This is a genomic window from Paenibacillus sp. ICGEB2008 (genome assembly GCF_000307675.1).
Lineage (GTDB): Bacteria > Bacillota > Bacilli > Paenibacillales > Paenibacillaceae > Paenibacillus > Paenibacillus polymyxa.
The window spans coordinates 1-115,343 of the sequence record NZ_AMQU01000019.1; the positions used below are offsets into that span (position 1 = coordinate 1).

Sequence of the window (115,343 nt, forward strand, 5' to 3'; positions counted from 1 at the left end):
TACGGATGTGCACGTGACGCCGGGGAATGTACATGATTCCGTCCCCTATTTGTCCCGTTTGGACCGCCAAAGAGAACGTTTTGCTTTTCAAGTAGAAGCTGTTGCGCTAGATTCAGGTTATTTAACAACGCCGATTTGTCGAGGTTTGCAAAGCCGAAAGATTTTTGCCGTGATTGCTCACCGAAGATTTCACCCCAAACAAGGCCTGTTTCCGAAATGGAAGTTTGAATACGATGCCAAGAACAATGTGTATATTTGCTCAGCAGGACAAGAATTAGCCTACCGAACGACAGACCGAAAGGGATACCGGCAGTATGCATCTGATCCGGCTCAGTGCGAGTGTTGCCCGTTGCTGAGCCAGTGTACTCAGTCTAAAAACCACCGCAAAGTGGTGACTCGGCATGTCTGGGAAGACAGCAAAGAGTGGGTACGGAGCAACCGGCTAAGCCCATCCGGGAAACAGCTGTACCGCAAACGAAAAGAGACGATTGAGCGAAGCTTCGCGGATGCCAAAGAGCTCCATGGGTTTCGCTATTGCCGTTTGCGCGGACTTCCGAACGTCAGGGAACAAGCCCTCATGACGGCAGCCGTGCAGAACATGAAGAAGATGGCGATCCACCTGGATCGCCTGGAAAAACAGGGGTGAACCCTGTTTTTCCAGAGACCAGAGATCTCGTATGTAAAGAAAAAAAAACCACGTCTCAAAAAGACGGGGTTTCTCGACAATCTGAAGACCTGCTAAGGTCTTCTTCACCCTCACTTCTATATACGACCTTCGAATACAATCTCAGCCGGACCTGTCATATAAATGTGATTATCATCCTCGTTCCATTCAATATCCAGATCGCCGCCCTTTAGGCTTACCATGGCGCGGCGGTCGCTGTATCCATTTAGTACAGAAGCAACAAGCGTAGCACAGGCTCCAGTTCCACAGGCTAGCGTAGGTCCTGCTCCCCTCTCCCATACCCTCATATCTATATGCTTCCGACTCTGTACCGTGGCGAACTCAACATTTGTTTTTTTAGGGAACAATGGATGACACTCCAGCTTTGGCCCCCAGGCCTCCAGATCAAAGCTAGGCGCATCCTCAACATAAATGACACAGTGCGGATTTCCCATAGAAACAGCCGTAAAGCGAAAACCACTTCCTCCAGCTTCAATGGGCTCATCTATTACGTTAGTCAAATCGAGTGTAGTTGGAATTTTCAATCCTTCCAGAATCGGCTCTCCCATATCGACCTTTACCATTCGTACAGTTCCGTTTTCCACAGTCAGTTCAACCTGCTGCACACCTGCACCCAGCGTCTCAATCGTGATCTGTTCACGGTTGATATGCTTACGGTCATACACATATTTGGCAGCACAACGAATAGCGTTACCGCATTGCTCGGCCTCCGAGCCGTCTGAGTTAATGATGCGCATGCGAAAATCTGCTTTTTCAGACGGCAATATATATACCAATCCATCGGCGCCAATACCAAAATGTCGATCACATAGCCGAACAGCTAATTCCGAGGCGTCAGACGGCAATTCCTGATGCCCGTACCAAACGATAAAATCATTACCCAGACCATTCATTTTAGTGAATTCCATAGCTTCCCCCCGCCGTTGCTGCTGATGTCATGCTCCTCTTGAAGCTTTGATCCCATAATATCATACAGGGCAAAAGCGTGAAAGCGATGCGATATGCAAGACCCGAATTCTAGGCTGAGAACTTTGTACGTCCCGCTGAAAATCGTGTATTTCCGCCGTGACGACGGTTACGTCGACCGCCCCATACACTTCCCGCTCCCATCAGGAACGTAGGAATTCCAGCTGCGACAATAGATAGTGCCCATTCACGTAAACCAAGGGGTACCGTTTTGAAAATAGGTTGCAGCACAGGCACATACATTACAACCAGCATCAGTACAATGGAGGACAGTACGGCAAGCACGAGATAACTATTTTGAAACGGATTACGATGGAAAACGGAGCGGGAGCTACGGCAATCAAATACATGAATTAACTGCGCCAGCACTAACGTAGCAAATGCAACCGACTGCGCTTTGATCAATTGCCCTGCATCATTCGGAGCAATCCGTAATGTCAACCAAAAGGCCGCAAGTGTACATAGGCCAATCAACAGACCGCGACTAATAATTTTCCAGCCCAGTCGACGTGCAAAAATATTTTCCTTTGCGCCACGAGGCTTATGCTCCATAAGATCCTTTTCCGGCTGATCCACACCCAGAGCCATCGCTGGCAAACCGTCAGTTACCAGGTTCACCCACAAAATCTGAATGGGTAACAAAGGTAGCGGCAGCCCAGCCATCATGGCAAAGAACATCGTCAAAATTTCGCCAACATTGGAGGCGAGTAGATAACGAATGAATTTACGGATGTTCTCGTAAATATTTCGTCCTTCCTCAATTGCCGCTACAATCGTTGAGAAATTATCGTCACTCAGTACAAGTGCAGCTGCTTCTTTGGTCACGTCTGTTCCTGTAATGCCCATGGCAATACCGATATCCGATGCCTTGATCGCAGGTGCGTCATTGACGCCATCTCCGGTCATAGCTACGACATGTCCGCGTCTTTGCAGCGACTTGACAATTCTCAGCTTGTGTTCCGGCGACACCCGCGCATACACAGAGACGGTATCAACAACGTTATCCAACGCCGCATCATCCATGAGAGACAGTTGCTGTCCTGTCAATACATTTGAGCCGCGTTGGAGAATGCCCAGCTGCTGTGCAATGGCCTCCGCAGTTGTGCCATGATCGCCCGTAATCATCACCGTGCGAATGCCGGCACGACGGCACTTGCCAATGGCCTCGCGAACCTCGCGGCGTGGCGGATCAATCATGCCGGTCAGGCCGATAAAAATCAGCTGTGTTTCAGCCTCCTCAACCGTAGAGACACGCTCATGCGAGCGGATATCACGGTAAGCGACGCCAAGTACACGCAGCGCCTCCGATGCCATACCTTCATTGGCTGCCAATACCTTTTGGCGCAGCGTACCCGTTAACGGAACGACATTCCCTTCCCATAAAATGTAAGAGCACTGACCCAGTAGCACGTCTGGCGCTCCTTTGGCAAATACAATATGTCCTCCCTGGTGGCGTACGAGTACCGACATCCGCTTCCGATCTGAGTCAAAAGGAAATTCTCGCTCCCGTGTGTACAGTTCGTATAGCCCTTGTCGCGTGACTCCGCCTTTGGCAGCTAACGTGACCAGCGCTCCTTCTGTCGGATCACCTTTCAGCTCCCAAACAGCGGAAGGCGTCGGCTCTTTGGTTTTCTTTTTTGAACGCAGCTCATCTATGTCAGCTTGAACAATCTCCGCATTATTACAAAGTACACTAGCTTGCAGCAATCTACGCAAGGATTGTCCGTTTTTTAGGTCGGCCGGAAGATCCCTGTCCATAATATGACCGTGTGGATCATAACCTTCCCCGGTAACTCCCCAGAAACGACCATCCAGCCACAGCTTGGTGACTGTCATTTTATTTTGGGTCAGTGTGCCCGTTTTGTCAGAGCAAATGACAGACGCACAGCCGAGCGTCTCAACGGAAGGCAGCTTGCGCACAATGGCCTTGCGTTTGATCATACGCTGTACACCCAAAGCGAGTGCAATGGTTACAATCGCGGGTAATCCTTCTGGTATAGCTGCCACAGCCAAGCTCACGCCGGCCAAAAACATGCTCATGGCTGGCTGACCATGCAAAATACCCGCTATGACCACGAGCACGGTTAGCGCTAACGCCACAATAATCAAAATTTTGCCCAATTGTTCCAGTCTGTGCTGTAACGGTGTCTCCTGCGACTCCGTATTTTCGATCAAGTCTGCGATCTTTCCCATTTCGGTACTCATGCCTGTGCGAATGACCACGCCTTGTGCGGTGCCTCTGGTCATCATGGTGCCCATAAAACCGATGTTCTTTTGGTCCCCAAGAGGTACTTCGGCGGCATGAATAGGACGGGAATGCTTACTCACCGGAACCGATTCACCTGTCAGGGCAGACTCCTCGACATCACAGCCGTTTGTACTCAACCACCTTACATCTGCAGGGATACGATCACCACTTTCCAGCAGCACGATATCGCCCTGCACAAGTTCTCTGGCCTGAACATGTATTCGTTTGCCGCCTCGCAGCACCTTGGCGGTTGGAGCCGAAAGCTGTCTTAAAGCTCGCAATGAACGTTCAGCTCTGAATTCCTGCACAAAGCCGAGAATTCCATTTAGCACAACGATAGCAATAATGGTAATCGCATCCAGATACTCGCCGAGTAGGCCAGAGATCAGGGTCGCTCCCATCAATACAAGCATCATAAAATCCTTGAACTGGTTGAGCAGCAGCAAAATTGCCGAAACACGCTTGCCCTCGCTCAGCTCATTCCAACCCGTCCTTTCTCTTCGTTCCGCAATCTGTTCCTCCGAAAGACCCTGCTTCGGGTCGACTTCCAGACTAGTTGAAAGCTGTTCATTGCTTAATTGGTGCCAGTGTGCTTGTTCCATTCTCCCCAATTCCCTCCCGGTCAGATAGTCCGTTTCCGTCGGTTGTGCGTAGGATGGCTGCCCGTTATTCTATTTTTGTGCCACGATTGCTGATATGCTGGACAGACTTTCTTGATTCAATCTATTCGGACAGGACTCGAAATATCACAAAGCCGCTTAAGTTTTGTCCCAAAGTTATGTATCATAGAAGGAAGGCGAAAATACATTTGCTTCAAAGGAGAACATACATTATGGCATTGGACGGAATCGTAACCCGCGCTATCGTACACGAACTGCAAGCCATCCGGGGCGGGCGCATTAATAAAATACATCAGCCAAACGAACGCGATATCGTGCTGAACCTGCGGGCACAAGGCGGGAGTGTAAAGCTGTTGCTGTCGGCTAATCCGACATTTCCGCGCGTACATTTTACAGAGCAAAGCTTTCTCAATCCGACAGAAGCTCCCATGTTTTGTATGCTTCTTCGCAAACATTGCGAAGGAGGCATTATTGAGAACATCACGCAGGTGGGCATGGAGCGCATTATTCATATGGATATACGTCAGCGTGATGAGCTGGGGGATATTTCATTGAAGCGCATTATTATTGAAGTGATGGGTAGACATAGCAATATTATTTTGCTTGACCCGGAAACAGGTATGATGCTGGATGGCATTCATCATGTCACACCCTCTATCAGCAGCTATCGGGTCGTTATGCCAGGCTTTCAATATACGGAACCTCCTGAACAAAATAAGCTGAATCCACTAGAAGTCGAAGAAGCAGCCTTCATCTCCTCGTATCAAGCAGCCCTTGAGGCCGAAGAAGCTCCCAAACGCTGGCTCGTGAACACTTTTACCGGACTTAGTCCCCTTATTGCTGAAGAGATACTAATCCGAGCATCTAACGAAGAAGCATCTGGTGACAAGGATCGTCGACTGTGGAGGACATTCAGTGACATTATGGATGACGTGCGGAATCATCGTTTTCAGCCAGTATCTGGACTGAACGCACAAGATAAAGTAATATTTTCAGCCATTCCACTGACGCTGATCGAAGGAGAACGTAAGGAATACGCTACCATCAGCGAGTGTATGGAGGACTTTTTCGGTGAAAAAGCAGAAAGGGACACGGTTAAGCAAAAGGTTAGCGACCTACTGCGGTTTCTACAAAACGAGCGGAGCAAAAACGTAAAAAAACTCGATCATCTCCATCAAGATTTGGCTGAAGCGGAAGATGCCGATCAATTTCGGATTTACGGAGAGCTGCTGTTCGCTTCACTGCATGAGGTAAAAAAGGGAGACAAGGAAGTAACACTCACTAACTTTTATGACGAGGAACAGGGTGCGATCACCATTCCATTGGACCCGCTACTCAACCCTTCAGATAATGCACAACGTTATTTTAAAAAGTACAACAAATATAAAAACAGCCTGGCTGTCATTGACGAACAACTAGCAAAAACACACGAAGAAATTCGTTATATGGACAATCTTCTTCAGCAGCTAGCCCATGCCTCTATTAACGACATTGAGGAAATACGTGAAGAGCTGGTTCAGCAGGGCTATCTCAGAGATCGGGTTAAAAAAGGAAAGAAAAAGAAGAAAAATGACCGCCCGACCTTGCACGTATATACATCATCCGAAGGCATCGAGCTGCTGGTCGGCAAAAATAACTTGCAGAATGAATATGTGACCAACCGACTGGCCGGACCCAATGACACGTGGCTGCATACAAAGGATATTCCAGGGTCACACGTCGTTATTCGTGCCGAGAAATTCGGAGACGCAACGTTGGAGGAAGCTGCTCAACTGGCTGCCTATTTCAGCCAAGCCAAGCAGTCTAGCAGCGTACCTGTAGATGCCACTTTGATTCGGTATGTACGCAAACCAAGCGGTGCGAAGCCCGGCTTTGTCATCTACGATCATCAGCGTACGCTCTTTATCACACCTAATGAGGAACTGGTCAAAAAGCTGCCGAACCGCATCAAAAACGGCTAGGTTCCACCAGCATATGGAATCTACAAAAAAAAGCCCTTTGCCCGTTGCACGTACACTTCTGGTGTTCCATGCGGTAGGCAAGGGGCTTTTTCTCATTTACTTTTGTCCAACAGCAGCCTTTCTCAATTCCTCGACAACCTGACCATCCACACTACGGCTACCCAGATCACCGTGGAAAATCACACCTTGGCGCGCACCGTGAAAATCCGAGCCGCCTGTTGCGATAAGCCCATAATGCACCGCCATAGCAGTATATCGGCTCTCAGCCTCAGCATCATGGTCTGAATGGCTCACCTCCAACCCTACAGGCTTCGCTGCCTCTATAATGGAGCGTACCAGTTCATCATTTCCATACAAGCCAGGGTGGGCCACTACAGGCACACCTCCTGCTTCACGAATCCAGCTTATAGCCTCCGCAGGCTCTACACGGGGTACAGATACGTATCCGGGCGCGCCTTCTGCCAAGTAACGGTCAAACGCATCACGCATGTCCTTCGCGTAACCTTTTTGAACCAGGGTATCTGCCATATGCGGACGTCCAATGCTTTCATCTGGCGCTAGTGGTCTGCCCATTGTAGCCACCACCTCATCTAGCGTGATTTCCACGCCCAAGCTACGCAATCGACTCAAAATCAAATCATTACGGGTATCCCGCGCCTGTCTCAGCTTTTCCAACCGTTCCAAAAATATTTTATTACGGTAATCCATAAAATAACCTAATATATGAATATCTTTGCCACCAGCACGTGTACTGATTTCCACACCCGGCACCACTGTCATTCCAATGCGTCTTCCCTCCTCCAAGGCTTCCTCCAAACCGGCCACCGTATCATGATCTGTAATAGCCACACCGGCCAACCCTTTTTCCTTCGCCCAGCGCACATTATCAGCAGGTGATTGCATACCGTCAGATGCTTGGGTGTGTGTATGTAGATCATATCGTTGTGAATTAATCTGTTCCTTCATTACGCAATTGCTCCTCCTCTTTCATCACTACAAGTTTGTCCTGCGAGTCCTCGAATACGTCCAATCCCTGATCATGACGACGCAAGTAAGATAAAAAAGTTACTACCGGGATTGGCAACAAAGCTGATTTCAGATGAATCGCATAAAACTCTCGTTTGAAGGTAATATCTGAAATATTTACAATTTTCAACAACCCGAGCGCAACCTCGTGTTTGACTGAAGAAGGTGACAGCATGGTAATCCCCAGTCCTGCCTCTACCGCTGATTTGACCGCTCCAGTGCTGCCCATCTCCATTACAATATCAAGTCGAGAGGCATCCGCACCACGATTTTTGAGCCCATCTTCTATGACTTGTCGTGTACCAGAACCTTTTTCTCTAGCTACAAAAGGATGCTTGAATACATCTTCTAAAACTACTTTTTTGGCCTTGGCTAACACATGCCCCGAAGGAACAATCAGCTTCAGTTCGTCCTGCATCACAGATTCCACCACAATATCCGGGTGTTGTACCGGGGCCTCAATCAGCCCTAAATTCAACTGATGCTTTAGTATATCATCCATAATTTGAGTCGTATTCATTACATTCATTGCCATGCGTATGTGAGGGTACTCCTGACCAAACGGGCCCAACATTCTTGGCACAATATATTCACCAATCGTTAGGCTGGCGCCAATATGCAATCTTCCCTCCAGCATGTGAGTAAAAGCAGACATTGCCTCGTCAGCTTCCCTGATCAGTTGCATACTTCTTTTTGCAAAAGGAAGTAATGTCGCTCCTGCCTCCGAAAGCTCAATTTTTTTAGTCGATCGGTGCAGTAGCTTCGTGCCAAAATAATCTTCCAAAGATTGAATTTGCATCGTCACCGCAGGTTGCGTCATATGCAGCGCTTGCGCCGCCGCCGAGAAGCTTCCGCGCTCCGCTACGGTATAAAAAATGTGCAGCTGATGAAAGTTCATATTGACAGCCCTCTCCCCTCTGATCTCCTTATTTTAGCATAAGAAAAACGTCTGCGAACAATTTCCGAGTAAACTTACCGAAATGAGGAGTATATGCTTGCAAAATAAAAAAGCATGCAGCTGATAACTGCATACTTCTACTCAAACTCGACGGTGTCAATGAGCGCGGTTTCTAATGGAACCGTCCGCCAAATCACCGTCTATTTTTGCTTACGAGTGCTTTTCATCAGTGTCATGCGCCGCGAATGGCGCAGCCATGAATAGTAGGATTTTAAGTCCCTCAATTCGATAGTCTCTGACATCCGACCCAAAAAGGTAATGATAATCATCTTATGAAGCGGATTTCCCGCAATGTCCATCTCACCTGGCAACTCACCAAATTCGGCGACAACGACCAGATCACCATCAATTAAATATACATCCTCTTCATTATGATAGTAGGACTCCATCCTGTTTTGCTTCAGGCACTCCCAAAGCCAGGCGGCGATATGATTCGTCTCGGACTGTTTCTGCTCTACCCGATCTAAATAACGTGTTTTCGCATGATTTGTAATCACGATATCGGCGACTTTCTTATCGCCCATCTCCACGTAGAACGGTTCGTATGTACTCCATCGCTGCATTGCCTTGTCACGCACGGGATCACTCTCCCCACCAGATAGGTCTTTATATCTACCAATATATTCATATGTTACCTCAACAGACCCGGGACTACAAGTTACAAAATTGAAGTTTATGGGTGTTTTTTAAAGATTTTTTAGGTCTAACAGCATTAAGATTAGTATGCAAAAGTCCTGGCTTCACAAAAAAAAGCCAGCCCGTAGGCTGACCTTTTTTTAAGAATTCTGAATGTATAGACAATCAAAGCTTATATTTCATATTCTTTCATCTTTTCCTTATCGTCGTTGTACTCCGTCCTAATCTCATTTCGGAAAGAGCGCTCAACCTTACGTACATAGGAAAGTCTGCGAATATTTTTAACGGTGTCCTCTGCCCGATCCGCATTCATATAAATAACTACATAATGCATACGCTTTGAAATATAGTGGACATTTCCGTATTTCTCCAGATTGCGGGCAGCCTTGATATCGCTTACCCAAATGATGTACCCTGTCCGCTCGGCAAACATTCGCTTCATCTCCCCTCCGTATCATTCCTATGGCCTATCCGCAGGAGCATTTTCCTCCGCTGCCGCATCCGCCCTTTTTCACATTCGGATCGTTGCTCGGCACCTTAATGGTCTCGGACACGGAATATGCAATTGTTTCAGACATGGCATGAAGCATATCATCCAGCGCCTTTTCGGCCCGTTTGAACTCCTTAACAGCCTCAAATTGTTCCAGCTCCAGTTCAACGACCTGCACTGCGTCCTTCGCTTCATGATAGTTGGGATGAAAATGCCCAAAACGCTCCGTTTCAGCGAAAAGCTCCTTTTTGGCATCCAGCTTGCGTACACACGCCTGAATAGACGGATTCAATTCCACACGCTGCTTCCAATATAAATAATCCGATACCTCAAAGGACCGGTTGACCATATCGCCCAATTCATAGGCGTTAATAAGCACTTCTGCCATATTGACCGTGTTCAATTCGGCTACGCTCATGAATGTCATCTCACTTTATATAAAGTTCTACCCAATAAAAGTAGACTCATTTATCATACCACATCCTTCTTTTGAGAAGAAGGAGTTTCATGCACTTCCTGACACGACTATGTAAAAGGAACCAACAACCTCATATCGGACCAATCCCTTGGCTGCAAGGTCGCACGAGAAGGTGTTTCCTCATCCATTCCTGAGGCGTACCAGCCTGTGACACTCCAGGGATCGCCAGAAACCACCGATTCCGGTATCCATTTAACCTCTTTCCCGCTGATACGCAATCCCACCGCCGCCTGCCAACGGATCGCTTGCTCCATCAACTGCCTGGAAGTGGACGTATGGTAACTCCTCCATTCTTTTGTCCATGAAGAGGGTACTGTAGATCTTTCTGGAAAATAGTCAGACGGATCAGGCAGGGTGTGCTCTTGTTCATAGAAATGCAACGTACGCCCGGTGTAAACCAGACCAGCTCTTCCCTCTTGTGAAAATAGGGAACGGCCTGCTTCTAGGTTCTCTGTCTCCGTCAAAAGTGGATAATGATGAGCTGGCTCATCCGCACCTTTTGGCTCAAGACGCGGACTTAATCCAATTGTAGCGAGCGCTTTTCGTATTTTGTCAGCAGAGCGCACCGGGATAATAAAATCTTTGTCACCGAGTCGCTCCAGTAATCCTTCCAGTGCAGGATGACGCGCAACCATGTCCGCATCCTCCTGAGTACCGCATCGCAGAAGTGTTACTGTCGCAAAAGCCGTTCGTCCCACATCGCCTGCCCACTGCTCTACTGCCAGCCGTACATGTTCTGGCACCCCTGTCCGACTGTACTTGTCCAAAAGAGCAGGAATCGCCTTAGACTCCATGCCCAGCTCGATTGCCTCTGTAATACTCTCTCTGGTAATCCGATATACTACCATCCGGTCTCCTGTCACACGTTCACAGCAGCATTCCAATCGCCAGCGCACATCATATGCGACATCTGGCGGCACTAATATTTCAAAATCAGGCTGCACATAAAAGGCACCTTGCTCTTGATGTATATCCTCGTCATGATAGGGACGAAGCAGATCTGTCACAGAGACATTCCAGCGAAAACACAATTCACCTGATGTGGTCTGACCCCAATCCCCCATTCCAAAAGCCGTCAGGGCCTTCAACCAACCCTTTATATCTTCCATAAAAGGTCCATTAAAATTAAAATCAGATACTGTTTCATCCGCAAGCCCATCGAGAGTTGCGTTTGTAGGAACAATATCTATAAGGGTACTGTTTGTGGAATCATCTCCCTTTAAACGATTTTGCGGCATTAAGCCTACCTGAAGCATCCATTGCAGCAGACACTGAATAGATATCCATCCGTCTGTTCCTACATACTGCGAGACGGCACACAGCATATAGCGAAAATGCTGTATGGGCGCTTCAGCCTTGCCGTACCTTTCCATGAGGGTGGCAAAAATATGCTTGCGCATTTGCCCAGCAGACAAGCGAATCCATGTCGCCAGTTCCGCTTCCTGAATGCGGAAAGACACAGTTTCTTTCACAAGCAGGCCCAAACTAAGTAGTAAATCGATCATGACCACCGTTTGTACTGGATACAGCTCGGCATGCGCATAATGCAACCCAAGTCCCTCCAGGTCCTCTGGACGAAAGGGGGTAAGTTCATTTAATTTTTGCAATGACCGCTTATGTATGGTTCCTTTGGCCGTCAAAGGAACCCCCTGTATTGCAATACGTGACAACACATGCAGCAACTCCGACTCCAGTCCTGTCATTGCTTCATGTACCGTTATCGGATGATCCGTATGTATCCCGTTCATTGGAGTTTGCTCTAACAGCATATCGTACAGAGCGGGTAGTCGATCAATCGGAATATATAAAATCCGCTCACCCCACGATTTGGTGACTGCCTCCAGCCACCCCCGGGTGCGAAGCCCATGCAGTGCCAGTTTTGTTTCGACTCCGCTTAAAGCACCTTGGGTAAGCTGCACAGGCTCCTCTTCCCTCATAGGTTGTGCAGCATGCCGGATAAAGCATCGTTTAAGCACCAGCAGTTCATCCGCTGAAAGCTCATTCCAGCTGCCTTGCGTATTCGTTACGCCCATCCTTGATTAGGCCTCCTTTTTCTTTCCGCCATCTTCAGTCTCATCCTCCTGGCTTCTGCTAGCCATTGTCCTATCAAACCTGCGAACCGCATATTCATAGCCCTGCTCAATCAGAAACAGCTGACGACGTGCTGCAAAATCCGTCTCCTTACTGTTCTCTGTCACTAATGCATAAAAATAAGCTTTATTCTCGCCTGGCTTTGGTCGTAAAATGCGGCCAAGTCGCTGCGCTTCTTCCTGACGGGAGCCAAAGCTACCCGATACTTCTATGGCCACCGCTGCATCCGGCAAATCCACCGCAAAGTTCGCCACCTTAGATACCAATAGGGTTTGAATACTGCCCTTGCGAAACGCATCGAACCAACGCACCCGCTCACTCTGAGTCATGGATCCCGTAATCAGTGGAACATCCAGCTCCTGAGCCAATTTACGTAACTGGTCTAAATATTGGCCAATAATAAGCGTGGGTATCCCCTTGTGTTTCTCCATTAGACTGCGTACTGCCTCCAGCTTAGCCGGATTTTCGGCTGCAATTCGGTATTGCTGTCTGCCTTCAGCGCGCATACTTCGCTCCAAAAGGTCAGCGGTCATGGGCAAACGCAGCTCTACACAATCGACCTGAGCAATCCAGCCCTGTCGTTCCAGTTCCTTCCACGGCATATCGTACCGTTTGGGTCCAATTAAAGAGAACACATCCCGCTCACACCCGTCCTCTCGAACTAACGTAGCTGTTAATCCCAAACGACGGGTAGCCTGAATATCAGCCGTCGCTCGAAATACTGGCGCAGGCAGCAAATGTACCTCATCATATATAATGAGTCCCCACTTCCGCTCACTCAGTAGCTTCATATGTTCAAACTCTCCGTATTTGGTGCGACGATGCGTCAAAATCTGGTAGGTTGCCACCGTTATCGGTCGCACCTCCTTTTTCTGACCACTGTATTCCCCGATAGAATCGACAGGAATATTCGTCTTTTGCTTCAATTCTTCGATCCATTGCCGCACGGAGATAGTATTAGAAGTTAAAATGAGCACCTCACACTGAAGGCGATTCATCACTGCCATACCGATCACTGTTTTTCCGGCTCCACATGGGAGCACTAGTACACCACTCCCCCCTAAGCCGTCTGCACCTTCAAATGCATCAGCGGCTTTCACCTGGTAATCACGAAGCTGCAACTCCGTTTGTCCCTTTCCCAAGGTAAAACGAAGCAGATTCCCCTCAAGATAACCTGCCGTATCCACAACAGGATATCCCAAGCGAGTTAATTCCTGCTTGAGCAAGCCACGATTTTCGGGCGGTACGGATGCACTTGTCTCATTGGTGCGAAGCAAACCAAGCTGTTTTAGCTCTTTCTTGTTTAATAGCTCATCCAGTAAAGCTGGGGTCTCTGCCGTCAAGATCAAGTGATCCCCTATTGTGTATGTGTTGGTTTTACTCGCCTTTGTATCTCTGTCTGACTCTTGCTCATCACGATTCGCGTCAATCGTATCAGTGCCGTAAATTTGTTCTTCTTTTGCACTTGCCCGTGACAGCGTCAACGTCCCGTAACGAGATACAAGCTGTTCAATATCTCTCAACAAATCACGCGGAATACCCCAACGGGACATAGCGTGCAAACTATTTTGAATGTCCTCAGCACTCCACCCGAGAGCGGCCGCATTCCAGAGCGACAATGGAGTGATGTGATATGTATGAAAAGCGGACGGACTTTTTACCAGCTCTGCATAAACCTGCAACTGTGAACGGGCCCATTCCGAATCGGGCAAACCCATTTCCAGCAGAACGGTAAAATCACGTTGTACAATACAAGGATGATCTGGGTTCATGACTACCTCCTGACACTCAAAAGTTCTATAATAAATAGCTTATCCGTTTATTCGCATATCAACCGGAATAGCAAGGAGTCCAACCCACACTCGGGTTGAACTCCTGATCAGAAGCTCGGGATAATGACCGCCCAAACTGGTACCTGCTATATTATCCTTCTAGTGAACCTGCTCGGAAATTTGGCTAAGCGCCTCTCCAGCGTTGTCTGCAAAAATATTACGAACCGCTAAATCCCCAATCGAAACAATCCCGATCAGACGGTCTCCTTCCGTCACGGGCAAACGACGGATTTGCTGTTCTGCCATCAGTTCAGCTGCTTGGTCCACTGACATGTCAGCACTGGCTGTACGAATACCTGTTGTCATTACCGTATCCACCGAACCAGAACCAGAATTTTTAGCTGCGTAGCCGCGAATCACAAGGTCACGGTCTGTTACCACACCGATCAACTTATCACTGCCTTCGCTTTCCACAACTGGGATAAAACCAGTATCATTGTCTTTCATTTTGACCGCTATTTCGTAAATATTGTCCTGCGGGGTAACCGTTACACATTTTTTAGTCATAACTTCCTGAACCTTTTTCATGGGTACTCCCTCCTTTTCAAGAGTAGGGTACCCCATTTCATTCAGCTCATACTCCAGATTGGACCCTTCCCAATTTAGCTCGTATTAGCCGTTAATTGCCCCTTCTTTTCGTCCAGCAACATATCCGGTAGACATGGCAATAAACAGACGAACTGCGTTGATCATGGCATCCTCATCAAAATCAAATTTTGGATGGTGATGCGGATAAATTGCTCCTTTGGCCGGATTACCCGCCCCGACGAACATAAAACAACCTGGCACACGTTCCAAATAATACGCAAAATCTTCGGCAGGCATCAACTTTGGCGCTTCCTGTACATTCCCCTCGCCGAACACAGGCTTTGCTTCCTTAAAAAAGCGGGATGCTTCCTGGGCATCGTTAACAACTGGCGGGTATCCCATAATGTAACGAATTTTTGCTGATGTCCCATATGTTGCTGCTGTAAGCTCAGTTACCTCATGCAATCGCTCTTTCATGACCGTCCGGGTCTGCTCATCAAACGTACGAATGGTTCCACTCAAGCGGCAGGTTTCTGCAATTATATTTTGCGCAGAGCCCCCTTGGATCGTTCCCACCGTCAACACAGCAGGCTTTAACGGGTCGACTGAACGGCTTACGATACTCTGCAGTTGCATAACAAGAGCTGAGCCTGCCACCACACTATCATTAGTGGACTGGGGCATACCGCCATGCCCACCCTTACCTGCAATTTCAATATAAAAATCGTCGGCAGCCGCCATCAACGGCCCTGCACAACTCGCAGCGGTCCCGACCGAGAAGGGTGTCCATAAATGGATGCCATAAATCACATCCACACCTTCCAGTACGCCATCTTTGATGACATTAACCGCACCCCCAGGCAGCAATTCCTCCGCAGGCTGGAACAAAAACCGGATTTCTCCCTCCAGCTCATCGCGGTTCAGACTGTAATAGTATGCTGTCCCAAGCAAAACAGACGTATGTCCGTCATGTCCGCAAGCATGCATGGCCCCATCCACACTGGAGCGATATTCACATTCCTTTTCATCCTGAATAGGAAGAGCGTCCATATCGGCGCGTAACATAACCACAGGTCCAGGTTTGGCACCACGAATGGTACCTACAACACCGTGTCCCCCTACCTGTCGGCGAACATCTAATCCCCAGCTCTCTAGCTTATCTGCTACAAAAGCAGCAGTTTTACTTTCCTGAAAAGAAATTTCGGGATTCTTATGTAAATGTCTACGCCACTCCACCATGTTTTGTTGTAATTGATTAAACCAGGTTTGGTCCATCGCCTGTTGTATCATTATGTTCCACCTCTCCTTTTAAAACATCGGGCCAGCTTCCGATAAATCATGCAGCTTTACCCCATACGCGCCGTTTCTCTCAAGTCTTTATTTTTATCCTATTGTAGCAGATATGGAATTGTTGTGATATCTGTTGCTCCAGATGGTTGCAGAAGCCTATCAAACATACTATGATAAAATGGATAAACGATAAAATGATAAACGTCTGCGAGGAATATACCTTGCGGCGAATACCGGGGGAAGCTGATATGAGAAATACGAAGCCGGAGACTCGAAGAAGAGGGACACCGGATTTCCAATTGCTGATCCTCACTTTGTTGCTGGTTGGATTCGGTGTAATCATGGTATTTAGCTCCAGCTCCAGCGTAGCTCTGCTGAATAAAGAATACAATTTTGACTCTTTATATTTTGTAAAGCGCCAGTCTGCATTTGCTATACTTGGACTTTTTATTATGCTGGTAGCTATGAATATTAAGATGGAAAAATATAAAAAGCTTTTTGTGCCTTTATTTTTCATAACCATATTACTGCTAATCATCGTACTTTTTACAGGCTCTCTGAATGGTGCAAAAAGCTGGCTCAGATTTGGTAGTATTGGCTTCCAGCCAACAGAACTCGCAAAGATATCCATCATCCTTTACTTATCCGCACTGATTGTCAAAAAAGGAGATCGATTTAGAGATTTGCGGACTGGCTACATACCTGTAACTGTCATTGTAGGCTCTGTCGCAGGACTCATCATGCTTCAACCGGATTTAGGCTCCTGCTTTATTTTGGTAGCCACCAGCGGCCTGATTATTTATGCCGGGGGGGCCAGCGTCAAACACATTACAGCATCAATCATCCTGCTCGTGCTAGGCGCTTCCATCGTATTTGGTATTGGATCGTTGTTTGGAGGAGATTCCGACAGCGCAAATGGACAAGCTACTGCTGCCAAGCAAGATTATAAAATCGGACGCTTTCAAGCCTTTCTTAATCCCGAGAAGTATAGACAAGGCACAGGATACAATCTGGTGCAGTCCCTCCAAGCAATTGGCGAAGGCGGCTTAAACGGATCGGGATTTGGTAAAGGCATTATCAAGCTTCATTATCTGCCCAATTCGTTTAATGATTTTATCTTTTCAGTTATTGGTGAAGAATTCGGATTTATCGGAACAGCCATTTTCCTAATGCTATATTTGTATTTCATTTGGCGAGGCATGATCATTGCTCTGCGTTGCCATGATCCGTTCGGAACGTTGGTGGGCACTGGCATCATGGGTTTGATCGCCATTCAGGCCTTCATTAATATCGGCGGGGTAACCCAAACGATTCCAATCACTGGCGTAACTCTTCCGTTTATTAGCTTTGGTGGTTCCTCCCTGCTTGTCATGATGTTTTCTATGGGCATCATGCTCAGTATTTCTCGTGAGAACACCAAACAAGCAGTGCAAGAACGCACTACAGGGGTGACGGTCCGTAGTGAAGTTCCCACTCGCTTTCAAACTCGTAGAACCAACCGTTACCGCTAAAAAAAGAACTTCCATATGACCACTAATCACGGTGGCATTGGAAGTTTTTTTTTGTATATGTATATAACTACAGGTCCGTCTGCAAAATGTTAACCAGCAGATTCACAAAACGAAAACTGGCGTTTTATAACCACCAGTTTTCGTGTTCTTATGCGGATTATCGCAGAGAATTCCCGGCATCTATACCATTGGTGAAAAATGTTCATTTAGCATGCAGTGGTTCTATTACACTGCGTCGTCCTTGAACGCGACACCTTCCACTTTTACGTTCACTTCCACGACCCGCAACCCCGTCATGCTTTCGACGGCTTCTCGCACATTTTGCTGAAGAATTCGGGACACCTCATGAATAGGTGTTTCGTAGAGCACGATAATACGTAGATCAATGGCAGCTTCCAGTTGTCCAACCTCCACTGATACGCCCTTCTGCACATTTTTACCGCTCAGCCTTTTAGCCCAGCCTTCCGATAAGCCGCCTGACATTGCAGCAATGCCTGGTGTCTCTAATGCGGCCATCCCGGCAATTTTTCCTACGACATCGTTGGAAATCTTGATGTTTCCTGCTTCCAGTTGTTGAATTTGCTCTGCCATGACCTATGTCCCCCTTCATCCATCCTTTATTTGTATTGTAAAGCCTCAGCCACTCCAAATGCAAACCTTACGTATAAAAACATCGTTCGTTTACAACCTATATCATTTTGGGTATATTAATTTAGAAAAATCCATACAAGTGACAGTATTCACCAAACTTGTACACATCTATTGATATCGAGGTGCTCTTCATTGAAAAAATGGTTATCTCCCGCTTTGCTTATAGCGACATTTGCTCTTAGTGCAGTCGCTCATTACACACATTGGAATGCCATAGCCCAATTTGTCATTTGTGCGATTTCTGTTGTATTTGTAGCCGGTTTTCTCGGTAGGGCGACTGAAAGTGTTGCTCATTATGCTGGTCAACGTTTAGGTGGATTCTTAAATGCCACCTTTGGTAACGCAGCCGAACTGATCATCGCCATTTTTCTCGTCAAAGAAGGTCTTTACGATATGGTAAAGGCCAGTCTTACCGGTTCGATCATCGGCAATCTGCTGCTGGTGCTCGGAGCGAGTCTGTTCGCTGGCGGTTTGAAATATAAAGTGCAAAATTTCAATATATCGCTGGCTGGATTAAGTGGCTCCCTGATGATTGTGGCTGTTATTGCCTTGTTCGTTCCAGCTGTCTTTCTGAACACACATGTGATCACGGATAGCGAGTCAGATACACTCAGTCTCATTGTTGCAGGCACGCTCATTGTCGCGTATATTGCGTGGCTTATTTTTTCTATGATTACGCATAAGGACTATTTAGCTGACGTGACCGAACAAAAAGATGAAGAATTGCCGCATGAGCATGCCCCTGTATGGTCTAGAAATAAATCCATTGCCTATTTGGTACTCGCTACCGTTATGGTCGCTTTTGTCAGCGAATGGCTGGTAGGTACACTGGAAGTATTTACGACTCAATTTGGACTCAGCGAATTGTTTGTGGGTGCATTTCTTGTCGCTATTATTGGTAATGCGGCCGAACATAGCGCTGCCATTTTACTAGCCATGAAGAACAAAATCGGTGCATCTGTTGAAATTGCTGTCGGCAGCAGTTTGCAAATCGCCCTATTCGTTGCCCCTGTGCTGATTTTTGTCAGTTACTTTATGGGAAACACGATGAATATCGTTTTCACCACCATTGAATTGGTAGCCATTGCCGTCGCTGTATTTATCGCCAAATCCATCACTCAGGACGGCTCAACCAACTGGTATGAGGGACTCATGCTACTGGTAGTGTATGTATTGTTGGGTGTATCCTTCTTCCTGGTGTAGCTTCCAAATTTTAAAATGTAGATTACATTGTAGTGACTTCTTCGCGTTTCGTTTATTCTTCTGATCACTAATGCCCTTGAATTTTTAAGACGATATAACCCCTTAAACTGTAAAAATTCAAGGGCAAAGGTGAACGCTATAAGCTACCTCTCGTCCCCTTTTTAAAAAATGGCATCAAAAAAAGCATGCTCTCAAACTTCGCATGCTCTCATCAATTCAACCGTCTTTCTAATTAGCCTTATTATTCATGGCCTCATATAGAATAGCCAGATTGCGTTCCAGCTCACTGACCAGCTGTTTACCTACCATTTCCGGAAGAAGTCCGGCGCGAACCGCAAAATCCACTTCCTTGGAAAATCCGTACATCTGAGTATCCAGCACTTCCTCATAGAGAGGGCAATAACGGGTTGCCAGATTCTCCATCTGTACTTCAATAAGCTTCTTTATTTTATCTGCATCTTCCTGAAGCAGATTAATGGCCTTGATATTCAATTGTTCCTGCAAATCAGATGAAGTCATGGATTCTTCCCCCCTATGTCTCAATGTCGCACAAGACGTCCTAACCTTAATATTAGACCAAATTGCAGGCTAATACAAGAACCTGACAAAAAAAGCATCCCTACAGTTACAGGTAGGGATGCTTTTGCTTCCTCAATAAGTTAGGTGGCTACTGAAATGTGCAGCCCGTGCTTCTGGAACACCTCAATAATCGCTTTTTTGGCTTCCTCGGCGTCAGGCCCGTGAACATGCAGCTCATAACTGTGACTGCTGACCAACGTCGTAAACAAGCCCAGTATACTTTTCACATCAATATACTTATTTTCGGAATGAAGGACGATGGAAGAAGTGAATTTGCTGGCCGTCTGTGCAATTTCAACAACCGCCGCATTATTGTTGGACATAGTAAGATCCCTCGCTTTACTGGATTGTCGTGTATCAATGCTCATTCATTATGATACATTGAAATCGCTTTCTCAGCAAGAACAGATATCGTTATTTCAAGTTTTCAGGATTTAAAGGCTCCAGCTCAGGCAGCACAAAAATGCCATCCTTACGGATTAGAACATCATCAAAATAAATTTCACCGCCACCATATTCTGGACGTTGAATCAATACCAAATCCCAATGAATCGAAGAACGGTTACCGTTATCCGCCGTTTCATAAGCTTGACCTGGTGTAAAGTGCAAGCTGCCTGCAATCTTCTCATCAAACAGAATATCCTTCATTGGGTGTAAAATGTGTGGGTTAAACCCGATGGCAAACTCGCCAATATAGCGTGCTCCCTCATCGGAATCGAGAATATCATTTAACCGCTTTGTATCGTTGCTTGTCGCTTCCACGATTTTACCATTTTCAAAACGGAATTTAACATTCTCAAAGGTAATTCCATTATACAGGGTTTGTGCATTATAGCTAATAGTTCCGTTAACTGAATCACGTACAGGCGCGCTGTATACTTCGCCATCCGGAATATTGCATTGACCCGAACACTTAATGGCTCCGATTTGCTTGATAGAGAAGCTCAAGTCAGTACCTGGACCGCTGATCCGTACTTTGTCTGTCCGATTCATCAAGTCTGCCAATGCATCTTGAGCCTTGTCCATTTTTGCGTAATCCAGGTTACATACATCGAAATAAAAATCTTCGAATGCTTCGGTGCTGATATTGGCCAATTGAGCCATGCTGTCATTCGGATAACGCAGCACTACCCATTTTGTGTGTTTCACTCGTTGTTCGCTATGTACCGCATGCTGATAAATTGAATTATACATTTTCATTTTATCTTCCGGTACATCTGACAGATCATTTACATTTTCGCCTGCACGAATTCCGATGTAACAGTGCATTTGTTTCATCCGGTTGAGGTCAATTTCAGCCCAAGTTTCCAGCATTTCCTTTGTCGCATTGCGAAGCATAGCGCTCTGCACCTTACGATCTGTAAGCTGAACAAAAACATTTCCACCCTTTTTACCAACTTCATGAATGATGGCGTTAAGCAAGTCACGCTCTGTACCAATCATTTCGATCAATACATTTTCTCCAGGCTGCACTTCAACAGAGTAACCTACCAGATTTTCCGCAAGCTTAAGTATTCTAGGATCTTTCATGTAGTGTCTCTCCTTCTTTATTCACTCTTTTTGAACAACGGTTAATTCAAATTCCATTGTATCATGCCCGCTCCGTTACTTGTAGTCCTCAAAAACAACTCGGGTGATCAGTGCCTCCTGATGCTGCTCTTCATTCGCAACCTGTCGGGAAATTCGGCATTCGGATGACAGCTTTAAGGGTAAACCCGTTTGGCGATCTATAGTTAAATGATACACAGTCCGAACATTAGAATGCTCCAGCTGGTTGTTCATATCCTCACAACTCTGCTTCCATACTTGGCTCAGCTTTTGTTGCAGCTCTTGGTTCGTTTCTGTATGCTGCGTTTTTAATATCCTGATTTGAGGATTTAACGTATTCATCTCTTCCATTAAACGTTCTTTTAACCAACGCTTTGCCGAGGCAGGTTCTGGTTCAATCCTCACCACCCAAGTTCCCCGGGCAGCTCCCTTTTCCATACGAATGCTCTTATTCAGTGTATTTAATTCCTCGAGCTCCTGAATCGGATTGAAGCGATTTAACATGCCATTTTGAACCATAGAAGTATCCCCAGATGTCAGCGCAATCCATTTCCCATTTTGACGAAGAAATCGTTCATGTGTAACACCAGGCTCGGACTTATCTTCTTTTAGTGCTACATAGTCGCCTTGCTTACGGAAAGCCTCTGTAGATCCCCAATGCATGATTAATTCATCGTGATTTCTTAGCTTCCCGCGATATTCAAACTGTTTAGCCGTAGGCAGACCGCCGTCAGTTCTGATTCCAGTCTTTCCGCTAAATGTTATCCTCTCTCTGCCAGCCATTCCTGCAACAGCTCTTCTAAAAATCTGCTCAGGAGTATATTGTCGATCCAGTACACAACCGCTTAACACACATATAATTAGAAACACACAGCCCCGCATTACCCATTGCTTTCTCCAATGCATACCATCATCCGTCCTATCCTAAACATGACTATAAATCATGATAAAAATTCTGTTTCAGAACATTCATGTTATAGCTACGCTTAGGATTACCTGTCTACAAACGGTTATGCAAAACAAAAAGAGAACATTCCCTAAGGAATATTCTCTACACATCGCCTATATGATCAATAACTATACGATTACGGCCTTCATTTTTTGCTTCATACAAGGCCATATCAGCCCTATAAAATAAAGATTCAATACTGATCTGCTCGTCCAGCCAGTTCCATTCAGCAATCCCGCAAGAAACAGTCACCTGAGGATTAGTTTCATATTGTACACGGCTACGTATTTTTTCCGCATACCCCAGTGCCTGCTGCACCCCCAGCTGCGGCAAATAAATGGCAAGCTCCTCTCCGCCCCATCTGGCACATACATCCTCATCACGGGTCGCCGAGCGAACAATATTGCTGACGCTTTTCAGAATTTCGTCCCCCGTCTGGTGGCCATACGTATCATTCACCTGCTTGAATTGGTCAATATCGACCAAAATAAGAGAGCCACAGAAATCCTTTTCCTGATGCTCCTGAATGATTCGGTCTACATAATGACGCACATATAAACCTGTTAGCATGTCCATATTAGCGAGACGCCGCACCTCGGCATGCAGCATAGCATTAGTTACGGCCAGTCCGATATGAGGAGCCAGCATTTGCAGCATCTTGTAATTATCGTAAGAAAAAAAGTGTGGAAGCTTGCTCGATAATAATATAACCCCTCTAGGAGTCCCCCTGTTCTTCATAGGCACAGCCATCAATGACTGAGAGTCCGTCGCATCCATAAACCGAGAGGATATCTTTCCATCCTTTCTATAGTCAGACACAATCACAGGCTCTCCTGTTTTGCATATCAGTCCAGCAAATCCGCCTTCACGAGGGTAACTCTCCAGCTTTAAACTTTCCACATTGCTTGACATCACCCTAAAGCAACTTCCATCCTGATCCAGCTGCACAATACAACAAAAGTCGGCCATGAACATTTTTAATAACTCCTGCACGGCAAACTCAAATATTTCATTTAATTTCAGGCTCTGATTCAAACGCTGAACCAACTCATTAATGAGCCGCAATTCATGGATAAGTACATTCGATTGCTCCAGCAGCTTCGCATTTTCAAATGCGGTGCCAGCTGTATCTGCCATCATCGCAATCAGCTCTACGTCCACTTTTTCCATACTATCCGCACCTGCCGGAAGAATCATATGGAAAACACCATATACGCCCTGCTTACCACGTAACGGGATACCGATTTCAGTTATTTCATCTTGTGGACCAGCAGGCTCATTCACAGCCATTTGCCCTTTCATAAATGCACGGACACATACATCCTCGTCCCGTTCATGCAGCAACAAAGGCTTGACCTGAGGATTTCGACTGTGCCGATCCTGACTCATATACAACGTGATATCCACATGGGGAAACAAATAGGCGATACTTCCAAATACTTCATCCAGCACGCCTTCCACATCAATCTTGTCATGCATCCGTTTTACAATCTGAAATAAAATAGAGCGGCGTCTGCCCTCACGTTCGCTCCGATTCTGCATCCCTAGGATATCTTCCATAAATATATACTCAAACTTCGAGTAAAAGCAGGATCTAAAATGCAAAGAAGCCACTAACAATGCGTCCTGATTCGAGACAGAATGTTGAGCAGGCCGTGTAAAACGAAGAGCGGCGAAAGGCTCTCTCTTGTAATTGCGGCATAATATGGGGACCATGTATACAAATGCAAGGCTCCCATCTCGAAGTTTACGCTGGCTCACTTCCATCTCTCTAGATATGCAACAACGCTCGACCAACTCTAAATCCTCGTCATCATCCTCTTCCCTACCAGCAACCCGAACACCTGTAAAATTAAAGACAGCAGTATACTCTTCACTGATCCAGGATATACCATTGCTCTGCTGTAACCAATTCCGATATCCTTGGACGAGAAGCTGATTAATATAGGGGTAATCATAGGGTGTCATATCCATGTTCTGGAGCCAGGCAAAAGACGTATATCCTTTATCATCAAACAGCGGAGCACCGCTAGCCTGCACTGTTTTACCGTCAAGCGTTTGCTGATCCGTTGTTGAAAATTCCGACATATTAAGGCGCTCCTTCACAGCAAAATTAGCTGTACCAAGACAGCGGCTATACACCACTATAGCTCATAATATGATCTATTTTACTCTCAACTTTAGAAATTTGCATCCATTTTTCAGAAATTCGTCCCACTTTTTTAGTTCTAAAGCCCTATCGACAAATTTTGACGTTTTCATTCTTTTTCTCTTCTTGACATTGACCCACTATACCATATAATATATATTATTGAAAAAGACTGTACGGCAGAACTATCTACTGTGCGGATCTTAAATTTTGGGCGTAACAGTTTGTGTCACCCTCATCTTTTTTGTTGCTGACAGGACAGCGGCTGAACTTTTCTGTCAGTAGTGCGTCTCACCTTACTAGGTAACGCCGAACAAATTGGAGCGCAAAGAGAGCCCCAACTCAAATTTTAATTATGAAGGAGTTAACTCTATAATGGCACGTTACACTGGTCCTAAATTTAAATTGAGCCGTCGTCTCGGTATTTCCCTGAGCGGCACAGGTAAAGAATTGAAACGCCCTTTCCCTCCGGGACAACATGGTGCAAACCAACGGAGAAAAATCAGTAACTACGGTATGCAGCTTCAAGAAAAACAAAAGCTGCGCCACATGTACGGTTTGGGTGAAAAACAATTCCGTACCCTGTTCAACAAAGCTCAACACATGCACGGTATCGCTGGTGAGAACTTCATGTTCTTGCTGGAAAGCCGCCTGGACAACCTTGTATTCCGTCTTGGCTTTGCTAATTCCCGTGCAGGCGCACGTCAATTGGTAGCTCATGGTCACGTTACTGTGAACGGCAAAAAAGTTGACATCGCTTCTTACCAAGTAAGCCTTGGCGACGTGATCGGTCTTCGTGAAAGAAGTCGTTCCCTGTCTTCCATCAAAGAAGCTTTGGAAAACCGTAACCACTTGGCAGCTTACCTGGAGTACAATGACGCAGCTCTGGAAGGTAAATACATTCGTTTGCCTGAACGTGCTGAATTGTCCCAAGATATCGATGAAAAACAAATCGTCGAATTCTACAACCGCTAATCCTTGCATTAGCACCAAAAAGCACCCGAATTCATTCGGGTGCTTTTTATATTCCCCACACATTAAGCCTGAGAGTTTTATTCAATGGGGATGTACACTTTCATATTCAAATGATCAGGATAGGAATTCATCACGTCCGTAATTTCAAAATCAGGTCCCTCCCTCCGTTCAAAATTAGAATTAGGAAGCCATGTGCCGTAGATAAAATCTCGTATACTCTGAACTCGTCCATTTGAACCTGAAGCGTCAAACTCAGCATACTTGCCTGCTGGAATCTCCATATATATGAAACCCTCAGCCAGTTCTTTTGATTCTTCTTCAACGGCCTCACCCACCACAAATGAAAATGCACCGTTGTCTTCAAATCGACAGGCAATCCCATATGACATTCCCGGTGCGATTTTATTTGGAATACACATAAAATATTCATGTGCGCCAAAGTGTTCATAAAATCCTGGTATTTCTTTATAATGCTGCTCATTATTGAGATTTGTTTTATATTCATATCCTACAATTTTGGTCGTTTCGAGTTGCAGTATCACAGGCTTGTTCACCTCTAATTCCTCCGTTGCGTTTTTTTTTGTAATCCAGAAAATTGATTTTACTTTGATCAGAAAGCTCAATATCACAGTTACGATATTTCCCAGGGGTAATCCCAAAACTTTTTTCAAAAGCGCGAGTAAAAGCTTCTTGCGAGTTGTACTGATACTCAATAGCTATGTCCAATACCTTTTGGTTGGATTGCTTTAGCCGTTTTGCCGCCTCGGACAATCTTCTCCTTCTTATATATTGTTGAACTGTAAAACCCGAAATGGCCTGAAAAACCCGCTGGAAATGAAAAGCTGAAAAGTATGCCTGTGAAGCAATCTCGGCAATTTTTAAATCTTCCCGGAGATTCAATTCAATAAACTCAATCGCACACTGAATTCGTTTAAAGTAGTCCATATAATCCTTCCCCACACTTGTTATTTATCTAGCCTTCACCCACATTGGGCAACCCACGTATTCATTATGTAAAACTCTGTATCTATTTGTTTGATTATTTGTGCTAAGTTTACCACGGCTTTTCGCTTGGTAGAAATAAAAAAAGCAGCACTGAGATACGAGATCAATCTCAACGCTGCTTTTAAATGTATTTTAATTATCCAAGCTTGATTTTAGCAAATTTCCGTTTACCTACCTGTACAATGTCGCCTTCCTGCGGCTTGTATGCTTCGTTCACATCGGTCCACTTCTCTTCATTAATTTTGACCGACCCCTGCTGAATACTACGCTTGGCCTCACCGTTAGATGCTGCAAAGCCTAGATGAGTCAGCAACTGGATCACACGAATGCCACCTTCTTCTAACTGATCTGCTGTTAAGGTGAATTCTTCAATGTCATCAGGAAGCGCGCGTTGTTGGAATACAGTCACAAAATGCTGCTTGGCCGCTTCTGCCGCCTCTTCACCGTGGTACATGCGCACTAATGTTCCGGCCAGTTTCATTTTGGCATCACGTGGATGCACCGAACCCTCCTTAACACCTTTCGCCAGCTCTGCCAGCTCCTCATTGGTAATATCCGTTGCAAGCTCAAAATATTTCAGCATCAACTCATCAGGAACGGACATCGATTTACCATAAATTTCATTTGGCTCCTCATCCACACCAATGTAGTTACCCAAACTTTTACTCATCTTTTGAACGCCATCAAGCCCCTCAAGCAGTGGCAATGTAATGGTTGCCTGCGGTTCTACTCCGTATTCCTTTTGCAGGGTTCTGCCCATCAGCAGATTAAACTTTTGATCTGTTCCTCCCAATTCTATATCGCTTTGGAGAGCCACAGAGTCCATGCCCTGCATCAGCGGGTAAAAGAACTCATGGATGCTGATCGGCAAGCCGTTTTGGTACCTTTTTGTAAAATCATCCCGCTCCAACATACGGGCAACCGTTACTTTGGCAGACAGAGTTACCACATCCGCAAAAGACATCGGTCCTAACCATTCGGAATTGTAGTATACCTTTGTCTTTTCAGGATCGAGAATCTTAAAAATTTGTTCCTTGTATGTTTGTGCATTACGCTGTACATCTTCCTCAGTCAGTTGCTTGCGGGTCTCCGATTTACCTGTCGGATCACCAATTCTGCCTGTAAAATCTCCGATAATCAGTTGCACTTGATGCCCTAATTCCTGGAACTGGCGCAGTTTGTGCATAACAACCGTATGTCCGATATGAATATCGGGTGCAGACGGATCTAGACCCAGCTTAATTTTAAGTGGCTCGCCGCTAACAACCGATTTAATAACCTTACGCTTCAGCTCATCCTCAGGTACAATTTCCGCTACTCCACGACGGATCACTTCTAGTTGTCGTTCTACCTCTGCCTGTTGCTCAGGCTTCAATTCTTCCCATTTCATCCTGAATCCCTCCTATTTTCCATCCAATAATTACTATTTAAACAAACCAAAAAGCCCCTTTCATCCCAAGGGACGAGAAGGAGCTACTCGCGTTACCACCCTAATTAAAGAAACGTATGCAAAAAACCAACGTTTCTTTCTCTTCATTCCTATAACGGGTTTACACCCGGTACCGGATTACTATGGAGAGCTTCGCAAACCTGCAAAAGCTTCCATTCATCCAGACAGCTCCAGACGGTAATTCAAAGGAGGGACGCTACCGATTCACACCACCCATCGGCTCTCTGCACAACGTGATTCCGCCTTCTACTGAAGTCTTTCTCCGCTTTTCACGATATTTACTTTGACCTATTTATAACACACTGTTTTTATGTAGTCAACGACACCAAAAGACAGGCTTTTTAGCATATGGGTTCATTTTGTAATTTTATGCTATAATAATGGCTGTTATAAAGGAGGAAGACTTAATGGTTGAAGAAAAAAACAATGTATCAGAGCCTAAGCCTTCCCGCTTACGGAGAACCATGCGAAGGCTCGGCCGTGTCATAAAGTGGGTCGTCATCATCGGTTTTATGGGGGCACTATTCGCAGGGGGAACCGCCGCTGGCTATGTTGCTTCTATTGTAAAAAACGAGCCCGTGCGTTCCAGATCTACGATTCTACAGGAAGTAGATAAAAATGCAATTACAGGCTTCGCTTATTTTAATGATGGCTCTCCCATCGGGCAGCTTCGGACCGAGGAAGATCGAAGACCTGTTACGTTTAAGGAGATTCCTCAGCTCGTCATTGACGCAGTTATTGCCATTGAAGATAATCATTTTTACGAGCATAAAGGTGTCGATTTGTCGGGAACGCTGCGTGCTGTGAAGCAAAAGGCACTACATGAATCCGTACAAACTGGAGGGAGTACGCTTACCCAGCAGCTTGCACGTCGTGTCTTTTTAAATCTTGATCGTACGGATGACCGCAAGGTCAAAGAAATTTTGCTATCTCTGCGCCTTGAGCGCTTCCTGAGCAAGCAGCAAATAATTACAGCCTATCTCAATAAGGTACCTTTCGGTAACGGATCAAGCGGTTACAACGTCTTTGGTATTAAAGCAGCGGCCAAAGGTATTTTTAATGAGAATGATTTGGGCAAGCTTAATGTAGCCCAAGCTGCCTATCTGGCAGGTCTGCCGCAACTCCCTTCTTCTTATTCTGCTTACAACGGTAAAGGTGAGTTTAATGAAGCCGGATTTAAAAGAGCGATTAACCGCCAGCACCTGGTGCTCAGCCGAATGCTGGAGGAGAACAAAATCAATAAAGCACAATATGATGAAGCGATGGCTTTTGATATCAAAAAATCTCTAGCACCACGCACTGTTAAGGCTTATAACACCTATCCATATCTTATGATGGAAACAGAGCGGCAAGCTGCTCAGGCACTCATGTCTGTCACCAATCCGAGTCAAGCAGCTAATGCCAGTGCAGATACCAAAACCAAGGATGATAACGACATGCTCAAAGAAGCTGAACAGCAGCTTCGCACAGGCGGCTATATGGTATATACCACCATTGATAAGAGCGTGTACAAATCCATGCGTCAAATTGCAGAAAATAATGACAACTTCTCTGCTACAAGTAAAACCAAGGGTGACGAGCAAGCGGCGGCCATTCTGATTCAGCATAAAACCGGCGCCATTCTCGGTATGATGGAAGGTCGGGACTTCCAAAAAGAGCAAATGAACTATGCTACCCAGATGGTACGCCAGCCGGGTTCAGCCATGAAACCGATTGCTGCTTATCTGCCTGCTTTGGACAGCGGTCTTGTACAGCCTGGCACGATTGTGGATGATGCTCCTATTATTTTGAAAGATGGCAGTAATGGATATCACATCCCGAAAAATGCCAACAACCGCTACCAAGGATTAGTCACAGCGCGTTATGCACTGAATCAATCGCTAAATACGATAGCACTCAAGCTGTTTAACGAAAAGGTAGGGATCAATAAGGCTTGGGCTTTTGCAAAAAAACTGGGTATTACCACCTTGGAACCAAGTGATAACAACGCCCAAACTGGTGTACTCGGCGGCTTGGCCCACGGGGTAACCGTTGAGGAACTAACCAATGCATATGGAGCCATCCCAAATGGCGGTGTGTTTAATGATGCCTACATGATCGAAAAGATCGTGGATTCGCAAGGCAATATTGTATACAAGCATCAGCCTAATCCTGTACAGGCCTTCACACCACAAACCGCCTACCTGATGACAGATATGTTACGTACAGCCGTATCGGAAGGCACAGGCAGACTGGTGAAGCGTAACTTTAATCAATCCGGCAAGATTCCGATCGCCGGCAAGACAGGTACTACGCAATCCTACACCGATGTGTGGTTTGAGGGTTTTACGCCTGACGTCACGCTGGGAGTGTGGGTTGGTTACAAGCAACCTGTCAATAAGCTTGAAACGAAAGTACAAAAAGAGCGGGCTCGTCGTCTATGGGCTCTAATCATGAATGAAGTAACAGCTAAAGATTCTCAGTTATTCCAAACGGACAGTTTCAAGAGACCTGACGGTATTGTAAGCCGGACAGCGTCCGCCTATGGTTCAGACATTTATAACAGTAAATATTTACCCAAAAACAGTGAAAATGGTGTTACCCGTGCGAAATACATTACCTATCAGGGTGTAAATTACATTCCACGTGATGGTACGCCAGATGATATGTTGTATGAACGGACCGTTAGAAAACGGGAAAAGCCAATCTCAGAATTGATTAAAGAGCTTCAGCAAGCCTTTAGAGTGATGAGACGGCATAATTCGTTGTCCTACTATCTGCCTCAAGATGCAGATAAAGAAGCACCTACTCAGATTGATCCACGCAAGGACGATGGGGCAGCTCCTAACGCTCCATCTAGCGTCAGCGTAAGCTATAGTGATGGCAAAGCCATAATTAGCTTTAGCCCAAGCGGAAACAGTGATGTTGTAGGTTACCGTCTATATCGTTCTACAGATGGAGGCAGCTTCCAACGGCTTGGAAAGGTTGTCATGGCTGATGGCTCCAAGGTATTCTCTGATAGCCCTGGTGGAAGCAGCGCAAGTTACTATGTGACCGCCGTTGATGTGGGAGGACATGAATCTGGGCCAAGTACCCAAGCAAGTGCAGCGCCTGTAGTGCCACCTGCAGATTCTGAGTCACCAGATATTCCGGGCGAGGGAGATGGAACAGGTGCACAGCCTACAGAAGTTCCTACTGCTCCTGGGCAGCCCCAAGCTAAAGCTGCAGGCACGTCCGTAGTCCTCCAATGGAGTGCAGGAAAGCCTGCGGACGCTATAACAGCCTATAACGTATATTACAGTGAAAGCGGTGCGGAGCCTTTTAAAAACATAGGCTCTACCGCAAACACCAGCTTTGAGTATAAACCAGGCCGCAAGCCCAAAGGCTGGTTCCGTGTTACTTCCATGAATACCATGGGGGAATCAGCTCCTTCTGGAGCCGTTCGTCCATAGTTCAAAACAAAAACAAGAAGCGATAGTTTGGGTGAGATGCATGAGTTCACCCTAATAAAAAGGGAGTCTCCATAGCTATAATAGCTATGGAGACTCCTTTTTGGTGCAAACATGCACCAATTCAATCCTCAATAGTAGACAAGTCACCTGTAGGAAGGTTAAGCTCCCAAGCTTTCAGCACACGTCTCATAATTTTGCCGGAACGGGTTTTGGGTAACCTTTCCTTAAATTCAATTTCACGCGGAGCAGCATGAGCAGACAGCCCTTCCTTGACGAAGCGGTAAATGTCCTGTTGTAACGCTTCCGACGCGGTATAGCCATCACGCAGGGCGACAAAAGCTTTAATGATCTCTCCTCGTACAGTATCTGGTTTGCCAATGACTCCTGCTTCCGCTACGGCAGGATGCTCCAGAAGCTTGCTCTCCACCTCAAAAGGACCGATGCGCTCTCCAGAGGAGTTAATAACATCATCAATTCTTCCCTGAAACCAGAAATATCCGTCCTCATCCATGTAAGCTGAATCACCGGATACATACCAACCGGAAAAGCGGAAATATTCCTGAAACTTATTGGGGTTGTTCCATATGCGGCTCATCATGGATGGCCATGGTGTACGAATCGCCAAATGTCCCATCCTATTAGGAGGCAACACCTGGCCTCTGTCGTCCAAAATAGCAGCCTGAATACCTGGAAGTGGCTTTCCCATCGAACCCGGCTTAATCGGTAGCTCTGGGTAATTACAGATCAACTGTCCTCCTGTTTCCGTCATCCACCAAGTATCATGAATACGCTGTGTGTATACTTGCCAACCCCATCTCACTACCTCGGGATTCAGTGGCTCCCCAACGGATAATACATGCCGCAAGCTGCTTAGATCATAATTGGCAACTACCTGCTCCCCTGCGCTCATCAACATCCGAAACGCCGTAGGAGCACTATACCAAATAGTCACTTCGTGACGTTCAATCGTGCGGTACCAATCCTCTGGGCTGAAACGTCCTCCACGGATGACATTCGTGGCTCCATTTAGCCAAGGAGCAAAAATACCATATGATGTTCCCGTAACCCAACCAGGGTCCGCAGTACACCAATACACATCATCTTCCCGCAGATCCAGTACCACTTTCCCCGTATAGTAATGCTGAATCATTGCATTTTGCACATGATACACGCCTTTGGGCTTGCCCGTTGAGCCTGACGTATAGTGAATAATTAATCCATCTTCACGCCCCAGCCATTCGGGCTCAAGATCTTCTGAGGACGTGAGCATTTCCGTTTCGAAATCAATAATTCCCTGCTCCCGTTCGTCCATATCACCAACCACAAAAATATGACGCAACGCAGGAAGCTCCTCACGTTTCACCCGTGAAAGAAGCGCAGGTGTGGTTACTAGTGCCACCGCCCCGCTATCCTCCAAGCGATCTTTAACCGCCGTTTCCATAAACGCCTCAAATAGTGGACCGACAACAGCCCCTACCTTTAAAACCCCAAGCATGCTAATGACCAGTTCAGGTGAACGCGGCATGAATATAAACACCCGCTCCCCTTTACCAATACCGTATTTGCGCAGCACATTTCCGAACCTGTTGGAGCTGGCACGGAGCTGAGAAAAAGTGTAGGTTTCATGACGGTTTGCGTCGCAATACAAAAGTGCTGCTTTCTCCCCCCGGCCTTCCTCTACATGTCGATCAATCGCCTCATGTGCCATATTCACTTTGCCTGTTTCATACCACGTAAAATGACGTTCTACATCTTCCCACTGAAAGTTGTTGTAAGCTTGTTCATAAGGGCCCATGTTGGATGTGGGAACTACAGCTTGGAGTTCTTCAATCTTCATGCGTTCAGCCTCCTCACAATGGAATAATGAGAATTACACAGAACAAAATAGCGCTTACAAAATTAATGATGCAAATCAAGTCTTTTGATTTGTGGTTTGATTTAAAGCATTTAATTGTGAACAATTCGTGTCTAAATCAGTATATCATAGGTGAGGATGTGACGACCATCCTTTTCATTTATTTGTTTTTTTGTTATAAGTAGGGGATATGAAGAGGTACTGATGGCAAACAAGGAGGTCGCACCCATGCAGCATTTAAAATTGTACCACTTGGACACACTGGATCATAACGGACAAACCATCCATGTAGAAGGACCGGTATCCGCTGATCGATTGCGTTCATTTCAAATGCATGCGCAATTGGACGCCTTTCGTAAACCAAAGGAGCAATTCGACGCGCTGGTGGAAATTTCAGAACTGCCTGAAGGCAGAATCATCATTGCCCATGATGGAGAAACCCTTCTGGGATATGTCACTTTTCACTATCCAGATGAGATGGAACGCTGGTCGGAAGCTGGCATGAAGGATTTACTGGAACTCGGAGCTGTCGAGGTAGCCGATGACTATCGCGGACTGGGCCTGGGTAGCCGAATGATTCGGATTGCCTTTGAAGACGGACAGCTCGAATCCTATATTATTTTTACAACTGAATATTACTGGCACTGGGATTTAAAAGGCAGCGGTCTTTCCGTATGGGAATACCGCCGCATGATGGAACGTCTGATGAAAACCGTAAATATGGTATGGTACGCCACGGATGATCCTGAAATATGCTCACACCCTGCGAACTGTCTGATGGTACGAATGGGAGATGATGTGCCCCTCGAATCACGAGAACAGTTTGACCGTATCCGGTTTGTTCGAAGATTCATGTATTAAAAATATTACACTCTTATCCCAAATGCTTGAGCATGAACTCCACAATACGGTGCGAACGATGTGAGGCTTCTACCGTAAACTCAGCATAATTCACGTGAGCCGATCCATCAGCCTTATCTGACATAGATCGTAGGACAACATAAGGCACAGCGTTCATATGAGCTGTCTGAGCCACTGCGGCGCCTTCCATCTCGGTACAAGCACCGTCCATTTCTTGATGCAATGCTGTCACTATCTCACAATTTGCGACAAATTGATCGCCGGAAAGTACTTTCCCGACAATGTATCGATCGCCAAACGATTTGCAGGCTTGTTCAGCCAGACGGACAAGCTCGGGATCGGCCGCGAACTCTGAGGTGTCCTGATAAGGAATGACCCCTCTGGCATAACCCAAAGGCGTTACATCCATGTCATGCTGCATACATGTTGATGAGATGACAATGTCCCCAATGTTTAAATCCGGGTGTACCGCCCCTGCCACTCCCGTGAATATAATTTGTTCTACGCCAAAATGATCAATCAAGATTTGTGTTGTTACCGCAGCATTGACTTTGCCTACACCGGACTTGCAGACGACTACCCTTTGCCCGTGAATCATTCCGGTAGTGTATGTGATTCCCGTCTTGGTCGTCTTGCTTGCTTCCGTCATTGCCGAGAGCAGCAATTCAATTTCTTCATCCATCGCACCCATTAATCCATAAAGTCGGCTCATTACGCATCCCTCGTTTCTTAGTTTGATGATGATGTCACAAGAAGCTATGTATCTACGAAAAAAGCTCCGTCAAAGGAGCTTTCATCGAAGGTGTATCCTATTCGGCACTGTGCCTAGTCTAAATAATTAACTGATAACCGCAAAATAGTCTCATGCGGCAAAATAACGCGAGAGTTCTCCACGTTTTCCTTCTTCATCAGCTTGGTCAGCAAACGCATGGCTACCGCACCCAAATCGTACATTGGTTGTGCGACGGTCGTCAGCTGAGGACGAACCATGGAGGCCATACGAATGTTGTCAACACTGATTACCGAAAAATCATCAGGTACTTTCAATCCCTCATCCTGAATACTATGAATCGCACCAATTGCCATTTCATCCGTAGCGGCAAAAATAGCACTTGGTTTCTTCTTCAGACCAAGGAAGTATTTCATGGCTTCAACACCGGATTCATAGCGGTAGTTTCCGATTCTCACGAGATCCTCCTGATAATCAATTCCAGCTGTTTCCAATGCTCTCTTGTAACCTTGGAAACGTGCATAGCCGTTTGCAGGGTCTTGAAGCGTACCACTGATCATTGCGATTTGACGGTGTCCATGGCGGATCAACGTGTTAACTGCATCAAAAGCAGCGGCTTCATGGTCAATATCAACTGAAGGATAGCTACCTTTTTCATCACTCGTTGCACATAGAACAATAGGAACTGCAGCTGTATGGAAGGCCTGAATATGCTCGTCCGTTACTGTGCCGCCCATGAACAGCAGTCCATCCACTTGCTTTTCAAGTAATGTGTTGATAACGCGGATCTCTTTTTCTTTACGCTTGTCGGCATTACATAAAATAATGTTATAGTGATACATATTTGCAATATCCTCAATACCGCGTGCAATTTCTGCAAAAATTGAGTTCGATATATCCGGAATAACCACGCCAACAGTCGTTGTCTTCTTGCTGGCCAGACCTCTAGCTACCGCATTCGGGCGATATCCCAATTGTTCAATCGCTTCGTACACCTTCTTGCGGGTCTGAGGTTTTACATTAGGATTATTGTTAACTACGCGGGACACCGTGGCCATTGAGACACCAGCTTCGCGAGCTACATCATAGATCGTTACCGTCACATTCCTTCTCTCCATTGCCAATAAATTTTCAACCGAATCCTAGATCAACTAATTAGAACCATGATACGACAAAATACTACTTTATGCAACGACAGCACTCATTCTATCTATGTGAGATGATCGTGAAGCGCACGGGCTGTAATATTCGAATGGGATGTATGCCAGACAGCCTCCCCGTCCTTGATTAAAATGGCCTGCGGCGATTCATGTTTCACCTGAAGCATGTCCGCAGCCGCATTGGACACCGGCCGATCCTCTACTACATAAATGATACCGTATTCAATATTTTCGTCGGGAGCACCTTCCAAATAAGACTCCACTTCCTGATATGCACCTGCACTTATCGGACAACGTGTACTGTGCTTAAAGAGGAGTAACGGCTTGTCTGATGACGCTTCCAGAGCCGTATTTAATTGTTGAATAGTAGTCATTTTCGTCATCGTCGCCATTGGATATACATTCCTTTCTGTGTCTTGTCGTATGGCCTATTCTCATCGTAACAAAAAGAACATGTAAAATCCAATGGTGACCATGAAAATTTTCATATTTTTTAGTTTTTCGTATTCGTGAACACCGATTTACTGGTAAAACCGGATAATTGAACCAATCTTTTCTCTACATCATTCATCCAGTCTTCATCTCCTAGGCTTCTCGCATAGCGATAAAGATCCAGCAAGAGATTAATTCGAAGCTCCATTCGCTCCTCCAAAGCAGATTGCCAATCGACATTGGGATTGTCCGCTTCCTCCAGTACAAGCTTGCGAATAATTTCTGCCAGTTCATTGTTGCGAGCAAAAGATATTCGCCGGGGCGCAGGTTTGCTCCCTAGACTTTGTAGAAGTTCCTTAATGTCCTTCGTCACATGTTGCAGAACCTCACTGGAAAAGCATGACGGGCATGAAAATACAGGAACATGCAAAATTTCAACCTTACTCGCATATATTACCTTTCGTAATTCCAGTCCCATCGGTTCACCGCATTGGCATTGCTTTTGCACTTTTACCACCTCATTACATAGGATCAAACTATATAAGGATCTCTTCAGCATCCAGATATATCTATCTACTAGTCTATAAAATATTTGTTAACTCTATAAAATCTATCATACCTTTTTTTTATTTCGACTTTGGGGCCTCAAATCCTTCCACAGATTGCAGCAATGAACAAATTACCAAAGCTTTGGGGGTCAAAAAATGACGACGATTGTTGTTAAAGAGCGACTCCTAACCCGAGAATCTGCGGAGGAATGGACTTCGGGCGTACTTTTTCTTAAGATGTAAAAGTACAGATTACAAAACAAAGGTGTCATCATGTGACGCACGAAAGGATGGTTGGATGTCAAGACTTACCGGAAAAAAGGTAATTGCCCTGGTAGATGAGGAATTCGAGGATCTGGAATTATGGTACCCGGTGTATCGCGTTCGTGAAGAAGGCGCGGAAGTACATTTAGCCGGTGCTGAAAAGGGTAAAAAGTATATTGGAAAATACGGCGTACCTGCTGAAGCAGAATATGCCTTTGAAGAACTGAATAGCAGCGATTATGACGGAATTCTCGTTCCTGGCGGATGGGCGCCCGATAAACTGCGCCGCTATCCCAAGGTCATTCAACTCGTACAGGAATTTCATGCCGCACATAAACCCATCGGACAAATCTGCCATGCAGGCTGGGTACTGATTTCTGCAAAAATATTGGATGGTGTTACGGTCACCTCCACACCAGGTATTCGTGATGATATGGAAAATGCAGGAGCCATCTGGAAGGATGAAGCTGTGGTGACAGACGGACATATTGTATCCGCTCGTCGACCGCCTGATCTTCCCCCTTACGGAAAAGCGTTCTGCGATGTATTAGCTAATAGCGCTCAGAAATAAGATATCCAGTCCGCACATTCAGGACTTGAGTAACCCTTATCTATAGCTATATCGAAAAAGCACCTTCAAAACCACTTTATTCATGGTTTTGAAGGTGCTTTTTTGTACGAGCCAAGCTAAGCTTTCAGATTTTAAAGCATTACTGCCGCCCAGGTCCGGCCGGGGTGCAGCTGATATTAGCTGCAGTCAGCTTGTCTTCGATCGCTGCACCAGTAGACATGCCAAAGCAAGCACGAGCAACTGTCATCGCCTCAGATGCGGTCGTATTCAGCACACGATGCTTGACCCGCAATAAAGATTGGGGGGACATACTGAGCTGATGTATTCCTAGTTCCAGCCAAAGTGGAACGGATCGTTCATCTCCAGCCATCTCACCGCAGACACTCACATCAATTCCGGCTTGATGTGCCGCCTGTGCAGTCATGCGCAGCATTCGAAGTACAGCCGGGTGGTATGGATGGTACATATGCGCAATCTGCTCATTCATACGGTCCACAGCCAGCACATACTGAACTAGATCATTTGTTCCGATACTAAAAAAATCGGTTTCAGCTGCTAATAGATCCGCGATCATCGCCGCAGCCGGAACCTCAATCATAATTCCTCGCTGTATTTTGGGATTATAGGCAAGCCCTCTTGCATCCAGATCCGCCATAGCCTCCTTTAAAAGAACATCTGCCTGACGGACTTCCTCCACAGATGAGATCATCGGGTACATGACCTTGATATTCCCCGTTGCACTGGCTCGCAAAATTGCAGTCAATTGAGTTTTAAACATTTCCTTCCAATCCAAACTAATCCGTATAGCACGATAACCTAGAAAAGGATTTTCTTCCTCTGGGAGTTCAAGATAATCCAACGGCTTGTCGCCGCCGATATCCAATGTACGGATGACTACGGAGTGATTGCCTGCCTTTTCCGCTATTAGTCGATATACTTGATACTGCTCCTCTTCATTAGGAGCAGATTTACGATCCATATATAAAAATTCCGTGCGGAACAGCCCCACACCTTGAGCTCCATGCTTCAAAGCAGCCTCCAGTTCTTTAACGGAGCTAATATTGGCCGCCAGTCTCAGCATGGTTCCATCCTTGGTCACAGCTTCTACCGAAGCGAGTACCTGAAGCTGCTCTTTTCTACGTCGCTGCTCGTCACGCAAAATGATATAGTGGTCTGTTACGGATTTTTCCGGATTCACATACACTCTACCCAGGTCTCCGTCCACAACCATCATATCTCCAGTTTGAACAGGCAAATTCATATTGCTCTCCAATCCAGAAACGAGTGGAATGCCAAGCGCACGGGCCATAATCGCGGAATGCGATGTTTTACCACCATTCATAGTCACAATCCCTAACACATAGCTGGGATTCAAGTGTGCCGATTGGGATGGTGAGAGCTCTTTGGCTACCAGGATATAGGGCTGAGTGTCCTTGGGAAGAGTCACTTCCGGTGCGCCCAGCAAATGCTTGAGCAGTCGGTTCCCCACATCCTTGATGTCGATTGCCCGCTCCTTCATATATTCATCATCCAGCAAATCAAACATGGTCACAAAATGATCAATAGCTTCCTTCACAGCCACCTCGGCCGCCTTATACTGACGCTGAATAATGCCGCTAATTTCATTCATGAACTCCGGATCTTCCAATATCGCTAGATGAGCATCAAAAATGCTGGATTCCTCCGCTCCCACCATCTCTCGGAACTCATCTTTAATAAACTGGATTTCACTTTTGGATGTACGTATCCCTTCATACAAACGTTCAAATTCCTTCGCTAGATCTACCGTATCCATTTTTTGATCAGGTAAATCCCATTCCCAGCTCGGCAGGACAAATGCCTTCCCGATGGCCACACCTGCTGCGGCGCCGATGCCTTCTATCATGTTTCTACCCCTCCAACATTCCTGTCATGCAGCACAACGGACATTACCGAAGCCTGACCTTTTTTCACTGTTTTAAACGGAGCAAAGCTCCACGACTTGACGCGATCCGGATTCGTGATGACCATAGGAGTCACCAGCGATGGAGCTTGCTCTCGTAGCGCCTGCAAATCAAATTTGATCAGCAATTGCCCCGGTTCCACCGTATCGCCTGCTTCTACCATAGCAGTAAAATTCCCTTTTAGCTGTGAAGTATCAATCCCGATGTGAAGCAGAACCTCAAGTCCTTCTCGTGTGGAGATGCCTAAAGCGTGCATGGTCGGATACAAGTGCATCACAGTACCATACACCGGAGACACAAGTTCACCGCGTTCAGGAACAAAAGCAACACCGTCCCCAACCAGCTTCGTTGCAAAAATTTTGTCAGGCACTTCATGAATCGGTAGCATTTTTCCATGTACAGGAGCATTGAACAAAATTTGAGGGAGATCACGCTCCATCAGCTTTGCAATTTCCTCACGAATCAGTTCTGAATAGGTTCCAAATACGACTTGTAAATTCCCCCCGCCCAGATTAATAAGCCCGGCCGATCCCAAAGCTTCATCGCTCCGGTATCAATCAGCCTGTCATTATGGACAGTCAGCCGTAAACGGGTGATGCAGGCCTCTACCTGCACAATATTCTCTTTCCCACCGAGTGCTTCCAAAATAAGTGGAGCACTGTAAGGAATATTACCGGCCCAATCCTCCAGAACCGAGCCTTCCTCACGTCCAGGAGTTGGAATCCGGAAGCGACGGATTGCCCATCGAAACAGTACATAATACACAAGCCCGTATGCCACTCCGACTGGAATTAACAACCAGGCGTTATGTGATAGATGGAAATTAAGGACATAATCTATAAAACCCGCCGAATATGAAAAGCCATGATGAATGTCCAGTTCAAAGGTAAGCCACATGGCCAGACCGGACATAACCGCATGAACGAGGAACAAATAAGGAGCAGCAAACAAAAAGGCAAACTCAATCTGTTCCGACACTCCGGTAAAAAAACAGACCAATGCGGCCGTCAGAAACGTTTTTTGCACCTTTGGCTTCAAATCTTCACGAGCTTCCTGAATGATCGCTAACGCAATCGCAGGGATCGCAAACATCATAATGGGAAACAACCCAGACATGAAATAGCCCGCTGTCGGATCGCCAGCAAAAAACCGGGGTAGATCCCCCTGCACAACGTTGCCAGACGGAGTTTTGTATGTACCCAGTTGAAACCAAAATATATTGTTAAGCAGATGGTGAAGACCAAAAGCTGCCAACAGCCGGTATAGAATGCCGTAAATAAGCAGTCCAAAACCGCCCAAGCTCGATTCCAGGCCTACAATAAATTCCAGTCCTCGTTGAATCAGCGGAGCAATAATCAACATGAGCCCTGCAAATACAGCAGAGAACAGACCAATAAGCAGCAGAACAAATCGGGTTCCCCCAAAAAACTGAAGCACTTCAGGCAACTTAATGCTTTTGAAGCGATTATAAGCCAACCCTGAAATGATCCCCAAAATGATACCAATGAGCGTCGCTGGCTGAATGAGTCCGTTTCCAAATCTCAATGTGACCTGATCATATATAGCCATACCAGCCAATGCAGCCAGTCCGGCCTGACCTGCTTGATTCGACATACCCAGTGCAACACCAACCGCAAACAAATACGGCAAAAAATAAAAAATCCCGTGTCCCGCCGCATTTGCCATATCGGACACCATAGGAAATCCCCACGTGGCCCAAGGAAGGCTGCCGAGACTTAGCAATATTGCAGCTGCCGGTAGCACCATCGTCGGGAGCATGACAGCACGACCAAGCTGTTGTAAGGATCCGAGCCAATTCATGGCATTCCTCTCCCTTCTATCCCTGATGGTAAGCCGAATAAATACTTTTGTCAAAGCCATGGTTCCGTCAGCCAAAAATATTTATTTACGCTTTTACAGGTCATATAACTTATTACTCAACGATAACCCTATGAATTTAACTAGACCCTATCATATTCCAAGCATACATACATACATTATATGGATTCCTGAAAGTATAATATACTGTATCATAATTCTGATTTCACACCAAAAACCTTCAACCCTATGAAACAAGGGAAGAAGGTTTTCTTCATGTACATATAGCATGGGTCAGAGGTGTGGTTATCCTTTACGTACAGCTTGGGTTACTGAATCCTCCACTTTAATGCAACGATCCATAATAACCGTCATTCCATGCTCCTGCGCAATGTCAGCGGCTTCCTGGCTTATAATTCCCTGTTGTAGCCACAATATCTTAGCTCCAATAGCAGCGGCTTCACGCGCAACCTCTGCGCAGTATTCACTGCGACGGAATACATTAACCAATTCAACGGGCTCTGGTACTTCAGCAAGACTGGCATAGCAAGTCTCTCCAAGAATCGTTTGCCCTGCGGCCGCAGGATTAACCGGAATAATCCGGTATCCCCGCTTTTGCATAGCATAAGAAACCATGTATGAGGTGCGGTCTGATTTATCAGACAAACCTACAACCGCAATATTGCCTACTTGTTCCAAAATATTCTTAATCTCTTCTCTGGACGGATTTTCAAAAGCCATTCTATCTCCTCCTGTCTGTATCTTAACTTACCTTTATTTTACCCATTCTACGGAAGCACCAAGCGTCGTCAGATGGTCGAAATACTGTGGATACGATTTGGCGACATGATGCGCATCCTTGATCACTAGCGGCTTCTGCGCGCGCAAACCTACAACCGTCAATGCCATAATGACACGGTGATCATAATGCGCGTTGATTTCCACTCCACCTTCGACACCCTCCGGTCTACCATGCACAATGATTTCCGCTTGACGTTCTTCTACCCGAGCCCCAGCCTTGCTCAACTCATTCAAATAATCCGTAATTCGGTCACATTCCTTATACCGTAAATTTTCCACGTTATAAAAACGAGATGTACCTTCGGCAAATACAGCCGCAGCTACCATGGCAAGTACAGCATCTGTCGCGGCATCACCATCAAACTCGATGGCCTTCAATCGGCCGTTCCCCTTTACAACGACGGTATCGTTCTCATGTGTCAGTGGTACTTCCATCATACGCAGTACATCTACAATAGCGCGTTCTCCCTGTTTGCTCTGCTCTTTAAGACGATGGATGGTAACATCGGAATTCGTTACTGCAGCCGCCGCCAGCACCGCAGCACTCCCTGGATAATCCCCCTGTACAGTATACGTACGTGGCTGATAGGATTGCCGCCCCGGGACGCGGAAAGACATGTAGTCATCACTTGCATGAATAGTAATACCAGCCTCTTGCAATACCTCTAGAGTCTGCCCAATGACCACTTTGGATTTCAAATCATGCAGTACTTCAATTTCACTATCTTCCTCCAGTAAAGGTGTAAGGAACAACAGAGCGCTTAAATACTGTGAGCTAACCGAGCCGGACACCTCAATTTTACCGCCCTTCGCCTGACCACCCTGAATACGTATTGGCAACTTGCCTTCACGATGATCTACTTTAACACCTAGTTGGCCCAATGCATCAATTAGATCGTCATGGGGCCTTTTCCCCAATGAGTCGGGATATGTATTCACAAATGTAACATCCGGACATAGGGACGCAATTCCCATCAAAAAACGGAGCACCGCTCCTGCATTGCCTACGTTCAGTTCCTTCACAGCTTGAGGATGGCTACCAAAACCTGTAATCACTATTTTTTCATCATCCTCTTCCAGCACTGCTCCCAGATCGGTGATACAACGACGCATAGCGTCACTGTCCTCACTATGAGCTGGATAATAAATAGTACTTTGTCCATCGGCTAGTGCAGCCGTAAGCAGATAACGAGTCGTGTAGTTTTTGGAGGACAAAGCCCCAATCTCTCCTTGCAAGGAAGGGGTAGGTCTAACGATAACATCCATATTATACATGCTCCTTTTCGATTCAAACCATCCTAGTTTACGTTAATTATACAAGTTGTAACGTTCATTTCTCCACCTAAAAAATAAGGAATATTCATCTAGGTCTGTCGAGGTTTAGCAACCTGGTTGACTAATCTTTATTTAATTTTTAGATTTAGGCTAATTGACAGCTTAGAGATCGCTTCGCTATCATACATAGAGAGTGTGACGTTTCTCACACGCCAACAATACAAGTAATACCCATTTACATTAGAAAAGAGGTCCAGCCATGACGCAAATCGCTCTGATTGAACCTTCTGAGCTTCGCGCACGCCTGCAAGCAGGAGAGCAATTGCAATTGATCGACGTCCGTGAGGCGGAAGAAGTAGCGGAAGGTATGATTGAAGGTGCCAAGCACATTCCGCTCGGACAGATTCCGGGCCGCCTTGAGGAAATTGAACGCACCGGTGAAATTATCTTTATTTGCCGGAGCGGTTATCGCAGTGAACGTGCCTGCGAATATTTGCAGCAGCTAGGTTACGAGGGTTGCACCAACATGACTGGTGGCATGCTGCAATGGTCACAGGAGCAGTAAAACAGCTAGTCTATAAAAGAGACGGAAACTTTCCGTCTCTTTTATTTAGGCTCAGGCTTAGACGCGGTAAAGCATTAAAATATTATGCTTCTATCATACCATAGCGTCAAAAGATTACACAATCCTTTAGCGCATCCAAAATCGTATCTAAAATACCCAATCAAAAAACGGAAGCTTCTTCTACCCCAAGGGCAAAAAAGCTTCCGTTGTGTTACATACTACATCCTTACACATTCGTCAGTTCATTAGAACCATTGATGATGGAATACGCCTTCTTTGTCCACACGCTTGAACGTATGTGCACCAAAGTAGTCACGTTGCGCTTGCAACAGATTTGCTGGCAAACGCTCAGTGCGATAGCTGTCATAGTAAGCAAGCGCGCTGGAGAAGCCAGGCACTGGAATACCTTGAGATACAGCCACGGAAATCACTTGACGCCATGCATCTTGATACGTTTCTACTACATTTTTGAAATAAGAGTCCAGCAACAGGTTTTTCAGAGCAGGATCACGGTCATACGCATCCTTGATGTTTTGCAGGAATTGCGAACGGATAATGCAACCACCGCGGAAGATCATTGCAATTTTTCCGTATTTCAAATCCCAATCATATTCATCGGAAGCTGCACGCATTTGAGCGAAACCTTGAGCATAAGACACAATTTTACTTGCAAACAATGCTTTACGTACGCTTTCGATAAATTCTTTTTTGTTGCCGCTGAAGGATTCAGCTTTAGGACCGCTCAGCACTTTGCTTGCCGCAATGCGCTCATCTTTCATAGCAGACAAGAAACGGGAGAATACGGACTCAGTAATCATGGACAATGGCACACCCAGATCCAGCGCGCTTTGGCTTGTCCATTTACCAGTCCCTTTTTGACCTGCAGCGTCCAAGATCACATCTACCATAGGCTTGCCTGTTTCAGCATCATATTGGGAGAAGATGTCAGCTGTAATTTCGATCAGGTAGCTGTCCAATTCACCTTTATTCCATTCTGTAAAGATTTCATGAAGCTCTTCTGCACTCACATTCAGAACTGATTTCAGCAAGTGATATGCTTCACCAATCAATTGCATGTCGCCGTACTCGATACCGTTATGCACCATTTTTACATAGTGACCAGCACCGTCGGGACCGATATATGTACAGCATGGGTCGCCGTCCACTTTAGCAGAGATTGCAGTCAGAATCGGCTCTACCAGTTTGTAGGCACTTTCTTGTCCACCTGGCATAATGGCAGGACCATTCAAGGCACCTTCTTCACCACCGGATACGCCTGTACCAATAAAGCGAAGTCCTTTTTCCTCCAGCTCCTTGCTGCGGCGCTGTGTATCAGGGAAGTAGGCATTGCCTCCGTCTATAATAATGTCGCCCTTGTCCAGATGAGGCACAAGCTGTTCAATCGTGGCATCTGTAGCTTTACCAGCTTGAACCATGATCAGAATTTTACGGGGTGATTCCAGTGAGTTCACAAATTCTTCAATGGAGAAAGTACCCGTCAGTTTTTTACCTTCTGCTTCTTTGATAAGATCGTGCGTTTTTTCTGGAGAGCGGTTAAAAACCGAAACGGTGAAGCCTCTGCTCTCAATATTAAGGGCCAAGTTTTTACCCATTACCGCCAGGCCGATCACACCAATTTGCTGTTTTGCCATCTGGTTCCTCATCCTTTGCAACATATTTTGTGTTCTATATCGCCGCTTTACCGCATTACACTTTATGTGAATCGGAACACGTGCACTTCTATTTTAACGTTTTTAGTGTCAGAAGTGAACCCCTGTCTAATCGCAGATCAAAACACCCCATTTTGCATGAGGTGTTCTGATGTACTACGCTTCCATCATCAGCAGTTGGTGAGATAGCGTTTGCAGGCGTTTATGGCTATTCTCGATTTTAATCGTATCTTTCTCCGTCATCGCCTTGAACAGCTTCTCCAATTCATCGTCTACTTCCATCTTAAGCAGCAGCAGCCGGGTTTCCCCTTCATTGGAAGCATACATATCCTCCATTTCCTGAGCGGACAGCACCGGTCCCTTCTGATAAATAACGCGCTGCTTAAAGCCAGTAACCTCGACCAGACGAATGACCTCGCCGAACAAAATATTTTCCACCAAAATATGATGATCCTTGACTCTTTTGACAATGGCATGACCTCGGGTGCTTCCAATCAGCTTCTCCAACCACTCAGCCAGCTTGGCATCGCGGATTACATAATCTCCAGCCAGCTTGTAGTGTCCAGTGCGCAATTGTTGAAAACGGAGCTTCACCAGCTTGCGCCCGGTTCTCACCGACAAAACCAGATACGACTCATCCTCGCTCCAGTACAGCGAATACCCTTCCGATATCAAATCCTTGATCAGATTATGGATATGCCGACGGCTAAACCGGAGCTCTAGATTGCAATATTCTACCTCACAGCCCTTGTTCACGGCATTCCCTCCTTTTTCAAGTCCGATTCAAGAAGTCCGGCTACAGCAAGCCTGCGGCTTTCCCGCTTGATCTTCCCTTGCTCTATTTTATACTTCATTTTATGTAAGGGTACTTGGTTATTTGACCTATTTTTATGAGTAACAACGCACAATCCTACTTTTGCCTTATATGCTTGTACCGAGCCCGGCCTAAAGTCGGCCAAGCCCGCTGACATTATGCTATAATCGGACATATTACGTCACACGATATGGCTTAGCCTAGATACAGGAGGAATAGGAATGACATTCAGTGGATTTACTGCAAAGGACTTTGATGTCTTTGAAATACCAGGATTGGAACCTCGCATGGAGGTGCTGATTCAGCAGGTTCGGCCCAAGTTGGAGGCGATTGGCGAGGAGTTAGCCCCCTTCCTGACGGACTTATGCGGGGAGCCTATGCACGTTCACGTTGCCAAGCATGCACGACGCAAGGTCAATCCCCCGATCGATACATGGGTAGCCTGGGCGGCAAATAAACGCGGGTATAAGGCGTTGCCGCATTTTGAGGTAGGTATGTTCGCTTCCCATATATTCGTCATATTCGCAGTCATTTATGAAAGTCCGAATAAAATCACATTTGCCCAGGCGCTTGAAACCAACCTGAGCGATGTGCGATCTAACATACCAGGTCACTTTTACTGGTCCATGGATCATATGGCTCCACAAGGTACAGAACAGCAGCAAATGGACACTGAAGAGTTTCAAACCATCATTAACAAGCTGCAGCAGGTGAAAAAAGCCGAGGTCATGTGCGGGCTCCGCATTGATCGTAATGATCCTCTCGCTAGTGACGGAGCTGCGCTACTGCAGACAGTGCGTTCCACTTTTGAGCATTTGCTGCCACTGTACCGGATGTCTTTTCCAAAGGAATAGCTTCAGAATAAATGCAGCCCTGACCCGCTTTTGATAGTACCTTTCAAGCCTTAACAACGATTTTTCTCCGTGGATTGCGCGCCAAAGCCAGATGGCAGCCAAACATGAGCAGCATCACGATCCCACTGATGATAAATGGAGCTGTGTGTCCAGCGCGGTCCCATAGCACTCCTGAAACGAGCGGACCAATAACCATGCCAGAGCCTTGGAGTGTTAAAAAAAAGCCCCATACTGTTGCACGCTCGCTTTCCGGAATCAGTTGGGCAAGAAACGTGTTCCATGCAGGCAAAATGAGCGCATATCCCAAGCCAATGATTGCTACGGATACAAACACAAGTGGGATGGTCTGTACTGTTGAAAAGAAAAATAGCGTGGTCCCGGCAAGCAAAAATCCGATGTGCAAAAAGTACTTGGTTCCAAGGCGATCCACCAGCTTGCCACAAGGGATCAATGCCAGCACAGTCACCCCACCGCCGGCAATCAGAAGCACGCTATACAAGTTCGGTGAAATTCCGAGATCCGTCCGCGCGTACAGCGTTAGCACAGGGCTGATCAAACCGATGACAAAGGACTGCAAAAACAGCGCAGGGTAAATTAACGGATTCACATTAAGCTTGGTTTTGAGCGTGTTGATCGTCTCCTGGATACCACTCAGCACTTGCCGCTTCTGCTTGGACTTCCCATCAGAAGATATGAGAGCGCTCTGTTCGAGGTCACCTTTGCCAGCAGACCTGTTCGTTCCAGGCAGCATAAGAGCAACCAGTAGTAATACAATACTGCATCCTATCAAAATCATGAACACCATACCGTAAGAGTGTCCGTAGTGGGATATGGCGAAGTTCATAACGAGTGGACCCAAGCCCGTTCCGCCCATGGACGCAATTTCCAGTGTTCCCATCGCTGCACCATTATTGTTATTAGGTCCGGACATTTCGGTTGTTCCGGTCATCACACACGGCCAGAGCGGAGATGTCCCCAGTCCTAGTAGCAGACACGCGATGACGAGCCACACAGGTTCTGTCAGTGCGCTTAGCATAATGATCGCTACAAGTGTAAACAACAACGCGGTTGACATCGTGCCACGGTAACCGAGCCGTTCAGCCATCCAGCCCGCCGGTGCCCGGAATGCATTGTCTCCGAAATACTGAAGCGAAAAGGCTAAACCGATAATTCCGGCCGACAGCCCCAACGTTTCTCCCATATATACCGGCAGGATGGAAACCAGAAGAGATCCCTTCATAAATTCGACCAGAAACACCAGTATCCATAATTTGGCAAAAAAAGAAGTCCACAGCCGCTGCGAAGCTTTTTTTCGTCTAATATGCTTCATCTATCCCACATCCTCCGCCTTTGTTTTTTGTCTATACTTTCGGGGTTCTCCGCCTACTCCACTCTTTCGCAAATAAATGCGCCCTCAATCGCTTGCATTCCTACTTCAAACTGCTATACTCAATTTTGTTCTATTATCAATTGCACAGGATTGTCGAAATCCTGCATGAAAGGTTGTGACAACACTAATGAATCAAAGCAACACCCCGCTTTTTACTGCTTTGAAAAAGCATGCTCAGAGCAACCCGGTTCAATTTCACATCCCAGGTCATAAAAAGGGAGTGGGGGCAGATCGGGAATTTCGCGAATTTATGGGGGATAATGCTTTTTCCATAGATATGATCAATATCGCTCCATTGGACGATCTGCATCAGCCATCAGGCGTCATTGAAGAAGCTCAAAAGCTTGCAGCAGAAGCCTTCGGAGCTGATTATACTTATTACAGTGTACAGGGGACAAGCGGAGCCATTATCACCATGATTATGTCCATTTGTATGCCAGGTGATAAAATTATTGTACCCCGAAATATACACAAATCCATAATGTCTGCCATTATCTTCGCTGGTGCGAAGCCGGTATTTATTTCTCCGGTCAGTGATGAGAATCTCGGTATTCACCACGGGGTTACAACCAAGTCCGTACGCCGGGCGTTGGAACGTCACCCTGACGCCAAGGGCGTCCTTGTCATCAACCCGACATATTACGGTGTGTGCGCCGATTTGAAGGAAATTGTAGATCTCGCTCACAGCTATAATGTGCCGGTCCTGGTCGATGAGGCTCACGGAGTACTGATTCATTTTCATGCTGATTTGCCGATGTCCGCCATGGAGGCGGGGGCAGACATGTCAGCTACAAGCGTTCACAAGCTGGGTGGTTCTTTGACTCAAAGCTCGATACTAAACGTAAATACAAAAAACGGATTCGTTAACCCGCAGCGTGTACAAACTATTTTCAGTATGCTGACAACGACGTCCACTTCGTATATTCTGCTGGCTTCGTTGGACACATCCCGACGCAATTTGGCCCTTAACGGCCATGAAATCGCACAACGTGCTCTGGAATTAGCTGAATATTGCCGCGCAGAGGTCAACAAAATCGAAGGGCTATATTGCTTTGGCAGTGAAATTCTTGGCACGGAAGCTACCTATGATTATGATCCGACCAAAGTGACGGTTCATATTCGCCATTTAGGCCTTACCGGATATGATGTGGAAAATTGGCTGAGAGATCACTACAATATCGAAGTTGAGCTTAGCGATATGTATAATATTCTCTGTTTGGTGACTCCTGGTGATACCAAAGAGGAAATTGACATTTTATTAAAAGCTTTGCGCGAGCTGGCTTCACTACACTATTCCACAGGTCAGCAGCATGAGCTGGTTGTAAAGATACCGGATATACCGCAGCTCTCCCTCATTCCGAGAGACGCTTTTTACGGAGATACGGAAATCGTACCCTTCAAGGAATCTGCTGGCCGTATCATTGCAGAATTCATTTATGTATATCCACCAGGCATCCCAATCCTATTGCCGGGCGAAGTTATTTCGCAGGACAATATTGATTATATTGTAGATCATGTGGAAGTAGGCCTGCCTGTTAAAGGACCTGAGGATCGAACGGTACATCAGGTGAAGGTTATCGTTGAGACTGACGCTATTTCTTAAACAATGATCTGTTAGCATCTGCATGCAAAAAAAATGTTGATGGTCAACAAAAAAAGCCCCCATTCGGGGGCTTTTCTAGTGTTTTGAAGAGCAAGAGCAGCTGCTGTATCCAATCTTATTCGTATTGGGCAACAAGCTCGCTATAAGCTGCTTCTACACGCTTCCACTCATCTTCGTCCTCAATATTGTAAAGCACCATTTCTTCGTTTTCTTCTTCCATACGAAGAATGATACCATCCGCTTCGGGATTGCCACGCTCAAGCAACAGAGCATACACGTGATCTTCTACGTCAAAGGTCTCTACCAGCACCATTTCTACATCTTTGCCATTTTCATCAGTTAGCGTAAGAACCATTTCTTCATGTTCGTGGTCATGATCGTGGTTGCAGGCTTCACCGTGTTCATGTTTGTGATCACTCATGGAAATACCTACCTTCAAATTGTTTTATTTTCCCTCGTATCGTAACATGATCAAGAGTGCAGGTCAATTTGTGGTATGCCTAATTTATGGCTGTAATGACTTTTTCGGATACCAGTGTATAACTACCGTCTTTACTTTCTTTAATGTAGAAACCGACTCGATAGTTCCCTGCTGTTTTGAAATCATACGTAAAGTCGTTCGTACGGAACCAGAAGTTATCCTTTTGCGCTCCTTTGATATCTTGGGACTGAATATCCTTTACATTGCCCGAAGGGTCGGTAATCGCTACTTTCACTCCGGAGATATCTGTTTTCAGGGTATCAATTTGGCTGAAAACATTAAACTTCACTTTGTTACCTTTATTCACGTTACCAAACACAGTATCTCCCTTGAACAGGAACATATGCACGTTTGGCTGGTCGAAGACAACTTTTCCACCAGAGGGATCAAAATTTACAAGCCCGTTAAAGTCACGGATAGGCACATAAGTTTTCCCATCAATGACAACTGCGCCATCTTTTGACACTTCTCCGTTAATAATCAACTGCACTTGGTCCTTGGCGGACTCCGCCGAAATGACGGTCCCTCCCATTATTGAAAAGGCCATCACTAGGGCCATCACTTTTCTCCATTTCATACTACATATCCCTCCATCGTTATCTGTTAAAAACCATCTGTCGTACATTTATACCTAGCTCAGCCGCACAAGTTGCGCTGTGTTTCACAAATTGTCCAAAGTTTTTACATAAGGAGCCAAATCTTTAGTTCCTGCAGCCTAGATGTTAAAATACGATTGTAGAGTGTCTTATAACACATCGTCTGGAGGGTGAATCCATAATGGGCCTAACGATACAGATGCTTGGTACAGGTAGCGCCTTTGCCAAGCATTATTACAACAACAACGCGCTGCTGGATAGCGGGGAAGGCAAGCTGCTGATCGATTGCGGTACAACCGCATCTCTAGCATTACACCAGATGGGTGTCCCTTTGCCTGATATTGACGCTATTTTAATCACACATATTCACGCAGATCATGTCGGAGGCCTAGAGGAATTTGGTTTTCAAATGAATATCCTCCATCGTCGCAAACCTCTGCTTTATATCGCCGAACCATTAATCCACCCTTTATGGGAGCATACGCTCAAGGGCGGCATGTCACAGCAAGGTATGATTGACAAGCTTGAGGATGTATTCGAGGTAAATGTCATAACCCCTGGCGTACCCACCACCTTAGTACCGGGTATCCAGGTAGAGCTGATCCCTACACGGCATATTCCTGGCAAAAACAGTTACTCTTTGTTCATTAATGATCGTCTTTTTTATAGTGCGGACATGGTTTTTGATCCCGATTTACTTCATCATCTGGTGCATGAACGGGGATGTCGGAGCATTTTACATGAGGTTCAATTACAAGGTGCCGGAGAAGTCCATACAACGTTAGATGAGCTGCTAAGCTTGCCAACACCTCTTCAAGAGCAAATTCATCTGATGCACTATAGTGACGATATGGAACAATTTAGAGATAAGGCAGGGATTATGTCCTTTCTGGAGCAGCAACGAGTATATCCGCTAGTAGAATTGGAACGTGCAGAGTAACCGACTAAAGGGAGTATTAACAATTAACAAAAAGCCGCCCGACTTTCCTACAAAGGATAGCTAGGCGGCTTGCTGCATATTTTTTGTATACAATGATAAGCTTGGACGTTAATGTTGCGAGTCAAGGTCAGAACAACGGCAGTTGATCCAGGTTATTAGAAGGATCTCCATCGGCATCCCCTCGAATTCGTTTGCTTCCATCCTTGGCCTTGAACACGTTGACGCCTGCAATTGAACCTGCTTCAATCTCGTTCAACGCTTGGCTATAATCCAAAATCCGTCCAGTAGACGTCTGAAATGACGCAAGATCGCCATCCCCGTTTTTACGTACTGCCGTAATTTGTTCTCGTTCTGTATTAGCCATGCTGCATCGCTCCTTATCCATAGTATAGTGGAGGAACTTTTACTAGCATGCGCATTGTACAGCTTTGTATACCCCCTGTGCCTCGACTACAACTTTTTACGCATACGTACATGCGGTATTCCCGCATCATCAAAAGGTTCATCGGAGATCGTTTCATAGCCAAGCTTTTCGTAAAACTTCTCAGCTTGACATTGAGCATCTAACAACGAGTATCTCAGCCCAAGTTCACGTGCACGTTCCTCCAGTGCTAGCAGTAATACACGTCCATAACCTGCTGCACGATGCTCCTTGAGAACGGCAATACGTTGCATTTTAGCTGTCTCTTCATCGTAATATGTCAGCCGACCAGTAGCCACCATTTCCCCATGTTCACAAATTAGCAAATGATGGGCGGTATCTCCCAGCTTGTCATAATGATCAATTTCAAGATCCAGAGGAACCTTCTGCTCTTCGACAAACACTTTGGTACGGATCAATATTGCCTTCTGCAGTTGCTCTTCTGTTGTTACAGTTATAATTTCTGCGGCCATCATCTGTTCCTCCTATCCTTAATTTCAAATGTAAACTCACTAAATTTGAATTATATATATAAATAGTCATGAAGTACAGGCTGATTTCTATTTTTTCACTTTACATATATGGTTAATACATGATATTATCTAGTAACTACAGGACGGTAGCTCAGCGGGAGAGCATTATCTTGACAGGGTAAGGGTCATGGGTTCGATCCCCATCCGTCCTATACCGAACCCCCCTTGATTTATAGGGGGGGTTCTTATTTTTATAAACTCATATCCGATACGAATTTAATACGAATCACTTTTTGATACAAAAAAGCAGCGGCTAAGATCCGCTGCTTTCGTTGTTTTGGAACACATCAAAATTAGTACCATCATGCCAGTTACGAAATACCAATTTACTGATATATATTTCCCTACCAGAAACTCGTAGGTCTTTTTTGGGCTCATCTTCATTATTTCCTCAACATACTTGGGGCGCAGAGTCATAGGGTATTGCGCCCAATCATTAGCCACTTTAATTTCGTTCATTTTCCCACTCTTTCTCTACTCCTTCTCAACAAGAAGGTTCATAATAGAAGCAAACTTATTATATATCTTGTATTTCTCAAGAACTGCCTCTACAGCAGCCTGTGTCCGTTTCCGGTCGATCTCAGGAGAGAGGCTGCGCAGAACAATGGCGGAAAGAGTTTCAGAGCGAATCGAAAATGACGAGCAGTATTCATAAGGTCCAATTCCAAAGCAATACGCGTATCAAATCCACCAAGCTTTTATAATCCAATCTGCTCAACTCCGCTTCTATATTGTTTAGGTTCGAGAGATACTAAAATACTTTGTTATTTTCAGTACCAATAATGCTCAATTCCTTCTTGGCTTCGACCAAGTTATTCACATCAACCACCAACTCCCGGATCTCTTCCACTTGCATGGGCGGTTCAAGAAACTCCGGTATGTCTCCGACAAAACTACCAAACTGAAATAACCCGCGCGATGGGATCGGCGGGCCAATGTAAATTAATATGCTCTCTTTTATTGTTAACACCTCCTTCCTGGTGGAATAAGGGCAAGAAAAAAGCTGCCTCTCAGCGACCATATAAACTAGAACTCGGTATTTTTAAAACTTGAAAATGAGCCTTGAATATTTCCGATTTTAGACGAACCAATTCATTGTAATTTATTGTTTCAGAAGCGGTTAAATAATCCTCTAATTCACGTAAGAGCAAGTTCAAAGTTATAACATCATTAACAAATAACTCCTTGTTGTGAACCTCAGAAAGTGAACTGAATCTCGGAGCAGTCTTAAGAACTCTCAATAAGTTTGTTTTATCGTAGTTACTGTTGTCTTTAAACAAATCTATTTCGAAATATACTTGCCTTAGAAAGTAAGACATTATCTGTTTCTCTTCTTCAAATTGTTTTATCCAACTTGTCCTTTTATCCTTCTCTCTATAGTATTCTGTCATAACCCACCCTGTACCGATCCCTGTTATAATGGCTATCACAACATCTTTTAAAATATCAAGTATAATCCCCATTGCTTCCTCCTAAGACATCTAAAAATGCACCACTTAAGGTGCTTATCTTCAAAATTCAAATTTTGCTGGCAAACTTAGCTTGTTCCCCTTCACTTTCTCGTGCTCAACCTTTATCCCATATATCTCAGCGGCGAGATCTTCCTTAAAGGGAGTATGAACAATCAGTTCTACTTGATACCACGGTGAATCAGACGATAATGCGAAGAATTCACCTTCAACAGGGACTCTACTAAAGTCAAAATATTGATTCTCCCAGTTGGCTTTCCCCATGTCATGAGTATGAACAAAAACTTTGGGCACTTCAAACACCTCCTTCCTTCGACACAACAATTCAACACATAGGAAGGATATTCCTTTTTATGCGCCGAAAGTAATAGTACGAAAGGAGGTGTTTATGTTCCATATACTTGAAGATATCTGGGACGGTGTCTATGAACGAATAGTTAAGCCCCTTTTACAAAACGTTGCTGCGGTAGCCATTGCACTAACACTTTTAACAGCCGTATCCTACTATTTTTCATAAGGGTGAATAACTATGACAACATACTACGTTACTGGTACAAAGCAATTTACCAGTGAATTGCAAACAAAGCTCATGGAGTTGTCAAATAATGAGTTGAAAACTCCACATCCGTACACTCAGGAACTGGAACTTTTAATGTTTGCAATTACTCGGAGCAGCACTCCTGGCAAAAAAGACTTAGATTCGCGTTTCGGCGAATACTACCAGTTTATTCTGTTGAACGAACATGCGAAGAATTTACTGATAGACTACAAAGTCCCTTTTGAAATACTTGGAACTGTAGAATATGAAGATCCGATCAATGAAGGATTTAGTCTCTTGATCAGAAATACAAGATTCGTTTAAATAAATGGCACCTTGCGGACTCGAACCGCACATTTTCTTTAGGCACTTAAAGTCCCCGGAGTTGATCCGGGGATAAACACTATTACAGCTCTTTGACTACCTTGGCTATATGGACCGGAATCGTAAGGCCCTCGCTCTCAGTCAATGAACTATCTACATGCAGCTTGATAGCCAATTGGTCGTATTCTCCCGTGCCTGTAGGGACTACAGGGTTACCATATGCGTGTGGACCTGCAAAGCTTACTACTCTACCAGTGGGGCTATACTTACGAGCCTCAGCCTCGGTATTTACCACCTTAAAGATATTATCCGAACCAAGATACCCAAATCCGCCGTTACGTACTGCGCTTGCCTCTGTACTCATTACAAAACACTTCCTTTTCTATTATTGTGAAAACAAAAAGAGCGACGCATATACGCCACTCTCATTAGGTCTTTTAATTAGGTGCACGGTGTGGGAATTGAACCCACGCCTTTAGGTCTGTTTTACTCGGGCCCGCCTGTGCTCTACCACTGAGCTAACCGTGCATAATGGTGATATTGAAGAAACTAAAAAGGTCGGCACGATAGCCGACCTCCTCATTGCATTTAAATTATTATTCCAATTCCTCTCTTGTGTTACCTATGCGAACCGACATACCACCCTCCATAGGACCGCCTGGTGAAGTAAGGTTTACATAGAAACTACCAACAGTCCAAGCACTTGAGTTGATTTCATCAAATGTTTCACCTTTTTCTATTCTTCCCTTCATTTTAACCGGACCACTAGCTGACCCCTGAGTTACTGTTATATTAATCGGGGCTTTCCCATCATTATGCACATACACTCTAGCATATCCGTATTTCGGATCAACATAGAAACGCTCTGACATGTCGGTGTTTGCAAGAGACTTGTTCAGCACCTTATTTGTGTCTTGAGGAGTAATAACATGATCTCCCGCTTTTGGTGTATTCACATCGGTCGATGTGTTTGCAGATTGGGAAACTGCTGTTGAGCCAGTTGTAGCTGGTGTAGAATCAGTTACAGCATTTGAATCTGCAAAAATCGCATTGGGTACGGCAATAGCTCCCCCAATTAGTCCTAGTGCCAAGGCTGGTGCAATAAAATGTTTTTTCTTCAAAGCTTATTCCTCCTATATTTGTATATTTAACTACCACCTCAGTCTACTAAAAGATTCCATGTTTTTTAATTTTTCTTACAATAAGATCATATTAAGGTAAAGCAAAGAGGGCAGACCATGACGGTTTGCCCTGTGTTTGTGTTGAGTTGGTTTCTGCATACGCACGTATGAAAATAGAGCCGTACAATGAAGCTACGGCTCTTCTCACGTATTTTATGTGTGTATCCTTATAGCTTATTAAAGTTCAGATGTATTATCTGTTGTAAAACCACTAAATGTTACATCTACTGGTTTAGTTCCATCTCCATTCTTTCCACCTCTGAAGGTCACTGTATAGTCACCAGATCGCACACCTTGCTTAACTCCGGGATAACTCTTCCAACTGTCCGAACTTTTTCCGCTCAAGACTTCTTCATAATAATTTTTATTAGTGTCATTATGTGTCACAATTATTTTTACTGGATCACTAGAATTGTTCTTAAAGTTAATTTTAACATACCCATATCCACCAGTCACTTTAAAGGGAGCTGTCGCACTACCTTCGCCAGGTAAGCTTTTCACAGTACTCCCGAATTTATCCTGCTGGTGTTGAGGAGTAATAACATGATCTCCTTGTGTTGGTGTATTCACATCAGTCGATGTGTTTGCAGACTGGGAAACTGCTGTTGAGTCAGTTGTAGCTGGTGCAACATCCGTAGTAACTGCGGCAGAAGCAGTTAATGGAATTGCAAAAGCTAAAGACAAAACGGATACTACAGAAGCTTTTTTGATGTTTTTCATGTTCAGATGCCTTCTTTCTTTTAATTTTTTTGTACCTGCACAACTTTATCAATCAAATCATTATGTATAGAATCTATTAGAGCATTCATGATTGATAAAGTTTTAACAGGTATTTATGAACATTTACATTATAAGTCTTTTATTGTAATTATTCAACAAAAAATGGGTTCTGATTCCATGTTAGCAGAAGCCTGGGTTTGAACCGGGACCAGCCAGAAATGAATCCAGTAGCACACCAAGTATTCTGCATGAAACCGCTGGCGGATTCGAACCACCGACACACCCACCCATTCTTTTTCGCGAGAGGAATCGAACCTTCGTGGATATACCCCACTGCAGTTATGATAATAGATGTGGACATGGCACTTTCACCCTTGCATGCAGCCTTTTTCTAGGTACTTTCTTACGCGACCAGTTGCGCTCCTGATCCACTCTTTAGCGGCTAGGATCACTGTCATGAGGAGTGCGCTTGTCAGACGCACATTAGCAAGAGTGGAGTAGTGAAAACAGAAAGAGCAACATGCCCACTTATCCTACCCTAGCGGCTCTCTGTAGGTCTTATAGCAAGAGGATAACTGGTACCGCTCGTTTTACACCTACCACCGTCAAACAGGCATGTGTTTGTGTGGGGTGCTGCTCTCTCTTTGTTTTCCATGTTACTAATTTACCATGTGTAAAACCTAAAAGATCACAAATATTTTCATTTTACGATCAATTTTTTCGTAATATTTTTTCAATTCAATAGTTTGCTAGAATTACTATTATTGAAAGAGATATAAACAAAGAGGATTTGCGGCTTCAACAGGGAATATCTGCTGCTGCAATGGAAAAGATGAAAATATATCGTTCGAAGTGTTGAATAAGATATGTACGCATTTCGGCGTTAGCAGCATCACACCACGCCACATTCAAGACTTTTATAAGATCAGCAATAACCCTGTTTCGTTAGTCGAACGGCTAAAGCTCGAAAAAAAGGAAATGCAGATATGGACCTTGGAACAGGCACACGCTTTCCTAGAAGCTTCAAAAGAAGATATGTATTATATTGTGCTCCTTCTTACTCTAACTACCGGAGTGCGGAGATATTAGGAATTCGGTAGAAGGACGTGGATTTCGATAAGAGAACTATATCAATCACTCAGATTATGAGTAGTGATGGTAAAGATTTTCAAGTTGGTGCTGAGAAGAGAAACTGGTCATTGTTTAAGATTTAAGCGATAAAAAAGCCAACCAGAAGTAAGGTTGACTTTTTATATACACCACGCTTAAGCAGCAATGTCTCTTTTTTCAGCAAGATTGAATTCTAGAGAATTGTTCGGCAATACGTATCTCTTCTATTATATAGAAGAACAACTAAGCCCAGCACCCCAAGCAAATAAACCTAATGCCCCTAGATTACGATGTAAACTGCTCCACTCTCACTGTCAATCTCCGTCGGGTAAGTGGTCACACATCCAGTATCCGGCTCTTGCACCTGACCAGTGGACAGGTCGACTTTCCAATCATGAAGCGGACAATGGACCACCGATCCGCATATCATTCCTTCAGATAGCCGTCCCCCTTTGTGTGGACAACGGTTCTCAAGCGCACGCACGCTGCCGTCACTAAGGCGAAATACGGCTATCTCTGCATTATGAATGCGAACTGTTCTTGCTCCACGTCGGTCAATTTCGTTCAGATCTGCTATCCTGATTCTACTGGTTGTCGTATTGCTCTCCATTTAGTCCGCCCCCTATTCCATTACTGCCTTAAGCTTAGGCAGCTGTACAAAGTTTTTGCGCAACTCTTCGTCATGAATGATTTCGTGCCACGGATCAGTCGTTGTGCTTAACGTCTCCTCAATTTTGCTTACCAGTTGCTGCCTCGTCTCCGCATTTACCAATACCTGTTTGATCGACTCTACGCCTACCCGTTCTACCCAATGAGCTGTTCGCTCGTTCCAATTTGCCTGCTCACGGTAATACTGTAAATAGGCACCAGTCCATTCCATCACTTCATCCTCGGTTTTTACAGTACACAGCAGTTCTGCTGCCCGCACTTTAATACCGCCGTTACCTCCAATGTAGATCCCCCAGCCACCGTCAATAGCGACAACACCCAAGTCCTTGATCGTCGCTTCTGCGCAGTTACGCGGACAGCCCGACACAGCCAGTTTGACTTTGGATGGCGCATTCAGACGTTCGAATGCCTTTTCCAACCGGATGCCCATGCCCATAGCGTCCTGTGTGCCGAAGCGACAAAAAGTGTTACCGACACACGTCTTGACGGTTCGCAATGTCTTTCCATATGCATATCCAGATGGCATATCCAATTCGGACCAGATTCCCGGTAGATCTTCTTTTTTTACACCAAGCAGGTCAAGACGTTGGCCACCCGTAAATTTAACCAAAGGCACATTGTATTTCTCCGCGACAGCAGCAATCTTCTTCAGGTCGGCAGGTGAAGTAACTCCTCCATAAATGCGGGGCACCACAGAGTAGGTGCCATCTTTCTGAATATTGGCATGGTACCTTTCATTCGTAAATCTGGATTCCTTCTCATCCTCATAATCCAGTGGCCACAGCATACCTAGATAATAATTGAGGGCCGGCCGACATTTGGTGCATCCTTCAGCTTCGTTCCAGCCCAGCACGTTCATCACTTCTTTGACGCTCTTCAACCCCATTTCTCGGATACCATCAATAATCGCTTCCCGATCAAGTGTCGTACAGCCACATATCCCCTCTTTAATCGCTTCTCCGGTTTCTGCACCTGCGTACAGCTGTAAGAGCCCCTCCACTAATGGCTTGCAGCCGCCGCATGATGCCGATGCCTTCGTGCAGGCCTTAATTTCCCCAAGACTCTTACAGCCAGCCGCAACCGCCTCTCCAATGTCACCCTTGGATACACCATTACATCCGCATACAATTTCGTCTTCAGGCATCTGCTCCAGCATCATGGTGCCACTACCTTCTGATTGACCAGGGTTAAAGCCAAGTAACAACTCTTTCTCTCGACCAACCACCGACTCCCCACTTTTAATCAGAGAAAACAACTTGGCTCCATCAGAGGTATCCCCAAACAGAACGGCACCGATCAGTTTTTCTTCCTTAATGACGATTTTTTTGTAGACGCCATCAATATCATCCTGATACCGCAGTGATCGCGTTCCCGACTCATCCTTGTAATTTCCTGCTGAAAATACATCGACGCCCGATACCTTCAATCTTGTAGAAGTAACGGAACCACTGTAGCCAGGAGTCTCCATTCCCGCGAGTCGCTGAGCTAGGACGCCCCCCTGCTCATATAATGGGGCAACCAGACCGTAAGTGATTCCCCGGTGTTCTGCACATTCTCCAACGGCATATATGCCAGGAATATTCGTTTCCATGTGATCATTTACGATGACACCGCGGTTTACGGGGATTCCCGCTGACACCGCCAGTTCAATGTCTGGTTTGATACCTACCGCCATAACGATCAAATCCGCTTCCAGTTCGCTGCCATCAGCAAACTTTAGCCCTTCCACGCGACGACGCCCGGTGATAGCCGCCGTCCGCTTATTGACCAGAAAAGTCATTCCCTGTTCCTCCAGCTCGCGCCGTAACATAAGGGAAGCAGCCTCATCCAGCTGCCGATCCATAATATAACCGTTAATATGAATAACTGTAACGTCCATTCCCAAATTGAGTAGCCCCCTGGCTGCCTCTAGCCCAAGCAATCCGCCGCCGATAACGGCCGCTTTTTTGTGCGTCTTCGCCGTCTCCATCATCATCTCGCAGTCACGAATATCCCGGAACCCAATCACACCATCCTTGTCGGCTCCTGGAAGCGGCAAAATGAAGGCTTTAGAACCTGTTGCCAACAACAGTAAATCATAAGAGACGCATACACCGGATCGTGAAGTCACCTGTCGCTTTTCCGTATCGATCGCTGTGACAGGATCATCGGTATACAATCGGATATTATTGTCTTCATACCAATTCCAATCGTTGATGATAATATCCTGCAAACCTGCTCCACCGGCCAGAACAGAGGACAGCATGATCCGATTATAGTTTGGATGGGGCTCGGCCCCAAATACCGTAATCTCATAGGCACCTGGTGCGATCTTCAGCAAATGTTCGAGAGTGCGTATCCCCGCCATTCCGTTGCCGACCAGCACTAATTTTTGGATGTAGTTCATTAGGTCACTCCCTCTCCATTTCTATCCTTAAAACATAAAAAGCCTGCTTCACATACGGGGATGCAAAACATCCCTCCACATGTGAAAACAGGCTCCATTGCCGTTTCATCGAATACGCCGTTGTATCCATCAGAGTATGAATTTAAAGTACTGTAGCCAATATATAACGATTCAAATCACATGTCAATATTCCTTACGCAAAATCTCGTAAAAATAATATTTTATCACTAAGTAACATATTGATGACGTATAAAATATCACTCTTCTACAAAATTAGGATTGATTTTCAGTCCAAAACACGCCAAAATGGTTTAAAAGTTCGTTTCCACTTCATTATGATGGAAAAGCAAACCCATCTCATCAAGTTATATGTCACATTTCTTATCAAGACATACAATCCTCATGCTTATTTACCCTTCATGTTAAAGAGAGGAGGAGCCCGCTTGCGTTCCTTGTTGGTAATTCACTCACATGCTGACCCTGCATCTGAGCAGGCAGACACCATTCCCTCATGGCAGGCAGAACCTGAGCACCTTTTAGAATCCAACGGATACCTGCCTTTGCCCTGCCGCCATGAATCTGAAATCAAACAGCTCATCCATAATGCAGATGCGGCCGTACTAAACATACCTGTCGGCACAATCAGCATGTGGAGTAGCAGGTTGGAGCAAACCAAAGCAATTCCGTTGCTCTGGTGGTGCAGCGCGACATCAGCGCTGTCATCGACGGAGGCTTGTGAAGCAGACGTGACTGTCGACGGTATTCTAACCCCTTCCATGGCAGCCCATGAGCTGAATTGGGCTCTTCATTTTAGCGCCAAACGCTTTTTTGAACGCCAGCATTGGCAAAGTGAACGCAAACAACTGACCGCTCGGCTGGAAGAACGCAAATGGATTGATATGGCGAAGGGGATACTTGGCGAAGTAAACGGCATCCCGGAAGCGGAGGCATATGATCTGCTGCGTAAAAAAGCGATGAATGAGCGCAAACGAATCGTTGATGTGGCCATCTCCATTGTGAAAGCACAGCAAATGCTAAAAGCATAAATCTGAAAGGGGCCTTGAACATGAATATCATTGAAATATTAAAAGAAGTTGGGCGCGGCAAAAGAGGCGCTCGTGATCTGAACTATGCCGAAGCCGAAGCTGCCGCCGAACTGATTATGACCCGGTCAGCAACCCCAGCTCAAATCGGTGCCTTCTTTGCCGCGGAACGCATCAAAATGGAGAGTGTTGCCGAGCTGGAAGCATTCGTTAATGTCTGTCGCAAATATTCCCACCGCTTTCCCATGCAGGAAGGCATTGATTTCGCCGGTCCGTACGACGGTAGGAAGTCATCATTTATTGCTACCTTCGCAACTGCCTTTCTACTTGCCTCATACGGATTACCTGTAACGATGCATGGGAGTGCACCCCTCCCTCCCAAATGGGGGGTTACACTCCCACTTTTGTTGCAGGAGATGGGGGTAGCGACTGCGGACATGTCACACGAAACCGCCATTCATGCTGCGAAGCAGACAGGCGTGCTTTTCGTTGTTTCCGAACAATGGTGCACGCCCCTGCGGGATCTGCGGTCTATTCGCGAAGAGTTGGGGCTTCGCACAGTACTGAACACAGCCGAGAAACTGGTTGATTACGGTTCCTCCCCGTACATTGTATTTGGTGTTTTCCACAACACCGTATTCGACAAGACGGCGAAGGTCATGCAAAATCTGAGTTATCGCAGGGCTTTGATCGTCCAGGGGAGCGAAGGATCGGAGGACCTATTCATCGACCGACCGACCCGGACTTACCTGTTTGCTAATGGTAAGGTGTCCCTCCAGGTTATAGATCCCGAAATGTACGGGCTGGATTCGGTAGTACCAGAACACCACTGGACCCCTGCTGAACAGCTGCGCATATCAGAGGAAGTGTTGCAAGGCACAGCTCCTACTGCCTTCTCGAATCAAGTGTTGCTCAACGGCGCGGTACGACTGTTCATTGCAGGGCGGGTCGACTCCATTGAGGAAGGCTTGTACACCTGCAAGCCGCTGCTTGAAAACGGGAACGCCTGGGATTTGTACTGCCGCTGGCGTGAAGCTATGTTGAGAAAAGAAATAAAAACGGGTGCCAACACATCCGAAACCCATTTTCATTTATAAAACTCGCCTCCTGCAGTCCCGCATTTATCAGGACATAAACTGAACTACTCAAAAAGGTCCCCCCCATGCTCATGCAAAAGGGGCGGCCTTTTATGCAAGAAAAAGAAGATGCACTCACACCTTCCTGTTCTAGAACTGTGACCACTCCCCGTTATGTCCACTGGTTGCAGATACAGCTAGGCGGAGGGGACGGATGCGTACAGCTGCCGTCTTGAAGCCGGGCATCCGGCAGAACGGATCAAGGTCGGGACGGGTCGCCCGATTTACATTTTGCGTCCCGCCCCAATGCATGGGCACGAAAAGCGTGTCTTCGCGAATATGTGGCCTGATCCGGCTGCGGACGGTGAAGCTGCCGCGCTGGGATGTTATTTCCACCCACTCCCCGTCCCTGATATACCAGCGCTGCGCAGTACGCGGATGAATTTCTACATAATTCTCAATCTCACGCGCGGCCAGCGAAGGACTTCTGCGTGTTTGCGCGCCAGTCAAATAGTGAGCCAGCACGCGGCCATTCGTTAAAGTAAGCGGATATTCCTCGGATATTTCTTCTCCTGCTCCACAGCTTTCAACCACTGTAAAAACAGCCCTTCGGTCGGAAAGAGCAAAGCTTTCCCGAAACATCGTATCCGTACCAGCTTCATCCATAGATGGGCATGGCCAATACACCCCTTCCTCGCGACGCAGCCTGTCATAAGTGATCCCGTAATAATCAGCAAGTCCCCCTCGGCTAGCGAGACGCAGTTCTTCAAAGATATCCTCTGCATCCTTATATGCGAAGTACCTCCCCTTGTTCAACCTTGCAGCTATTTGGCATAAAATGCTCCAGTCATCTCTAGCTTCGCCCGGTGCAAGGCGCACCGCTTCCCGCAGCAAAACGCGGCCTTCCAGATTTGTCATCGTCCCCGTATTCTCCAAATAAGACGTCACAGGCAAAACAACGTCGGCCAGCCGCGCCGTTTCAGTGAGAAACATATCCGCCACAATCAACAAATCCAGCTTTTCCAGCGCGTCCTCGACCAACCGTGCATTCGGGTTAGACACAACAGGATTAGAGCCCATCACGAACAGCGCTTGAATTTCTCCCTGATTCATAAGCTCCATCATTTCATAGGCCGATACTCCTTTTCCCGGCAAGCTGCTTGGTTCAACTCCCCACACGGACGCAACATAGGCTCGGTCTGCTTCATTCTCAATCGATCTGTAACCAGGAAGCTGATCAGCCTTTTGACCGTGCTCTCGCCCCCCTTGCCCGTTCCCCTGACCTGTGATGGCCCCATACCCGCACCCTTCTCTTCCAATCTTTCCGGTGGCCAGCACGAGATTTAGAAATGCACGTACCGCCATATGTCCATCCGTCTGCTGTTCGACGCCCCTGGCTGTAAAAACGATGCCAGTCTCCACGCCGCCAAAGGCACGTGCTGCCTGCCGGATCATTTCTGCCTCAATTCCGCACAGCGCAGCCGATTCGTTCAGATTCACCCCATTCAAATGAGTCAACAACTGGTCATACCCGTTGGTCCGCTTGCGGATAAATTCTTCATTTATCAATCCCTCATCCACGACGACCTTTAACATGGCATTGGCCAGCACAGCATCCGTACCTGGTCTGATTTGCAGGTGCAGATCGGCTATTGCCGCTGTGGGAGTCGTGCGCGGGTCAATTACGATGATAAACGCGCCATTTTCCTTCGCTTGGTGAAAATAAGGCATTAACGTCGGCTGACACTCAGCGATATTCGTGCCTGCAAGCACAATACAACGAGCCAACGGAATATCAGCCAGCCTACAGGTCAGTCCGCGGTCAACACCAAACACTTTGCTGCCAGCAGATGCTGCCGCCGACATGCAGAAGCGCCCGTTATAATCAATATAGCGCGTTCCTATAGCCACTCTGGCAAATTTCCCAAGTAAATAAGCCGTTTCATTCGATAACGAGCCTCCGCCGTAAATGCCGATTCCATCAGGACCCTGCGTGGACAGTAGCGAAGAGAAACTGCTGGTTACAGCATCCATCGCCTCTCCCCATGGGACAGGAACGAGCCTGCCCTCTTTGCGCAGGAGAGGCTGTGTCAGCCTTTCTGCATGAGTTGCATGCTGATGCGCATTCATTCCCTTGATGCACAACCTGCCTTGTGAGGCTGCATTAGGTTTCCCTTCCGCTTTATACACCGTTCGAACGATACCCGCGAGTGCTTCCGTTTCCGTATTAACGGTCATCTTACATTGCACGCTGCAAAATGGGCACTGTGTCTCCACCACAGGGAGGACGTATTGACCGGCTTCCAGTTTGTTTTCTCCTGACTGACACATAAAAGTCACCTTCCCTCTCCATTCACTACAACTCCCACAATCCGTTAACCTGTCAGCATGGTGGACCGCAGGCTACCGGTCAGCTCACTTCGCAGAGTAACGTCGAGCACACTTTCCCGCAGCGCTAGAACGCCAGTCCGTTCAATCCATTCCCACATTTTCTCCCCATACCTAGCACTATGCCTGTATATTTGCAAGCAGGTTACAACCATCAGCACCACTTCTTCCGGATTCTCCTCCAATCCAAGCAGCAACCCCTGACGAACCGGATGTCCTGCATGGCCACCAGCATAAACCTCCCAACCTGCTGGAGATCGGGAGATTCCAATGTCATGGACAAGCACACCATCGGGATACTCTGAACCCGGACTAACAGCAACCGCAACTGGTGACGGTAATGAAAGACTGCCCCATACTGCTGCCAGCCGCTCTCTCAGCCAGATCACTCCACCAGAAGCCTGATCGATCGGGGCAGGATCAACAAAATCCCTACGTTCAACATCCAAATTTGTAAAACTCAGGTCCACAGAACCCGCTTCCCCTTCGTATGGTACGGTGGGCTGAAGCGCAACGCCTATTCCCAGTTGATTTGTTGCAGATCCGTTCCGCAAACCTAGAGATTCCAGATAATAAAGTACAGCAGGACGACATAATTCACAGCCCTGCTGCCTGGTCCAACCGAGACGAGATACCACTTCCTCTAGAGTTCGACAAACTGCCTCCACCATCGCTGTCTTAAGCGAATCATGATCATAATGCGTACAACCACACACAGGAACAACTTCTTGAGCAGTCGGAGTAACCACAGGTCCAGAAGCTGTCGCTCGGGACAAACCATTTTTGACCAGTGCAGCCACTAGCGGCCGGCAACCACCACAGGAACCGGACGCTTTGGTCCGGCTCTTCACCTCTTCGACTGTTTTCAGCTTATCCGTGGCGATCACTCGCAAGATATCCCCCTTGCTCACACCGTTACATGCGCATACCGTCTCTCCTTCGGGCAATGCTTCCGCAGCATCCTCTGCTTTGCTTTTGCTGTTATTCTGAGGTGTAAGCTCTGTAGTTGGCGCGCCGCGCCGTACCATTCCAAGCAGCGAGGTGCTTTCCGCCGTATCCCCGAATAAAATCGCTCCAGTAATAGCTCCAGCGCGCATCATCACTTTTTTGTACATCTCCTGCATACCGTTATATTCCATGATCGCAATCTCGTTTCCCTCTTCACGAATGTCTCCTGCCGAAAACACATGAATTCCCGCAACCTTGAGCTGCGCATAGGGAACCGTCCCTTCATAAGGAGCCGTTTCACGACCACAAATCACCTTTGCCAGCACTTTGCCCTGCTCATATAGCGGCGCCACCAGCCCATATGAAATTCCACGGTGCTCAGCACATTCGCCAACTGCGTAAATACCAGGAATACTCGTGCGCATATAATCATCCACGACAATGGCACGGTTTACTGTCAGACCACTGTCCTGAGCCAAAGCGATATTGGGCCGGATACCAACCGCCAGCACGACCAAGTCTGTTTCCAACCTGTTCCCGTCCGCAAACATCAATCCTTGTGCCCGGTTGCGGCCTATAATATTGACCGTATCCTTCGCCAAATGAAACCGCATGCCCTGCTGCTCCAACCGCCGTTGTAAAAGCACAGCCGCAGTACGGTCAAGCTGACGATTCATCAGATACTGCGCATTATGAACAACGTCAGTTTCCATCCCTAGATTCAGCAAGCCTTGAGCAGCCTCAAGCCCCAATAGCCCTCCTCCGATGACGGTGGCCTTGCGATACGTTTTGGCATATCTGGCCATGGTTTCACAGTCATTTACATCACGAAAAGCGATTACTCCCTCTTTTCGGACTCCGGGAATGGGAGGTATGAAAGGCAAAGAGCCAGTTGCCAGTATGAGAATGTCATAGGGCTCTTGAATGCCGGATTCCGTTTCCACCATACCGGTTGCTACATCAATACGACACACACGTTCACCGGCTTGCAACTTTACCCCATTTTCTTCGTACCAGTCCCAACTATGGGTAACAATATGTTGGAACGAGCTCTCCTCCTGAAGCATTTTGGACAGGAGCACACGATTGTACCCGGGACGTGGCTCTGCACCAAATATTGTGATTTGGAACCGCTCCGGCTCCAGACTGAGAATTTCCTCAACACATTTGAGGCCTGCCATACCATTACCGATGACGACCAGTCTTTTTATCATAATTAATCCAGCCCCATTCTCTGAACCTAAAATAAGACAGAAAAAGCCCTTCTCCATTCGATGGAAAAGGGCACCGTTGCCGTAAATGTCGGCACATCGTTGTACCGATATGTACTTAAGATTACTGAATTGTGAGTATTATGTCAATATTCAATACATGAAACCTGTATTTAAACCTATTTTTTTTAATTTATTATAATTTTAATGTTATGTATATTGACATAAGTAGAATGTCTTTTTATAATTTGAATTAAAATCACTACCATGTGATCATACCAAAGCGATGCACAATGAAGTGTGTCAAACACGGCAATGAAGCCGCAAAACGTTCCCAATATCAATGACGGGACGATTTGCGGCTTTTTATGTTCAGCAGAGGGCTGAAGTCTAAGGCCTGAGCTCTACAAACCCCAATAAGAACAGGAGAGATGGAGAATGAAGAAAAAAAAGTTTCTGGCACAGCGGACACAAGCCCACCCTTTTTGGCTCTTTTTTGTATTTTGATATTAGCTTTATGATATGGGGGATGATTGGACCGTTGGTCGTTGTCATTGCTAATGATTATCCAATGGACCCTGTACAAAAAGCCAACCTTGTCGCTCTCCCGATACTCAGCGGCTCTCTGTTGCGACTTGTGCTTGGATTCATGTCAGATTATATCGGTCCGAAGCTCACGGGACAGATCGGTATGCTTGTCACGATCATTCCTCTCCTGCTCGGCTGGCTGTGGGTTGATTCGCTGGAGCAGTTGTACACTGTCGCCCTGCTTCTGGGTGTGGCCGGCGCCTCATTTGCAGCTGCACTACCGTTGGCTGGCCAATGGTATCCCAAAGAGCATCAAGGTCTGGCCATGGGAATTGCCGGTGCCGGCAACAGCGGGACCGTCCTTGCAACTTTGTTTGCCAACCGTATTGCCCAACATTTTGGCAGTTGGGAGGTCGTGTTTGGATTGGCCATTATCCCAATTTTCATCGTCTTTGTTCTGTTCAGTATTTTTGCCCGCAACAGCCCTCATCGCCCAGTACCAAAAAGTCTGGCGCAATATGCTTCGGTGCTCAAACAGAGTGATGCCTGGGTGTTCTGTGCCTTTTATTGCGTGACGTTCGGTGGGTTCGTCGGCCTTTCTAATTATTTGACCATTTTCTTCAATACCCAATACGGCCTCTCTGCAGTACATGCCGCTGATTTTGCAACCGTTTGTGTGATTGCCGGAAGCTTCTTTCGTCCTGTAGGCGGCTTTTTGTCTGACCGGATTGGTGGTTCTCGCATGTTAATGTATTTGTATGCCGGGGCCGGGATGATGCTCGCCAGCATTGCATTTTTGCCACCACTTGCCGTAGTCGTAGTTCTGCTGTTCGTAGGCATGATGTGCCTTGGGGCTGGCAACGGCTCCGTATTCCAGCTTGTGCCGCAGCGATTCGGCAACGAAATCGGGCTTATGACCGGCATCGTCGGCGCTGCTGGTGGCATAGGAGGATACTGTCTTCCTCTTATTCTGGGCCATCTGTACAAATTAACGGGTTCTTACATGCCTGGCTTCATCTGTCTAAGTCTGATCACATTCTGTGCTTTTGTCCTCGTCATTATCATGCAATTGAAATGGCGCAACAGCTGGATGCAACGCTCTGCTCCAGGCGCTAATGAAGCCGTTAACCGAATCGGAGAATTAAATATCTGACTATCCACTAAATAGACAGCCACCAAACGTTTAGATTTTAAGCCTCAATTATCCCTTATAATAAACAATAGCTTAACTTCATTTATAGAAAAATGAAGTTAAGCTATTCCTCTATACATATTCAATCAAATTATAAGAGCTATGAAAAAAGTCACATTTATTGAATATTTACCGAAAATATTATGAAAATTCAATGAATTTTTCATTTGAAAATCATTGAAAACCGCTTTCATTTTCATATTTTTTCTTATGTAAACACTTATATAACCATTTTTCACACAACATACTTGTTCACTTGGTTTAAAATAAGGCGTATACTTGTTCACGAATTGTTCAAGGATTAACCGAATGTATTTTTTTAGAAAGAAGGAATTGGAAATGCGTGCTTTTCATGTTACGGAAAATGGAACTATCGAAACCAAATTAACCGGAAAAGATCTTCTTGCCAACCCACTGCTGAACAAAGGAGTGGCTTTTACGCTAGAAGAACGTCAGCAACTTGGACTTGACGGCCTCCTTCCTCCTACCATATTAACGATTGAGGAACAGGTTCAACGGGTGTATGAGCAATTTCAAAGCCAACCGGATAATTTACGTAAAAACGTTGCATTAAATGATCTTTTTAATCGGAATACTGTCCTTTATTATCGTTTGCTTTCCGAGCACTTGAGCGAGATGCTTCCGATTGTCTATACACCAACAGTCGGTCAGGCTATTCAGGAATACAGTCATGAATATCATAAACCGGGCGGTATGTATCTATCTATTGATAATCTTGCTGGCATCAAAGAAGCTTTTAAAAATTTGAACTTGGGTCCTGATGATATCGATCTGATCGTAGCCACAGATTCTGAAAGTATTTTGGGAATTGGGGACTGGGGAGTTGGCGGTATTAACATCTCTATTGGTAAGCTTGCTGTATATACAGCCGCTGCTGGTATTGATCCTAGCCGGGTACTGGCCGTTGTGCTGGATGCAGGTACAAACAATGAAAAGCTGTTAGAAGATCCTTTATACATGGGGAATCGTCATAAGCGTGTACGTGGAGAACAATATGATCAATTTATTGATACTTATGTTCAAGCTGCACTTTCTTCTTTCCCGAACGCACTGCTGCACTGGGAAGATCTAGGTAACGTCAATGCTCGGAATATTATTAATAAGTACGGAAATAATATCTTAACGTTTAATGATGACATTCAAGGTACCGGTGCAGTTACACTTGCAGGTGTGATGTCTGGTGTCCAATTGTCCGGAATCCCTCTGAGCAAGCATCGGGTTCTAGTGTTTGGTCCAGGAGCTGCCGGAATCGGCAATGCAGACCAAATTAGTGCGGCCATGATGCTGGAAGGATTGTCAGAAGCTGAAGCAAGACGTAACTTCTGGGCATATGATTACCGTGGCCTGCTTACCAATGAAACAGAAGGACTTTTGCCATTCCAGGTCCCTTATGTGCGTGATGCTGCCGAATGCCGTGACTGGGAGCATGCTGAAGATGGCAAAATCCCTCTGCTTGAAGTTATTCGCCGCGTGAAACCGACGATTATGATCGGAACTTCCGGTGTTGCTGGAGCATTTAGTGAGGAAATCGTGAAAGAGATGGCCAAGCATACAGAACGCCCTATTATTATGCCAATGTCCAATCCGACTCCTCTGGCGGAGGCAACTCCTGAAGACCTGATCCACTGGACTGAAGGAAAAGCGCTTATTGCAACAGGAAGCCCTTTTGAGCCAGTAATCTACAACAATACTACGTTTGAAATTGGGCAATCCAACAATGCTTTTGTATTCCCGGGTCTTGGTCTTGGAGCAATCGTAGTAAAATCCAAAATTATAACAGATAGCATGTTTGCAGCAGCTGCCCATGCAGTAGCTCAAATGGTTGATTTGTCACAGCCTGGTGCTTCCCTGCTGCCAAAAATCAACGAACTGCGAGAAGTATCTGAAGCTGTAGCAGTGGCTGTCGCCAAGGCAGCAGTTCAAGATGGAGTAGCGCGTCATCAGCCGGATGATATCGTACAAGCGGTTCGGGAATCCATGTGGGAATGCAAATATAAACCCATCAAACAGTATGGACAGGAAGCCGTTCTGGTTTAAAAATAGCGAACAACATCAAAATTTATACTTGCTGTAAGCAAAGTGATTATTTAACTGATGTCCGCCATTTTTGGCGGACATCTTTATTGGAGGCGACATCATGGCTACAGGTCATATTTTTATTATTTTAATTCCTATTTTCTTTGTCATTTTAATTGGTTATTTTGCAGGTTTTTTTAAGGCCTTTAACCCAGCTTCTTCTAAGGGACTAAATACACTGGTAACCAAATTTGCTTTACCTGCACACTTGTTTATTGGTATTACGACGACACCACGAGAGACGTTAATCCAAAAGTGGCCCTTTCTTGTTGCTTTGCTGCTTGGGGTGATTGGCTTTTATATTGTATTGCTCATCTTATATCGCTTAATCGCAAAAAAAGGCCTGACAGAATCCTCCATGTTCGCATTGAATTCGACACAGCCCTCTTTTGCATTCATGGGGATTCCCGTTTTGGGAAGCTTGTTCGGAAGTGCGGCAGTCGCCATTCCTATTGCGATTACCGGCATCGTTGTTAATGCGATTCTTGATCCGCTTGCAAGTATTTTGGGAACGGTCGGCCAGCGCAAATCAACACAATCTGACGACACAAAAGGCAATTTATTTAAAGTCACTATAAAATCAGTCCTTCATGGACTCAGTGAACCGCTGGCTTGCGTACCCTTGATTGGTGTTGTATTGACTTTATGCGGATTCCAAGCTCCGAAACTTTTGCAATCTATGTTTGACCAAATCGGCAATATTACTGCGGGTACGGCTCTATTTGCTATTGGGGTAACTATTGGGATTAAAAAGATTACGTTCAGTCCAAAAGCACTTAGTATCGCTGTGCTGAAAGCGATCGTAATGCCTATGGTTATGCTCGGTATTGCTGTTCTGATCGGACTGTCCCCTGAGGATGTAACCAAAGCCGTACTGCTTGTCGCATTTCCCGGCTCTGCTGTAGCCGCTATGATCGCGACCCGCTATGAATCACTGGAAACAGAAGCGGCATCTGCATTTGTTATAAGCTCAGTATTATCGCTTATTTCGCTCCCTCTGCTCATTTCACTACTTGTATAATGACAGAAAGCTTTCAACGTTCAGCGAAAGACTGTTATATATAATGATGAAGGGCATTCGTTCGCCCGCATTTATCTTATTTTTTAAATATTGTTCAAACAATAAAGTAATTTAGTTGTATTTGAGTTGAAACCAGCTATCCTGTCTTGCTAGCAAGCGGCGACCTACATTTATTGCATGTGGGTTGCCGCTTTTGTTTTTAGTGAAACCAGTAAGTATATCCCAATTGTAATAATTCGCTAACATTTATAAAGGAAATTGACGAAATATATAAGGGATAGCTGTACTGTAGCATTAAATTAAAATTTAAAGGAGAAGAAACTTGTGAAAAACTTGAAGTGGAGCACTATGTCCTTTTTTGGTAAAAATCTATTAATATCTTTTCTTAACATCGTATTAATAGGTGCTATTCTTATCACATCTAGCTATATACTTCAAAAGAACATTCTCACCACGCAGCTGCAAGATCAGGTTAAAGTGCTGACCAAAAAATGGGCAGAAGATGTTGACAAAACAAAAGTACAACAAGCATTAAGCGAAAAAGATTATAACGGTTCTGTTCAACAGGAATTACGTAAATTTCTAGATTCTATTCACACATTTTATCCTAATGTCGCCCAAGCTTACATATTTGGGACAGAACTAAAAGAAGGAAATCAAACCTCCATTATTGGCGTTCCCACTAATTTGGTTCAAGCTTTCCAAGACTCGAAGATGAATATTGGGGATATGTACACTCTGCCTGACGAAAATGCAGAAGCCGTAAATAAGATGCTTCAATCCAATGAATCAGCATTGAGCAGCTTTTATACGGACGAATATGGCACATGGACTACGATTGTTTACCCGATTACAGACGCAAGTGGTAAAGTCACAAGTGCAATTTACTTTGACGTAGATGCGAGCTCTGTACCTACGGGTCTTCATAAGCTGCTTGTATATGGTGTTTCACTGCTCATTCTGTTTCTTGCTATCTTCTTGACGATTCAATACTTGCTGGTAAAACGCACGCTCTCCCCAATTCGTTCCTTGATGAAGGGAATTGAAGAAGTCAGCGAGGGTAATCTGAATGTAAAAATTAAGACAGGACTAGACGACCTTGGTATTATTAATCAAAAATTTAATTCTATGATCAAGCGCCTTAACGATACAATGGTGAAAGTACAGGATACGACGCAAGAAGTAACGGGATCAGCCCAGGAATTGTTAAGCATCAGCGAGAAAAACAGTACGAATACAAACGTCATTAACAGCAATATCCGGGAAATAACCCAGGGGCTTGAGGCTCAGGATCACGCAGCACTTGAAAGCTCCAGGGCTATGAATGAAATGTCTACAGTGATCCAAACCATCGCTGAAAGCTCCTCTTCTGTTGCAGATCAAGCTTATTCCATGGAAAAGCGCTCCGTTGAAGGCAATCAGGTAGCTCAAAAGCTATCCACTCAGATGGACTCTATCTCCACTACAATGGAAAGTACAGTTGATTCCGTTAATGCATTGCAGAACCGTTCTAACGAAATCAGTAATATTGTAAGCATCATTACCGGTATTGCCAGCCAAACGAATCTGCTTGCCCTCAACGCTTCGATTGAAGCTGCCAGAGTCGGCGAAGAAGGCAAAGGTTTTGCAGTAGTAGCTGGAGAAGTGCGTAATTTGGCTGAACAGTCTCAAGAATCCGCCAAACAAATTGCAGAGCTTATTGAAGAAATTCAAAAAGAGATTGAACAAACTGTAAAAGGCATTAGCCTGGGTACAAAAGAAGTTCACGTCGGACTGGAAGTTACGAAGCAGACAGGCGAAATGTTCTCTGAAATTTTAGAAGCGTCCAACAAAGTGTCGTCACAAATCCAGGAGGTATCCAGTGCAACTGAGCAAATCTCGGCCAGCACGCAGGAAATGTCAGCTACCTCGGACGAGTTGTCTTCCACAGTTAGCAAAACAGTCAACAGCAGCAAACAAATTGAACAAACCATTGGGGAACAGACAGAGTCTATGGCTTCGATTGTCCAAGCTTCGGACAAGCTTACACTGATGTCCGGGGAGCTGGAAGAGCTTATTTCATTCTTCAAGGTAAACCGGGAAGTCTAAACATTATAACTACCCAATCATCATAAAACAAAGAACCTCTAATCTGCATAGAATGCGCATTAGAGGTTCTTTGATATGCTCTTACATCGTTCTTTAGTTTAAAAAGCCTTCCAACGCTGAGGTTGGCTTACCGTCAGCCTGCCAAGCACCTTTGTTATAGCCTTGATTATAACCTGGGGTTGCAGCTGGCTCCCAATAAAATACGCCCACGCCTTTACCGCCTCCGATACTCCGCACCTTCGTTTTGATTGCGGAAATAAATGCCTTGGAAGCAGCAGGTTCATTATATTCCATCCCGATTTCACTGATAACAATGCCTTTACCATATTTCGCAATGAGGCTATTGGCATTGGTAATCGTCTGATCCACCTTACCCTGCCAATCAGAGGAAGACGGATATAAAGACAGTCCAATAAGGTCAAACTGAGCTCCATTATCAATCAGTCCACCAATGTTCCAGTTCAAAACGGAACTGTTATCCCCGTTAGCTAAATGTACGATCGTCTTGGTGCTGCTGCTTACGGATTTAACAGCGTTATTCCCTGCATTGACGAGCCACGCATAGTTTTTCATATTCACTGAGGCTTTGCCGTCATCCCAGAGCATGCCATTGTTCGTTTCATTGCCGATTTGCACCCAATCCGGTGTCACACCCTTGCTCTTCATCGTGTTCATAACATAGACGGTATGGGACCAGACCGCATCCATAAGTTGTGTAAATGTAAAATTGCGCCATGCGTAAGGCTTATTCTGCTGTCCTGGGTCAGCCCATGAATCGCTATAATGCAGGGTCAGCATAACGCTCATGCCTAACTTTTGAGCTCGCTGCGCAAGTTCTGCTGCCTTCTCGGCATTCATGTATCCGCTTGCATAATCCTTCATGTCAGGATTTACCCACACTCGAATACGAACCGAATTGATCTGATAATCGTCCCGTAAAATTTGCAGCACATCCCGGCGAACCCCTTTTTTATCCTTCCAGGTCATACCTTGGGCTTCCATCCCTGCGACCCAGCTTATATCTGCTCCTTTGGCGAAAGCAGGGGCGGCCGAAGCCGCACCCACTCCCACAGAGCCCAATGGGTACAAAAAGCTGGATAACAAGATCAACATCGCAAATACCATAGTACGTTTACCTGTTTTCATAAGTCATCCCCAATCTAAATTGGATACTCACATTGCCTCTGGCCAATCCACCTGCTCCCTCACTCGGGAATCAGCGGCGATCACATGTATAACGTGTTCTAATTATTGCGCTCTGTCTTTAGAACCTTAACAGCATAGGCACCCAATTGAACGCTGCTGTCTGCTATCACAAGATTTTCAAGCATATCCGCATAAGTTCGTCCATCCAGTGTAATCTCTTGCGGCTCATGCGTAAAATTCATTACAAAAATATAATCATGAACTCCATCGGTACGAATCGCTGTGTTCACTCCATGTGGCAACTGCACATCGAGTGCTTTACTGAGACCTGCCTCATCAATTAAACTCTTGTAAAAATGACTATGGAATAGTCCGGTGTTGCGTGATGCGATGTAATAAGCTTTTCCCTGTCCCAAACGGTTCACCGTCAAAGCTGGACGTCCTGCATAAAAGTCTGTCCCGTACTTAGCCAGTACCTCTGCACCCTCCGTATGAATGAGATCACACAATTCAACAGCTTCATATTCCCCTTGTAGATCCAGCTCATTGCCTTCAATCGGTATAATGTAGTTACGATCATGATCATGCAATCCATCAATCTCTTCCGACCAGATTCCCAGCGTTTTACGAAGCGGCCCTGGAAAGCCTCCAAGAAAGCATAAATCATGTTCATCCACGATGCCAGACCAATAGGTTGCTACGAAAATGCCGCCATTTTCGACAAACTTCTGTATGCGCTCCCCTACACCGCTGCGGACCATATACAACATCGGAGCGACCAAAAGTTTATATTTGGAGAAATCTGCATCCATATGAATGACATCTACTGGCACTCCCTGCTCCCATAAAGCCAAATAATGTGCTTCAGCTGTCTCCTCATATTTCACGCCTTTGTTCCGCGGTCCCTGTGAATCGTTGATTCCCCAACGGTTCTCCCAGTCAAAAATGACTGCGGCCTCAGCCGGTACGGATGTACCGACCACCTCTTCCAGTTTTTCCAGCGCATGACCGACATCTGTCACATCCCCGAATACCCGAGTATGCTCGTGTCCTACATGATCGACGACTGCACCATGCAGCTTTTCACTCGAACCGCGACTTTTCCGCCACTGAAAATATTGAACAGTGTCTGAGCCGTGCGCCACAGCCTGTAAAGACGATAGCAGATGCATGCCCGGTCGCTTCAGCTTGCTAACGTCTTGCCAGTTCGTCAAACTTGGCGTACTTTCCATGAGCATCCAAGGTTTCCCACCTTTAATGGAGCGAATAATATCGTGCATCATAGCCACTCTTGCAGCTTGACGGCTGTCATCTCCTTCACGGTCATGCCAGGTCGGATAACTATCCCAGGAAATAACATCGAGCAGATCAGCAAACTTCCAGTAATTCAATCCTTCGAAAAACTCCATTAAATTGGTTGTGACTGGAATGTCCGGATTTGCAGCCTTAAGCGGCACAATCTCATGCTTGATAAAATCTGCGGTCTGTTCGGTTACAAACCGTCTCCAGTCCAAATTCATGGCATGAACCTGCGTTTCACCATGAGGTGCTGGAGATTCGACTTGGCTCCAATCTGTAACTGTATGACTCCAAAATGTTGTCCACCATGAATGATTAAGCTGATCCAGCGTACCATATTTATCCTGCACCCAAGTGCGAAACGCCTCCTGACAATAATCACAGTGACAGTCTCCACCAAATTCATTGGAAATGTGCCAGCCAATAACAGCAGGATGATTAGCATATCGCTCAGCCAGCTTCGTATTCATGATACGTACTTTTTCCCGGTATACAGGCGACGTATAACAGTGGTTATGTCGAAACCCGTGCAAGTTACGGACACGGTTAACCCCTACACGCAGCACCTCGGGATATTTTTGCGACATCCAGGCTGGTCTTGCTCCGCTCGGAGTGGCCAAAAACGCATAGATTCCGTTCTCAGCAAACGAATCCAGAATACGATCCAGCCATTCAAACGTAAATATACCTTCCTCAGGCTCCAAGGATACCCATGAGAAAATGCCGACAGACATTACGTTGCATTTGGCTAGTTTCATCAAGCGGATATCCTCCGCTAACACCTCGGGATATTGCTGCCATTGCTCCGGGTTATAGTCTGCTCCATGCAGCATACGCGGAACTCGCTCACTAATGGGAGGGTACTTGGTTATGTTTGGATATGTCACTGTAAATCATCTCCTTGTATTAGTTCTGTTACTCTTTGACGGAACCTAGGGTCATACCTTTAACAAAATACTTTTGTAAAAATGGATATACAATAAGAATAGGCGCTGCACCAATGAAAATTTGTGCTGCATTAACCGTCGTCTGAGACAGTAATTCCATCTCTTTGGGACTCATGCTCATGGAACTCATATCCTTCTGTATAATTACAGTTTGCAGGAACGTCGCCAGCGGATAATCCTTTGCATTGCTCAAATAGAGCAGACCATCAAACCATGAGTTCCAATGAAATACCATACTGAACAGCGCAATCGTCGCAATGGAAGGCATGGATATCGGTAAGAAAATACTAAACAATGTCCGAAAATGCCCTGCTCCGTCGATCAATGCCGCCTCTTCCATCTCTTTGGGGATACCTCTGAAAAAGTTCAGCATAAGAATGACCAGAAATGTATTGACCGCTCCTGGCAAAACAAGTACCCAGAAGCTGTCCATAAGATGGATCTTTTGAATAACCATATAGAATGGAACCAGACCACCGTTAAAAATCATACTAAATACAAACAGCCATGAATAAATGTTGCGACTGCGGAACACCGTGGTTTCCTTCGAAAGCGGATAAGCAGCTAAAAAGGTAATAAGTAGCGTCAAGCCGGTTCCCAAGACAGTCCGACAGACAGAAATCCAGATGGAGTGCAGGAAAATTGGGTTATTCATCGTTTTCTTATAGGCTTCTAATGAAAATTGCACTGGCCACAGTCCAACCAGATTAGCATCTGCTGCTGATTTAGCACTAAATGATACTGCCAACACATGAATCAATGGAACGATACACATGATAGACAAAATCACTAGTAAGCAAATATTGAACACATTGAAAATGCGGTATGGCGTTGTTTTATGATACATGACTCTCCCTCTTTCAGCCTTGTGGAATCAGAATATGCGGTAACCTGCCCATTTGTAAGCAAGCCGATAAGATATCAGAATGAGAATCATACTGATAACGGATTTGAACAACCCAATGGCGGTAGCAAAGCCCATCTCCCCATTGATCAATGCTGTCCGATAGACGAATGTGTCAATAATATCGCCTTTTTGGTATACCAGCGGATTATAAAGGTTGAAAATCTGATCAAAACCAGCATTCAGAACATTACCAAGGGCAAGCGTCCCAACAACGACCACCATCGGAATCAATGATGGTACAGTAATGTGCAGCGTCTGTCTCCACCGGCTCGCTCCATCCATTTCAGAAGCCTCATACAACGAAGGATTGATACCCGCCAGTGCAGCGAGGAATACGATGGTATTGTAGCCAAACTCTTTCCATATGTCCGATACAATGACGGTAAAACGAAACCAGTTGTTATCTCCCAGAAAGAAGATAGGCTGGATTCCTATACTTCCAAGAATCCGGTTCATAAATCCGTCAGTAGCCAACAGATCAATCAGAATGCCACCCAAGATTACCCAGGACAGAAAATGTGGCAGATACACCAATGTCTGAATGGAGCGCTGAAGTCCGACCTTGCGAATTTCATTCAGCACGATAGCAAAAACAAACGGAACCAGCAGATTGAAAAACATCTTTAACACAGCAATAATCAGCGTGTTCCATACGACCTGAAGACTGTCCTCCCGTTGGAACAAAAAGCGGAAATTATCCAGTCCAACCCATTCAGAACCAGTTATGCCTAGCCAAGGTTTGTAATTTTGAAAGGCCATCACGATGCCGCCCATTGGAATGTAGCTGAATACAATTAAGAAAATAATGGCTGGCAGCAGCATGATATGAAATGGCCACGTACGTTGCAGACTTCTCATCGCAGTTCCTCCTGTAACTCTCATGGTATACCTCAATTATAAAAGCGTTTTCGCAGTCCCAACAGTTCAAAAAACCAACATACATGGCACAAAAGCAATCATTTTTATTTAATCCATATGAAGCTGAAGTAAAAAGGCTGTCCACCTCGGGACAGCCCTCCTAATTTGTTTTACAACATCAACAACTTTTACTTTTCTACGCTCTTATACCATTCGTTTACTTCCTTTGTAATTTGTTCGCCACCAGCGGCTTTCCACGTCTGTACAAAGGTATCAAAAGCGGAAATCGGCTGTTTTCCATAAATAATTTCATTGAACGTCTGGCTTTCAATCTTATCGAGATAATCCTTTTTAGCCTTCATCGTTGGCGTAGTTGGTCCCGTGAACTGATCCTTCATGGAGATATCTTTCTGTTCCATAAGCACTTTGGCCGCTGCGGGAGTGTCTTTCCCGTAATTCACCATTACATCTTTCTCCAGTCTGGTTTTCGGTTCTGCACCGTCAGCCAAGCTTAACAAAGCCTTCATTTGGGCATCGGGAATACGCGCACCATCACGAACCAGCAAATAACGAATAGAGTTTACATAACCACCCGGTATTTTATCAATAGACACCAGCTTTCCATTGGCATCTAAATCATAATCGTAGCCCTTAAACAGCCCATTCGACAAATCACCGTCCGGTTTGGCATTTGCATAATGATCAAACAAGTAATTTTGATATGTGAAGAAGGCTTCAGGATGCTGCATTTGTTTGTTGATGAGTACGACACCATTGGTGTACTGCGTTCCATGGCGCATAGCTTTGTTGTCAGGTCCGGCTGGAATCTTGATCGGCTTCCATACAGCACTCGGCGCATTTTTAACCGTATCTTGAAGCGGCCATCCGCTCATCCAATATGGCCCAGGAATCATCCCGGCTGTCCCTGCAACTGTAGGTTCTGTCGTTTTATTTTCATCCCATAATGCTGCTTCCTGAGGGATATATCCTTTTTTGAGCCACTCGCTCAGTTTTTGCAGACCCGGCTTCATGCCAGGCTGGACAGAGCCATATTCCAAGCTGCCGTTTGCACCTTTGTTCCACTGCTGGGGTAGTGTGCCATAAGCCCCGAAAATCCAGGATGGGTCACCCATCCAAGTGTTCATGGATGTTTTGAAACCGATGCTGAGCGGGGTCACTTTGTCCGGAGCCAATCCGTCCGGATTTTTATTTTTAAAGGCATCCATCACTTTTTCAAGATCATCCATCGTCTCAGGGGCCTTCATCCCCAGCTTATCCAACCAATCTTGTCGTACCCACAATACATAATCATGGTTATAGGCGAAATCAAGCACAGGGATACCCATTTTTTTACCATCCCGGCTATACTGATTCCATACATTCGTATCCTGACTCATGGCCTGCTTCCAAGAATCCGAAGCATATTTATCAAACAACGGGCCAACTTCAGCGAACATACCGGAATCGATCATATCCTGGGCCAGCTGCTCATTCTCCGTCCCCAGTACAACGACATCAGGCATCTCCTGACCGGAGGACATCGCTAACCGCAGCTTGGTAGCAAACGCACCGTTGGTATCCGTGACAGACCAGAGTGATTTTATATTAATACCAAATTTCTCTTTGGCCCATTTCGTCGCAACGTTATTTTCGATAGATTCGCCATTTTTAAATTTTAAGGCGGGATCTACACCCCATACCGTGGATATTGTAACTTCTGGGTTGTATTTTTCTTTGTATACGTTTTCAGTTTTAGCTGTGCTGTCCGCATTCCCATCATTTCCTGCACCTGAGCAGCCCACAAGGCCAACCCCTAATACCATAGTTGCGGCGAGCAACGACAATAGCTTTTTCTTCGAATGAACTCGCATCTTGTTCCCCCTCTAAAAATCATTTTCTACTCTTTTATTATAAGAGGGCTTTTCTTAGCAGCCTATGTCACAAAATAAATATTTCTGCACCTTTCCCAACTGATCTTTACTCATTCGTCTTTACTGGTCCCGAAATTCATGCGGAGTCATTCCATAATGTTTTTTGAACATCTTGCTGAAATATTGGGGATTCTGATAGCCGAGTTCAGTTGTTATTTCATATATTTTTTTGTTGGAATATTTAAGCAAATAAAGAGCCCGTTCCATTCTCATTCGGATAATATAATCTCCCAGGCCTTCCCCAGTTTCGGCTTTATAGATTTTGGACAAATAGACGGGATGAAGATAGACCTGATCGGCAATCGTCTTAACAGACAGCTCCTGTCCTTTATCTTGAGCGATCAACTCCTGAACCTGCTTGACCACATAGCTTTTGGCGCTTTGCTCGCTTGCGGACCACTCGGCTTTAAGCTTGTTCATCATGGAAAATATCCACTCTTTGAGGTGGGGAAACGAATGAACCAATTTCTGCGCATGTAACGGATCGAAGCCTACCTGGTCCATTTGTGTAATGAAGCGTCCTTGTTTGTGAGCTGTATACATAAAGGCGCTCGTTACCGAAATAAACAGTTCATACAAATGCTCGCGTGTATAACCTGCCTCTTCCATTTTGCCAAATACACGGCTTACTTTTGCTTCGGCCTCTTCCCATTGCCTGGACTCTAGCAGATGAGTAAGCGTAGGGTGCGTATAAAGCCCTTCCAGCGACTTCACTGAGCTATGTGACTGTTCTGTCTGCTCTTCTATGAATAGCAGTGGATTCGTTTCCTCCTGTTGGTTCCAATATAAGGATCTGATTGCTGTCTGATATAGCTTAGGCAGCTCATCCGGAAAATGAAACCAATTCGTTAATGTGACGTAAATTTCACCTTTCAAGTAATTGCTCACATTTTTTCGAAAGGTCTCAATCGCTGCACGCAAAAAATGATTCTGTTCATCCATAGTCCTTTCAGCAAATAAATCCCAATTTCCTTCTATTAACACGATTAGGCAATCATGTGGCGCTTTGCAATGCCAAACATGAAAATCAGGAGCAAACACTTCTTCTGCAATATTTCCAATCGCATACTCAATTAAGGACACTGAGTGATAATCCATATCAGAAAAATGCTTGCCCAACTGAATAAGCAGCATACTGGCAGGATGTTCTGTACGTAGCTTGATTTCATATTCGGACATTTTGTCCGTTATTTTCTGTACAGTCAAATCACGCCCGAGTAACAAATCGTGCATCAAATGAGTGCGCAGCACACCGAAATCGTTCCTGCGACTGTATTGTAATTGATGAACCTTGTCGAATGCTTCCCATTCTTCCTTTAGCGAATCCATAGCAGCTGACACACATTTGATAAACTCATCATCATCCACCGGCTTTAATATGTAATCAAAAGCCTTAAGCTGGAGCGCTTTTTTAGCGTATTCAAAATCAGCATAGCCTGTCAGTAATAAACTTCGGATGTGCGGCCAACGTTCGTTTACTTCAACAATCAGCTCTAATCCCGTCATGCCAGGCATACGAATGTCCGTAACCAGAATATCAATATCATGCGCTTCCAGCACATCTACTGCTGCCAAGGCTGAAGCTGCTTGATGTACCCTCTCAATTCCCAATGACTCCCACGGTATGGTAGCCGCCAGGCTTTCAGTAACATAACTCTCATCATCGACTAGTAATATCTGAACCATCAGTATCCTCCAATTTAACTATTTCTTGAATTTGATGAAGAATGGATCAACCCGTCTTCCTGCCCTTCTTCAATTGACAGTGGCCATTTTAAAATCACTCTCAATCCTCCCAACGGAGACAACGAGAATTCCAGCCCGGCGTTTTCACCAAAATGTAATCGCATTCGTTGATGCACATTCCATAAACCATAGCCACTTTTCTCCTCTACAGGCTTCTCAAGTGCTAATGTCAGGGATGTTATATCCTCTTCACTCAAACCGAGTCCGTTATCGTCTACAATCAAGTACATGGATGAGCCGATGCACTCAGTCATAATACGGATGATCCCCTCCTCCGCCTGAGGTTCTATTCCGTGCAGCACTGCATTTTCCACCAGGGGTTGCAATACAAGCGGTGGAACCAGCAGACTACTCGCCTGTGAAGAAATATCAATAGTGAACGTTAACCGTGGCATACGCATCTGCTGAATTTTCAAATAATATTGCACAAACTCGACTTCATCCGATAAAGGAACCAAATCTCTTTCCTGTCTTGTCGTATAGCGATAATATTTGGACAAATTATGAGCCATAGCCACGACCGCCTCATGATTGCGCAGCTTTGCCATACTCGTAATAAAGGAAAAACAATTATAAAAAAAATGGGGATTGATTTGAGACTGGAGCTGCTTTAGACGAGCTTCCTTTACATGCAGCTTCTCAACGTAAACCTTCTCAAACAGCTCTTGAATCTGTTCGACCATCAGGTTGAATTGACGTGACAGAAATGCAAATTCATGACTACCCTTAGGACTCAAACGAACAGCATAGTCTCCATCCTTTAATCTCCGAAACGCCCGCACAAGCTGGAGAATCGGAACTTGTACCTGTGAGTGAAGAAGATAAGCACCAATGATCCCCACCAGTAGCGAGCCAACAACGGTTATATAAAATAGTCGGTTAGATGAATAAATCGGAGACATCATATCGGACAAAGGCATGTAGTCAATCAAATACCAACCTGTTGTTTGCGAAAGAACGGCGTGAACAAGGTAACTCTCTTCTCCAATTTTCACGGTCAAATTATCAACTTCATGTAATCCCAATTTCTCCAGTTTCGCAATCAGTTGGCTTGACAATTCTTCGTTTGCAGAGCGATTGTAAATCACGCCTACACCTTTTTTATAATAAAAAGGCTCCTTTCGTCCGTCGCCTTTAAAGCGGTCAAGCATGTCCTGAATGTTGCTGCTATCGAATTCCACTTTAATAATTGTGTTAGCGGTTTCCGGATTGGCTAGTGAGGAAAACGGGGATAAGGTATACAATGAAAATATAAATTGATCCTTACCGTACACTCTTTTTTTAGATACCTGCCAGCCGTTTGTAATCGATTGTCTTAATTTCTTCTGATCATAATAACTGGCTCCATTCTCCGATACAACTCGTCCAAGCGAAGGAGAATATATACTCAGCCCTGTTCTCCAGTTCGAAGAGCTTTCCTGAAGCCCAAGCTTGGTTTGAATCCGCTTGACAAGGTTAATTCCATCCAGGTTGAGAGTCTTATCCTTTAAAAAAATTGCTTGGAAACTGGCTACATCAGGATCATGAATCAGCAGATGCGGCCAGGAGGAAATCATTTCAATATTCGTATTCACCTGGTTTTGAAAAAAAGTCAGCTGGTTATAATTGGATTGATTCAGTTCTTCACGTAATACGCCTGTCGTTGTCTGATTAGAGTAGACATACAGAAGCAGCACAGGTATCAGCAATACGATAACGATGGAAACGATTTTAGTATAAAAATTAAATTTAAACATGAGTTTTACACATCCTCTGCACAAAAAACAGGCATACTTAAAAGGTATGCCAGAGCCCTGACCTTCGTTGCCGCCACTACATACTATACATTATTAAGGGTTGGCGGTGATAATATGTTTGACGCTAAGCAAATGGAATGGTTAGATCAACTATCTGCTGAAGACCTGGCCATATTAGGTGCCGGCTTCAATACACTAGGTGATTTTTTTGATTTTTTGGCGCTGATTAAAGCCAAACAGGAAACATCTAAGGAGCTAAAAGGTAAAAACACTAAATCAAAAACTATTTAATAACGAATTTTACACGAGTCCCATCCTCATACTGATCTAACTGGTGACTGACCCATGATCCTGCCCCACGATTATCCTTAGGAGCTATGTATTTGATATTTGCACCCTTACCCCCTTCTGAGCACATAGCCATCGGCCATTCATCACGATCAAACCCTTTACGAGTAGGAACACCCGCAAGTGAATGCTGACGATTTTGCTCGGCTCCTTCCCGGTCAATTGTGCATACTGGTGATTTTCCCGCTTGAATGGCTTCCTTAATATGCTGCGCCGTTTCAGGATAACGACCTGACGGAAATTGCAGCGTTACCTGAGCTGATGAAGGCGGGTTCTCTCCTGTTATTTTCGTAAAAAGATTGTCTCCTTCAAACCAGTACGCTCCCACAGCTAGCAACACTAAGGCTATAAAACTTAGCAACTTTTTCTTCAATTTCCCTCTTCCTTTCAAGCTATTCCAGTAAATGACCTTCAGCTAAGGTAATCCCCAGCTTTTATTTTTTGTAACCCCTTACCGACTATAAAAAAAGGTTAAATATCCGACGACAAATAGTATAGAGAGGAGGTTGTACGAATGAACGATGAGATCAAACTGGCCGTGAGCCAAATGCAAGCTGTTGTAATCCGGTTACTGAATGGAAATACCGTAATTGGCTGGCCTAAGCTCCTATCTGACCAAGAAACTCAGCAATTCAAGCTCTACGATGACGAACACGTATATACGATTTCCGTTAATGACGTGGATACAGTCGCAAGAGTTATTGTATAAGATACAGAGAACGACTTAATGAGTCATCCAGCGGACAAGCCCAAACAAGGCGCACCACAGGAGAAGACTAATCAGAATTCCCCAAAATAAACCTTTAAAAAGCTTCATACCATACTGACAACCTTTCCGACTGGGCTTTTTCCCCATTATAGCATGTCAGAAAGACAGCTGTCGCAGCTTGCTCTTACATTGTCTTTGTATCATATATTTTAAATTTTGAAATCACGAAACCAAGAAAAAAGCACAAAATTCCGAGATTAGGACTGATCACCATTGAAAATGCAATCATGACATAATAAAAGTCACAATTTAACCGAAATTTAATGAAATTTTTCCGAAAATGATGTATAATTATTGACATAACAAAACGCACGAGGTGATCATCATGGCATTATTAAACAGAGTTAAGGAATTAAAATTACAACTGCCTAACGAGCATCATAGCATTTCACAATACGTGGAGCATGCATTGCATTCGATTGACAGTTTCGTAGAACAACATCGTCAATTTGTAGCTGCTCAAGCTTTATATGGTGAAAAAATCAACGGTACGGAAGAAAGATTATTTCGTGACACAATCGCTGAGATTAAAGCCCAACTAGTAGCTACTCTGGAGAAAACAGTTGAAGATTTCGCGCACAAAGGCGATAAGCACTGGAAAAATCATTATCAGGACGGCGTAGAATAAGCTGAAAATAAAACCCCCAGTCTTTGGACCGGGGGTTTATTTGTTTGGTATACGCCAGATGTGGCAATGTACGTAGACTATTTTAACACTTTGGCAGACGTCGTTACCTTCTTACCACCATAGACTACTTTAATACTGGAGCTTCCGCTATCCAAGGCCTTCACCTGACCAGCTGTAACCTGTACGATCGACGGTTTGGAGGATGTCCATACCGCTGAATTGGTCACATTCGCAGTCGCACCTGAATCATAAACTGCACTCACGCTAAGTACTTGAGATGAGCCCTTAGGCAGCTTCAGGTTTTTATTGCTCAATACCAGCTTAAGCAACTTAGGTGTAACCTTAATCTCCACGTTAAACGACTTATCCTGGTACGTACCCGTAATGGTTGCTGTTCCAATTCCAACAGCTTTAATGGAAGACCCTTTTACGACCACTACAGAAGCATTCGATGTTGTCCATTTCACTTTACTGCTCAGGGTAACTTTTTTACCATCTGTATAATTGCCGACGACTTTGATGGACTTACTTCCCTTCAAATTCATCTCAGCATTCGAAAAACTTGGTGTCAGTGTAGAAATGGCTCCCTCCACAATGACAGGCACTTTCACGTATTTATTCATATACATTGCCTTGATTCCCGAGTTTCCACCACTCACCGCTTTTACTTTGCCATTTCCCACTGTAACTGCGGCTGTTGTAGCTACCCAGCTTACCTGGTTGGTAACATCCAGTACTCCGCCACCAGCCATGTGTGCTTTTACAGTCGGAATACTCGTTTCTTGGCCTGCAACCAATACATATTTTTTCTCAGAAGCCGTCAGCTTAAGAACCTTATATTGTACGGTCACTGGAATGTCCAGCTTGAGCGCCCCTACAGTCGCTGTCAATGTTGCACTACCTGGGTTTACTGCTACCAGTTTACCATTTGCAATTTTGACTGCACTCTCACTGCTTAAGCTCCATTTTACATCGGATTGAACTGCTTTTTTGGCTCCATTGACCAAATAAGCAGATATACTCGGAAGGGAAGTTTTGCTTCCAGTTTCGAGAGTCAGACTGGCTTTGCTTGAGACCAGTTTTTCGACAGTTGGAAGTACATTAATCTTCAGAGTCTTACTCAAACCATGATAGGAAGCTGTAATGGTCGAATTCCCTACATCCATCGGTGTGATTTTCCCTTGCTCTACAGTGGCAACCAGCGAATTAGAGGAAGTCCATTCTGCTGTGTTGGTCACATCTGTTTTGCCGCCAGTCAGGTTCACATCGGTTGCAGTAACCTGAATGGGGGAGCTACCCATATAGACCGATTTGGAGCCAGTCTCACTCAGTACCAGTGCCTGGGATGAAGAACGAACATACACGATCAATTGTGCATTCAGTCCATCTTTGGCGGCTTTAATGTAAGTCACGCCTTTGGCAAGTGGACGTACAAGTCCATTTTCTACGGTAGCAACAGCTTCATTCGTGGATGTCCATTCCACGCCGGACACATTTTCCGTGCCACCTCCGCTAAGCACACCTTGAGCAGTCAGTTGCTTCGATTCTCCGCCAATAGTCAGATTCAGAGGACCCGTCGGATTGAATTGCAGCTTGCTGTAAGGCGATTTTACCGTAATCGTCGTACTTACTGTTTTCTGATCATATGTGGCAACAATCTTAATCTGCCCTTTGGACACTGGGGTAATGAGTCCCTTTTCTACCTTTAAAATACTTGAGTCCCCGGAGATCCATTCAGCTTCTTTGGTTACATCCGTTTTACCAGTCTCCGTCACAGACCACACTTTTAATTGAGCGGGGCTCCCACCCAGATTAACTGTGGTTGGATTTTGACTGTCCCACTGTACTGTGGAGGTCGTTTTCTCCTCAGCCCGGATCAAACCTGCTGGCCATGCTGCGAATACAAACATCAGCAAAGCAAGTAAGAAGGTACTCCGTTTGCTCATACGTTTCATACGCTCCATTCGTTTCTCTCCCTTGGTTTCATTCTATAAAACAGGATATTATTAACAATCCCATTATCTTTTATCGGTAAGCAGCTAACTAAATTGAACCCTTCATCAAAAAAAGGTGAATTATAACAGTTAAAGTTCGCCACGCAGTGACCTCACTACAAATAAATGCTCTTCCTTGGATAAGGTTTGTCCATCCTCAAGAGTCACATGGTCTGCCGAGTGACTAACCAGCTTTACATTATAAGCAATCAGTTGATCATCTCTCCAAATCGTCACCGCCGACTGAAAATGAATGGCATTATCAAACTGTAACGGAACATTCATTACATAACCGAAAGCGTTCAGCCTCGCTGGCTGGCGGCTTTTACGCTCACGTCCCGGAGGAAGCATGGTAATATGCGTAATATTTTCAAAAGGAATAGCCAGCATTTTCGGGCCCAAAATAACGCATTTTCGTATATCATCCCATTTTTCAAGTGTGCCGCGCACCTTCTGGGTATGACCGTTGTTGCCGTGATATAAAATGACCTGACGTCCCTTCCATTGACGCATGTCCTCACCTCCCGTGCTAGCGGTTAGGAATCTCCCACCGAATCGGTTCCATTCCATGCTCTTGCAAAAATGCATTGGTACGTGAAAAAGGCTTGCTGCCAAAAAAACCTCTATGAGCCGCCAATGGACTCGGATGAGCAGATTTCAGCACCAAATGCTTGCTGGTATTCACGAAGCTTGCTTTTTTCTGAGCATGGCTCCCCCACAAAATGAACACTGCCGGCTGTTCACGTTCATTAATCGCTTCAATGACAGCATCCGTGAAACGTTCCCAACCTATTCCCTGATGAGATTGCGGTTGTCCTTCGCGCACGGTCAACACGTTGTTCAGCAGCAGCACACCTTGCTCCGCCCAAGGAACAAGATATCCCTGATTCGGAATCGAAGTGCCGACATCATCGCGCAGCTCCTTGTATATATTTTGTAGAGATGGCGGTGTACGCACACCGGGTCTAACCGAAAAGCTCAAGCCGTGAGCTTGTCCCTCTCCATGATATGGGTCCTGCCCTAATATAACCGCTTTGGTCAGATGATATGGTGTTAATTTGAGTGCTGAAAACAAATCTTCCTTTGGAGGATATACCTTATGTAACTTGTACTCTCGAGCTAACGTATACCTTAATTCATCAAAGTAAGGCTTTTCGACCTCTTCCCGTAGTACATCATCCCAGTCATTCCCAAACATACTGCTGTCTCCTCTCAATATGTAAATCTGTGAAAGCTGTTAACTTTTGTACAAACAAATAAAGCTGACCCCTCATCCGGAGCCAGCTTATTTATTCGTTACTTGTGTTTCTATGCCGAAGGACCAGAAAAGTATTCTTACAATAGTCAACTACCGCGGGGTCTAAATTCGATTTCCTTATTATAGCATTCACGGTATTGATGTCAAGTAACTGAATGCTTAAATTCCTCAGAAGTAAAGCTCTTAATTGCTGTATTGGTTACGATTTTGGATGAGCATTCAGGTATTCCAATGCATTGTATAACATAACAGCAGCTTCGGCACGTGTAATCGCACTTTTGGGATGGAAATTTCCTTTCCCATCCAGGACATTGACCTTGTACACTAGCGAGCGTTGAATGCGGCCTTGGTAAGAAGGCTCCAGCTCGCTGTCATCTGCAATATTTGCAGGTGCGATTTTAATCATGGGAAGAGCACCTGCTTTTTCCATGCCCTGAATCAACATGTGAGTGAACTCTTCTTTGGTTAGTGCTTTGGCAGGATTGATATCTTTTGGAATGTCTACACCGTTATAATACGCGTTAATAAAAGCTTCGGCGTACCAGGCGGTATCCCTAACCTGGGTAAACAGTCCACTCGCCTGCGGCGCCTGGTTCAAATCAATGGCGGCCAAACTAAGCTGAAGTCCGCCCGAGATCAACTGAATGCCTTGGGCAGCGGTCACTTTAGATGAGGGGAGAAACTGCGTGTCAGAGGCACCTTTAAGTAACCCCCGCTCTTTAAGGGATATGATTTTTTCTTTGCCATTTACATGGCCCAAATCCTTGAATTGACTGTCTGCCGCAGACAAATGACCTCCAATCGAGAAGGACAGCAGAGCTATAGTCGTAAGGGCTGCGATTGCACTTTTTCTCATGCTCATGTTAAGTTCCACCTTGTAGTTGAATTAGGCCGCTTGGCCGTTAACAACTTCTTGACGTGGTTCACGATAGAAAGGTTGCAGCAGTTGCTACTAACCTAAATTGAACAATCTAAGCTATATAAAAAAAACTCTCCTCTGCTTCTAGCAGGGAGAGTTTTTAGCTCACTCCATCGGATTTAATTGCGTGCTGGATTCAGCTTTGCTTGCAGTATCTTGTTGAATCCGTTCATTCTGTTTGTGGCTTGGCATTTGCCAATTTTATATGAACATCTCTCAATTGTTTGTCAGTAACCTCTGAAGGGGCTCCCATTAATACATCCTGTGCTTTACTGTTCATTGGAAAAGCAATAACCTCTCGAATATTCGATTCATTTGCAAGGATCATTACAATTCTATCAATTCCAGGTGCTATACCTGCGTGAGGGGGTGGCCCAAATTGAAAAGCATTAAAGAGTGCAGGAAATTTACTCTTAATCTCTTCATATGTATAACCCGCGATCTCAAAGGCTTTTACCATAATCTCTGTATCGTGGTTACGGACAGCCCCCGAGGACAGCTCAATTCCATTACATACAATATCATATTGGTACGCCAAGATCTCCAGAGGATTCAGATTCAGCAGCGCATCCATGCCACCTTGCGGCATCGAAAATGGGTTATGGCTGAACTCTATTTTATGAGTACCAGGGTCCAATTCAAACATGGGGAAATCAACAATCCAGCAAAACTTAAACGTATCCTTTTCCAATAGATCCAGCCTTTTGCCTAATTGGTTTCGGACAGCGCCAGCTATTTTTTCGACATTTTTAAGCTCATCGGCAGCAAAAAACAGTGCATATCCCGGTCCAGCTTGCGTTACATCGATCAATTCGTTTTTTACCTTCTCCGATATAAACTTTGCAATCGAGCCGCTGATAGACATATCAGCATTAAACTTAATCCATGAGAGACCTTTCGCTCCAGCCTCCATAGCAAAGTTCACGATATCGTCGTAAAAGCTTCTTGGCTGTGCTTCACAACCAGGAGTAGCAATAACTCGTATCGTTTTATTTTTAAACACTTTAAAATCACTCTCTGTAAAAAGCTCTGTAACATCATGGATAATTAATGGATTTCTTAAATCAGGTTTATCGCTCCCATATTTGAGCATAGCTTCTTGATAGGGAATTCTACTAAAAGGCTTTGAAATTTTAAAATGTGTAAATTCAGAAAAAACTTCATACAGCATATTTTCAATTACATTAAAAACATCTTCCTGTGTAGCAAAAGCCATTTCCAAATCCAGCTGATAAAACTCACCGGGTGATCTGTCTGCTCTTGCATCCTCATCTCTAAAGCACGGAGCAATTTGAAAATATTTATCAAAGCCGGAGACCATTAATAGTTGTTTGAATTGTTGAGGTGCCTGAGGCAAGGCATAAAATTGACCTGGATGCACTCTACTAGGAACTAAATAGTCTCTGGCGCCCTCTGGAGATGAACTTGTCAGAATCGGTGTCTGAATCTCCAAAAAATCCAAATCAATCATCTTTTTTCGGATACTTTGAATGACTTTAGAGCGTAGTACAATATTATCATGCAGATTTTCATGGCGCAGATCCAGGAAACGATACTTTAATCTTAAATCTTCCCGGGCTTCATGTGCTGAAGATACTTCAAAAGGCAATGGGTTCATGACCTTCCCTAACACTTCTATCTCCTTGGCAACGACTTCAATATATCCGGTTTTCATTTGGGGACTGATCGTGCTTGCGGACCTGTGACATACAGTTCCTACGACAGAAATGGTTGATTCCCTGCTGATCTTGGATGCAAAATCCTTTAATTCATTAGGATCAGAGACAACGATTTGCGTAACCCCATAATGATCCCTAAGGTCAATAAAAACAATCCCGCCAAGGTTACGCATATTTTTAATCCAACCTGCAATTCTCACGATTTCCTCGACATGCGTCTGATCCAGTTCTCCACAGTTATGAGTTCTATATCTATGCACAGAAACACCCTCTTTCTTTTACCCTAGTATCTACATGGTTTCAATGATGTAACCCATGGTCTGATTGCATATATTGCTACTCTATTCTGCATGAATCCGGCCATGGGCTTATACGGTTAGAACATACTGCACTTCATTATTAGCTTCTTGCCCTAGCTTGAATCCAACTAGATTGTAAGACTAGCAGTTAAAGCTTTAAATCTTTCATTCAGGTGCTCTGCAGTCTCAACCATTATTTTTTGTCCTATATCGTCAACATGTCTATTCTTCCAATTCTCAAGATCTGTCCCCTTAACCCATTGATTAAAAGCGCCGAGGGCTGGTCCGCAGTGTACTTGATAATCGACTCTGTTGTTTTTGTCGCCATTAATGGCAAGTCGAGTAGAATAAGTAAAGTACCATCTAAATATCAAGGCCATCTTCCGTTTCGGGATTCTTTCAGCTTTTTCAATGATTTCAGGCGGATAATAAGCTTTAATATCTTCGTAGACTTGTTCAATACTCTTCTTAAAATACTTTTCTTCAATATAGTGTTTTGTTTCTCTATCAATTTCATCTATGGAATTATAATTACGGTAAAGGTCATATAATTTATTCGCCCTGGCTGGGAAAAACACTCCTTTTTTCATAACCTGAACTTTTGCGCCCATTTCAAACATATCCCCTGCTGGAGCGTAGTCCGTATCCTGAATGTTTAACTGCTGAAGCAAATCTTTTACTTCATCACTCGTCCCTGCTTCAACTGTGCACTGATTGATTGAACCCGTCATGATAAAATCAGCACCCAGTATAAACGCCGCCGCTGCAGCTTGTGGAGTCCCTATTCCCCCGGCTGCCCCTACCCTTATACTTTTATTGTATTTATACTTTCGAATCGCTTCATCCCTCATCTGAAGCATCAGCGGGACCAATACATAAGCAACTGCATGGTCAGTATGCCCACCTGAGTCAGCCTCGACGCACAAATCATCTACCATGGGAATTTCCATCCCCATCATCGCTTCTTCCCGGCTGATCCTATTTTCCGCCAGCAGCTTATTGATAATATTCTGAGGCGCAGGACTCAGGAAGGCTTCAACTACCTCGGGCCTGGATACTTTCGCAATAATTCTGTTCTGTGGCGTAACATTTCCCTGTGCATTCCGTCTCAGCCCCTTCAGCCTGTACCTAACCAAAGAAGGTGTGATACTCATAAACGCAGAGGCTTCAATATTTCTAACACCGTATTTTATGTACAAATCAACGATGTTATTTTCTATGTCTGGGTGGTCCGGCACATGAATCAGATTCATTCCATAGGCTTCGCCATGGTTCAATTGCTTCTGAATATACTTTATGGTTTCCTCCAGAGCATCCATCTTCACTCCCCCAGCTCCAAAAAATGCCATCATTCCTGCCTTTCCTGCTGTTACGACCATCTCTTTTGAAGAGATTCCCTTGTACATAGAGCCTATAAGATACGCATACTTAATTCCGTAATCTTGTTTAAATTCGCTATGCCCAAGAGACTCTGCCGTAAATCGTTTGCTGGATTCCAGTACGTCATGACCGGATTTTGTTCTGGGAGCCTGTCGCTTTTCGAATATCGATTCATCATTTCTCAACGTATCCTTCGACATCTCCTCCTGTACCTGCTCGTTCCGGTCTTCAACCTCCGTCAGGATCAATGGCTCTGCTTCTCGTTGTATGGCATTAACCAATCCTGCCACGACATTTCCAGGCCCGATCTGAATAAACTGGGTTACACTTTTACCCATCAGATAGCGTATACTTTCCGACCATTTGACCGGGCTCACAATCTGGTTGATTAGCGTGCTTCTTAAATCCAGCTGCTTGTAGGGTCTGGCATGGACATTTGAAATAACGGGTATTTTGATTTTTGAGAATTCGAATGACGCCGCATAAGCATCAAATTTCTGTCTCGCACTTTCCATATACCTGGAGTGAAATGCTCCACTTACATTCAAAACCACATAATTTCTGGCTCCAGCATCCTCAAAAATTGGTTTCGCCTGCTCAATCAGTTCCTTTGGCCCTGAAATGACAATCTGGCTGGGCGAATTATAGTTGGCAACATCGAGCTCTACTAATTTATTTTTTTCCATTACTTCCCGAAACACTTCTTCTTTCAAGCCTAAAACTGCCGCCATTCCGCCGCCAGCAGCCCGAGCCATCAGTTCTCCTCTTTTTTGGACCAGCTTCAAGCCGGTTTCAAAATCAAACGCTTCCGCGGCAAATAAAGCATTATATTCACCCAAGCTATGTCCTGCAACATAATCGGGTTTTCTTCCGGTCTCTCTTATTTTTTTCAGATAGCTTAAAGCGTTTACGACGAATAGGGCTGGCTGGGTAAAATCCGTTTGCCCGAGCTGGTTGGCAGGGTCTTCAAGGCACAGCTTCTGAATAGAATAACCAAGAACTGCATCCGCTTTGGCAACCCATTCTGGAAATTCATCAAACAGTCCTTCGCCCATACCTTTTACTTGAGCTCCTTGTCCAGGGAACAGATATGCGATCATTGATTTCCTCCTTGTTAGTAATGGATGCATATTAGGCAAATATTTCGAACAGACGATCCAAATTTTTTATGTCCTGTTGGAAAGGGGAGAGAATGGAACAAACGCTTGCCTTTTTCTTGGGGCCAAAATTATACTTTACAAAATTAGCAAGTGTGCCCGAGGGGCCGAGATCAATATAGACAACCCCGTCCCTGTCTCCCAGACACTTTAGAGCGCTCTGAAATTGCATAGGCTTTCTAGTAACATCCCAAAGAAAACGGTTGTCAAGCCATGTCGTCTTCCCGCCGTACATAGATGAAACCATATTTATTTTAGGGCTTCTTATGGTCTTAAGCTTCAAGACCGCCATATATTCCAATGCAATTGGATCCATTAAAGAAGCGTGAAAAGCATAGTGAACTGGCAACCTTTGATAGATCGTTCCATTTGCTTTCAAATAATGTTCAATCTCTGTCAGACCCTCGCAGCTGCTTGAAATAACAAAATGCGAGTCGAAGTTGATGGCTGCCAGTTCTGAGTTGTTATGCAATACGGGCGCTTCGTCATACAGACCGGAATCGCCAATGACGGCCATCATGCCCCCTTTCGGACAGTACGCCTCCACCAGCTGTGCTTGCTTGATAATGCATTGAAGTGTGTCCTCATAGCTCATGCAGTCAGCCACAGCAACAGAAACAGACTCACCCAGGCTAGAGCCTAAAACATAATCAGGATAAATTCCCTTTTCCAATAACACCTGTGTGAGCGCATATTCAACCATGAAAATTGCAGGGTGAGTATCTAGCAGGGTGTCAAACTCTTCTCCCCTGCGACGCGTGTCATCGTACAGCGTTTTTAATACAGACCTGCCTGTAATATCCGTATGAATCTCATCCAACCTGGTCATCCATGTTCGGAAAACCGGGTTGGACATATATAATTCCTTTCCCATGCCGTAGTATTGCGAACCTTGACCTGAAAACATAAAAACCACTGATCTGTCCATCCGAGTAACCCCCACAACGTATTGATCAGACTCGCCTAAGCAGTTCCTCTATCATTCACAGTTCATAACAAATTGCGCACTAATTGCATTTGGGATGCCGTAGGATTACTTTCATTAAGGACATTCTCCATATGCTGCCTGATTGCAGGTTTGAATTTCGGTTCTGTGATGATATATAGCTGCCCTTTTCGGATGCCCTCAAAAATTTGATGGGCCACATCCTCTGGAAGTATGCCATTTTGGACAGCCTTGCGAGCCAATTCGGTAATGACTTGTCTTTCGGGCGGAAGATTTCCACTCCCATCTGGCTTACGCAGCTCTGTCGGGCGGTTTCGCTCTGCATCCATAATTTGAGTACGGACGAATCCCGGACACACAACCGACACTCCCACATTAGAACCGATCAATCTGAGCTCTTGATATAGCGTTTCAGACAGGCTTAAAACGGCATGCTTTGACGCGCTGTATATTCCATTTCCAGGACCGGACAGCAGACCGGCAATCGATGCTGTATTTACAATATGGCATGGAGTTTTTTGTTTCACCATAATAGGAACAAAAATTTCGGTAGCAAACAGAATTCCCCAAATGTTTACGTTAATTACCCACTGCCAATCTGCCACAGTATTCTCCCATAATAAGCGGCCTGTGCCGGCATCCACACCTGCATTATTGAACAAAAGATGCACAGCACCAAAGGTCTGAACTGTTTTTTGCGCTAATAAACGAATATCAGCTTCTTTGGAAATATCGGTCACAACAGATAGTGTAGCTGCGCCCATTTCTTGCAATTCTCGTTCAGTCCTTAGAAGAGCCCCCTCCTCAATATCCGCCAGAACAACCTTCATCCCTTCATTGACACATCGGTCTGCAATAGCTCGGCCAATTCCGCTGGCAGCTCCCGTAATCACAGCTACCTTATCTTTAAACTCCCTCATGTTTACCTCCTGAATATTCGTATTTTTCGTTAGACAGGGTTTTGTTCCCCAATGTGTGCTCAGAAAGGAGAAGTCGGTAAGGGAATTCTACGAACAGTGTGTCCCTCATGGAGCGCCTCCCACGTAATCCTGCCTCCCTGGGTCCAATACATCGCAATATTTTCCAGATTTCTCTCCTCTAGAAGTATTTGAGAAACTTTCTCGCCTACTTTTCCTGACAGAAGTGCACTTTTATTTGAATCTTCTCCGCCTTCTCCGATAAATACTGGAATAGATGCTCTCTCCGGCTCGTTGCCCTGGCCGACTGACTCGATAAGCTCTCTAAGACCAGTTCGCAATTCCTCCCGTGAGCTCGCTACGATTGCCGCCCGGCACTTCATCGCTTCACGGCCTGTCTGAAGGGTGAAAGCAATATCATGTAAGGAAAGCTCTTGCTGCTGCTCTACATATTCAAGTAATTGACTCGCAAGCGCATTTAGTCGCTCCCAGTTTATGTCTGAGAGAATCACTACTTCTGTCTGATCTGCCCCTTGCAACTGGACAGCTTCTTTTGGCGAAGGGATGTATTCTTCCAGAATAAAATGAACATTCGATCCCCCAGCACCGAAGGAGCTTACTGTTGCCCGTAGCGGAAATTCCCGCTCTTCTCCCTCCAGCTCTATTACAGGCCGCTTCCATTCCTGAAGCTCCCGCTGCAAATAAAATGGAGTATTGCTGAACGTAAGATTAGGATTCAGCTTTTCCGCTTTAATGGTGGGAACCAGCTTTCGATGCCACAATTGCAATATAGCCTTGGTAAGCTGCGATATCCCCGAGGCCGCTTCTGCATGGCCTATATTGGATTTAACCGAACCCATGGCACAAAAGTGCTGCTCGTCCGTAAATTTCTGGAAAGATTTTTTCAAGGCGACTAGCTCAATCGGGTCTCCTAATGTAGATCCATTGGCTGCTGCCTCTACATAGCTGACTGTCCGGGGATGAATGCCAGCTTTCAAAAAGTTTTCTTCAACAAGTTGTGCCTGTGCATTGGGATTGGGGACCGTGTACCCATTGCTGTGTCCTCCATGATTAGTGGCCGTAGATTTGATGACTGCTAAAATGCAGTCTCCATCCTCCTCTGCCTTATGAAGCGGCTTTAAGAGAACTGCCCCAACACCTTCAGCAGGAAGATATCCGTCTCCATCCGCAAAGCTTCGACTTTCTTCATGGCTTCCAATCAATTGGTTCTGGCTGGATTCAATATACTTTTTGGGGCTTGTCAACAGATTCCCCCCGCCAGCTACTGCGATTTGACACTCACCTCTGATCAGGCTTTCACATGCCATATGGACAGCCACAGCAGAGGAAGAGCTCATCGTATCAATGGATATGCTCGGTCCCTGGAAATTGAAATAATGCGACATGGGGTTGGCGACGGCAACAGAACCAAAGGATGTGATCCGAGGGGCATCCGTATTTGTATCACAGGTGCAGTATTTATGATACGTAGCACCAACGTAGACCCCAACCTTGGATTGGTGTTTTTTCTGTAGCATCTCTCGCGTATATCCCGCACTTTCCAGCAGGCTCCATATCATTTCCAGGAAAAGCTGTTCCATAGGGTCCATCAAACTCACCTCATAAGGAGTGAGGTGAAAGAAAGAAGAATCCAACGGATTTATTCTGTTTAGGAAGCCCCCCCACTTGCAGTAGGTTTTTCCCGGTTTATTTCTTTCTTTATCAAAGTAAAGATCGTGATCCCAGCGATCTTTGGGAACTTCGGTAATGCAGTCCTTGCCCTCTTGGAGATTTCTCCAGAATTCTTGAATATTTTCCGCTCCAGGATATTTTCCAGACATCCCGATGACAGCAATGTCCATCGCTCCTGTTTCTGTTTTTGTTTCTATTTTTGTTTCCGTTTCTTTTGCCTCCTCCTTAGGCTCTACTCGCACTGACGAAATAGGTGAGTGCCGAAATACCGGAGAGGGCGCTTTTGCATGTTCTACGATGCCCATGGATTTCGTGCTAGCTGCCGCGACTAGCTCTTGTTCAGCACCAAACAAAGCGTTCAATTCGTCACGGTGAGATTCCAGGAAGTAATCCGTTAAACTCTGGATATCCGGATATTCAAACAGTAAGGTTCTGGATAGTGATCCAAACGTTTCTTCCAACTGATCGGTTATTTCCATAGACTTTATGGAGTCAACCCCATAGTTTTCTAAGTTTTTATCCTCTTCAATTCGATGTTCCGGCAGTCCAGTGGATGAGGAAAGTAAGCCCTTTAGATAACCTGTTATCTGATCACGCAACCGCTCTTCTCCAGCCAGGGATTTTGTCTCATTGGCTACAGAAGCCGTGTCAGCTATTGCACTTACAGTCGCTACCTGATCCAGACCAAACAAAGTGCTTAATTCGTCTCGGTGAGATTCCAGAAAATATTCGGTTAAGCTTCGGATATTCGGATATTCAAACAGTATGGTTCTGGACAGTGATCCAAACGTTTCTTCCAGCTGATCGGTTATTTCCATAGACTTTATGGAGTCAACTCCATAGTTCTCCAGGTTTTTATCCTCTTCAATGCGCTGTTCCGGCAGTCCGGTAGACGAAGAAAGCAACCCTTTTAGATAACTTGTCACCTGATCACGCAACTGTCCTTCTCCTGGTCGAAGTTCTGTATCCATTGCTGTCGTAGCGGTGGTGGCTTTTACACCTACAGTTACTGCCTGCTCCAGACCAAACAGAGCGATTAATTCGTCTCGATGAGATTCCAGAAAATACTCAGTTAAGCTCTGAATATTCGGATATTCAAAAAATATCGTCTTCGACACCTGATCGAACGTTTTCTCCAACTGGTCAGTCAGTTCCATGGACTTGATAGAATCCACCCCGTAATTTTCCAACGGCGCATCCTCTTCAATTCGATATGCAGGCAGTTCGATTGACGAAGACAACAAAGTCTTCAAGTAATGGGCCGTCTTTTCACGCAGCAGATGTTCATCTTGGACGGACACTGTCTTATTTTCTGAGAAAGGAGCGATGTTGTCTTCTGATCCGAGTCTCTGATCTCGGGCTGCTTCTCCGCTGTCTTCAAGCTGTCCTTCCATAACCATCATTCTGCTGATCAGTTCAATGTCTCCTTCTACCACCATCGCTTGATTCGATATGCAGGCTATACTTTGATACAACGCACGAATACCAGTCTCTGTCCTCATCGCATACATGCCTACATTCTGCAAAGCTTTTTCCGTCTCCTGGTCAGGTCGCATTCCGCCGTCTTTCCATAACGGCCAATTGATCGACAGCGTTTTGCCCATACGCTCCCAGGAGGATACCAAAGTATTACGATACCAAGCATAGGCATCCATGAACGCATTCGCGGTGGCATAGTCAGACTGACCCGCATTTCCGCCCACTCCGGCAGCTGATGAGAAAAGAATAAAGAAATCTAGGGGCATGTCCTTACTGGCCTGATCCAAATTGGCTAGTCCGACCACCTTCGGTGCCAGAACTTCCCTGAATTCTGCGCTCGTCTTTTTGATAATATAGTTATCTTTGTTGATTCCAGCACTGTGCAGAATGCCGTTAATTCCGCCGTATGCCATTTGGATGTCCTCAATCAGGCCAACCACCGCTGCCTTCTGCGTGACATCCACCTGTCTGTATTCCACCTTGGCGCCAAAAGCCTTCAATTCTTCCAATTGGGCCAGCTTGTCCTCGGTCAGCAGGGACCGCCCAGTCAGAATCAAGGTTGCTTCCCTGGTCTGGCGCGCAATTTCTTTGGCAAAAATTAGACCCAGGCCCTTGGCACCTCCAGTAAGCAGGTAAACCCCATGATCTTTCCATGGAATTTGTGGTGTCGCTGGCATTTCAACCTTGTTCCAGGCAGGAATCCAACGTTTACCTTCTACAAAACGGATGCGGCTGTCCTCTGGACGCTGACTGCTCGACCTTAATATTTCAATGAGTCCTTCATTTTTTTCCGTTTCCCCTACTTCAATCAGTTGCCCATAGAACTTTGGATTTTCCTTATGAGCCGTTTTGAGTATGCCGCACAGCCCGGAGAAAAGTAGCTTCTCATTTCCAGACATCGTTACCATTTGTACCAGCACTTTGCCTTTAGGCTTGTCAATTAGGATGCCTTGTATTTTCTCAAAAACCTGAACGGCATATGTTTCAAAGCGTCGGTCGACCTCTTCCATGCGGGCCTGTAGGGTGATGCATTCCACGCCTGTCAAGGAGGCCTCGACATGTACCGCAGCTATGGCATCTGTCTCACAAAGTATGACCACATGCCGTTCGTAGTCGGTTGCTATGGTTTCCTCATTAGCCGCCTGTTCTTTCCAGAATGGCTGTAGCATCATTGCACCGAGCGGTTGCTCACAAGTTTCCGCTTCCTTATAGGAGACCCCTTTTATGCGCACACAGATTCTGCCTGCCTCGTCGCACAAATCAATATCATACTTGTGCATCTTATGATTAATCTGATTTCCTCTTCCATGCCGTACTAACGCCCACATTTTGCTCGGACATTCCTGAAATATTTGAAGCTTATCTATCGCAGTCGGCAGTATTTTTTTCCGAGAATCAATGCCATTGAACTGCATAACATTTTCATTATTCGAAAGCAGGTATAACGGCAATTGCAGGGCAGCACTTGTCATGAAGGGATGCATAACAAATAGGCCCCCAGTATTCGCAATACCGGAAGGCAGTGATAGCTTGGCCAACACCAAACCCTGACCTATATAAACTTGCTCAGCGGACTGGAATTCCGAATCGTAGTTGGCTCCAGTCGTGCGCAGTGCTTCATCGTCTCCCCTAGGTAAAATATGATCAATGCACTCCATCTGCAAAGCCTGAATATCTAATGTTTCCGTTCTATTTAAAGCCTCCAGCTCGGCACTTCCCTCGCTGTGTAAGACAGGATCTCCTGCTTCGGTTCGTGTGCTGTAAATTTTGAAGCCAACTCCACCTTGATCTCCCGGAAAGAGTCCTATATGTATTTCCGGCTGATCTCCTATGACAGGAGCATGTGTCCATACCATGTCTGTGAGTGTGATGCCTGCCTGACCCTTCTCCTGAACTGTTAACGATTGTTCAACCGCTGCCCGCGCCATTTCAAGACATGCTCCATCCGACAGGACAAGTCTTCCATCAACGACGGAGTTATTCAGATAAAACTCCTGACCGTTGAAGATTGAGCTGAATCTTTGCTCAGAAAGAACGGAAGTATTGTGATGCAGTAAGGGGTGCAGATATGCCGGAGTGACGCCAGCGGGCTTTTCTTCATCTACTGATATCCAGTAGCGTTCCCTAGCAAAGGGATACGTGGGCAAACTGATGCGGAAAGGCTGGACATCACTGTAAAGTCTGTTCCAGTCAATGTGCACACCCTTGACCCACAATTCCGAAAGCCTGCCGTATTTCTCTGCTAGATTCCAGGCATCAGAGGATTCATCCAGCGCTTCTTCCTGCTTAACGACATCTAAACTCTCCTTATCTCGTTTAGCCTGTCCCCGATAAAGCTGTACAATATTCTGCCTTCCCCCAATAAATTCCTGCAGCTTGTTTCTAAGTTCCTCCACTGACTGAACGACCACAGCAAGGCGCTCTTCCATCGCCTCACGCCCTATCTGCAAGGTGTAAGCCACATTTATCAGGTCATTATCCGAGAAGTCATTTTTATCCATTGCAGCAGTCAATTGAACAGCCTGCTCTTTCAATGCTTCATTACTTTTGGCCGACAATACGATGACAACTGGCCTTTGCGGAGTAGAGGCAGCCTGTTCTGCTGGAATGTATTCTTCAAGAACGATATGGGCATTAGATCCTCCGGCTCCGAAGGAAGATATTCCTGCAATTCTCGGGTATTCCCGTTGCTCGCCGTTTTCCTCCAGAATCGGACGTTTCCATTCAGCAAGTCCCTGCTGAACTGCAAATGGCGTCTTGGCAAAATTTATATTGGGATTCAATACTTTGGCATGCAGACTTGGGGCAATTTTCTGGTTTTTCATTTGCAGTATAATTTTAGCGACACCCGCAATCCCTGCGGCCGCCTCCAAATGGCCTATATTTGATTTTACCGAGCCAATCGCACAGAACCCTGTATCCTGTGTATCCTTCTTGAAAGCCTGGGTAAGTCCGGTAATTTCAATAGGATCACCAAGCTCTGTCCCTGTTCCGTGGGCTTCAATATAACTGACTGTTCGAGCATTGACGCCTGCTTTATCCAAAGCCTCTCGGATCAATTCTCCTTGTGCTACCGGATTAGGAACGGTATATCCGTTCGTTTTTCCACCATGATTGATACTAGTAGCCCGAATAACCGCATAAATGTGATCCTTGTCAGCAATGGCCCGAGATAAAGGTTTGAGCAGCACAACGCCCGCACCTTCACCAGGGACAAATCCATCCCCCCCTTCGCCAAAACTCTTGCAACGTCCCTCTGGCGATAGCATTCGCATTGTGCTTAGAAAAACATAGTTGGAAGGATGAAGATATAAGTTGACTCCACCTGCAATGGCAATCTCGCATTCTCCGTTATGAATATGCTCACAAGCCTCATGGATTGCAGTTAATGACGAAGAGCACATGGTATCGACCGAAAAGCTCGGCCCCTTCAAATTTAAGAGATACGATATTCGATTGGCTACCGAACTGAAGGATGTGCGAGGAAAGATCGGTTTGCCTTGCTCCCACAGCTTGGGGCCGTATAAATTGAAGCCTGTTGCGGTAATGCCTGCAAAGACGCCGATTCGCCCATTGTATTGCACTGCAAGCTGATCTCTGCTATATCCAGCATCCTCGAAGGCCTTCCAGCATTCTTCCAGGAATATCCGTTCCTGAGGGTCCATACTCATCGCTTCCCGGGGCGATATATTGAAGAAAAGAGGATCAAAATCTGCAAAATCCTCCACAAATCCTCCAGATTTGCTATAGCTTTTGCCCTTCTCCACAGCTTCCTTGATGTCAGGAGAGTAAAATCCTTCTCTCTTCCAGCGATCCGCAGGGACCTCTGTAATACAATCTTTGCCCTGTTGTAAATTGCTCCAGTATTCTTCCATATTTTTTGCTTGTGGAAATCGTCCGCTCATGCCAATAATGGCTATTTGCTCGTGTTTCGCACTGCCTGTGTCTATAGCTGCGCTGCTGATACGTTGGTTTTCTTCCTTTGGCAGAGTCGGCAATGATAATTCGCTATTAACATGCAAGGATGCAGGGACGAAGTTTTCTTCCGGCTCCAGCCGTCTGCCAAGTCCTGTCCACCGTACGCATTCCTCATAGTAGTCAGCAATAAAATATTTCGCTACCGCTTCCAACGTCTGATATTCAAAAAACAGGGTCATCGAGATTTCACCAAAAACTCCCTGAAGCTTTTGATTGAGCCTTGTAATCATGATGGAGTCTATACCGTAGCTCTCCAAAGGCTCACTGACATCAATCTTTTCAACGCTCAGCTTAGTCACTTCTCCAAACAACACTTTAAGCTGGTGCAAGGTTTTTTCCAGAAGCAGCTCAGGATTTATCGGTGAAGAAGCTGTCTCTTCAACGTACACGTTCTCCTGTGGCTGAGGCTCCAATAGATGCTTCCGCAATCTGGACAAATCCCCCTCTATCACCAGCACCTGCTTCTGGCCAGAGGCCAGGCTATCATATAAAGCCTTAACACCGTTTGAAGTTTGCATGGCCACCATGCCAATACTTTGCCAAACCCTCTCCGTTTCAGCATCTGCATGCATGCCTCCATCCTTCCAGAGAGGCCAATTGACAGACAGCGTCTGCCCTTTGCGCTCCTTGCAAGAGACGAGGCTGTTTCGATAAAAGGCATAGGCATCCATAAACGCATTTGCTGCGGCATAGTCGGCCTGACCAGGATTGCCCATAATCCCTGCGATGGAAGAGAAGAAAATGAAGAAATCAAGATCTAGCTCCTTCGTCGCCTGATCCAGGTTGACCACCCCGGCTACTTTGGGCGCCATCACTTCCTCGAACTCTTCCTGCGTCTTATGAATCATAAAACGATCCTGTATCACTCCTGCACTATGGAGGATACCATCAAGCCCCCCATACTCCTCTCGGATCTTTAGGACCAGTTGCGAGACCTCTTCCTTTCGGGATACGTCCGCTCGTTTGTACTCTACGCGGGCTCCCAGCGCCTTCAACTCCTCCACTATGGCCTGCTTGCTTTCGTCAAGCATGGAGCGTCCTACAAGGACTAGCGTAGCTTCTCGAACTCGCCGGGCGATATCTCTCGCCAAAACAAGCCCTAAACCTCCTGCACCGCCCGTAATCAAATAAATCCCCTGATCCTTCCAGGGTACTCTTCCCGGAGTTTCAGGGGTTTTCATTTCATTCCAGCTGAGAACCAGACGTTTACCGTTCTCGTACCTTATCCTTTTGTCCTTGGGGTATTGACTGTTCTCTTTCAATTTCTCAACGATCTCTTCCAAACCTGTAGCTTCCAATTCAACAAATTGCCCTACGATTTTTGGATTTTCTTTTTCGGCTGTTTGCAGCAATCCCAAAAGCCCAGCAAAGAGCTGCTGCCCGCTTTGTGAGGAAGCAGCAATCTGTACCAGCACGCTGCCCCTCAAGTTCTCTTTGAGGAGCATTTGTACTTCCGCAAGCAGTTGAAGGGCATAGCCTTGAAAGCGTTCATCCATGCCGGTTTGACCGGCATGGAGCTTGATGCATCGGGTTCCTTTCATGAGCGCTTCAATACTTCGCTCTGAGATCTGATCCGGTTCGCAAAGCACCACCAGATGCTGGCTAAATTCAGGGAGAGCCGCTTTTTGGAGCGCAGCTTGCTCTTTCCATGAAGGCTCAAGCATAAGGACTCCTGTATCCGCTAGAGCCCCCTCCGTGTTCCCTGCTCTGCTGTGCAGAGTTCCATCTGAAGCCATTTGAGCTTGAATTTGGCGTATTCTGAGGAGAGCCTCCTCTTTCTGCATCCGTCCGCTTTTTACCTCGCCCAGAATAGTTTGAAAAAAGTCCTTCATCTTCGATTGCCTCCCAGCATGTAGAAACTTCTCATTTACGTATGAATATATTGAAGATTTCATTGGCGGCCTCATCAACAGACATGGCGTCGTTCATCATTTCATCCAAGAGTCTGCCGCACAATTGATCATCAAAATCTACATTGCTTTCATTTTGCGACAGTAATGCGTGGGCTTTTAATTGATCCTTGCTATCCGAAGTCCAATAATGCTCTTTTGCAAATGGGTAGGTTGGCAGGCTGATACGGTGAGGTACCTTCCCCGTATAAATTTTTTTCCAATCCAAATTTATCCCTTTGGCCCACAGCTCCAGAAGCTTTGTATATTTCCTTTTGGAAATCCAATGTTCAATCAGTTGTTGCAGGTCTTCGTCCCCCGTAAAAATGGACAACGCTTCTTTGTTGCGTTTTACTTGACCTCTATACAGGTTGAGCATGCTGTGGCGTCCGTCCACAAATTCCTTTAATTTCTCCTCAAGATCTGTGATCGAATCCACGAGCATGGCTAGACGCTCCTCCATCGGTTCGCGTCCCACCTGGAGCGTATAGGCAATATCCAATATGCTGGCCGAGGATAGCTGACCCTGAAGAGCCTCCAGCAGCTGTCGTCCTTTTTCCTTAAGCTGCTTCTCACTCTTGGCTGATAGCACGATCATCGCAGGTCCCTTAGAAGCAGGTTCTATTCCTGATGGCTCCTGAACCTCGGGAATATACTCTTCAATCACGATATGAGCGTTGGCCCCACCTGCACCGAAAGACGATATTCCAGCCCGTCTCGGACACTCCTGAGTGATTCCATCGGTTGTAATTACCGGTCTCTTCCATTCTTCTAGATTCTGCTGGACGACAAAAGGAGTATTGCTGAAATGAATTTCAGGATTCAAATTCCTAGAATGTAAGGACGGTACTAACTGGCGATGCTTAAGTTGCAGCAATATTTTAGTTACTCCTGCAATGCCTGCTGCGCTCTCGGTGTGACCAATATTGGATTTGACCGAACCTATGGCGCAGAACTGCTTGTCTTGTGTGAATTTCTCAAAAGCCCTGGTCAATCCGGCAATTTCAATAGGGTCTCCCAAAGCCGTGCCGGTTCCATGGGCTTCAATATAACTGATGGTTCTTGCATCAACATTCGAACGCCGTAGCGCATCCTCAATCAGTTGAGATTGAGCTTGAGGGCTAGGCACGGTATAACCACTGGTTTTACCTGAAGCATTGAGCATGCTCCCTTTGATGACACCATAAATATGGTCACCGTCTGCAATAGCCTTCTCCAGCAGCTTTAACACGATAGCGCCGACGCCTTCCCCATCAACGAATCCATCCGCTTGGTCTCCAAACGACTTACATTCGCCAGTTTTCGAAAGCATCGTCATCGCTGACAGCTTGATATAGTGGATTGGGTCTACGATCAAATTGACCCCTCCGACAATAGCGCACTCGCTGATACCGCTATACAGACTTTCCAAAGCTAGATGGATAGCCGTCAATGAAGAGGAACAAGCGGTATCGATGGTCATACTTGGACCTTGGAAATCCAAATGATAGGATATCCGATTGGAAATGGAATTGTATTGAGGTCCCAAACCGTAATTTCCATTCATCACGCCTGCGAATACGCCCACTTTACGACTCTCACAAAGATTGGCAGGGGTATATCCGGCATCCTCTATACTTGCGTATGCAGCTTCCAGAAAGAGTCGTTCCTGCGGGTCCATAGTTTCGGCTTCTGCAGGAGAAATCTTGAAAAATAGCGGATCAAATAAATCGATTCCCTCGATAAAGCCGCCTGATTTCGTATAGATGGTACCTCGTTTTCCTTTTTCTTCGTCAAAGTAGGTCTTCCAATCCCAACGATCTTTCGGAATTTCAGTGATGCAGTTTTTACCCTCTTTTAGGTTGTTCCAATATTCCTCTACATTACGAGCTCCTGGATAGCGCCCGGACAAGCCCACAATCGCAATATCTCTGATATTAGAGGAGTGCTCCTTCGGCTTCTCACCTTTGCTGACAGACGGCTTAAGGAAGCGTCCTTCCTGTGCAAATCTCATCGGGGCAATATCGACTACCTGTGGAGCAGGGACTTCTTCCACTCTGGAAGTTTCTTCGCTCATCTCTGTCTCCTTCATACCTACCAGCTTCTTCAACGAATCCTTTTGCGTTTGAAGCAGGTACGCTACCAGATCATCTATGGTGTTGTACTCAAAAAACAGGGTGCTGGCAAAATCCTCGATCACTTCACGCAAAACATTGGTGATTTGCACAACCAATATCGAGTCGATCCCGTACTCTTCCAGGGCAACCGTAGAGTCGATGCTTCCCGGTTCCATTTTTAGGGTTTCGCCAAGTAAATTTTTAAAGTAGGCCGTACTTTTGCTGCGCAGCACATTATCTGATTCCGCTGATTCCGCCTGTACTGCCTCTCTTTTGGGCTGAGCTGATTGTTTTATTGATCCTGCTTCAACGGTTCTATTCTCTACCGATAGGGATTTCTGCTTTGGCTGTCGCTTTTGCCGAACCAAGCCATCGCTTTGGGCTGCAACGATCTGCTGGCCCCAATCATGCGCCTCCTGTGCCGGGAAAAACGCTGTGTGAAAGCCTTCTTTGGCCAATACGCTTTTCCATACGTGAGGATAAAGTCCAGGGCAGCCGGGAATACGCAATTCCGAATCCTCATAAGCCCACCAGCCATCCAGCAATCCGAAGGTAAGGTGGGTAAACACGCTGCTGCCCATGAGTTCATTTAATAGAAGCAGGCCGTTGCTTTTCAAAACCGCTTTCGCATTACGCAATGCCTGGCGAATATCTTTTGCCGTATGAAGTACATTGGCAGCAATGACAATATCATATTTACCTGCATCAATACCTTGTCCAGCAATAGGTTCTTCCACATTAAAGATTCGATAACTAAGATACGGATTGTCTGGCCCGTACTCTTTCTCCGCATGCATCAAAAAGGCCTTCGAAATATCGGTATAACAATATTCCTGAATGTGTTTGCGGTATGGCCGTAATTTGAGGAATACGGTGTTGCTGGTTCCTCCGGTGCCTGCTCCGATTTCGAGAATTCTGATTTCTGCAGCAGAGTTGCTCATAATTCTCTGCTGAACATAGGCGGCGATCGTATCGGAAAGAACTTCATTAAAATAGTCAGCTACCAGACTGTCTTTATAAATCCCTTCCACTAATTCCATCGAGGAATTGGGGAACATGATTTCCGTTGCAGGACATTGGCCGGTAATAATTTCAGGCAAGGCCCGCAGCGTTGTCTCAGCCAAATGTACCCTCGCCCGCATCTGCGGATATTTTTGCCATGTATGCTTGTGCTCTTCCCATTCCTGCCAGACATCCTCTCGGTAAGCCGGGCTGGAAGCATTTCCATCTGTAAGAGCATCATTCAGCCGTGCCAAAATCTTTACACTCTCACCTAGCCATTTGCCGTATAACTCAGGCAGTCCATGCTTATGTTTGAACTCGTCAACAGACTGACGATCTGTCCCTGACAACCCCATGGACCAAAGCTGCTCCTGCAACAGCTTGCCTAGGAGATGCTCCAATTCCCTTTCCTGCAGGTTGCCAGCATCCTCTGCCGCATATTCCTCGGCAAACTGGGCTTTTGATTTGATCACTGCAGCCATACTTTCTTGTATATCCCGAAGATCGGGATCCGTGTTGTGCGGGTATAGATTGATGGCTTCTGCCGGATTAGTCCCTTCCAACTCCAAATGTTTTGTTGTTTTCATCAGTCCCATTTGACCCAGCGGTGAGGCAAGCAACGTCTCAAGTGCCTCCATCCCCTCGTGAGGCTCAATAAGTCCGACGCCGATCTGCGCTAGTTTTGAGTAATTATCGACTTCTTGCTGCCTGTCTTGGGAAGCATTGTTCTCGTCGTTCCCCCAGTATCCCCAGTTCATGACTTTCACCGGGCAATGCCATTCCTGTGAAAGCCGCTGCGCAAACGCATCCTTAAAGGTACATCCGGCAGCATAGCTGCTTTGTCCCGGATTTTTTACATAGGCAATAATGGAAGAGAAAAACAACACGAAATCCAGCGGTTCATTTTGGAAGACCTGAGCCATGCGCACACTCACATCGACCTTTGCCGAAAGCCCGGACCGGAGCTCTTCCTCCGTCAAATCTTCCAAACCCTTCTCCAAAAAGGCAATGGCAGAGTGGACTACGCCGTTGATCTTGGAGTAGCGCTGCTTTATCTCCTCATATGCCCCCTGCAGCGACCTTTCATCTGCTGCATCTGCCGTAATATAGTATGGAACAGGTCCGTGGCCTTTAAATTCGTCCAATTTAGCCTGGATGGACGCGTCCTTTGACCTTCTGCCTATCCACACCATCTGGGCCTGATAGGTCGAAGCCATATACTTGCTCCACGCCACTCCGATGTTGCCTGCACCACCGATAACCACATAGATGCCTCCGGTTTTGTACAGCGTCTGTCCTTTTGAGCCTGGAGTCTGCTTAAACGGAATCAGCTGCTGGCGATACCACTGACCGCCTCTGAAAACCCACATCCGTCCCTGACGGTCTGAAGGCAGCGTAAATAGTTCGGATAACGGCCAGTCATAGTCGGATTGCAGGTCTATGATACGAACCTTCCAGTTCGGATATTCTTTGGCCATCGTGCCTACCAACCCATGGAAACTTGCGTGGGCCGGGTGGACTGTATCGTCCTGATCGATCGACTGAGCCTGGGTGGTTATAGTTGTCCAGCCTAGCTTTTTCGTCCCATACCCCAGCAGGAGCAGCGCCTTGACCATTCTAAAGAAGAGCAAGGCTCCGGGCTCCTGTTCCTCAATCAAGGATTCAGCAGTGACCGATTCGACAGAAATCGTAGGTGCAATCCACAGTATATGGTCAACGGCTCCATATTCTTCAACCTTTGAGGCAACCGTTTCTATGGAATCCTGCGCCTGCAGCTCCAAAAAATGCGCCTTCGGATAATATTCCCAGATGGCCTGTCTATCTTTGTCCGTACCACCTGCAATGACCATTCGGTCTGTCGACGATGGGTAAACTGTATCCTTTTTAAGCGCAACGGGGTCCCATTTGGGGATGAGCATAACGGCTCCTACAAGCGGATCTGCGGCATGATCTCCTGCAACTACGCCTTGCGCATGCTCAGTGCGGATATCTCCGTCCAGCGCTCGGGTGGATAGTCCCGTTATTCTGACACAAACGTTCCCTTCCTCATCACATAAGTCGATATTGAGCTTCTGTACCTTGTCCTCTCTCTTGCTGCCCTCGCTGTATTGAATCAACGACCACATATTCTGGGTGCATGCCCCATGGATTTCGATCTCTTGAAGGGCGAATGGCATAGAAGGCGTATTGGGTACTGTGCTGTCCGGCAGCTCTCCATCTTGACCCATGATTAATCCAATGGATGCATGCAAGGCCGCATCCATTAGGCTAGGGTGAAGAACAAAGCTGTCAGCCGAATCGGAGAGCACGGAGGGCAATGCCAGCTTGGCCAGCATCTTTCCTGGACGTGTATACACTTTCTCCACACACCTGAAGGCTGGGCCGTAATCCATGCCAATTTTTTGGAAGATATCGTAGCAACGCTCCCCCTCAAATCCGTGTAGATCAAATTCTGCCTGTAATGCCTCTAGGTTAAGCACTGGCTTTTGTTCCACGTTAAACTGCACCGCATTGCCCTGGCTGTGCACGGTATGTCCGATATCACTTCCTGCTTGCTTACTATATACCTCAAAGCTGATTTTTCCCGCGTCTTCCAAAAATAGGCCTGTGTGTACTGGGAATGGCTGATCTTCGACCACAATTGGCCGAATCCAGTTTACATTTTTTAACCGGATTCCTGTTGTGCAGTTGTCCTCATCTCCTATAGAGCGTTCCACAGCCGCCCGCACCATCTCAAGATAAGCGACGCCTGGTAGAATCCGTTGGCCTTTTACCGTATGATCTCTGAGGAAAAATTCCTCGCCTGTAAACGTTGAGCTGAACCGCTGCTTCAAGAAGTTTGAAGTGTTGTGGTGCAGTAAAGGCGACAAAAATGCAGACTGGCCTAGGGTGGCTGTCATACCATCGTTCTTTACCTGGTTTACGGGCACCCAATAGCTTTCTCTGGCAAAAGGATAGGTTGGCAAACTAATCCTGCGAGGCTTCTTTTCCCCATAAAGCCTATTCCAGTCCAACAGCAGTCCTGTCACCCAAAGCTCGGCGAGCTTTCCATGTCTACCTTTACTCACCCATACACCCACCATTTTAGCCATATCCTCATCGATTTCCTGAGTGACCAATACTCCTTTGTTGCGCTTTACCTGTCCTCTATACAGTTCTTTTATACCTTCCTTCTCCAGCAGGAAGCTTTCCAATTTCCAATCCAGCTCTTGGATGGATGTGGCGATGATCGCAAGCCGTTCTTCCATCGCTTCTCGTCCGATCTGCAGCGTGTAGGCGATATCTGCGAGACCTATACGCGGGTCATTCAGCTCTCTAATGGCAGATAGCAATCTTTGCGCCTGCTCGTTCAGCCTTTCCCTGTTCTTGGCCGATAGCACAATCATGGCAGGATGAAGAGACGCAGGAGCAACTTGCAGCTGACCAGTCTCTGCTGGAATGTACTCTTCAATTACCACATGCGCGTTAGACCCACCTGCCCCGAAGGCCGAGACTCCTGCCAACCTTGGATACTCCTTGATTTCACCATCCATGGATACGACAGGTCTTTTCCATTCCTCTAATGTCTGCTGTACTTTAAAAGGACTATCACTAAAATCGATGTTGGTATTTAACTTGCTTGAATGCAGTGAAGGCACCAATTGTTTATATTTCAACTGCAACAGCACCTTTGTCACTGCGGCAATACCGGCTGCGCTCTCACAATGTCCGATATTAGACTTGGCAGACCCGATTGAACAGAACTGCTTGTCTCTGGTATATTCCCGGAACACCTTTTGTAAGCCCGCAATTTCAATCGGATCACCCAGAGGAGTTCCTGTCCCATGCGCCTCTATATAGCTAATGGTTCTAGGGTTGATTCCCGCCTCCTGAATAGCCTGCCCAATCACGCTAGCCTGTGCGTTGGGGTTGGGTACAGTATATCCATTGGTTTTTCCTCCGTGATTCACTGCAGTACCTTTTATGACGCCATATATCCGGTCTCCATCTGCTATAGCTTTGGCCAGCGGCTTGAGCAGCAAAGCCCCGACTCCTTCTCCTGGCACATATCCGTCACCCTGTCCGAAGCTTTCACACCGCCCATTGCTTGATGCAAAGCTTCCCTGTCCGAGTAATAGATATTTGTTAGGATGGACGGAAACGTTGACTCCCCCTGCAACCGCCAGTTCACATTCTCCATGCTGCAGTCCGTGACAGGCCATATGGATTGCTGTCAGTGACGAAGAGCACATCGTATCCACAGCGATACTTGGTCCATGAAAATTACAAAAATACGATACACGGTTGGCAACCGCCGAAGCATTCCCGAGAAGCCCGAGCATATTCCCTTTGGCTTGTTCCTGGGCTCCATAAAGCTGATATTCGTGATACATTACTCCGACATAAACGCCAACATTGCCTTCCATGCCGCCAAGTCCCCGGTCTGCACCAAGAGTTTCGCGCGTATAGCCCGCATCCTCTATGGTTTCATACACACATTCCAGGAAAAGGCGCTCTTGAGGGTCCATTGTTTCCGCTTCTCTTGGCGAAATGTTGAAAAACAATGGGTCAAACCAGTCCACCCCATCGATGAACCCTCCCCACTTGCTGTAGGTTTTCCCGGGCTTCCCTTTAGTTTCATTAAAGTACAGGCTGTGGTCCCAACGCTCCTTGGGAATCTCAGTGATGGAGTCCTTCCCATCCCTTAGATTTTTCCAGAACTCCTGGATACCTGCTGCCCCCGGATATCTTCCCGATATCCCTATAATGGCAATGTCCAAGCCCTTTTCTTCCTGATGGGGCTGCATACCTGTCGGGAAAGGCCATGTACGTCTGCGACTCGCAGCTATCGAAGTCAAAGGCTCTATTGCTGCTTTTGCAGGTTCGTTCGCCACTTTATGAGGAGCCGCATTCTTCTCCTGCGCTTTTAAAACGTCTACCAGCCGGCCATGGTGCGATTCAAGGAAATATCCAGTTAATGAGCGGAGAT

The 115,343-nt window shown here is 45.7% G+C and carries 83 protein-coding genes, 2 tRNA genes, 3 pseudogenes and 1 other annotated feature (1 of these 89 running past the window's edge); of the genes and pseudogenes, 24 read left to right on the forward strand and 64 right to left on the reverse strand.

Annotated features, from left to right (window positions below):
• Nucleotides 1-646 (forward strand): IS1182 family transposase (locus tag C400_RS0117855; RefSeq protein ID WP_017427793.1); only part of this gene is annotated, 646 nt, incomplete at its 5' end.
• 116 nt (nt 647-762) lie between these two features.
• Here C400_RS0117855 and dapF read toward each other — a convergent pair.
• Both dapF and C400_RS0117865 read right to left on the reverse strand, forming a co-directional pair.
• On the reverse strand, nt 763-1,593 hold the full coding sequence (gene dapF, locus C400_RS0117860) for a diaminopimelate epimerase (RefSeq protein ID WP_017427794.1): 831 nt from the start codon (nt 1,591-1,593) through the stop codon (nt 763-765).
• 109 nt (nt 1,594-1,702) lie between these two features.
• A complete protein-coding gene (locus tag C400_RS0117865; RefSeq protein WP_017427795.1) occupies nt 1,703-4,501 on the reverse strand; it encodes a calcium-translocating P-type ATPase, SERCA-type in 2,799 nt (932 codons plus the stop codon).
• A 230-nt stretch (nt 4,502-4,731) separates the two neighbouring features.
• Here C400_RS0117865 and C400_RS0117870 point away from each other — a divergent pair, with 230 nt between their 5' ends.
• Entirely contained in the window at nt 4,732-6,480 is a 1,749-nt protein-coding gene (locus C400_RS0117870; protein ID WP_017427796.1) for an Rqc2 family fibronectin-binding protein, read from the forward strand.
• A 96-nt stretch (nt 6,481-6,576) separates the two neighbouring features.
• On the opposite strand, the gene C400_RS0117875 is transcribed toward C400_RS0117870, so the two are convergent.
• The 9 genes from C400_RS0117875 to C400_RS0117915 all read right to left on the reverse strand — a co-directional run bounded on the left by C400_RS0117875 (nt 6,577) and on the right by C400_RS0117915 (nt 15,809).
• Nucleotides 6,577-7,446 carry a PHP domain-containing protein gene (locus C400_RS0117875; protein ID WP_017427797.1) on the reverse strand — a complete coding sequence of 290 codons (870 nt, stop codon included), beginning with the start codon at nt 7,444-7,446 and terminating at the stop codon, nt 6,577-6,579.
• A complete protein-coding gene (locus C400_RS0117880; protein ID WP_016822363.1) occupies nt 7,430-8,404 on the reverse strand; it encodes a selenium metabolism-associated LysR family transcriptional regulator in 975 nt (324 codons plus the stop codon). Before C400_RS0117880 ends, C400_RS0117875 begins: the two co-directional genes overlap by 17 nt.
• Nucleotides 8,405-8,604: 200 nt before the next feature.
• Complete coding sequence (locus tag C400_RS0117885; protein ID WP_013371860.1) at nt 8,605-9,042, reverse strand: hypothetical protein; 438 nt, start codon at nt 9,040-9,042, stop codon at nt 8,605-8,607.
• Between the two features lie 230 nt (nt 9,043-9,272).
• Nucleotides 9,273-9,533 carry a YlbG family protein gene (locus C400_RS0117890; protein WP_017427798.1) on the reverse strand — a complete coding sequence of 87 codons (261 nt, stop codon included), beginning with the start codon at nt 9,531-9,533 and terminating at the stop codon, nt 9,273-9,275.
• 34 nt (nt 9,534-9,567) lie between these two features.
• On the reverse strand, nt 9,568-10,008 hold the full coding sequence (locus tag C400_RS0117895; RefSeq protein ID WP_016822365.1) for a YlbF family regulator: 441 nt from the start codon (nt 10,006-10,008) through the stop codon (nt 9,568-9,570).
• Nucleotides 10,009-10,115: 107 nt separating this feature from the next.
• Nucleotides 10,116-12,101, reverse strand: a complete 1,986-nt coding sequence (locus tag C400_RS0117900; protein WP_017427799.1) for a helicase-associated domain-containing protein — start codon at nt 12,099-12,101, stop codon at nt 10,116-10,118.
• A gap of 6 nt (nt 12,102-12,107) precedes the next feature.
• Nucleotides 12,108-13,931 (reverse strand): DNA repair helicase XPB, encoded by a 1,824-nt coding sequence (locus tag C400_RS0117905; RefSeq protein WP_017427800.1) that lies wholly within the window; start codon nt 13,929-13,931, stop codon nt 12,108-12,110.
• Between the two features lie 159 nt (nt 13,932-14,090).
• Nucleotides 14,091-14,519, reverse strand: a complete 429-nt coding sequence (locus tag C400_RS0117910) for a CBS domain-containing protein (RefSeq protein WP_013371865.1) — start codon at nt 14,517-14,519, stop codon at nt 14,091-14,093.
• An 84-nt stretch (nt 14,520-14,603) separates the two neighbouring features.
• Nucleotides 14,604-15,809, reverse strand: coding sequence for a M20 family metallopeptidase (locus tag C400_RS0117915; protein ID WP_017427801.1), 1,206 nt, complete (start codon nt 15,807-15,809; stop codon nt 14,604-14,606).
• Nucleotides 15,810-16,057: 248 nt separating this feature from the next.
• Between C400_RS0117915 and ftsW the strand changes: the two genes are divergently transcribed.
• Nucleotides 16,058-17,320 (forward strand): putative lipid II flippase FtsW, encoded by a 1,263-nt coding sequence (ftsW, locus tag C400_RS0117920; protein WP_017427802.1) that lies wholly within the window; start codon nt 16,058-16,060, stop codon nt 17,318-17,320.
• 225 nt (nt 17,321-17,545) lie between these two features.
• Here the strand turns inward: ftsW and C400_RS0117925 are convergent, their stop codons facing one another.
• Nucleotides 17,546-17,911: an Asp23/Gls24 family envelope stress response protein gene (locus tag C400_RS0117925; protein WP_013310912.1), complete on the reverse strand. Its 366-nt coding sequence runs from the start codon at nt 17,909-17,911 to the stop codon at nt 17,546-17,548.
• Between the two features lie 192 nt (nt 17,912-18,103).
• On the opposite strand from C400_RS0117925, the gene cax reads away from it, so the two are divergent.
• On the forward strand, nt 18,104-19,174 hold the full coding sequence (gene cax / locus C400_RS0117930) for a calcium/proton exchanger (RefSeq protein WP_013371868.1): 1,071 nt from the start codon (nt 18,104-18,106) through the stop codon (nt 19,172-19,174).
• Between the two features lie 228 nt (nt 19,175-19,402).
• Here the strand turns inward: cax and C400_RS0117935 are convergent, their stop codons facing one another.
• The 5 genes from C400_RS0117935 to C400_RS0117955 form a co-directional block, all read right to left on the reverse strand.
• Nucleotides 19,403-19,693, reverse strand: a complete 291-nt coding sequence (locus C400_RS0117935) for a YlaN family protein (protein WP_007431028.1) — start codon at nt 19,691-19,693, stop codon at nt 19,403-19,405.
• Nucleotides 19,694-19,833: 140 nt separating this feature from the next.
• The gene (locus C400_RS0117940; RefSeq protein WP_013371869.1) at nt 19,834-20,076 is read right to left on the reverse strand and encodes an HPr family phosphocarrier protein; all 243 of its coding nucleotides are present in this window, start codon (nt 20,074-20,076) and stop codon (nt 19,834-19,836) included.
• 91 nt (nt 20,077-20,167) lie between these two features.
• The gene (locus tag C400_RS0117945) at nt 20,168-21,283 is read right to left on the reverse strand and encodes an aminopeptidase (RefSeq protein ID WP_013371870.1); all 1,116 of its coding nucleotides are present in this window, start codon (nt 21,281-21,283) and stop codon (nt 20,168-20,170) included.
• A gap of 75 nt (nt 21,284-21,358) precedes the next feature.
• Nucleotides 21,359-22,183 carry a hypothetical protein gene (locus C400_RS0117950; RefSeq protein ID WP_017427803.1) on the reverse strand — a complete coding sequence of 275 codons (825 nt, stop codon included), beginning with the start codon at nt 22,181-22,183 and terminating at the stop codon, nt 21,359-21,361.
• Between the two features lie 169 nt (nt 22,184-22,352).
• Nucleotides 22,353-24,338, reverse strand: a complete 1,986-nt coding sequence (locus C400_RS0117955; RefSeq protein ID WP_017427804.1) for a sensor domain-containing diguanylate cyclase — start codon at nt 24,336-24,338, stop codon at nt 22,353-22,355.
• Between the two features lie 436 nt (nt 24,339-24,774).
• Between C400_RS0117955 and rpsD the strand changes: the two genes are divergently transcribed.
• A complete protein-coding gene (rpsD, locus tag C400_RS0117965; protein ID WP_016822373.1) occupies nt 24,775-25,374 on the forward strand; it encodes a 30S ribosomal protein S4 in 600 nt (199 codons plus the stop codon).
• Nucleotides 25,375-25,451: 77 nt separating this feature from the next.
• Here the strand turns inward: rpsD and C400_RS0117970 are convergent.
• Nucleotides 25,452-26,319, reverse strand: a pseudogene (locus C400_RS0117970) (AraC family transcriptional regulator).
• 196 nt (nt 26,320-26,515) lie between these two features.
• Complete coding sequence (gene tyrS, locus C400_RS0117975) at nt 26,516-27,769, reverse strand: tyrosine--tRNA ligase (RefSeq protein WP_016822375.1); 1,254 nt, start codon at nt 27,767-27,769, stop codon at nt 26,516-26,518.
• A gap of 65 nt (nt 27,770-27,834) precedes the next feature.
• Nucleotides 27,835-28,101: a binding site (T-box leader), on the reverse strand.
• Nucleotides 28,102-28,236: 135 nt separating this feature from the next.
• Here tyrS and C400_RS0117980 point away from each other — a divergent pair.
• Nucleotides 28,237-31,260 carry a transglycosylase domain-containing protein gene (locus C400_RS0117980; RefSeq protein WP_017427805.1) on the forward strand — a complete coding sequence of 1,008 codons (3,024 nt, stop codon included), beginning with the start codon at nt 28,237-28,239 and terminating at the stop codon, nt 31,258-31,260.
• A 121-nt stretch (nt 31,261-31,381) separates the two neighbouring features.
• Here C400_RS0117980 and acsA read toward each other — a convergent pair whose 3' ends face one another.
• Complete coding sequence (acsA, locus tag C400_RS0117985; RefSeq protein ID WP_016822377.1) at nt 31,382-33,097, reverse strand: acetate--CoA ligase; 1,716 nt, start codon at nt 33,095-33,097, stop codon at nt 31,382-31,384.
• A gap of 246 nt (nt 33,098-33,343) precedes the next feature.
• Here acsA and C400_RS0117990 point away from each other — a divergent pair, with 246 nt between their 5' ends.
• On the forward strand, nt 33,344-33,976 hold the full coding sequence (locus tag C400_RS0117990; RefSeq protein ID WP_017427806.1) for a GNAT family N-acetyltransferase: 633 nt from the start codon (nt 33,344-33,346) through the stop codon (nt 33,974-33,976).
• Nucleotides 33,977-33,989: 13 nt separating this feature from the next.
• Here the strand turns inward: C400_RS0117990 and C400_RS0117995 are convergent, their stop codons facing one another.
• The 4 genes from C400_RS0117995 to C400_RS0118010 form a co-directional block, all read right to left on the reverse strand.
• Nucleotides 33,990-34,688 (reverse strand): 5'-methylthioadenosine/adenosylhomocysteine nucleosidase, encoded by a 699-nt coding sequence (locus C400_RS0117995; RefSeq protein ID WP_017427807.1) that lies wholly within the window; start codon nt 34,686-34,688, stop codon nt 33,990-33,992.
• A gap of 113 nt (nt 34,689-34,801) precedes the next feature.
• The gene (gene ccpA / locus C400_RS0118000) at nt 34,802-35,809 is read right to left on the reverse strand and encodes a catabolite control protein A (RefSeq protein WP_013371881.1); all 1,008 of its coding nucleotides are present in this window, start codon (nt 35,807-35,809) and stop codon (nt 34,802-34,804) included.
• Nucleotides 35,810-35,916: 107 nt separating this feature from the next.
• On the reverse strand, nt 35,917-36,258 hold the full coding sequence (gene ytxJ / locus C400_RS0118005) for a bacillithiol system redox-active protein YtxJ (protein ID WP_017427808.1): 342 nt from the start codon (nt 36,256-36,258) through the stop codon (nt 35,917-35,919).
• A gap of 101 nt (nt 36,259-36,359) precedes the next feature.
• Nucleotides 36,360-36,806, reverse strand: a complete 447-nt coding sequence (locus C400_RS0118010; protein ID WP_013371883.1) for a hypothetical protein — start codon at nt 36,804-36,806, stop codon at nt 36,360-36,362.
• 338 nt (nt 36,807-37,144) lie between these two features.
• On the opposite strand from C400_RS0118010, the gene C400_RS0118015 reads away from it, so the two are divergent.
• Entirely contained in the window at nt 37,145-37,681 is a 537-nt protein-coding gene (locus tag C400_RS0118015) for a type 1 glutamine amidotransferase domain-containing protein (protein WP_017427809.1), read from the forward strand.
• A 139-nt stretch (nt 37,682-37,820) separates the two neighbouring features.
• On the opposite strand, the gene ptsP is transcribed toward C400_RS0118015, so the two are convergent.
• The 4 genes and pseudogenes from ptsP to aroA all read right to left on the reverse strand — a co-directional run bounded on the left by ptsP (nt 37,821) and on the right by aroA (nt 43,509).
• Nucleotides 37,821-39,566 (reverse strand): phosphoenolpyruvate--protein phosphotransferase, encoded by a 1,746-nt coding sequence (gene ptsP, locus C400_RS0118020; RefSeq protein ID WP_017427810.1) that lies wholly within the window; start codon nt 39,564-39,566, stop codon nt 37,821-37,823.
• Nucleotides 39,563-41,445, reverse strand: a pseudogene (locus tag C400_RS0118025) (glucose PTS transporter subunit IIA). The gene ptsP and the pseudogene C400_RS0118025 overlap by 4 nt, the downstream one beginning before the upstream one ends.
• Before the next feature lie 303 nt (nt 41,446-41,748).
• On the reverse strand, nt 41,749-42,183 hold the full coding sequence (locus C400_RS0118030; RefSeq protein WP_017427811.1) for a CoA-binding protein: 435 nt from the start codon (nt 42,181-42,183) through the stop codon (nt 41,749-41,751).
• A 33-nt stretch (nt 42,184-42,216) separates the two neighbouring features.
• Nucleotides 42,217-43,509 (reverse strand): 3-phosphoshikimate 1-carboxyvinyltransferase, encoded by a 1,293-nt coding sequence (aroA, locus tag C400_RS0118035; RefSeq protein ID WP_013371888.1) that lies wholly within the window; start codon nt 43,507-43,509, stop codon nt 42,217-42,219.
• A 268-nt stretch (nt 43,510-43,777) separates the two neighbouring features.
• Here aroA and C400_RS0118040 point away from each other — a divergent pair, with 268 nt between their 5' ends.
• A complete protein-coding gene (locus C400_RS0118040) occupies nt 43,778-44,083 on the forward strand; it encodes a rhodanese-like domain-containing protein (protein ID WP_013371889.1) in 306 nt (101 codons plus the stop codon).
• Nucleotides 44,084-44,328: 245 nt separating this feature from the next.
• On the opposite strand, the gene gndA is transcribed toward C400_RS0118040, so the two are convergent.
• Together gndA and C400_RS0118050 are read right to left on the reverse strand one after the other, a co-directional pair.
• Entirely contained in the window at nt 44,329-45,735 is a 1,407-nt protein-coding gene (gene gndA / locus C400_RS0118045) for an NADP-dependent phosphogluconate dehydrogenase (RefSeq protein ID WP_017427812.1), read from the reverse strand.
• 174 nt (nt 45,736-45,909) lie between these two features.
• Nucleotides 45,910-46,509, reverse strand: coding sequence for a hypothetical protein (locus tag C400_RS0118050; RefSeq protein WP_013371892.1), 600 nt, complete (start codon nt 46,507-46,509; stop codon nt 45,910-45,912).
• 279 nt (nt 46,510-46,788) lie between these two features.
• On the opposite strand from C400_RS0118050, the gene C400_RS0118060 reads away from it, so the two are divergent.
• Nucleotides 46,789-47,421 carry a YktB family protein gene (locus tag C400_RS0118060; RefSeq protein ID WP_017427814.1) on the forward strand — a complete coding sequence of 211 codons (633 nt, stop codon included), beginning with the start codon at nt 46,789-46,791 and terminating at the stop codon, nt 47,419-47,421.
• Between the two features lie 43 nt (nt 47,422-47,464).
• On the opposite strand, the gene C400_RS0118065 is transcribed toward C400_RS0118060, so the two are convergent.
• Nucleotides 47,465-48,751, reverse strand: a complete 1,287-nt coding sequence (locus C400_RS0118065) for an MFS transporter (protein WP_017427815.1) — start codon at nt 48,749-48,751, stop codon at nt 47,465-47,467.
• Nucleotides 48,752-48,938: 187 nt separating this feature from the next.
• Here C400_RS0118065 and C400_RS0118070 point away from each other — a divergent pair, with 187 nt between their 5' ends.
• The gene (locus tag C400_RS0118070) at nt 48,939-50,414 is read left to right on the forward strand and encodes an aminotransferase class I/II-fold pyridoxal phosphate-dependent enzyme (protein WP_016822391.1); all 1,476 of its coding nucleotides are present in this window, start codon (nt 48,939-48,941) and stop codon (nt 50,412-50,414) included.
• A gap of 115 nt (nt 50,415-50,529) precedes the next feature.
• On the opposite strand, the gene C400_RS0118075 is transcribed toward C400_RS0118070, so the two are convergent.
• Nucleotides 50,530-50,835, reverse strand: a complete 306-nt coding sequence (locus tag C400_RS0118075) for a DUF1292 domain-containing protein (RefSeq protein WP_007431055.1) — start codon at nt 50,833-50,835, stop codon at nt 50,530-50,532.
• Nucleotides 50,836-50,914: 79 nt separating this feature from the next.
• Nucleotides 50,915-51,472 (reverse strand): hypothetical protein, encoded by a 558-nt coding sequence (locus C400_RS0118080; RefSeq protein ID WP_013371897.1) that lies wholly within the window; start codon nt 51,470-51,472, stop codon nt 50,915-50,917.
• 200 nt (nt 51,473-51,672) lie between these two features.
• Here C400_RS0118080 and C400_RS0118085 point away from each other — a divergent pair, with 200 nt between their 5' ends.
• Complete coding sequence (locus tag C400_RS0118085; protein WP_017427816.1) at nt 51,673-52,431, forward strand: MBL fold metallo-hydrolase; 759 nt, start codon at nt 51,673-51,675, stop codon at nt 52,429-52,431.
• A 127-nt stretch (nt 52,432-52,558) separates the two neighbouring features.
• Here the strand turns inward: C400_RS0118085 and C400_RS0118090 are convergent, their stop codons facing one another.
• Both C400_RS0118090 and C400_RS0118095 read right to left on the reverse strand, forming a co-directional pair.
• Nucleotides 52,559-52,795 (reverse strand): DUF3892 domain-containing protein, encoded by a 237-nt coding sequence (locus tag C400_RS0118090; protein ID WP_016822393.1) that lies wholly within the window; start codon nt 52,793-52,795, stop codon nt 52,559-52,561.
• Between the two features lie 86 nt (nt 52,796-52,881).
• The gene (locus C400_RS0118095) at nt 52,882-53,325 is read right to left on the reverse strand and encodes a GNAT family N-acetyltransferase (RefSeq protein WP_017427817.1); all 444 of its coding nucleotides are present in this window, start codon (nt 53,323-53,325) and stop codon (nt 52,882-52,884) included.
• 140 nt (nt 53,326-53,465) lie between these two features.
• Between C400_RS0118095 and C400_RS0118100 the strand changes: the two genes are divergently transcribed.
• Nucleotides 53,466-53,537, forward strand: a tRNA-Val gene (locus tag C400_RS0118100).
• Nucleotides 53,538-54,136: 599 nt separating this feature from the next.
• Here the strand turns inward: C400_RS0118100 and C400_RS0118110 are convergent.
• Genes C400_RS0118110 through C400_RS0118120 form a run of 3 tightly spaced genes read right to left on the reverse strand, consistent with a single transcriptional unit; the run spans nt 54,137 to nt 55,148 of the window.
• On the reverse strand, nt 54,137-54,355 hold the full coding sequence (locus C400_RS0118110) for a hypothetical protein (RefSeq protein WP_017427819.1): 219 nt from the start codon (nt 54,353-54,355) through the stop codon (nt 54,137-54,139).
• Between the two features lie 40 nt (nt 54,356-54,395).
• A complete protein-coding gene (locus C400_RS0118115; protein WP_017427820.1) occupies nt 54,396-54,848 on the reverse strand; it encodes a hypothetical protein in 453 nt (150 codons plus the stop codon).
• 48 nt (nt 54,849-54,896) lie between these two features.
• Nucleotides 54,897-55,148: a hypothetical protein gene (locus C400_RS0118120; protein ID WP_017427821.1), complete on the reverse strand. Its 252-nt coding sequence runs from the start codon at nt 55,146-55,148 to the stop codon at nt 54,897-54,899.
• Between the two features lie 94 nt (nt 55,149-55,242).
• Between C400_RS0118120 and C400_RS28470 the strand changes: the two genes are divergently transcribed.
• Entirely contained in the window at nt 55,243-55,371 is a 129-nt protein-coding gene (locus C400_RS28470; protein ID WP_017427822.1) for a hypothetical protein, read from the forward strand.
• Nucleotides 55,372-55,383: 12 nt separating this feature from the next.
• Nucleotides 55,384-55,716 carry a hypothetical protein gene (locus C400_RS0118130; RefSeq protein ID WP_017427823.1) on the forward strand — a complete coding sequence of 111 codons (333 nt, stop codon included), beginning with the start codon at nt 55,384-55,386 and terminating at the stop codon, nt 55,714-55,716.
• An 82-nt stretch (nt 55,717-55,798) separates the two neighbouring features.
• Here the strand turns inward: C400_RS0118130 and C400_RS0118135 are convergent, their stop codons facing one another.
• From C400_RS0118135 to nirB (C400_RS0118165), 6 genes are all read right to left on the reverse strand, one after another.
• The gene (locus C400_RS0118135; RefSeq protein WP_017427824.1) at nt 55,799-56,080 is read right to left on the reverse strand and encodes a hypothetical protein; all 282 of its coding nucleotides are present in this window, start codon (nt 56,078-56,080) and stop codon (nt 55,799-55,801) included.
• An 82-nt stretch (nt 56,081-56,162) separates the two neighbouring features.
• Nucleotides 56,163-56,244, reverse strand: a tRNA-OTHER gene (locus tag C400_RS0118140).
• A 68-nt stretch (nt 56,245-56,312) separates the two neighbouring features.
• Nucleotides 56,313-56,837 (reverse strand): hypothetical protein, encoded by a 525-nt coding sequence (locus C400_RS0118145; protein ID WP_017427825.1) that lies wholly within the window; start codon nt 56,835-56,837, stop codon nt 56,313-56,315.
• A gap of 237 nt (nt 56,838-57,074) precedes the next feature.
• Nucleotides 57,075-57,617, reverse strand: a complete 543-nt coding sequence (locus C400_RS28055) for a hypothetical protein (RefSeq protein ID WP_017427826.1) — start codon at nt 57,615-57,617, stop codon at nt 57,075-57,077.
• A gap of 1,390 nt (nt 57,618-59,007) precedes the next feature.
• Nucleotides 59,008-59,337, reverse strand: a complete 330-nt coding sequence (gene nirD / locus C400_RS0118160; protein ID WP_016822403.1) for a nitrite reductase small subunit NirD — start codon at nt 59,335-59,337, stop codon at nt 59,008-59,010.
• Nucleotides 59,338-59,349: 12 nt separating this feature from the next.
• On the reverse strand, nt 59,350-61,782 hold the full coding sequence (gene nirB, locus C400_RS0118165; RefSeq protein ID WP_017427828.1) for a nitrite reductase large subunit NirB: 2,433 nt from the start codon (nt 61,780-61,782) through the stop codon (nt 59,350-59,352).
• Nucleotides 61,783-62,225: 443 nt separating this feature from the next.
• On the opposite strand from nirB (C400_RS0118165), the gene C400_RS0118170 reads away from it, so the two are divergent.
• Both C400_RS0118170 and C400_RS0118175 read left to right on the forward strand, forming a co-directional pair.
• On the forward strand, nt 62,226-62,828 hold the full coding sequence (locus C400_RS0118170; protein ID WP_016822405.1) for an ANTAR domain-containing response regulator: 603 nt from the start codon (nt 62,226-62,228) through the stop codon (nt 62,826-62,828).
• Nucleotides 62,829-62,848: 20 nt separating this feature from the next.
• Nucleotides 62,849-63,922: an anthranilate phosphoribosyltransferase gene (locus tag C400_RS0118175; RefSeq protein WP_017427829.1), complete on the forward strand. Its 1,074-nt coding sequence runs from the start codon at nt 62,849-62,851 to the stop codon at nt 63,920-63,922.
• A 129-nt stretch (nt 63,923-64,051) separates the two neighbouring features.
• Here C400_RS0118175 and nasC read toward each other — a convergent pair whose 3' ends face one another.
• Together nasC and nirB (C400_RS0118185) are read right to left on the reverse strand one after the other, a co-directional pair.
• A complete protein-coding gene (nasC, locus tag C400_RS0118180; RefSeq protein WP_017427830.1) occupies nt 64,052-66,232 on the reverse strand; it encodes an assimilatory nitrate reductase catalytic subunit NasC in 2,181 nt (726 codons plus the stop codon).
• Nucleotides 66,233-66,276: 44 nt separating this feature from the next.
• Nucleotides 66,277-68,451, reverse strand: a complete 2,175-nt coding sequence (gene nirB, locus C400_RS0118185) for a nitrite reductase large subunit NirB (protein WP_017427831.1) — start codon at nt 68,449-68,451, stop codon at nt 66,277-66,279.
• Between the two features lie 514 nt (nt 68,452-68,965).
• Between nirB (C400_RS0118185) and C400_RS26290 the strand changes: the two genes are divergently transcribed.
• The 4 genes from C400_RS26290 to C400_RS0118205 all read left to right on the forward strand — a co-directional run bounded on the left by C400_RS26290 (nt 68,966) and on the right by C400_RS0118205 (nt 75,374).
• Nucleotides 68,966-70,129 carry a nitrate/nitrite transporter gene (locus C400_RS26290; protein WP_232795395.1) on the forward strand — a complete coding sequence of 388 codons (1,164 nt, stop codon included), beginning with the start codon at nt 68,966-68,968 and terminating at the stop codon, nt 70,127-70,129.
• 378 nt (nt 70,130-70,507) lie between these two features.
• Nucleotides 70,508-72,226, forward strand: a complete 1,719-nt coding sequence (locus C400_RS0118195) for an NAD-dependent malic enzyme (protein ID WP_017427833.1) — start codon at nt 70,508-70,510, stop codon at nt 72,224-72,226.
• 100 nt (nt 72,227-72,326) lie between these two features.
• The gene (locus C400_RS0118200) at nt 72,327-73,286 is read left to right on the forward strand and encodes an AEC family transporter (protein ID WP_016822411.1); all 960 of its coding nucleotides are present in this window, start codon (nt 72,327-72,329) and stop codon (nt 73,284-73,286) included.
• A 324-nt stretch (nt 73,287-73,610) separates the two neighbouring features.
• Nucleotides 73,611-75,374 (forward strand): methyl-accepting chemotaxis protein, encoded by a 1,764-nt coding sequence (locus C400_RS0118205; protein ID WP_017427834.1) that lies wholly within the window; start codon nt 73,611-73,613, stop codon nt 75,372-75,374.
• Nucleotides 75,375-75,467: 93 nt separating this feature from the next.
• Here the strand turns inward: C400_RS0118205 and C400_RS0118210 are convergent, their stop codons facing one another.
• From C400_RS0118210 to C400_RS0118240, 7 genes and pseudogenes are all read right to left on the reverse strand, one after another.
• Nucleotides 75,468-76,520, reverse strand: a complete 1,053-nt coding sequence (locus C400_RS0118210) for a glycoside hydrolase family 53 protein (protein WP_017427835.1) — start codon at nt 76,518-76,520, stop codon at nt 75,468-75,470.
• Nucleotides 76,521-76,618: 98 nt separating this feature from the next.
• Nucleotides 76,619-78,706, reverse strand: coding sequence for a beta-galactosidase (locus C400_RS0118215; RefSeq protein WP_017427836.1), 2,088 nt, complete (start codon nt 78,704-78,706; stop codon nt 76,619-76,621).
• A 28-nt stretch (nt 78,707-78,734) separates the two neighbouring features.
• A complete protein-coding gene (locus C400_RS0118220) occupies nt 78,735-79,613 on the reverse strand; it encodes a carbohydrate ABC transporter permease (RefSeq protein WP_016822415.1) in 879 nt (292 codons plus the stop codon).
• A gap of 27 nt (nt 79,614-79,640) precedes the next feature.
• Entirely contained in the window at nt 79,641-80,531 is an 891-nt protein-coding gene (locus C400_RS0118225; RefSeq protein WP_017427837.1) for an ABC transporter permease, read from the reverse strand.
• Between the two features lie 188 nt (nt 80,532-80,719).
• Nucleotides 80,720-82,402, reverse strand: a complete 1,683-nt coding sequence (locus tag C400_RS0118230; RefSeq protein WP_017427838.1) for an extracellular solute-binding protein — start codon at nt 82,400-82,402, stop codon at nt 80,720-80,722.
• A gap of 120 nt (nt 82,403-82,522) precedes the next feature.
• The gene (locus C400_RS0118235) at nt 82,523-84,148 is read right to left on the reverse strand and encodes a response regulator transcription factor (protein ID WP_017427839.1); all 1,626 of its coding nucleotides are present in this window, start codon (nt 84,146-84,148) and stop codon (nt 82,523-82,525) included.
• Nucleotides 84,123-85,944, reverse strand: a pseudogene (locus tag C400_RS0118240) (sensor histidine kinase). Before C400_RS0118240 ends, C400_RS0118235 begins: the two are co-directional and overlap by 26 nt.
• A gap of 132 nt (nt 85,945-86,076) precedes the next feature.
• On the opposite strand from C400_RS0118240, the gene C400_RS28060 reads away from it, so the two are divergent.
• Nucleotides 86,077-86,235 carry a hypothetical protein gene (locus C400_RS28060; RefSeq protein ID WP_207714775.1) on the forward strand — a complete coding sequence of 53 codons (159 nt, stop codon included), beginning with the start codon at nt 86,077-86,079 and terminating at the stop codon, nt 86,233-86,235.
• Here the strand turns inward: C400_RS28060 and C400_RS0118250 are convergent.
• Nucleotides 86,228-86,665 carry a NucA/NucB deoxyribonuclease domain-containing protein gene (locus C400_RS0118250; RefSeq protein ID WP_016822420.1) on the reverse strand — a complete coding sequence of 146 codons (438 nt, stop codon included), beginning with the start codon at nt 86,663-86,665 and terminating at the stop codon, nt 86,228-86,230. The genes C400_RS28060 and C400_RS0118250 overlap by 8 nt on opposite strands.
• Before the next feature lie 141 nt (nt 86,666-86,806).
• On the opposite strand from C400_RS0118250, the gene C400_RS0118255 reads away from it, so the two are divergent.
• Both C400_RS0118255 and C400_RS0118260 read left to right on the forward strand, forming a co-directional pair.
• Nucleotides 86,807-87,001 (forward strand): hypothetical protein, encoded by a 195-nt coding sequence (locus tag C400_RS0118255; RefSeq protein ID WP_016822421.1) that lies wholly within the window; start codon nt 86,807-86,809, stop codon nt 86,999-87,001.
• Between the two features lie 385 nt (nt 87,002-87,386).
• On the forward strand, nt 87,387-87,689 hold the full coding sequence (locus tag C400_RS0118260; RefSeq protein WP_013371923.1) for a hypothetical protein: 303 nt from the start codon (nt 87,387-87,389) through the stop codon (nt 87,687-87,689).
• Between the two features lie 77 nt (nt 87,690-87,766).
• Here C400_RS0118260 and C400_RS0118265 read toward each other — a convergent pair whose 3' ends face one another.
• The 10 genes from C400_RS0118265 to C400_RS0118310 form a co-directional block, all read right to left on the reverse strand.
• Complete coding sequence (locus C400_RS0118265) at nt 87,767-89,653, reverse strand: Ig-like domain-containing protein (protein WP_017427841.1); 1,887 nt, start codon at nt 89,651-89,653, stop codon at nt 87,767-87,769.
• A 120-nt stretch (nt 89,654-89,773) separates the two neighbouring features.
• Nucleotides 89,774-90,196 (reverse strand): hypothetical protein, encoded by a 423-nt coding sequence (locus C400_RS0118270; protein ID WP_017427842.1) that lies wholly within the window; start codon nt 90,194-90,196, stop codon nt 89,774-89,776.
• Between the two features lie 16 nt (nt 90,197-90,212).
• The gene (locus tag C400_RS0118275) at nt 90,213-90,881 is read right to left on the reverse strand and encodes a uracil-DNA glycosylase (protein WP_017427843.1); all 669 of its coding nucleotides are present in this window, start codon (nt 90,879-90,881) and stop codon (nt 90,213-90,215) included.
• Nucleotides 90,882-91,140: 259 nt separating this feature from the next.
• Nucleotides 91,141-91,803: an S-layer homology domain-containing protein gene (locus tag C400_RS0118280; protein WP_017427844.1), complete on the reverse strand. Its 663-nt coding sequence runs from the start codon at nt 91,801-91,803 to the stop codon at nt 91,141-91,143.
• 226 nt (nt 91,804-92,029) lie between these two features.
• Nucleotides 92,030-93,799 (reverse strand): aspartate--tRNA ligase, encoded by a 1,770-nt coding sequence (gene aspS, locus C400_RS0118285; RefSeq protein ID WP_017427845.1) that lies wholly within the window; start codon nt 93,797-93,799, stop codon nt 92,030-92,032.
• A 167-nt stretch (nt 93,800-93,966) separates the two neighbouring features.
• A complete protein-coding gene (gene fabD / locus C400_RS0118290) occupies nt 93,967-96,318 on the reverse strand; it encodes an ACP S-malonyltransferase (protein ID WP_017427846.1) in 2,352 nt (783 codons plus the stop codon).
• 31 nt (nt 96,319-96,349) lie between these two features.
• Nucleotides 96,350-97,303 (reverse strand): acyltransferase domain-containing protein, encoded by a 954-nt coding sequence (locus C400_RS0118295; protein WP_017427847.1) that lies wholly within the window; start codon nt 97,301-97,303, stop codon nt 96,350-96,352.
• 62 nt (nt 97,304-97,365) lie between these two features.
• Entirely contained in the window at nt 97,366-98,241 is an 876-nt protein-coding gene (locus C400_RS0118300; RefSeq protein ID WP_016822429.1) for an SDR family NAD(P)-dependent oxidoreductase, read from the reverse strand.
• A 59-nt stretch (nt 98,242-98,300) separates the two neighbouring features.
• Nucleotides 98,301-107,219: a hybrid non-ribosomal peptide synthetase/type I polyketide synthase gene (locus tag C400_RS0118305; RefSeq protein WP_017427848.1), complete on the reverse strand. Its 8,919-nt coding sequence runs from the start codon at nt 107,217-107,219 to the stop codon at nt 98,301-98,303.
• A 31-nt stretch (nt 107,220-107,250) separates the two neighbouring features.
• Nucleotides 107,251-115,343: the 3' portion of an SDR family NAD(P)-dependent oxidoreductase gene (locus tag C400_RS0118310; RefSeq protein WP_017427849.1), read on the reverse strand. It continues 5,311 nt past the right edge of the window; 8,093 of the gene's 13,404 nt are visible here — the last part of the coding sequence; its start codon lies off the right edge, out of view; its stop codon occupies nt 107,251-107,253.

Bases quoted from the DNA above. Each gene is read 5' to 3' on its own strand.
- dapF (WP_017427794.1), bottom strand. From the start codon at position 1,593: ATGGAATTCACTAAAATGAATGGTCTGGGTAATGATTTTATCGTTTGG.
- C400_RS0117865 (WP_017427795.1), bottom strand. From the start codon at position 4,501: ATGGAACAAGCACACTGGCACCAATTAAGCAATGAACAGCTTTCAACT.
- C400_RS0117870 (WP_017427796.1), top strand. From the start codon at position 4,732: ATGGCATTGGACGGAATCGTAACCCGCGCTATCGTACACGAACTGCAA.
- C400_RS0117875 (WP_017427797.1), bottom strand. From the start codon at position 7,446: ATGAAGGAACAGATTAATTCACAACGATATGATCTACATACACACACC.
- C400_RS0117880 (WP_016822363.1), bottom strand. From the start codon at position 8,404: ATGAACTTTCATCAGCTGCACATTTTTTATACCGTAGCGGAGCGCGGA.
- C400_RS0117890 (WP_017427798.1), bottom strand. From the start codon at position 9,533: ATGTTTGCCGAGCGGACAGGGTACATCATTTGGGTAAGCGATATCAAG.
- C400_RS0117895 (WP_016822365.1), bottom strand. From the start codon at position 10,008: ATGAGCGTAGCCGAATTGAACACGGTCAATATGGCAGAAGTGCTTATT.
- C400_RS0117900 (WP_017427799.1), bottom strand. From the start codon at position 12,101: ATGGGCGTAACGAATACGCAAGGCAGCTGGAATGAGCTTTCAGCGGAT.
- C400_RS0117905 (WP_017427800.1), bottom strand. From the start codon at position 13,931: ATGAACCCAGATCATCCTTGTATTGTACAACGTGATTTTACCGTTCTG.
- C400_RS0117910 (WP_013371865.1), bottom strand. From the start codon at position 14,519: ATGAAAAAGGTTCAGGAAGTTATGACTAAAAAATGTGTAACGGTTACC.
- C400_RS0117915 (WP_017427801.1), bottom strand. From the start codon at position 15,809: ATGATACAACAGGCGATGGACCAAACCTGGTTTAATCAATTACAACAA.
- ftsW (WP_017427802.1), top strand. From the start codon at position 16,058: ATGAGAAATACGAAGCCGGAGACTCGAAGAAGAGGGACACCGGATTTC.
- C400_RS0117925 (WP_013310912.1), bottom strand. From the start codon at position 17,911: ATGGCAGAGCAAATTCAACAACTGGAAGCAGGAAACATCAAGATTTCC.
- C400_RS0117935 (WP_007431028.1), bottom strand. From the start codon at position 19,693: ATGACTTCATCTGATTTGCAGGAACAATTGAATATCAAGGCCATTAAT.
- C400_RS0117940 (WP_013371869.1), bottom strand. From the start codon at position 20,076: ATGTCCAACAATAATGCGGCGGTTGTTGAAATTGCACAGACGGCCAGC.
- C400_RS0117945 (WP_013371870.1), bottom strand. From the start codon at position 21,283: ATGAAAGATCCTAGAATACTTAAGCTTGCGGAAAATCTGGTAGGTTAC.
- C400_RS0117950 (WP_017427803.1), bottom strand. From the start codon at position 22,183: ATGCGGGGCTGTGTGTTTCTAATTATATGTGTGTTAAGCGGTTGTGTA.
- C400_RS0117955 (WP_017427804.1), bottom strand. From the start codon at position 24,338: ATGTCGGAATTTTCAACAACGGATCAGCAAACGCTTGACGGTAAAACA.
- rpsD (WP_016822373.1), top strand. From the start codon at position 24,775: ATGGCACGTTACACTGGTCCTAAATTTAAATTGAGCCGTCGTCTCGGT.
- tyrS (WP_016822375.1), bottom strand. From the start codon at position 27,769: ATGAAATGGGAAGAATTGAAGCCTGAGCAACAGGCAGAGGTAGAACGA.
- C400_RS0117980 (WP_017427805.1), top strand. From the start codon at position 28,237: ATGGTTGAAGAAAAAAACAATGTATCAGAGCCTAAGCCTTCCCGCTTA.
- acsA (WP_016822377.1), bottom strand. From the start codon at position 33,097: ATGAAGATTGAAGAACTCCAAGCTGTAGTTCCCACATCCAACATGGGC.
- C400_RS0117990 (WP_017427806.1), top strand. From the start codon at position 33,344: ATGCAGCATTTAAAATTGTACCACTTGGACACACTGGATCATAACGGA.
- C400_RS0117995 (WP_017427807.1), bottom strand. From the start codon at position 34,688: ATGAGCCGACTTTATGGATTAATGGGTGCGATGGATGAAGAAATTGAA.
- ytxJ (WP_017427808.1), bottom strand. From the start codon at position 36,258: ATGGCGACGATGACGAAAATGACTACTATTCAACAATTAAATACGGCT.
- C400_RS0118015 (WP_017427809.1), top strand. From the start codon at position 37,145: ATGTCAAGACTTACCGGAAAAAAGGTAATTGCCCTGGTAGATGAGGAA.
- ptsP (WP_017427810.1), bottom strand. From the start codon at position 39,566: ATGATAGAAGGCATCGGCGCCGCAGCAGGTGTGGCCATCGGGAAGGCA.
- C400_RS0118030 (WP_017427811.1), bottom strand. From the start codon at position 42,183: ATGGCTTTTGAAAATCCGTCCAGAGAAGAGATTAAGAATATTTTGGAA.
- aroA (WP_013371888.1), bottom strand. From the start codon at position 43,509: ATGGATGTTATCGTTAGACCTACCCCTTCCTTGCAAGGAGAGATTGGG.
- C400_RS0118040 (WP_013371889.1), top strand. From the start codon at position 43,778: ATGACGCAAATCGCTCTGATTGAACCTTCTGAGCTTCGCGCACGCCTG.
- gndA (WP_017427812.1), bottom strand. From the start codon at position 45,735: ATGGCAAAACAGCAAATTGGTGTGATCGGCCTGGCGGTAATGGGTAAA.
- C400_RS0118060 (WP_017427814.1), top strand. From the start codon at position 46,789: ATGACATTCAGTGGATTTACTGCAAAGGACTTTGATGTCTTTGAAATA.
- C400_RS0118065 (WP_017427815.1), bottom strand. From the start codon at position 48,751: ATGAAGCATATTAGACGAAAAAAAGCTTCGCAGCGGCTGTGGACTTCT.
- C400_RS0118070 (WP_016822391.1), top strand. From the start codon at position 48,939: ATGAATCAAAGCAACACCCCGCTTTTTACTGCTTTGAAAAAGCATGCT.
- C400_RS0118075 (WP_007431055.1), bottom strand. From the start codon at position 50,835: ATGAGTGATCACAAACATGAACACGGTGAAGCCTGCAACCACGATCAT.
- C400_RS0118080 (WP_013371897.1), bottom strand. From the start codon at position 51,472: ATGAAATGGAGAAAAGTGATGGCCCTAGTGATGGCCTTTTCAATAATG.
- C400_RS0118085 (WP_017427816.1), top strand. From the start codon at position 51,673: ATGGGCCTAACGATACAGATGCTTGGTACAGGTAGCGCCTTTGCCAAG.
- C400_RS0118090 (WP_016822393.1), bottom strand. From the start codon at position 52,795: ATGGCTAATACAGAACGAGAACAAATTACGGCAGTACGTAAAAACGGG.
- C400_RS0118095 (WP_017427817.1), bottom strand. From the start codon at position 53,325: ATGGCCGCAGAAATTATAACTGTAACAACAGAAGAGCAACTGCAGAAG.
- C400_RS0118115 (WP_017427820.1), bottom strand. From the start codon at position 54,848: ATGGGGATTATACTTGATATTTTAAAAGATGTTGTGATAGCCATTATA.
- C400_RS28470 (WP_017427822.1), top strand. From the start codon at position 55,243: ATGTTCCATATACTTGAAGATATCTGGGACGGTGTCTATGAACGAATA.
- C400_RS0118130 (WP_017427823.1), top strand. From the start codon at position 55,384: ATGACAACATACTACGTTACTGGTACAAAGCAATTTACCAGTGAATTG.
- C400_RS0118135 (WP_017427824.1), bottom strand. From the start codon at position 56,080: ATGAGTACAGAGGCAAGCGCAGTACGTAACGGCGGATTTGGGTATCTT.
- C400_RS28055 (WP_017427826.1), bottom strand. From the start codon at position 57,617: ATGAAAAACATCAAAAAAGCTTCTGTAGTATCCGTTTTGTCTTTAGCT.
- nirD (WP_016822403.1), bottom strand. From the start codon at position 59,337: ATGGAGAGCAATACGACAACCAGTAGAATCAGGATAGCAGATCTGAAC.
- nirB (WP_017427828.1), bottom strand. From the start codon at position 61,782: ATGAACTACATCCAAAAATTAGTGCTGGTCGGCAACGGAATGGCGGGG.
- C400_RS0118175 (WP_017427829.1), top strand. From the start codon at position 62,849: ATGAATATCATTGAAATATTAAAAGAAGTTGGGCGCGGCAAAAGAGGC.
- nasC (WP_017427830.1), bottom strand. From the start codon at position 66,232: ATGTGTCAGTCAGGAGAAAACAAACTGGAAGCCGGTCAATACGTCCTC.
- nirB (WP_017427831.1), bottom strand. From the start codon at position 68,451: ATGATAAAAAGACTGGTCGTCATCGGTAATGGTATGGCAGGCCTCAAA.
- C400_RS26290 (WP_232795395.1), top strand. From the start codon at position 68,966: ATGATATGGGGGATGATTGGACCGTTGGTCGTTGTCATTGCTAATGAT.
- C400_RS0118195 (WP_017427833.1), top strand. From the start codon at position 70,508: ATGCGTGCTTTTCATGTTACGGAAAATGGAACTATCGAAACCAAATTA.
- C400_RS0118200 (WP_016822411.1), top strand. From the start codon at position 72,327: ATGGCTACAGGTCATATTTTTATTATTTTAATTCCTATTTTCTTTGTC.
- C400_RS0118210 (WP_017427835.1), bottom strand. From the start codon at position 76,520: ATGAAAACAGGTAAACGTACTATGGTATTTGCGATGTTGATCTTGTTA.
- C400_RS0118220 (WP_016822415.1), bottom strand. From the start codon at position 79,613: ATGTATCATAAAACAACGCCATACCGCATTTTCAATGTGTTCAATATT.
- C400_RS0118225 (WP_017427837.1), bottom strand. From the start codon at position 80,531: ATGAGAAGTCTGCAACGTACGTGGCCATTTCATATCATGCTGCTGCCA.
- C400_RS0118230 (WP_017427838.1), bottom strand. From the start codon at position 82,402: ATGCGAGTTCATTCGAAGAAAAAGCTATTGTCGTTGCTCGCCGCAACT.
- C400_RS0118235 (WP_017427839.1), bottom strand. From the start codon at position 84,148: ATGGTTCAGATATTACTAGTCGATGATGAGAGTTATGTTACTGAAAGC.
- C400_RS28060 (WP_207714775.1), top strand. From the start codon at position 86,077: ATGGAATGGTTAGATCAACTATCTGCTGAAGACCTGGCCATATTAGGT.
- C400_RS0118255 (WP_016822421.1), top strand. From the start codon at position 86,807: ATGAACGATGAGATCAAACTGGCCGTGAGCCAAATGCAAGCTGTTGTA.
- C400_RS0118260 (WP_013371923.1), top strand. From the start codon at position 87,387: ATGGCATTATTAAACAGAGTTAAGGAATTAAAATTACAACTGCCTAAC.
- C400_RS0118265 (WP_017427841.1), bottom strand. From the start codon at position 89,653: ATGGAGCGTATGAAACGTATGAGCAAACGGAGTACCTTCTTACTTGCT.
- C400_RS0118270 (WP_017427842.1), bottom strand. From the start codon at position 90,196: ATGCGTCAATGGAAGGGACGTCAGGTCATTTTATATCACGGCAACAAC.
- C400_RS0118275 (WP_017427843.1), bottom strand. From the start codon at position 90,881: ATGTTTGGGAATGACTGGGATGATGTACTACGGGAAGAGGTCGAAAAG.
- C400_RS0118280 (WP_017427844.1), bottom strand. From the start codon at position 91,803: ATGAGCATGAGAAAAAGTGCAATCGCAGCCCTTACGACTATAGCTCTG.
- fabD (WP_017427846.1), bottom strand. From the start codon at position 96,318: ATGATCGCATATCTGTTCCCTGGACAAGGAGCTCAAGTAAAAGGTATG.
- C400_RS0118295 (WP_017427847.1), bottom strand. From the start codon at position 97,303: ATGGACAGATCAGTGGTTTTTATGTTTTCAGGTCAAGGTTCGCAATAC.
- C400_RS0118300 (WP_016822429.1), bottom strand. From the start codon at position 98,241: ATGAGGGAGTTTAAAGATAAGGTAGCTGTGATTACGGGAGCTGCCAGC.
- C400_RS0118305 (WP_017427848.1), bottom strand. From the start codon at position 107,219: ATGAAGGACTTTTTTCAAACTATTCTGGGCGAGGTAAAAAGCGGACGG.